This window comes from Marinomonas phaeophyticola (genome assembly GCF_026966905.1).
Lineage (GTDB): Bacteria > Pseudomonadota > Gammaproteobacteria > Pseudomonadales > Marinomonadaceae > Marinomonas > Marinomonas phaeophyticola.
Map to the genome: position 1 here is coordinate 115,344 of NZ_JAPUBN010000020.1, position 115,343 is coordinate 230,686.

Annotated in this window: 109 protein-coding genes, 4 tRNA genes, 9 pseudogenes and 1 riboswitch (2 of these 123 cut by a window edge); of the genes and pseudogenes, 85 read left to right on the top strand and 37 right to left on the bottom strand. The window is 39.3% G+C overall.

The window, feature by feature from the left end; all coding sequences use genetic code 11:
• From O1D97_RS16670 to O1D97_RS16685, 3 genes and pseudogenes are all read right to left on the bottom strand, one after another.
• Nucleotides 1-84 (bottom strand): annotated as a pseudogene (locus O1D97_RS16670) (DNA topoisomerase 3); it reaches 1,441 nt to the left of the window's first position.
• 8 nt (nucleotides 85-92) lie between these two features.
• Nucleotides 93-491 (bottom strand): toprim domain-containing protein, encoded by a 399-nt coding sequence (locus O1D97_RS16680; RefSeq protein ID WP_269127295.1) that lies wholly within the window; start codon nucleotides 489-491, stop codon nucleotides 93-95.
• A 68-nt stretch (nucleotides 492-559) separates the two neighbouring features.
• Nucleotides 560-1,042, bottom strand: coding sequence for a universal stress protein (locus tag O1D97_RS16685; RefSeq protein ID WP_269127296.1), 483 nt, complete (start codon nucleotides 1,040-1,042; stop codon nucleotides 560-562).
• A 237-nt stretch (nucleotides 1,043-1,279) separates the two neighbouring features.
• Here O1D97_RS16685 and bamJ point away from each other — a divergent pair, with 237 nt between their 5' ends.
• Nucleotides 1,280-1,900, top strand: coding sequence for a BamJ family beta-barrel-assembly machinery protein (gene bamJ, locus O1D97_RS16690; protein ID WP_269127297.1), 621 nt, complete (start codon nucleotides 1,280-1,282; stop codon nucleotides 1,898-1,900).
• Between the two features lie 75 nt (nucleotides 1,901-1,975).
• Here the strand turns inward: bamJ and O1D97_RS16695 are convergent, their stop codons facing one another.
• From O1D97_RS16695 to O1D97_RS16740, 10 genes are all read right to left on the bottom strand, one after another.
• Nucleotides 1,976-2,392, bottom strand: coding sequence for a GNAT family N-acetyltransferase (locus O1D97_RS16695; RefSeq protein ID WP_269127298.1), 417 nt, complete (start codon nucleotides 2,390-2,392; stop codon nucleotides 1,976-1,978).
• Nucleotides 2,393-2,403: 11 nt separating this feature from the next.
• Complete coding sequence (locus O1D97_RS16700) at nucleotides 2,404-3,600, bottom strand: cupin domain-containing protein (protein WP_269127299.1); 1,197 nt, start codon at nucleotides 3,598-3,600, stop codon at nucleotides 2,404-2,406.
• A gap of 130 nt (nucleotides 3,601-3,730) precedes the next feature.
• The gene (gene purB, locus O1D97_RS16705; RefSeq protein WP_269127300.1) at nucleotides 3,731-5,125 is read right to left on the bottom strand and encodes an adenylosuccinate lyase; all 1,395 of its coding nucleotides are present in this window, start codon (nucleotides 5,123-5,125) and stop codon (nucleotides 3,731-3,733) included.
• Nucleotides 5,126-5,243: 118 nt separating this feature from the next.
• Complete coding sequence (locus tag O1D97_RS16710; protein WP_269127301.1) at nucleotides 5,244-5,768, bottom strand: YgjP-like metallopeptidase domain-containing protein; 525 nt, start codon at nucleotides 5,766-5,768, stop codon at nucleotides 5,244-5,246.
• 97 nt (nucleotides 5,769-5,865) lie between these two features.
• Nucleotides 5,866-8,088 (bottom strand): NADP-dependent isocitrate dehydrogenase, encoded by a 2,223-nt coding sequence (locus tag O1D97_RS16715; protein WP_269127302.1) that lies wholly within the window; start codon nucleotides 8,086-8,088, stop codon nucleotides 5,866-5,868.
• Nucleotides 8,089-8,282: 194 nt separating this feature from the next.
• A complete protein-coding gene (hflD, locus tag O1D97_RS16720) occupies nucleotides 8,283-8,909 on the bottom strand; it encodes a high frequency lysogenization protein HflD (RefSeq protein ID WP_269127303.1) in 627 nt (208 codons plus the stop codon).
• Between the two features lie 28 nt (nucleotides 8,910-8,937).
• The gene (mnmA, locus tag O1D97_RS16725) at nucleotides 8,938-10,065 is read right to left on the bottom strand and encodes a tRNA 2-thiouridine(34) synthase MnmA (RefSeq protein WP_269127304.1); all 1,128 of its coding nucleotides are present in this window, start codon (nucleotides 10,063-10,065) and stop codon (nucleotides 8,938-8,940) included.
• 45 nt (nucleotides 10,066-10,110) lie between these two features.
• Complete coding sequence (locus O1D97_RS16730) at nucleotides 10,111-10,602, bottom strand: NUDIX domain-containing protein (RefSeq protein ID WP_269127429.1); 492 nt, start codon at nucleotides 10,600-10,602, stop codon at nucleotides 10,111-10,113.
• Entirely contained in the window at nucleotides 10,487-11,218 is a 732-nt protein-coding gene (locus O1D97_RS16735) for a pseudouridine synthase (protein ID WP_269127305.1), read from the bottom strand. The genes O1D97_RS16730 and O1D97_RS16735 overlap by 116 nt, the downstream gene beginning before the upstream one ends.
• Before the next feature lie 105 nt (nucleotides 11,219-11,323).
• A complete protein-coding gene (locus O1D97_RS16740) occupies nucleotides 11,324-11,557 on the bottom strand; it encodes a cold shock domain-containing protein (protein WP_269127306.1) in 234 nt (77 codons plus the stop codon).
• 316 nt (nucleotides 11,558-11,873) lie between these two features.
• Here O1D97_RS16740 and clpS point away from each other — a divergent pair, with 316 nt between their 5' ends.
• Both clpS and clpA read left to right on the top strand, forming a co-directional pair.
• The gene (gene clpS, locus O1D97_RS16745) at nucleotides 11,874-12,221 is read left to right on the top strand and encodes an ATP-dependent Clp protease adapter ClpS (protein ID WP_269127307.1); all 348 of its coding nucleotides are present in this window, start codon (nucleotides 11,874-11,876) and stop codon (nucleotides 12,219-12,221) included.
• Between the two features lie 20 nt (nucleotides 12,222-12,241).
• Entirely contained in the window at nucleotides 12,242-14,503 is a 2,262-nt protein-coding gene (clpA, locus tag O1D97_RS16750; protein WP_269127308.1) for an ATP-dependent Clp protease ATP-binding subunit ClpA, read from the top strand.
• A gap of 98 nt (nucleotides 14,504-14,601) precedes the next feature.
• Here clpA and infA read toward each other — a convergent pair whose 3' ends face one another.
• A complete protein-coding gene (infA, locus tag O1D97_RS16755; protein ID WP_191600772.1) occupies nucleotides 14,602-14,820 on the bottom strand; it encodes a translation initiation factor IF-1 in 219 nt (72 codons plus the stop codon).
• A 200-nt stretch (nucleotides 14,821-15,020) separates the two neighbouring features.
• Nucleotides 15,021-15,761, bottom strand: a complete 741-nt coding sequence (gene aat / locus O1D97_RS16760; RefSeq protein WP_269127309.1) for a leucyl/phenylalanyl-tRNA--protein transferase — start codon at nucleotides 15,759-15,761, stop codon at nucleotides 15,021-15,023.
• 529 nt (nucleotides 15,762-16,290) lie between these two features.
• Between aat and O1D97_RS16765 the strand changes: the two genes are divergently transcribed.
• The 7 genes and pseudogenes from O1D97_RS16765 (at nucleotide 16,291) to cobA (ending at nucleotide 24,752) form a co-directional block, all read left to right on the top strand.
• On the top strand, nucleotides 16,291-17,154 hold the full coding sequence (locus O1D97_RS16765; protein ID WP_269127310.1) for a hypothetical protein: 864 nt from the start codon (nucleotides 16,291-16,293) through the stop codon (nucleotides 17,152-17,154).
• Nucleotides 17,155-17,288: 134 nt separating this feature from the next.
• A pseudogene (locus tag O1D97_RS16770) lies at nucleotides 17,289-20,038 on the top strand (DNA translocase FtsK).
• Nucleotides 20,039-20,080: 42 nt separating this feature from the next.
• Nucleotides 20,081-20,728: an outer membrane lipoprotein periplasmic chaperone LolA gene (gene lolA / locus O1D97_RS16775; RefSeq protein WP_269127311.1), complete on the top strand. Its 648-nt coding sequence runs from the start codon at nucleotides 20,081-20,083 to the stop codon at nucleotides 20,726-20,728.
• Between the two features lie 5 nt (nucleotides 20,729-20,733).
• Nucleotides 20,734-22,104, top strand: coding sequence for a replication-associated recombination protein A (locus O1D97_RS16780; protein ID WP_269127312.1), 1,371 nt, complete (start codon nucleotides 20,734-20,736; stop codon nucleotides 22,102-22,104).
• 32 nt (nucleotides 22,105-22,136) lie between these two features.
• The gene (crcB, locus tag O1D97_RS16785) at nucleotides 22,137-22,514 is read left to right on the top strand and encodes a fluoride efflux transporter CrcB (protein WP_269127313.1); all 378 of its coding nucleotides are present in this window, start codon (nucleotides 22,137-22,139) and stop codon (nucleotides 22,512-22,514) included.
• Nucleotides 22,515-22,620: 106 nt separating this feature from the next.
• Nucleotides 22,621-23,924 (top strand): annotated as a pseudogene (gene serS, locus O1D97_RS16790) (serine--tRNA ligase).
• A 90-nt stretch (nucleotides 23,925-24,014) separates the two neighbouring features.
• A complete protein-coding gene (cobA, locus tag O1D97_RS16795; protein ID WP_269127314.1) occupies nucleotides 24,015-24,752 on the top strand; it encodes a uroporphyrinogen-III C-methyltransferase in 738 nt (245 codons plus the stop codon).
• A gap of 50 nt (nucleotides 24,753-24,802) precedes the next feature.
• Here cobA and O1D97_RS16800 read toward each other — a convergent pair whose 3' ends face one another.
• The 6 genes from O1D97_RS16800 to hpf form a co-directional block, all read right to left on the bottom strand.
• Nucleotides 24,803-25,120 carry a TusE/DsrC/DsvC family sulfur relay protein gene (locus tag O1D97_RS16800; RefSeq protein WP_269127315.1) on the bottom strand — a complete coding sequence of 106 codons (318 nt, stop codon included), beginning with the start codon at nucleotides 25,118-25,120 and terminating at the stop codon, nucleotides 24,803-24,805.
• Between the two features lie 27 nt (nucleotides 25,121-25,147).
• Nucleotides 25,148-25,438, bottom strand: a complete 291-nt coding sequence (tusB, locus tag O1D97_RS16805) for a sulfurtransferase complex subunit TusB (RefSeq protein WP_269127316.1) — start codon at nucleotides 25,436-25,438, stop codon at nucleotides 25,148-25,150.
• Nucleotide 25,439: 1 nt separating this feature from the next.
• On the bottom strand, nucleotides 25,440-25,796 hold the full coding sequence (locus tag O1D97_RS16810) for a DsrE family protein (RefSeq protein ID WP_269127317.1): 357 nt from the start codon (nucleotides 25,794-25,796) through the stop codon (nucleotides 25,440-25,442).
• Nucleotides 25,797-25,812: 16 nt separating this feature from the next.
• Entirely contained in the window at nucleotides 25,813-26,205 is a 393-nt protein-coding gene (tusD, locus tag O1D97_RS16815) for a sulfurtransferase complex subunit TusD (protein WP_269127318.1), read from the bottom strand.
• Nucleotides 26,206-26,290: 85 nt separating this feature from the next.
• Complete coding sequence (locus O1D97_RS16820) at nucleotides 26,291-26,947, bottom strand: Bax inhibitor-1/YccA family protein (protein WP_269127319.1); 657 nt, start codon at nucleotides 26,945-26,947, stop codon at nucleotides 26,291-26,293.
• Nucleotides 26,948-27,084: 137 nt separating this feature from the next.
• On the bottom strand, nucleotides 27,085-27,402 hold the full coding sequence (hpf, locus tag O1D97_RS16825) for a ribosome hibernation-promoting factor, HPF/YfiA family (protein WP_269127320.1): 318 nt from the start codon (nucleotides 27,400-27,402) through the stop codon (nucleotides 27,085-27,087).
• Between the two features lie 225 nt (nucleotides 27,403-27,627).
• Here hpf and O1D97_RS16830 point away from each other — a divergent pair, with 225 nt between their 5' ends.
• The 10 genes from O1D97_RS16830 to O1D97_RS16875 all read left to right on the top strand — a co-directional run bounded on the left by O1D97_RS16830 (nucleotide 27,628) and on the right by O1D97_RS16875 (nucleotide 32,875).
• The gene (locus O1D97_RS16830; protein ID WP_269127321.1) at nucleotides 27,628-27,966 is read left to right on the top strand and encodes a hypothetical protein; all 339 of its coding nucleotides are present in this window, start codon (nucleotides 27,628-27,630) and stop codon (nucleotides 27,964-27,966) included.
• 26 nt (nucleotides 27,967-27,992) lie between these two features.
• Nucleotides 27,993-28,478: a DnaT-like ssDNA-binding domain-containing protein gene (locus O1D97_RS16835; protein WP_269127322.1), complete on the top strand. Its 486-nt coding sequence runs from the start codon at nucleotides 27,993-27,995 to the stop codon at nucleotides 28,476-28,478.
• The gene (locus O1D97_RS16840; RefSeq protein WP_269127323.1) at nucleotides 28,444-29,190 is read left to right on the top strand and encodes a replication protein P; all 747 of its coding nucleotides are present in this window, start codon (nucleotides 28,444-28,446) and stop codon (nucleotides 29,188-29,190) included. The genes O1D97_RS16835 and O1D97_RS16840 overlap by 35 nt, the downstream gene beginning before the upstream one ends.
• 72 nt (nucleotides 29,191-29,262) lie before the next feature.
• Complete coding sequence (locus O1D97_RS16845; protein WP_269127324.1) at nucleotides 29,263-29,907, top strand: response regulator; 645 nt, start codon at nucleotides 29,263-29,265, stop codon at nucleotides 29,905-29,907.
• A gap of 14 nt (nucleotides 29,908-29,921) precedes the next feature.
• Nucleotides 29,922-31,739 carry an excinuclease ABC subunit UvrC gene (uvrC, locus tag O1D97_RS16850; RefSeq protein ID WP_269127325.1) on the top strand — a complete coding sequence of 606 codons (1,818 nt, stop codon included), beginning with the start codon at nucleotides 29,922-29,924 and terminating at the stop codon, nucleotides 31,737-31,739.
• Nucleotides 31,740-31,770: 31 nt separating this feature from the next.
• Nucleotides 31,771-32,331 carry a CDP-diacylglycerol--glycerol-3-phosphate 3-phosphatidyltransferase gene (gene pgsA / locus O1D97_RS16855; protein WP_269127326.1) on the top strand — a complete coding sequence of 187 codons (561 nt, stop codon included), beginning with the start codon at nucleotides 31,771-31,773 and terminating at the stop codon, nucleotides 32,329-32,331.
• Nucleotides 32,332-32,435: 104 nt separating this feature from the next.
• Nucleotides 32,436-32,510: transfer RNA gene (locus O1D97_RS16860), tRNA-Gly, on the top strand.
• 23 nt (nucleotides 32,511-32,533) lie between these two features.
• A tRNA-Cys gene (locus O1D97_RS16865) sits at nucleotides 32,534-32,607 on the top strand.
• A gap of 29 nt (nucleotides 32,608-32,636) precedes the next feature.
• Nucleotides 32,637-32,723: transfer RNA gene (locus O1D97_RS16870), tRNA-Leu, on the top strand.
• Between the two features lie 65 nt (nucleotides 32,724-32,788).
• A tRNA-Leu gene (locus tag O1D97_RS16875) sits at nucleotides 32,789-32,875 on the top strand.
• Nucleotides 32,876-33,216: 341 nt separating this feature from the next.
• On the opposite strand, the gene O1D97_RS16880 is transcribed toward O1D97_RS16875, so the two are convergent.
• A complete protein-coding gene (locus O1D97_RS16880; protein ID WP_269127327.1) occupies nucleotides 33,217-34,008 on the bottom strand; it encodes an inositol monophosphatase family protein in 792 nt (263 codons plus the stop codon).
• A gap of 292 nt (nucleotides 34,009-34,300) precedes the next feature.
• On the opposite strand from O1D97_RS16880, the gene O1D97_RS16885 reads away from it, so the two are divergent.
• Complete coding sequence (locus tag O1D97_RS16885; protein WP_269127328.1) at nucleotides 34,301-35,017, top strand: RNA methyltransferase; 717 nt, start codon at nucleotides 34,301-34,303, stop codon at nucleotides 35,015-35,017.
• A 54-nt stretch (nucleotides 35,018-35,071) separates the two neighbouring features.
• Here O1D97_RS16885 and gndA read toward each other — a convergent pair whose 3' ends face one another.
• The gene (gene gndA / locus O1D97_RS16890) at nucleotides 35,072-36,595 is read right to left on the bottom strand and encodes an NADP-dependent phosphogluconate dehydrogenase (RefSeq protein WP_269127329.1); all 1,524 of its coding nucleotides are present in this window, start codon (nucleotides 36,593-36,595) and stop codon (nucleotides 35,072-35,074) included.
• Nucleotides 36,596-37,100: 505 nt separating this feature from the next.
• Between gndA and O1D97_RS16895 the strand changes: the two genes are divergently transcribed.
• The 4 genes from O1D97_RS16895 (at nucleotide 37,101) to O1D97_RS16910 (ending at nucleotide 40,845) form a co-directional block, all read left to right on the top strand.
• Complete coding sequence (locus O1D97_RS16895; RefSeq protein WP_269127330.1) at nucleotides 37,101-38,657, top strand: phosphoenolpyruvate carboxykinase; 1,557 nt, start codon at nucleotides 37,101-37,103, stop codon at nucleotides 38,655-38,657.
• A gap of 98 nt (nucleotides 38,658-38,755) precedes the next feature.
• Entirely contained in the window at nucleotides 38,756-39,544 is a 789-nt protein-coding gene (locus O1D97_RS16900) for a TatD family hydrolase (RefSeq protein ID WP_269127331.1), read from the top strand.
• Nucleotides 39,534-40,415 carry an SDR family oxidoreductase gene (locus O1D97_RS16905; RefSeq protein ID WP_269127332.1) on the top strand — a complete coding sequence of 294 codons (882 nt, stop codon included), beginning with the start codon at nucleotides 39,534-39,536 and terminating at the stop codon, nucleotides 40,413-40,415. The genes O1D97_RS16900 and O1D97_RS16905 overlap by 11 nt, the downstream gene beginning before the upstream one ends.
• A 34-nt stretch (nucleotides 40,416-40,449) precedes the next feature.
• Nucleotides 40,450-40,845, top strand: coding sequence for a hypothetical protein (locus O1D97_RS16910; RefSeq protein ID WP_269127333.1), 396 nt, complete (start codon nucleotides 40,450-40,452; stop codon nucleotides 40,843-40,845).
• A 59-nt stretch (nucleotides 40,846-40,904) separates the two neighbouring features.
• Here the strand turns inward: O1D97_RS16910 and O1D97_RS16915 are convergent, their stop codons facing one another.
• The 4 genes from O1D97_RS16915 to O1D97_RS16930 all read right to left on the bottom strand — a co-directional run bounded on the left by O1D97_RS16915 (nucleotide 40,905) and on the right by O1D97_RS16930 (nucleotide 45,552).
• Nucleotides 40,905-41,750 (bottom strand): hypothetical protein, encoded by an 846-nt coding sequence (locus O1D97_RS16915; RefSeq protein ID WP_269127334.1) that lies wholly within the window; start codon nucleotides 41,748-41,750, stop codon nucleotides 40,905-40,907.
• 19 nt (nucleotides 41,751-41,769) lie between these two features.
• Nucleotides 41,770-42,309 carry a YceI family protein gene (locus O1D97_RS16920; RefSeq protein ID WP_269127335.1) on the bottom strand — a complete coding sequence of 180 codons (540 nt, stop codon included), beginning with the start codon at nucleotides 42,307-42,309 and terminating at the stop codon, nucleotides 41,770-41,772.
• Nucleotides 42,310-42,548: 239 nt separating this feature from the next.
• Nucleotides 42,549-44,465 carry a beta-ketoacyl synthase gene (locus O1D97_RS16925; protein WP_269127336.1) on the bottom strand — a complete coding sequence of 639 codons (1,917 nt, stop codon included), beginning with the start codon at nucleotides 44,463-44,465 and terminating at the stop codon, nucleotides 42,549-42,551.
• Nucleotides 44,466-44,616: 151 nt separating this feature from the next.
• Nucleotides 44,617-45,552: a glucosaminidase domain-containing protein gene (locus tag O1D97_RS16930; RefSeq protein ID WP_269127337.1), complete on the bottom strand. Its 936-nt coding sequence runs from the start codon at nucleotides 45,550-45,552 to the stop codon at nucleotides 44,617-44,619.
• 292 nt (nucleotides 45,553-45,844) lie between these two features.
• Between O1D97_RS16930 and O1D97_RS16935 the strand changes: the two genes are divergently transcribed.
• From O1D97_RS16935 to O1D97_RS16950, 4 genes are all read left to right on the top strand, one after another.
• The gene (locus O1D97_RS16935; protein WP_269127338.1) at nucleotides 45,845-46,252 is read left to right on the top strand and encodes a hypothetical protein; all 408 of its coding nucleotides are present in this window, start codon (nucleotides 45,845-45,847) and stop codon (nucleotides 46,250-46,252) included.
• Nucleotides 46,231-46,989, top strand: a complete 759-nt coding sequence (locus tag O1D97_RS16940; protein WP_269127339.1) for a GGDEF domain-containing protein — start codon at nucleotides 46,231-46,233, stop codon at nucleotides 46,987-46,989. Before O1D97_RS16935 ends, O1D97_RS16940 begins: the two co-directional genes overlap by 22 nt.
• Nucleotides 46,990-47,433: 444 nt before the next feature.
• Entirely contained in the window at nucleotides 47,434-48,072 is a 639-nt protein-coding gene (locus O1D97_RS16945; protein WP_269127340.1) for a TetR/AcrR family transcriptional regulator, read from the top strand.
• Nucleotides 48,073-48,089: 17 nt separating this feature from the next.
• Nucleotides 48,090-48,713, top strand: a complete 624-nt coding sequence (locus O1D97_RS16950) for a LysE family translocator (RefSeq protein WP_269127341.1) — start codon at nucleotides 48,090-48,092, stop codon at nucleotides 48,711-48,713.
• Between the two features lie 71 nt (nucleotides 48,714-48,784).
• Here the strand turns inward: O1D97_RS16950 and upp are convergent, their stop codons facing one another.
• Nucleotides 48,785-49,441, bottom strand: coding sequence for a uracil phosphoribosyltransferase (gene upp, locus O1D97_RS16955; RefSeq protein ID WP_269127342.1), 657 nt, complete (start codon nucleotides 49,439-49,441; stop codon nucleotides 48,785-48,787).
• 378 nt (nucleotides 49,442-49,819) lie between these two features.
• Between upp and lon the strand changes: the two genes are divergently transcribed.
• The 3 genes and pseudogenes from lon (at nucleotide 49,820) to O1D97_RS16970 (ending at nucleotide 53,601) form a co-directional block, all read left to right on the top strand.
• Nucleotides 49,820-51,598, top strand: coding sequence for an endopeptidase La (gene lon / locus O1D97_RS16960; protein ID WP_269127430.1), 1,779 nt, complete (start codon nucleotides 49,820-49,822; stop codon nucleotides 51,596-51,598).
• A pseudogene (locus O1D97_RS16965) lies at nucleotides 51,509-52,077 on the top strand (S16 family serine protease); the annotation flags it as partial. The gene lon and the pseudogene O1D97_RS16965, both read left to right, overlap by 90 nt.
• Nucleotides 52,078-52,218: 141 nt before the next feature.
• Nucleotides 52,219-53,601 carry an MATE family efflux transporter gene (locus tag O1D97_RS16970; protein WP_269127343.1) on the top strand — a complete coding sequence of 461 codons (1,383 nt, stop codon included), beginning with the start codon at nucleotides 52,219-52,221 and terminating at the stop codon, nucleotides 53,599-53,601.
• A 17-nt stretch (nucleotides 53,602-53,618) separates the two neighbouring features.
• Here O1D97_RS16970 and O1D97_RS16975 read toward each other — a convergent pair whose 3' ends face one another.
• Nucleotides 53,619-54,377: a TlyA family RNA methyltransferase gene (locus O1D97_RS16975; protein ID WP_269127344.1), complete on the bottom strand. Its 759-nt coding sequence runs from the start codon at nucleotides 54,375-54,377 to the stop codon at nucleotides 53,619-53,621.
• A gap of 139 nt (nucleotides 54,378-54,516) precedes the next feature.
• Between O1D97_RS16975 and O1D97_RS16980 the strand changes: the two genes are divergently transcribed.
• The gene (locus tag O1D97_RS16980; protein WP_269127345.1) at nucleotides 54,517-55,365 is read left to right on the top strand and encodes a sulfurtransferase; all 849 of its coding nucleotides are present in this window, start codon (nucleotides 54,517-54,519) and stop codon (nucleotides 55,363-55,365) included.
• A 22-nt stretch (nucleotides 55,366-55,387) separates the two neighbouring features.
• Nucleotides 55,388-56,326: an aldose 1-epimerase gene (locus O1D97_RS16985; protein WP_269127346.1), complete on the top strand. Its 939-nt coding sequence runs from the start codon at nucleotides 55,388-55,390 to the stop codon at nucleotides 56,324-56,326.
• A 94-nt stretch (nucleotides 56,327-56,420) separates the two neighbouring features.
• On the opposite strand, the gene O1D97_RS16990 is transcribed toward O1D97_RS16985, so the two are convergent.
• Nucleotides 56,421-56,738 (bottom strand): hypothetical protein, encoded by a 318-nt coding sequence (locus O1D97_RS16990; protein ID WP_269127347.1) that lies wholly within the window; start codon nucleotides 56,736-56,738, stop codon nucleotides 56,421-56,423.
• 162 nt (nucleotides 56,739-56,900) lie between these two features.
• Here O1D97_RS16990 and O1D97_RS16995 point away from each other — a divergent pair, with 162 nt between their 5' ends.
• The 5 genes from O1D97_RS16995 (at nucleotide 56,901) to O1D97_RS17015 (ending at nucleotide 61,522) form a co-directional block, all read left to right on the top strand.
• On the top strand, nucleotides 56,901-58,070 hold the full coding sequence (locus O1D97_RS16995) for a nucleotide sugar dehydrogenase (RefSeq protein WP_269127348.1): 1,170 nt from the start codon (nucleotides 56,901-56,903) through the stop codon (nucleotides 58,068-58,070).
• A gap of 118 nt (nucleotides 58,071-58,188) precedes the next feature.
• On the top strand, nucleotides 58,189-59,022 hold the full coding sequence (locus tag O1D97_RS17000; protein WP_269127349.1) for a glycosyl transferase family 90: 834 nt from the start codon (nucleotides 58,189-58,191) through the stop codon (nucleotides 59,020-59,022).
• A 12-nt stretch (nucleotides 59,023-59,034) separates the two neighbouring features.
• Nucleotides 59,035-59,814 carry a glycosyltransferase family 2 protein gene (locus O1D97_RS17005; protein WP_269127350.1) on the top strand — a complete coding sequence of 260 codons (780 nt, stop codon included), beginning with the start codon at nucleotides 59,035-59,037 and terminating at the stop codon, nucleotides 59,812-59,814.
• Nucleotides 59,811-60,593 carry a glycosyltransferase family 2 protein gene (locus tag O1D97_RS17010; RefSeq protein ID WP_269127351.1) on the top strand — a complete coding sequence of 261 codons (783 nt, stop codon included), beginning with the start codon at nucleotides 59,811-59,813 and terminating at the stop codon, nucleotides 60,591-60,593. The genes O1D97_RS17005 and O1D97_RS17010 overlap by 4 nt, the downstream gene beginning before the upstream one ends.
• Nucleotides 60,593-61,522, top strand: a complete 930-nt coding sequence (locus O1D97_RS17015; protein WP_269127352.1) for a WaaS/CpsH family glycosyltransferase — start codon at nucleotides 60,593-60,595, stop codon at nucleotides 61,520-61,522. The genes O1D97_RS17010 and O1D97_RS17015 overlap by 1 nt, the downstream gene beginning before the upstream one ends.
• Nucleotides 61,523-61,588: 66 nt before the next feature.
• Here O1D97_RS17015 and waaF read toward each other — a convergent pair whose 3' ends face one another.
• The 3 genes from waaF to O1D97_RS17030 are packed head-to-tail and all read right to left on the bottom strand — an operon-like array spanning nucleotide 61,589 to nucleotide 64,709.
• Complete coding sequence (gene waaF, locus O1D97_RS17020; protein ID WP_269127353.1) at nucleotides 61,589-62,587, bottom strand: lipopolysaccharide heptosyltransferase II; 999 nt, start codon at nucleotides 62,585-62,587, stop codon at nucleotides 61,589-61,591.
• Nucleotides 62,580-63,527, bottom strand: a complete 948-nt coding sequence (rfaD, locus tag O1D97_RS17025; protein ID WP_269127354.1) for an ADP-glyceromanno-heptose 6-epimerase — start codon at nucleotides 63,525-63,527, stop codon at nucleotides 62,580-62,582. Before rfaD ends, waaF begins: the two co-directional genes overlap by 8 nt.
• Nucleotides 63,528-63,551: 24 nt before the next feature.
• Complete coding sequence (locus O1D97_RS17030; RefSeq protein ID WP_269127355.1) at nucleotides 63,552-64,709, bottom strand: AGE family epimerase/isomerase; 1,158 nt, start codon at nucleotides 64,707-64,709, stop codon at nucleotides 63,552-63,554.
• 88 nt (nucleotides 64,710-64,797) lie between these two features.
• Between O1D97_RS17030 and hldE the strand changes: the two genes are divergently transcribed.
• From hldE to O1D97_RS17065, 7 genes and pseudogenes are all read left to right on the top strand, one after another.
• On the top strand, nucleotides 64,798-66,225 hold the full coding sequence (gene hldE / locus O1D97_RS17035) for a bifunctional D-glycero-beta-D-manno-heptose-7-phosphate kinase/D-glycero-beta-D-manno-heptose 1-phosphate adenylyltransferase HldE (protein ID WP_269127356.1): 1,428 nt from the start codon (nucleotides 64,798-64,800) through the stop codon (nucleotides 66,223-66,225).
• Nucleotides 66,226-68,001 (top strand): lipid A export permease/ATP-binding protein MsbA, encoded by a 1,776-nt coding sequence (msbA, locus tag O1D97_RS17040; RefSeq protein WP_269127357.1) that lies wholly within the window; start codon nucleotides 66,226-66,228, stop codon nucleotides 67,999-68,001. It abuts the gene before it with no gap.
• 2 nt (nucleotides 68,002-68,003) lie between these two features.
• A complete protein-coding gene (locus O1D97_RS17045; protein WP_269127358.1) occupies nucleotides 68,004-69,245 on the top strand; it encodes a 3-deoxy-D-manno-octulosonic acid transferase in 1,242 nt (413 codons plus the stop codon).
• A gap of 87 nt (nucleotides 69,246-69,332) precedes the next feature.
• Nucleotides 69,333-69,459, top strand: a riboswitch (TPP riboswitch).
• A gap of 46 nt (nucleotides 69,460-69,505) precedes the next feature.
• Nucleotides 69,506-70,513: a thiamine ABC transporter substrate binding subunit gene (thiB, locus tag O1D97_RS17050; protein WP_269127359.1), complete on the top strand. Its 1,008-nt coding sequence runs from the start codon at nucleotides 69,506-69,508 to the stop codon at nucleotides 70,511-70,513.
• Entirely contained in the window at nucleotides 70,489-72,129 is a 1,641-nt protein-coding gene (gene thiP, locus O1D97_RS17055; protein ID WP_269127360.1) for a thiamine/thiamine pyrophosphate ABC transporter permease, read from the top strand. The genes thiB and thiP overlap by 25 nt, the downstream gene beginning before the upstream one ends.
• A 40-nt stretch (nucleotides 72,130-72,169) precedes the next feature.
• Nucleotides 72,170-72,807 (top strand): annotated as a pseudogene (locus O1D97_RS17060) (ATP-binding cassette domain-containing protein).
• Nucleotides 72,808-72,894: 87 nt separating this feature from the next.
• Nucleotides 72,895-73,749 (top strand): DMT family transporter, encoded by an 855-nt coding sequence (locus O1D97_RS17065; RefSeq protein ID WP_269127361.1) that lies wholly within the window; start codon nucleotides 72,895-72,897, stop codon nucleotides 73,747-73,749.
• A 47-nt stretch (nucleotides 73,750-73,796) separates the two neighbouring features.
• Here O1D97_RS17065 and O1D97_RS17070 read toward each other — a convergent pair whose 3' ends face one another.
• On the bottom strand, nucleotides 73,797-74,687 hold the full coding sequence (locus O1D97_RS17070; RefSeq protein WP_269127362.1) for a DMT family transporter: 891 nt from the start codon (nucleotides 74,685-74,687) through the stop codon (nucleotides 73,797-73,799).
• A 19-nt stretch (nucleotides 74,688-74,706) separates the two neighbouring features.
• Complete coding sequence (locus tag O1D97_RS17075; RefSeq protein ID WP_269127363.1) at nucleotides 74,707-75,597, bottom strand: DMT family transporter; 891 nt, start codon at nucleotides 75,595-75,597, stop codon at nucleotides 74,707-74,709.
• A gap of 132 nt (nucleotides 75,598-75,729) precedes the next feature.
• Here O1D97_RS17075 and rpsF point away from each other — a divergent pair, with 132 nt between their 5' ends.
• From rpsF to O1D97_RS19690, 7 genes are all read left to right on the top strand, one after another.
• A complete protein-coding gene (gene rpsF, locus O1D97_RS17080; protein ID WP_269127364.1) occupies nucleotides 75,730-76,143 on the top strand; it encodes a 30S ribosomal protein S6 in 414 nt (137 codons plus the stop codon).
• A 22-nt stretch (nucleotides 76,144-76,165) separates the two neighbouring features.
• The gene (gene rpsR, locus O1D97_RS17085) at nucleotides 76,166-76,396 is read left to right on the top strand and encodes a 30S ribosomal protein S18 (protein ID WP_191600719.1); all 231 of its coding nucleotides are present in this window, start codon (nucleotides 76,166-76,168) and stop codon (nucleotides 76,394-76,396) included.
• A gap of 20 nt (nucleotides 76,397-76,416) precedes the next feature.
• On the top strand, nucleotides 76,417-76,905 hold the full coding sequence (locus O1D97_RS17090; protein WP_269127365.1) for a hypothetical protein: 489 nt from the start codon (nucleotides 76,417-76,419) through the stop codon (nucleotides 76,903-76,905).
• Between the two features lie 104 nt (nucleotides 76,906-77,009).
• Nucleotides 77,010-77,276 (top strand): hypothetical protein, encoded by a 267-nt coding sequence (locus O1D97_RS17095; protein ID WP_269127366.1) that lies wholly within the window; start codon nucleotides 77,010-77,012, stop codon nucleotides 77,274-77,276.
• A 22-nt stretch (nucleotides 77,277-77,298) separates the two neighbouring features.
• On the top strand, nucleotides 77,299-77,742 hold the full coding sequence (rplI, locus tag O1D97_RS17100) for a 50S ribosomal protein L9 (RefSeq protein ID WP_269127367.1): 444 nt from the start codon (nucleotides 77,299-77,301) through the stop codon (nucleotides 77,740-77,742).
• A 114-nt stretch (nucleotides 77,743-77,856) separates the two neighbouring features.
• Nucleotides 77,857-79,242, top strand: a complete 1,386-nt coding sequence (dnaB, locus tag O1D97_RS17105; protein WP_428981134.1) for a replicative DNA helicase — start codon at nucleotides 77,857-77,859, stop codon at nucleotides 79,240-79,242.
• 131 nt (nucleotides 79,243-79,373) lie between these two features.
• Nucleotides 79,374-80,936 carry a methyl-accepting chemotaxis protein gene (locus tag O1D97_RS19690; RefSeq protein WP_330221503.1) on the top strand — a complete coding sequence of 521 codons (1,563 nt, stop codon included), beginning with the start codon at nucleotides 79,374-79,376 and terminating at the stop codon, nucleotides 80,934-80,936.
• A gap of 76 nt (nucleotides 80,937-81,012) precedes the next feature.
• Here the strand turns inward: O1D97_RS19690 and bioA are convergent.
• Together bioA and O1D97_RS17125 are read right to left on the bottom strand one after the other, a co-directional pair.
• Nucleotides 81,013-82,243, bottom strand: a pseudogene (gene bioA, locus O1D97_RS17120) (adenosylmethionine--8-amino-7-oxononanoate transaminase).
• 171 nt (nucleotides 82,244-82,414) lie between these two features.
• The gene (locus O1D97_RS17125; protein WP_269127369.1) at nucleotides 82,415-83,137 is read right to left on the bottom strand and encodes a ComF family protein; all 723 of its coding nucleotides are present in this window, start codon (nucleotides 83,135-83,137) and stop codon (nucleotides 82,415-82,417) included.
• Nucleotides 83,138-83,181: 44 nt separating this feature from the next.
• Between O1D97_RS17125 and bioB the strand changes: the two genes are divergently transcribed.
• From bioB to O1D97_RS17285, 32 genes and pseudogenes are all read left to right on the top strand, one after another.
• On the top strand, nucleotides 83,182-84,243 hold the full coding sequence (gene bioB / locus O1D97_RS17130; RefSeq protein ID WP_269127370.1) for a biotin synthase BioB: 1,062 nt from the start codon (nucleotides 83,182-83,184) through the stop codon (nucleotides 84,241-84,243).
• Nucleotides 84,221-85,408, top strand: coding sequence for an 8-amino-7-oxononanoate synthase (gene bioF, locus O1D97_RS17135; protein ID WP_269127371.1), 1,188 nt, complete (start codon nucleotides 84,221-84,223; stop codon nucleotides 85,406-85,408). The genes bioB and bioF overlap by 23 nt, the downstream gene beginning before the upstream one ends.
• Before the next feature lie 28 nt (nucleotides 85,409-85,436).
• On the top strand, nucleotides 85,437-86,234 hold the full coding sequence (locus O1D97_RS17140) for an alpha/beta fold hydrolase (protein WP_269127372.1): 798 nt from the start codon (nucleotides 85,437-85,439) through the stop codon (nucleotides 86,232-86,234).
• Entirely contained in the window at nucleotides 86,209-87,024 is an 816-nt protein-coding gene (gene bioC, locus O1D97_RS17145) for a malonyl-ACP O-methyltransferase BioC (protein WP_269127373.1), read from the top strand. Before O1D97_RS17140 ends, bioC begins: the two co-directional genes overlap by 26 nt.
• 2 nt (nucleotides 87,025-87,026) lie before the next feature.
• A pseudogene (gene bioD / locus O1D97_RS17150) lies at nucleotides 87,027-87,709 on the top strand (dethiobiotin synthase).
• 67 nt (nucleotides 87,710-87,776) lie between these two features.
• Nucleotides 87,777-88,247 (top strand): helix-turn-helix domain-containing protein, encoded by a 471-nt coding sequence (locus O1D97_RS17155; protein WP_269127374.1) that lies wholly within the window; start codon nucleotides 87,777-87,779, stop codon nucleotides 88,245-88,247.
• Complete coding sequence (locus O1D97_RS17160) at nucleotides 88,247-89,401, top strand: sensor histidine kinase (protein WP_269127375.1); 1,155 nt, start codon at nucleotides 88,247-88,249, stop codon at nucleotides 89,399-89,401. Before O1D97_RS17155 ends, O1D97_RS17160 begins: the two co-directional genes overlap by 1 nt.
• A 1-nt stretch (nucleotide 89,402) precedes the next feature.
• Nucleotides 89,403-90,745: pseudogene (locus tag O1D97_RS17165) on the top strand (sigma-54-dependent transcriptional regulator).
• Nucleotides 90,746-90,812: 67 nt separating this feature from the next.
• A complete protein-coding gene (gene fliE, locus O1D97_RS17170; RefSeq protein WP_269127376.1) occupies nucleotides 90,813-91,175 on the top strand; it encodes a flagellar hook-basal body complex protein FliE in 363 nt (120 codons plus the stop codon).
• A gap of 26 nt (nucleotides 91,176-91,201) precedes the next feature.
• A complete protein-coding gene (gene fliF / locus O1D97_RS17175; protein ID WP_269127377.1) occupies nucleotides 91,202-92,869 on the top strand; it encodes a flagellar basal-body MS-ring/collar protein FliF in 1,668 nt (555 codons plus the stop codon).
• Nucleotides 92,870-93,883, top strand: a complete 1,014-nt coding sequence (gene fliG, locus O1D97_RS17180; RefSeq protein WP_269127378.1) for a flagellar motor switch protein FliG — start codon at nucleotides 92,870-92,872, stop codon at nucleotides 93,881-93,883.
• A gap of 4 nt (nucleotides 93,884-93,887) precedes the next feature.
• The gene (locus O1D97_RS17185; protein WP_269127379.1) at nucleotides 93,888-94,796 is read left to right on the top strand and encodes a FliH/SctL family protein; all 909 of its coding nucleotides are present in this window, start codon (nucleotides 93,888-93,890) and stop codon (nucleotides 94,794-94,796) included.
• A pseudogene (gene fliI, locus O1D97_RS17190) lies at nucleotides 94,783-96,101 on the top strand (flagellar protein export ATPase FliI). The gene O1D97_RS17185 and the pseudogene fliI overlap by 14 nt, the downstream one beginning before the upstream one ends.
• 136 nt (nucleotides 96,102-96,237) lie before the next feature.
• Nucleotides 96,238-96,597 (top strand): flagellar export protein FliJ, encoded by a 360-nt coding sequence (fliJ, locus tag O1D97_RS17195; RefSeq protein ID WP_269127432.1) that lies wholly within the window; start codon nucleotides 96,238-96,240, stop codon nucleotides 96,595-96,597.
• A gap of 23 nt (nucleotides 96,598-96,620) precedes the next feature.
• Nucleotides 96,621-98,495: a hypothetical protein gene (locus O1D97_RS17200; RefSeq protein ID WP_269127380.1), complete on the top strand. Its 1,875-nt coding sequence runs from the start codon at nucleotides 96,621-96,623 to the stop codon at nucleotides 98,493-98,495.
• A gap of 142 nt (nucleotides 98,496-98,637) precedes the next feature.
• Nucleotides 98,638-100,566 (top strand): hypothetical protein, encoded by a 1,929-nt coding sequence (locus tag O1D97_RS17205; RefSeq protein ID WP_269127381.1) that lies wholly within the window; start codon nucleotides 98,638-98,640, stop codon nucleotides 100,564-100,566.
• 249 nt (nucleotides 100,567-100,815) lie between these two features.
• Nucleotides 100,816-101,799, top strand: coding sequence for an ATP-binding protein (locus tag O1D97_RS17210; protein WP_269127382.1), 984 nt, complete (start codon nucleotides 100,816-100,818; stop codon nucleotides 101,797-101,799).
• 73 nt (nucleotides 101,800-101,872) lie between these two features.
• Entirely contained in the window at nucleotides 101,873-103,759 is a 1,887-nt protein-coding gene (locus tag O1D97_RS17215) for a flagellar hook-length control protein FliK (RefSeq protein ID WP_269127383.1), read from the top strand.
• A gap of 124 nt (nucleotides 103,760-103,883) precedes the next feature.
• Nucleotides 103,884-104,411: a flagellar basal body-associated FliL family protein gene (locus O1D97_RS17220; protein ID WP_269127384.1), complete on the top strand. Its 528-nt coding sequence runs from the start codon at nucleotides 103,884-103,886 to the stop codon at nucleotides 104,409-104,411.
• Between the two features lie 5 nt (nucleotides 104,412-104,416).
• Entirely contained in the window at nucleotides 104,417-105,385 is a 969-nt protein-coding gene (fliM, locus tag O1D97_RS17225) for a flagellar motor switch protein FliM (RefSeq protein ID WP_269127385.1), read from the top strand.
• 12 nt (nucleotides 105,386-105,397) lie between these two features.
• Entirely contained in the window at nucleotides 105,398-105,856 is a 459-nt protein-coding gene (fliN, locus tag O1D97_RS17230) for a flagellar motor switch protein FliN (protein WP_269127386.1), read from the top strand.
• 95 nt (nucleotides 105,857-105,951) lie between these two features.
• The gene (fliO, locus tag O1D97_RS17235; protein WP_269127387.1) at nucleotides 105,952-106,278 is read left to right on the top strand and encodes a flagellar biosynthetic protein FliO; all 327 of its coding nucleotides are present in this window, start codon (nucleotides 105,952-105,954) and stop codon (nucleotides 106,276-106,278) included.
• Nucleotides 106,271-107,011: a flagellar type III secretion system pore protein FliP gene (gene fliP, locus O1D97_RS17240; protein WP_269127388.1), complete on the top strand. Its 741-nt coding sequence runs from the start codon at nucleotides 106,271-106,273 to the stop codon at nucleotides 107,009-107,011. The genes fliO and fliP overlap by 8 nt, the downstream gene beginning before the upstream one ends.
• Nucleotides 107,012-107,013: 2 nt before the next feature.
• Nucleotides 107,014-107,283 carry a flagellar biosynthesis protein FliQ gene (gene fliQ, locus O1D97_RS17245; protein ID WP_269127389.1) on the top strand — a complete coding sequence of 90 codons (270 nt, stop codon included), beginning with the start codon at nucleotides 107,014-107,016 and terminating at the stop codon, nucleotides 107,281-107,283.
• Nucleotides 107,283-108,065: a flagellar biosynthetic protein FliR gene (gene fliR, locus O1D97_RS17250; protein WP_269127390.1), complete on the top strand. Its 783-nt coding sequence runs from the start codon at nucleotides 107,283-107,285 to the stop codon at nucleotides 108,063-108,065. The genes fliQ and fliR overlap by 1 nt, the downstream gene beginning before the upstream one ends.
• Complete coding sequence (gene flhB, locus O1D97_RS17255; protein ID WP_269127391.1) at nucleotides 108,058-109,197, top strand: flagellar biosynthesis protein FlhB; 1,140 nt, start codon at nucleotides 108,058-108,060, stop codon at nucleotides 109,195-109,197. Before fliR ends, flhB begins: the two co-directional genes overlap by 8 nt.
• Nucleotides 109,198-109,240: 43 nt before the next feature.
• Nucleotides 109,241-111,364, top strand: a complete 2,124-nt coding sequence (flhA, locus tag O1D97_RS17260) for a flagellar biosynthesis protein FlhA (RefSeq protein WP_330221506.1) — start codon at nucleotides 109,241-109,243, stop codon at nucleotides 111,362-111,364.
• Nucleotides 111,365-111,462: 98 nt separating this feature from the next.
• On the top strand, nucleotides 111,463-112,785 hold the full coding sequence (flhF, locus tag O1D97_RS17265; RefSeq protein ID WP_269127392.1) for a flagellar biosynthesis GTPase FlhF: 1,323 nt from the start codon (nucleotides 111,463-111,465) through the stop codon (nucleotides 112,783-112,785).
• Nucleotides 112,786-112,884: 99 nt separating this feature from the next.
• Entirely contained in the window at nucleotides 112,885-113,619 is a 735-nt protein-coding gene (locus tag O1D97_RS17270; protein ID WP_269127393.1) for an RNA polymerase sigma factor FliA, read from the top strand.
• Between the two features lie 55 nt (nucleotides 113,620-113,674).
• On the top strand, nucleotides 113,675-114,055 hold the full coding sequence (locus O1D97_RS17275; protein WP_428981135.1) for a chemotaxis response regulator CheY: 381 nt from the start codon (nucleotides 113,675-113,677) through the stop codon (nucleotides 114,053-114,055).
• Nucleotides 114,056-114,064: 9 nt separating this feature from the next.
• On the top strand, nucleotides 114,065-114,856 hold the full coding sequence (locus O1D97_RS17280) for a protein phosphatase CheZ (protein ID WP_269127395.1): 792 nt from the start codon (nucleotides 114,065-114,067) through the stop codon (nucleotides 114,854-114,856).
• 11 nt (nucleotides 114,857-114,867) lie between these two features.
• On the top strand, nucleotides 114,868-115,343 hold the start of the coding sequence (locus O1D97_RS17285; protein WP_269127396.1) for a chemotaxis protein CheA. 1,786 nt of this gene lie beyond the right edge of the window; only the first 476 of its 2,262 coding nucleotides appear in the window; it begins with the start codon at nucleotides 114,868-114,870; its stop codon lies off the right edge, out of view.

Below are 115,343 nucleotides of genomic sequence, written 5' to 3' on the forward strand. Positions count from 1 at the left end.
GGCAAGAGCTGACGTCGCTAAAGGAACAAAATCGGTATTGTTACGTAAATTACTTAAAGATTTTTTGATAGCACTGGGGTTCATATCGCTAATTAAACAGCGCTTTGTTGACTCGAGCTTTTTTTGCTGACGCCGACATAATTGATCACCTCATCCACTAGAATTTGACCTACTCTATCTGGATCTCCCATGTTTACAAGAGTGTCAGCTTCTTTGATGAGTTTCTTTACAACGGAAAATTGTTTTTTTGTTTGAGGTTTTACCTGATGTTTCCATTTTTCAGGAATAATAGGAAGGTCTTCTTTACGCCATTTTTTATAGTCACTATTATAGGCTTCGGGTTCGGCTTGTTCCAATAGGTGACCGATGCACCAAGTGACAATATCGCCATTGGCTAACTTAATATAACCGTCCCCTTTTTGATGAGGTCTCGGTAGTACATCGGCTACAGCGCGCCCAACGCTAGGTTTTTCTGCTATATATAAGATCATGGTTTTACTTTACTGGTTTTATATACAGTAAAGTGTAACCATGATTATTATTTGACGCTAGTATTAAATTATCGAATGGGAACAACTAGCACTGGAATATGGCTTTGATGAATGACTTTATTGGCTGTGGAGCCTAGCATCATTTGTCCTAATTTAGAGTGTGTACGACTATTCATAACAATGATGTCTGCTTTATAGCCTTTAGCGGTATTTTGGATGGCTTCATGAGGTGCTCCTGCTGCTACTACATACTCAGGTTTATGCTTGAGGTCTTTAAGCTCCTCGCTATTTTCTTCTAAAAATGCGTTGATCTGAGCGTGCATTTTTTCACTGGTAGTACTAATAAACTCTTCTCTAATTCGTTGAAGTGTTTCTGCCGGCAGATAGTTCTGAATCATCCCTTCTGTTTGTGGACTAGTTGGGTTTAAAGCATGCACTAAGATAACTTTGGCTTGATTTTGCAATGCCATACTCATTACAAAGCTCATCGCCTCTTGGGTTTTTCCTTCTAGATCGCAGGCATAAATAATAGTATTGATTTTTGCTAACATAGTGTTCCCCTGATTGATTGTTTAGAACGACTGCTAAGTATATTCAATGGCTTTTATTCTAGTCCAATGGTTAAAATTTCATCTGATGCAGGTCAATATTTGATGAGTGAGCCGATTTTTTTTTATTGTTCCTCATTTCGTCATTATCAGATGTAAATCATGGGTCGGAAGAGGAAAACGTCTATGTTATGATGTTGCTCTTAATTCAAAATACATTTATATAAGAGAGTATTGACTATGTCAGAGTTGTCATTCGACACAAACGAAGCAAAGATTGGTTATGGAATTGGTCGTCAAATTGGTGATCAGCTTCGTGGAAGCGACCTAGGTGAAATTTCTTTAAAGCACCTATTTGCGGCTATTGAAGATGCGTTGAATGACGCGGAAATGCGTGTTCCTGGTGAAGAATTGGAAGCGGCATTTGCCTCTTTACAAGCAACCATGGAAGAAAAGCAAAAAGCGGCATCAGAAGAAACGGTAAAAGCGGGCGAAGATTTCTTAACTGAAAACAAAGCAAAAGATGGTGTTCAGGTAACTGAAAGTGGCCTTCAATACGAAGTGATTGAAGAAGGTACTGGTGCAACACCTACTACCGCTTCTACGGTTCGAGTGCATTACGAAGGTCGTTTAATTGATGGTCAAGTTTTTGATAGCTCTATCGCTCGTGGTGAACCAATTGAATTCCCTGTGACCGGTGTTATTGCTGGTTGGACTGAAGCGTTGCAAATGATGAAAGAGGGGGCTAAATACCGTCTTACTATTCCTGCGGAACTTGCATACGGTGCTCAAGGCGCAGGTGCAATGATCAAGCCTTTCTCTGTATTGGTATTTGATGTTGAGCTAATTGCTGTTGTTTAATCGATAAAACAGCGGTCATCAATAAAAACGGGCTTTTGTAAGCCCGTTTTTATTGTCTATGATAACTATGTTAGCTTAAATCTCTCTTTCCATTAATACGTGAAAGATTCCTGCCTCTAAAAAAACTTTTCCATTTGTCTTAAAATGTTGTTTTTCATAGAAGGCTTGAGCATCCGCTTGAGCATGCAGAGAAACTGTTTTATGTCCCATTTCGCGGGCCACTTGTATGGCTTTAGCTAAAATCATAGACGCGTACCCTTGATGACGATAGCTTGGAAGGACAGCCATACGACCAATCTTTCCTTCTGGTGTAAGCCTTGCTACCCCTGTTGGTACAGCGGTGGTGCCAAAAGAAACAAAATGTACGGATGTCTCATCGAGTTCATCCCATTCATCTTGCTCATCAATACCTTGTTCAATAATAAAGACTTGCCTACGAACAAATTGTAGTTGTGCTTTACTACTGCTCCAATCGGTAGTTAAAACTTTCATAAAAATCCTTCTTAGTCTTCGTTTTCAATCAACTCAACTAGTCCTTGTGCTTGAAATAAAAACTTCAGCATAGGTTCTATATCTGGGTGTTGATTAAAATCTAATTCAGTAAAGTCAAATTCTACTTGATCACATAGTGCTTGAATAAAGCTTTCCAATGACTTATCAATAAGTAAATGATCACCATTACAAAATAATTTGATTTTTTGACTGTCTGTAAATGATTCAGCGTAACAAATTCTTGCGTCACCTGGGCGAAAAAATGAAGCGCCGTTTTTCGCCTGATTTAAGGTTTGGTTAGTTTCTTCTTCCGAGAGGATTTTCTGGAATTCAGGGTATTTTACGTCACTCATATTCTGACCTAACCAGTCTAACAGCTTTTCTGGTTGATCTAATAGTTTACAGAGTTCAGCATGAAGGTAGTGAATGTCGCTGGTATCAATGGCGGCATGATGTAGATCTTTAAAGACGCCTGGAGCGGCAAAACGTTTTTTCTCATCGGCTTCTTCAATGAGTTGATCATGCATCCCAGTTAAGGCATCTTGAATGCTTGGTGCTCTGAAGCCAACAGAATAGGTCATGCAATCATTGTCTAATGCTCGGCCATTATGAGCAAAGTTAGGGGGTAAATAGAGAATATCACCTGCTTGCAATTCGTATTCCTGTGTATCATCTGGAGTAAACTCAGATAAAATATGCAGCTCAATATCTTTTATAGGTGTGTCTTTGTATTGGGAAGGTGATAAAACTTGCCAATGACGAGCGCCAGCAACCTGCACTAAAAACACATCGTATTGATCAAAATGAGGGCCAACACTGCCACCTTCTGTTGCATAGCTGACCATAACATCATCTAAGCGCCAGCTTGGTAAAAAGTGAAACCGTTCCTTGAGTTCTTGAACTTCTGGAACCCAGTGGTCAACTGCCTGTACAAGTAGAGTCCATTCCGTCTCAGGTAGATTCGTAAAAGTATCTTCACTAAAAGGTCCTTGTTTTAACTCCCATGGGGTTTTGCCATGTTCGATAACAATACGAGATTCGACTTCCTCTTCCATCGAGAGCCCGGCTAATTCATCCGCTTCCAAAGGCAATGGAAAGTTGACTAAACCACCTCGAATGACTAAAGGTTTTTGCTGCCAGTATTCTTCCATAAAAGTGCGAATAGTCATGCCACCTAAAATGGAAATAGGAGAATCCAGTGTACTCATGTTGTATCTCTATCAAATAAAAAAGTTGAGTTAATTAAAAAAGAGCCGTTCAGAGGGCTCTTTTTTAATTAGCTAATTAAGTTTAAAAAATAATCAGCTTTAGTCTAGCATGTGAACGCAGAATAAAAGTTTATACGGCGTCAATATTTTTTGCTTGTGCAATGGCATTACCAATATAATTGCTTGGCGTTAATGCTTTTAATTGTTGTTTTGCTTCTTCCGGTAATTCAAGCGTATCAACAAATGCTTCGATTGTTGCTTGGTCAATAGTACGACCACGAGTCAATTCTTTTAATTTTTCGTATGGAGACTCAATTCCGTAACGGCGCATAACGGTTTGGATGGGTTCTGCAAGTACTTCCCAAGCCGAGTCAAGGTCTTGCTCTAGACGAGGCTTATTTATTTCTAGTTTACTGATCCCTTTTAACGTGGCTTGGTAAGAAATTAAGCAATGAGCTAAGCCTACCCCAAGGTTACGTAAAACAGTGGAATCCGTTAGATCTCGTTGCCAGCGTGAAATCGGTAGTTTTGCACTTAGATGACCCATAATAGCATTCGCAATGCCCAGGTTGCCTTCTGAGTTTTCAAAGTCAATAGGGTTCACTTTGTGGGGCATAGTTGAAGAACCAATTTCACCTGCAATGGTTTTTTGCTTAAAGAAGCCCATTGAAATATAACCCCAAACATCCCGGTCGAAATCGATCAAAATGGTATTGAAACGACAAAGAGCATCATATAGCTCAGCAATATAATCGTGCGGTTCGATTTGAGTCGTGTAAGGGTTCCAGGTTAAACCTAAAGAGGTAACGAACGCTTCTGCATGGGCTTGCCAATCAACAGTAGGGTAAGCCGAAAGGTGTGCATTGTAGTTACCAACTGCACCGTTAATTTTGCCAAGAAACTCAACTTGTTTGATTTGCTTTACTTGACGCGCTAAACGAGCGGCCACGTTCGCCATTTCTTTACCAACGGTGGTTGGTGAGGCGGTTTGGCCGTGGGTACGAGATAGCATAGATTGCTCTGCATGCTCGATGGCTAATTTCTGAATAGCATTTACGACGTTATTCAATTCAGGAAGAATGCCGTCATTTAATGCCTCATTTAGCATCAAGGCATGGGACAAGTTATTGATGTCCTCTGATGTACATGCAAAGTGAACAAACTCAGAAACGGCCGCTAACTCAGGGACTGTCTCCATCTTGCCTTTGATGAAATATTCTACGGCTTTAACATCGTGGTTGGTGGTCTTCTCGATGTCTTTAATTGCTTGAGCGTCTGCCTCACTGAAATTTTCAGCGAGTTCGTTCAAGAATAAGTTAGCCGATTCGCTTAATACAGGAACTTCTTGAATCTCGGAATGATTAGACAGAGCTTGTAACCATCTAACTTCCACTAAAACTCGCATTCTTAGTAAACCGTATTCACTTACAGAACGACGCAGAATTTGAGTTTTTGCGCCATATCGGCCATCAATTGGAGAGATAGCGTTTAAACTTGAGAGTTGTGTAAAGCCTAGTTGTTGCATTGAGAGAGAGCCTCGACCATGATTTTCAGGGAGCGGCTATTATAGGCAAAAGGGGACTTATAAGCCATTCTAGGACGAACATTCTTTAATCTATTGTGGCTGAGTAATGATTATAAGTTTAACGGCTTTGCTCTTCAGAAAGGTATACTTCTCCAATAAACTCTAAATGAGTCAGATAAAGTCTCATATCAAATTCCAACTGATGATAGTTAGGTAGCATATGACAGCACAGTTTATAAAATGCCTTGTTATGATCTTTTTCTTTTAAGTGCGCTAGTTCATGTACGACTATCATTTGTAAGAAGGCTTCAGGTGCTTTTTTAAAAACAGAGCTAATACGGATTTCATTTTTGCTTTTAAGCTTATTGCCCTGGACCCGTGATGCGTAGCTGTGTAATCCAAGGGCGTTATTGACCACATGAATTTTATTGTCATAAATTACTTTACTAAGAGGGTCTGATTTTTTGATATAGCGATTTTTAAACTCTAAAGTGAATTCCCTTAACATTTTGTCGTTACTTACTTGGTGGGGGGTAGGGTAATGCTTGAGAATATGCTTTGTGAGCTTTTCTGACTCAATAAGCTGTGTTATCTGTGCTTGTAGTTCTTGAGAGTAGTGCTTTAGGTATTTAAGAGAGCTCATACTTATATCGACGCTAATGAGTAAAAAGCCCAAGCGAAAAATATCGTTTGGGCTTTTTTGGGCTTTTAAATTTACTATTTAACGGTAAATTTAAAAGTTACAGTGTTTCTAATGCGGCATTAAGTGTTGCACTAGGGCGCATTACTTTAGTCACTTGTTCAAGATCAATATGGTAATAACCAGATAGATCGGCAGGGTTACCTTGAACACCATTTAACTCCGCAACGATTTTAGCTTCATTTTCGCCAAGTTTTGCGGCCAATGGCGCAAATTTCTCTGCTAGTTCTGCATTTTCTGTCTGAGTCGCAAGTTCTTGAGACCAGTATAGCGCTAGGTAGAAATGGCTGCCGCGGTTGTCAAGTTCACCTGTTTTACGAGATGGAGATTTGTTGGTATCTAGCAAACGTTCAGTCGCTTTATCCAACGTTTTTGCTAATACTACCGATTTCTCATTATTATTTTTAATGCCCAACTCTTCTAAAGAAACCGCAATGGCTAAGAATTCACCAAGAGAATCCCAGCGTAAGTGGTTTTCTTGAGCTAATTGTTGTACGTGTTTTGGTGCTGATCCACCGGCGCCAGTTTCGTACATGCCACCACCATTCAACATAGGAACGATTGAAAGCATTTTTGCAGACGTTCCTAGTTCAAGGATTGGAAATAAATCGGTTAAGTAGTCACGCAATACGTTACCTGTGACCGAAATAGTATCTAGGCCGCGCATTGCTCGTTCCATAGAGAAACGAATCGCTTCGTTATAAGACATAATGCGAACATCGGCACCTTCAAGATCATGGTCTTGTAAGTACAGTTCCACTTTCTGACGAAGTTGGATATCATGCGCGCGTTCATCTTCTAACCAGAAGATGGCTGGTGTACCTGATTGACGAGCACGAGTTACACCTAATTTCACCCAGTCACGTATTGGCGCATCTTTGGTTTGACATGCACGCCAAATATCACCTTTCTCAACATTGTGTTGCATTAGTACAACGCCATTTTCATCAACAACACGCATAATGCCATTTGCAGACATTTCAAATGTTTTGTCGTGAGAACCGTATTCTTCTGCTTTTTGAGCCATTAAGCCAACGTTTGGTACTGTACCCATAGTCGTTGGATCAAAGGCACCATTGGTTTTACAGAAGTTAATCGCTTCTTGATAAATGCGGGCATAAGTAGATTCAGGCATAACCGCTTTTGCATCTTTAGGTTGGCCATCTCGCCCCCACATTTTACCTGAGCCACGGATCATTGCTGGCATAGATGCGTCAACAATGACATCACTTGGTACGTGTAGGTTGGTGATGCCGCGGTCAGAATCAACCATTGCTAATTCTGGGCGAGTGGCATAACAAGCTTCGATAGCATCGGTAATTTCTTTTTGTTTTGCTTCTGGTAATGTCTTAATCTTTTCGTATACATTACCCAAACCATTATTAGGGTTTACACCGATTTCTTTGAAAAGTTCTCCATATTTTTCAAATACGTCTTTATAGAAAACCGTCACGGCGTGGCCAAATACGATAGGGTGAGAGACTTTCATCATGGTTGCTTTAACGTGTAAAGACCACATGATATTGCTTTCTTTAGCATCGTTTAATGACTCTTCAATGAATGCACGTAATTTTGTGCAGCTCATGTTCATACTATCAAGAACTTCACCAGCAATTACTGGTAGTGTCTTTTTAAGCGTTACTTCACCTGATTGAGAAACAAATTCAAGGCGTACATCTTGATCTTTTTCAATCGTTACAGACTGCTCGCTTGAAAAGAAATCACCATCGCGCATATAGTCAGCGTGTGATTGAGATGCTTTGCTCCACTTACCCATTGAATGTGGGTTTTTTCGTGCGAAAGCTTTTACTGCCGCTGGTGCTCGGCGGTCAGAGTTACCTTGACGTAGTACTGGGTTTACGGCGCTGCCTAGAATTTTTGAGTAGCCAGCTTGAACGGCTTTTTCTTCATCAGTAACCGGAGCTTCTGGGTAACTTGGGATTGCATAGCCTTGAGATTGAAGTTCTTTAATAGCGGCTGTGAGTTGGGGGATCGATGCACTGATATTCGGTAGTTTAACAATGTTAGCTGATGGATCTAATGTTAACTCACCCAAAAATTGTAAACCATCAACTACACGTTGTTCTGGTGTTAAGGACTCTGGGAATGCGGCAAGGATACGAGCAGCAAGAGAGATATCAGTTAATTCAACTGCAACGCCTGCTTCTTTTGTGAAGGTGCGAACAATGGGTAATAGTGAGGCGGTTGCAAGAGCCGGTGCTTCATCTGTAAGTGTATAATAGATAGTTTGATTATCTGACATGTGTTTCCCCTAACATTATGATCGGTTTAACCAATTGAATTAGTGATAATTGCTAATCAAATAGAGTCTAGTTTTAGTTGATGTTTTAACAGTAAGCTGGAAATCCATCATTTTCGAGTGCGTATAATACCTAAAAAAACAAGGTTATGAGCATTGGCTAACGATATACTCACAATTTTTATAAGTGATTTGCGCTATCGTTTGTCAAAAGCGGCTATCAAAGACTTCCTTTTTAAGAGAAAATGCCAGCGCCTTCCACCTAATTGTCGCCACAAAATTGCAGCACGTACGCCCGCTAATAATATGGCTCTAACTTGCTCTGCAATAGGCTGTTGTTGTAGATACCGACTGTCTCCCTGGACCTGAACTCGAAAGCTTAACGTGCTCAAGGTGTCTTGATATAAACCCGACATAGCCGCAATCATGTTGGAATGAGTGCTGGCATCAAAGTGCTCTCGTTGGCGAATTAACTGAGTCAGCTTCTGGCCAACCGTTGACAGCATTTGTTTGTCTTTAGACAGTTTTGCCTCTAAGTGGAGTAAGCTAAGAGCGTAGCGAATGATATCAGGGTCTACAGCGCTTCTGTCGTTTCCTAGAGTCTGCTTGCATAACTTTTTGCCTTGACTAAGTTGTGTCGACCACTCCCATTCGCCACCGTAAATATCGCATGTATTAGCGGCATCCATGATAAAAACGCTATCTAAAATAGGCGTCAGTAAGCTCTGATCAACTTGCCCTGTTTTGGCTAATTTTGTAACCAACTCAGCGGCTTGAAATAGGGCCGATAACGCAATTATTTGATCTTTTTCTCGATTGCTCACAATAATGGTTTACCTATTTATGAAGGTGTTATTTGTTAAATGCGTGATTAATTATTCCGCCGCCTAAACATAAATTATCAATATAAAATACAACGGACTGACCTGGGGTGACGGCTCTTTGAGGCTCTACAAAGCTGACTTCATAGCGCCCATCGGCTAATGCATTAATTGTGCATTCTTGATCTGCTTGACGGTAACGACACTTTGCTTTGCATTGTAATGGCATTGTTGGTGCTTCTAATGCAACCCAATCCATATTGTCTGCAATTAAATGGGTTTTATAAAGAGCCGCGTGTTCGCCCCCTTGAGTTACTACTAGCACATTATTTTTTAGATCTTTTTCAACAACGTACCAAGGGTCATCAGAATAGTTGGCTAAACCACCTATGCCCAATCCCTGCCTTTGACCTATGGTGTGATACATTAACCCTGAATGTTTGCCTATGGTATCACCTGACAAAGTTTGTATTTTTCCAGGTTGTGCTGGAAGGTACTGCTCTAAAAAGTCTTTAAAACGGCGTTCACCGATGAAACAGATACCGGTGCTGTCCTTTTTATTATGAGTAATTAAATTATGTTTTTCCGCTAGGCGTCGTACTTCTGGTTTTTCAAGTTCACCGACTGGAAATAAGGTTTTTGCAATTTCGTCCTTGCCAACGGCATAAAGAAAATAGCTCTGATCTTTATTTGCGTCTAACCCTTTTAGTAATATGGCGTCGCCATTACTATTGCCTCGGCGTACATAATGCCCTGTGGCTATGTAATCTGCGCCGAGTTCTAGTGCATATTCTAAAAACGCTTTAAATTTTATTTCTTTATTACATAGAATGTCTGGATTAGGCGTGCGTCCCGCTTTGTACTCTTCTAGGAAATGTTCAAAAACATTATCCCAATATTCGGCCGCGAAGTTAGCTGTATGCAGTGGAATACCTAATGTATCACTGACGGCTTGGGCATCCGCAAGATCGTCTTTGGCTGTGCAATATTCCGTACCGTCATCTTCATCCCAGTTCTTCATAAATAAGCCTTCAACTTGATAGCCTTGTTGCATCAAGAGAAGAGCAGACACAGAGGAGTCGACACCTCCAGACATACCAACAATGACTTTTTTGTCGGAATTTAATGATGTTTTTGATGGTGTGGTATTGGTATTCATTTAATAATTGGGACTCAAAAGTGTATGGTGATAATTAATTAAACCTTATTGTACCTCATGTGAGTAATTATCACAGGCTGAGAGGTAGGTGTTATTAAGTAAGCTTAAAGGAAATGTAAGGCCATTTTCAAAATCTTCAATGCATTGTTTGACTAATGGACTTCTAAGTGGATGTAAGTAGACCTCTGCTTTAGTTAGCCAGGCGCAGCTGTCAATATCTGGATCGAGTGGAGAGTGTGCCGTTTTAATAGGTTCACAGATGAAACAAACTCTATGATAGGTTTCATGTCCTTTATTGGGGGTAAAGGCATATAAACCCAATAATTGCGTCGGTTTTACCTCCCAGCCTGTCTCTTCAAGTACTTCTCTGATTATAGCTTGTTCTAATGTTTCATTGCTTTCAACATGTCCCGCAGGTTGATTAACGACCAGTGGATTGGTGAGAGGGCCTTTTCGTTCTTTTACCATCAGATATCGATTGATTATTTCCCCCAACAGCCTTTTTTCCTGTTGAACTATAACGGCTGCGACGGTCAGACGAGGCAAATTTTGACGGTTTTTTACTTCTACGTTGTTCAAAACGGCTTACCTGTTGCTGAAGTTCTGTGGGGATTAATACTTTTTTCCATTCACCTGTGATTAGGTTTTCAGTTTTAATGGAATAGGGGCCTATGGCAACCCGAATGAGTCTAAGAGTAGGGAAGCCTACTGCCGCTGTCATCCTTCTGACCTGTCTATTTTTGCCTTCATGAATTGTCAGCTCAATCCAAGATGTCGGGATAGACTGACGGAAGCGCACTGGAGGGGTTCTCTCCTGAATGGTCTCAGGGTAAATTTGTTTGGCTTGAGCAGGTAAAGTTATGCCATCTTTTAATTCAACACCGGCTCTTAATTGAGACAAAGCTGATTCAGAGGGAACACCTTCAACTTGAGCCCAATAGGTTTTAGGCATTTTGAATTGAGGTGATGAAATTAAATGCTGAAGCGCACCATTGTCGGTTAACAACATCAGTCCTTCAGAATCAAAATCCAGTCTGCCTGCTGGATATACTCCAGGTAAATGTATGAAGTTAGCCAATGTGGTTTTATCACCATCAGCACTAAATTGGCTTAAGACTTGGAAAGGCTTATTAAATAATATTATATCGGTCATCAGGTTCCATAAGAAGTCTGTATTTTTAACCTTATTATGTTAAAAAACACTTCAATATGCACCTTTAAAACGGGGTTTTAGTAAGTCTTTTTTACTCTGTTCTGTTTAGGTTTTCGCGGCGTTCTCACTTTCTTCTGGTAGAGGTGAAATATTAATAGCGTGTAAGCCTCTCTCTCCAGGTGTTACATCAAATGCCACCCGTTGGCCTGATTTTAGGGTTTTGTACCCCTCTATATTAATGGCTGAATAATGACTAAACAAATCTTCATCAAAGCTATCACACACAATAAACCCATAACCTTTGGCATTATTAAACCACTTTACTGTTCCACTGTGCATATTCCTCTCCAATGTGTTGCAAACTCAATTTATAGATAAAAAAAGAACGGTCACACTAAAACATAGTGTAATTTGAGATAAATACCAAAAATCGCATTGTAAAAAAGTTTTTTAGATTTTTTGGAGGACAAAATGTCGATGATAAAACCTCAATTTATGCAAACTTTAAGTCTTAACATGGTGCTACACTGATTGTTAATAAACGAATTTAGTTAATATTGAGAATTGATTTTTCACAAATTAGGCCAATTAACTAAGTATGAATAGATAGTATTGAAGTAATTTATTATACGTTTACATTATTTAGAGACTGAGGATGATTACAGCGCAAAAAACTCGACTAGGGTTAGATGATGACCAACAAGGTCATTCCATAATGACTATTTCAGAGGAGGAGACGCAACTAAAGCCACCATCTATGTATCAGGTCGTTTTGTTTAATGATGATTATACGCCTATGGATTTTGTTGTATTTGTACTACAACGTTTCTTTTCATTGGATGCAGAAAAAGCAAAACAAGTTATGCTGGAAGTTCACACTAAAGGCAAAGGCATATGTGGTGTGTTTACTTTTGATGTTGCAGAAACCAAAGTGGCAATGGTGCAACAATTTGCTCAACAAAATGAGCATCCTTTAATGTGTGATTTGCAACAAGTTGACTGATTGAGAGTGAGGTTACTGACATGCTAGATAAAGAACTAGAGCAAACCTTAAATAACGCTTTTAAAACGGCTAGAGACAAGCGCCATGAGTTCATGACGGTTGAGCACCTCTTGTTGGCTTTGATTGATAATTATGCAGCATCATCTGTTTTATCTGCTTGTGGTGTTACGTTAGAGGTCTTAAAAAAAGAACTGGAAGAGTTTGTGGATAGCACGACTCCTTTGATACCTGAAGAGGATACTGAAAGGGAAGTGCAACCGACTCTTGGATTTCAACGGGTTCTTCAGCGTGCTGTATTCCATGTTCAATCTTCTGGAAAAAGAGAAGTTACTGGGGCGAACGTTTTAGTGGCCATTTTTAGTGAGCAAGAAAGTCAGGGGGTTTATCTACTAAAACGTCATGGTGTTGCTCGTATTGATGTAGTGAACTTTGTTGCTCATGGTATTTCTAAGGTAGGAGATCAACCCTCATTAGAAAGTAAATCTGAAGAGGATGAACAAGATGACAGTACCGTAGCGCCTTTACAGAAATACGCTACGAATTTGAATGAAGAAGCCGCGAAAGGAAAAATCGACACTTTAATTGGTCGAGAATATGAAGTTGAACGCGTCATACAAACCCTGTCTAGGCGTCGTAAAAACAACCCTTTATTAGTTGGGGAGTCAGGTGTTGGTAAAACGGCCATAGCGGAAGGTTTAGCCAAGCGTATTATTGATAAAGCGGTACCTGATGTGATTCAAGATGGTGTTGTTTACTCGCTTGATATGGGGGCTTTGCTTGCAGGAACTAAGTATCGAGGCGATTTTGAAAAACGATTAAAGCAATTGTTGGGCGATCTAAAGAAACAGCCTAATGCGATTTTATTTATTGATGAAATACATACAATAATAGGTGCTGGAGCCGCTTCAGGTGGCGTTATGGATGCATCCAATCTACTTAAGCCTGCACTGAGTTCAGGAGGATTACGTTGTATAGGCTCGACCACTTTTCAAGAGTTTAGAAGTGTATTTGAAAAGGATCATGCTCTAGCAAGACGCTTTCAAAAAATTGATGTGAATGAACCGAGTGTTGACGATACGTATCAAATACTAAAAGGCATTGCGGGTGCTTTTGAAAAACATCATCAGGTTAAATATGAAGAGCCTGCTTTGCTTGCGGCATCAGAATTAGCTTCACGTTATATCACTGACAGGAATATGCCGGATAAAGCCATTGATGTTATTGATGAGGCCGGAGCTTTCCAGCGTTTGCAACCTAAAGACGTCCGGAAAGAATTGATTACTGTTACTGAAATTGAAGACATTGTTTCAAAAATAGCTCGTGTGCCCGTAAAAGCAGTAAATTCGGATGATAGGCAGGTGCTTTCTAACTTAGAACGTAATCTCAAAATGGTTGTGTTTGGGCAAGATAAAGCTATTGAATCACTGTCTGCGGCAATAAAGTTGTCAAGGGCTGGACTGAAGGCCGATCAAAAGCCTATTGGGTCGTTTCTGATGGCTGGACCGACTGGTGTAGGTAAAACAGAAGTGACGCGCCAGTTAGCTAAACAGCTCGGAGTTGAATTAGTTCGCTTTGATATGTCTGAATATATGGAGCGTCATGCTGTATCTCGTTTGATTGGTGCGCCGCCAGGGTATGTCGGATTTGATCAAGGTGGTTTACTCACCGAAGCGGTTACTAAAAATCCACACAGCGTTGTGTTGCTTGATGAAATCGAAAAAGCGCATCCGGAAGTGTTTAATATTCTATTACAGGTAATGGATCACGGAACGCTAACGGATAATAATGGTCGTAAAGCCGATTTTAGAAATGTTATTTTGATTATGACATCAAACGCTGGTGCCGAAGTGCTTGCTAAGCGTTCAATCGGGTTTTCAAATCAAGATAATTCAACGGATGGTATGGAGGCGATTAATCGTACTTTTACACCAGAATTTAGAAACCGACTGGATGCCGTAATTCAATTTAAACAATTGGATGAGCGGGTAATATTTAATGTTGTTGATAAGTTCTTAGTTGAACTGCAGGCACAACTTGATTCTAAGTCTGTGTTATTAGAGGTGGCCGATACGGCAAGAGGGTGGTTAGCAAGTAAAGGGTATGATCAAACCATGGGAGCAAGACCTATGGCGAGGGTGATACAAGAGCATTTGAAGAAACCTTTGGCTGAACTGATTTTATTTGGAGAACTCGATAAGGGTGGGGTCGTGCTTGTATCGCTTGATGAAGTGAAAGATGAGCTTGTTTTAAGTGTTGTTGAGGAGAAGGTGCTCCATCACTGAGCTCGTATTTTAAATAAACATAAAAAAACCGGACAATGTCCGGTTTTTTTATGTTTTGTTTTCTATTTCTGTGTTAATTGAACACAAAAACAGAAAGCTTAACGTGCACGATAAACGATACGACCTTTAGTTAAGTCATAAGGTGTAAGTTCAACTTTTACTTTATCGCCAGTTAATATACGAATGTAATTTTTACGCATTTTTCCTGAAATATGCGCAATTACAACGTGTCCGTTTTCTAGTTCGACGCGGAACATGGTGTTAGGCAGTGTATCAATGATAGTGCCTTCCATTTCTAAGCTGTCTTCTTTTGCCACAATAAATGTCCTATGGTTTTAAAGGTGAAAGGCCGTGTAAAGCCCAATTCAAATTGCACAATATTAAGAATAAGGTCTTATTTGAAATTTTAGTCGCGCGTATTTTGCCTAAAAAAACGCTGAATAGCAAATAACCAAAGCAAGTATTCTATGATTAGACCTTGATTATTGACCTTTAACTGTCGATGTTGCCTATAATTTTAGCGGATAGGTAATTGGAGTGATAGTGTATCAGCCAAAACTAAGGCGGGATTCTCTATCGCTTTATAGCAATGCTCTGTTAATAGCTCGCAAAAATGCTCTCTATTAATGAGTCTGGCACCTAAAGACATTAAATGGCTTGATTCTACTTGGCAGTCAATCAACTTAATGTCGAGATCTTTTGCATGCCCACATAAGGCATACAAGGCTGTTTTAGAGGCGTTCTCTTTGGATGAGAACATGGATTCACCAAAGAACATTTGGCCAAGACAGACGCCATAGAAGCCTCCTATTAGGCTGTTGTTCTCCCACACTTCTATTGAGTGTGCTAATCCAGACTGATGGAGTCTTTTATAGGCTGTTTGTATGGCTTCTGAGATCCAAGTGCCTTCTTTTTCTAATCTACAATTAGCGCAATGTTGAATGACTTGATCAAAAGATGAATTGATTTTTATTTCCCATTGTGTATTTTTTAGGTGTTTTTTCATGGATTTAGATAAATGGAAGTGTTCTGGAGAGAGTACGCACCGCTCTCTAGGATGCCACCACAAAATAGGATCTGGATCACTGTACCAAGGAAAAAAACCATTTTGATACATGTTAATAAGGCGAACTTGGCTTAAATCTCCGCCAACAGCGCATAACCCCTCTGGGTTATCAAGCGCATTTTCTGGAAGTGGGATGTCAAAAGGCGACTCATTAAGAAATGTGATGCTTTTTTTTGTATGTTTTTTATCCATAAAATTTATATTTTCAGTATCTTGAGGCGTCACTTTAGCAAAAAATGATAAAGCGTTAGGTCTTTTTTAACGTTTTGATGCTTTTAATCGATGTGATTTTGCTTACGAAGTGAAAAAAACGCAAATAAAAACGTTCTTATTTTCTTTTATAAAAAAATGAGCTGGTTGTTTTTTGAGCTTTTTTTGAGGTTTAAATGTAAGGAAAAGGCGTAATTTGCCTTGTCAAATCATTTAAATGCCCAAAAAAGCAAAAAATAAGAAAAAAAGCACATGAAGGCTTGACCAGCATAGGAAAACTTGGTTTTAATCATGTCAGTTCTAAACCAAGTTCATTTTGGAATAGCAATTTAAGACAAGGCTGTTTCAAGGGAACAAACTGGTTGACTTTTTTGATCTATATGTCATAAAAGTGAAACTGTTAGGTTTTAGTATACTTGAGTCGTTGATTTGTCAGCGTTTCTTGTTTAGGTTATAGAAACCTTTCAATAGGTCTAAAAGACAAAATATAAAATATAAAGGGGAATCTTGAATGAAAGCGATTAAACTTGCTTCTATCTTTGCAGTATCTGCTGTTGCGGCTGCTGTATCTACTACTACTTTTGCTGCTGAAGCTGTTTTTTCAGGTGAAGCGGGTATCGAATATACTTCTTACTACGGAAACGCAAAAGGTGTATCTGATTTAGCTGACGGTACTGATAACGGCGAAGTTGAACTTGTCGTTGATACTGGTGTTGTTTACGCTGAAATCGAAATCGCTGCTAACGGTGCAGATGAAGGCACTACGATCGGCATGGAAAAACTTTATGTTAAACAAGGTGCTGTCTCTTTCGGTCGTTTTGACGGAACAGTAGCTACTGGCGCATTCATGGGTATGGATGAGATCCACGGTGGTGTTGATCTAAGAACAGCGGCGGGCGATACAGATAATACTGGTGTTCGTTACGTGGTTGCTCCAGGTTTAACTGTTGCTCTTGAAGCAACTACTTCTACTGCAACAGATGATTCTGACGTAGGTGTAGCAGCGTCTTATGTTGCTGATCTTGGTGGCTTTAAAGCTGGTATCTCTGCTGGTTCTATTGGTGATGCTAACTCTGTTAACCTTGGTTTCCAAGTTGATGCTGGTGCAGCAACTATCTCTGCTAACTACGGTACTGGTGAGCAAGGTACAGGTACAACTACTGATGTAAGTGAAGCTGGTATGTCTGTAGCATTCGCTGCATCTGATGCCCTAACTCTTACTCTTGAGTATGCTAAAGATTTAGAAGGCGCTAAAAACGACGGTACTTATTTCGTTGCTGAATACACTGTTGGTGATTTGACTTATTCTTTCAAAAACTACAATGGTGATCTTGTAACTGAGAAAAACGTTCTAGCTGTTAAAGCATTCTTCTAAGATTTCCCTTTCTTAGTAAAAGCTAAAAACCAGCCTTCGGGCTGGTTTTTTTGTGGTAAACTTTGCAAGGAATTCGATTACAAAATACTAACTTTTAAAATAATTCGATATGTGAGGCAATTTTGTCAGAAAGTTTGCGTGAGTCGGGACGATCACCTATGTGGGAGTTGTTTGCTAAGCAGGCCGCCTTTATAGCGGCGTTAGTGTTTTTTTTATTTTTTAGTTTGGCGACTTATACCTATCATGCCGAGGATCCTGGCTGGTTTTATTCTGGTAGCAGTCGAGCTATTTATAATTCTATGGGCGCTTTAGGCGCTATTATTGCTGATATTAGTTCTGCATTTTTTGGTTCCCTTTTCTTGTCTCTTCCTGTTGTTTTTCTTTGTACATTAGTCGTTGTATGGAGAAATGCCCATAAACTAATGCCTTTGACGCAAGCGTTAATTTGTACTGTTGGAACTATTTTATATTTATCGTCTGGAGCCGTATTAGGTTTCTTGCATACAGTAGGTGTTAGCGATTATCAATACGGGTCGGGAGGGATACTTGGCAGTGCTCTTGGCGAGTTGCTATTTCATTGGGTAGGTTATGATGGAGCAACACTTATTTCGTTGGCTATCTGGTTGATTTCTCTTACTTTGCTATTGCAAATACAATGGCTTTTCTTGGCTGAACGAATTGGAGAAAAGACGTTTGGATTATACGTTCGTTGTTACCAGTATTTACAGGAACGAAAAGCACTAAAGAGGGAAGAGGAGAAAACGGTAAGTGATGATGGGGGTGTTGATGTCGCTGCACTTGAAAGCAATCTTGTGGATGTAGACGATATTGAGGAACCTGCGCTGTTTAGAAAGCAACGTAAAGCACAATCTAGAAATGAGACTTATGGAAGCACCCAAGAAGATGGAAATACACCCAGTGAGAGTGAGCATGATGTAGAAGAAAAAGACTCTATTTTCTCTGGTTGGTTAAATCGTTTTCGTAGGAAAGAAGAAAGTGCTCAAAGAGCAAACCTATCTCGAGATGGCGAGATTCATTTAGGGGAGTTTGATCAAGCGGATTTTCTTACCTCGAACCCTGAAGAATTCTCTTTAGGAGACTTAGATCTTAATGTTGAGGATACTTTATATGTCGAAAGTGAATCGCCTGTAAATAGGCCGTTATCGACGCGCCCACCTGTTGCAATGCCTGATGAAAAAAAGGGGAGGAGCGACGTTAAACCTCAAGTTCCGTCGAATGTTTCGTTGGATAATACTCCTCCAGTTAAGAGCGAAGCGAATCCGGTTGATGTCGTAAATGCAGGACACAAACCTGCCGTGCGGACTTTGTCTGAAGCAAAGCAGCTAGAGCATCTTGGTGGTACTGATACGGTTGCTTCCTTAGCTGCTCCATCATCCTATACTCTACCCGATCGTTCTATTCTTACTAAGCCACAGCCAAAAAAAGGGGGGTACACAGAAGGTGAACTGATCGCCCTCTCAGAATTATTAGAGATTCGCTTGCTTGATTTCGGTGTCAAGGCCGAGGTTGTTGAGGTGAACCCAGGCCCAGTAATTACTCGTTTTGAAATTCAGCCCGCTCCGGGCGTTAAAGTGTCAAGGATTACTAACCTAGCGAAAGACTTAGCGCGTTCATTAAGCGTGATGAGTGTGCGAGTTGTTGAAGTTATTGCTGGTAAGTCTACTATCGGTATTGAGATCCCTAACCAGATAAGAGATACCGTGTATTTTAGTGAAGTGATTAATTGTGATGCTTATGATCGTTCCAGCTCGCCATTAACCTTGTCTCTTGGTCATGATATTTCGGGAGAGCCGGTTGTCGTTGATCTTGCCAAAATGCCTCATGTTTTAGTGGCGGGGACGACGGGTTCAGGTAAATCTGTTGGTGTAAACGCGATGATATTAAGTATGCTGTTGAAATCAACACCAGATGAAGTTCGTATGATCATGGTTGATCCAAAGATGCTTGAATTATCTATTTATGAAGGCATTCCGCATTTATTGACACCGGTCATTACCGACATGAAAGACGCAGCCAATGGCTTGCGCTGGTCTGTAGATGAAATGGAGAGGCGATATAAACTGATGTCTAAGCTAGGTGTTAGAAATATTGCGGGGTATAACAAGAAAGTCAGAGAAGCTATTGAGTCTGGTAGCCCGCTTGAGGACCCCTTGTGGCAACCTGATAGTGAAGCCATGTTTTCATTAGATGGTGTTCCTAGAACGGTGCCGTTGCTAGAACCATTACCCTATATTGTGATCGTGGTAGATGAATTTGCTGACATGATGATGATTGTTGGTAAGAAGGTAGAAGAATTAATTGCTCGTATTGCTCAAAAAGCGCGAGCGGCAGGTATTCATTTGATTTTGGCGACGCAGAGACCGTCTGTAGATGTCATTACTGGCTTGATTAAGGCGAATATACCTACCAGAATGGCGTTTCAAGTTTCTTCTAAAATTGACTCTAGGACGATTCTTGATCAAGGTGGTGCTGATCAATTATTAGGAATGGGTGATATGCTGTATTTACCTGCTGGTTTACCTACGCCTATTCGTGTTCACGGAGCTTTTGTTTCTGATGAAGAGGTGCATGCGGTTGTTGAGGAATGGAGGTTGAGGGGGAGCCGGACTATATTGAAGATGTAGTTGTTAATCCTGAGGATTTAATGTCTCCCACAGGCGATGCTGAGGATAAAGATGCGTTATACGATGAAGCTGTAAAAATTGTGATTGAAACCCGTAAAGCATCGATTTCTTCTATTCAGCGCCGACTTAAAATAGGGTATAACAGAGCGGCTAACCTTGTCGAAGCGATGGAGTCGGCCGGTCTTGTTGGGCCGATGGGAACAAATGGTCAACGAGAAGTGTTAATACCTGAGTCTTAAATTGTAGTATGAATTTGATGCCAAGAAACTAGGGAATGATAAATGAATGATAAGTGTTGGTTACGACAAATTATAGTCACTTTTTTCTTTATGGTGTCTGCTGTGTCTTTTGCGGCTGATCAGGGCGTTGCAGTTGAAGATGGGTCTTCTTCTGTACTCGCGGAACTACTAGAAGCGAATCGAAATATTGAGGGAGAGTTTTTACAAGTTACCTATAATGAATCAGGGGATCAAGTTCAATTGAGTGAGGGCGTGTTTATGCTCGCTAGCCCTAATCGTTTTGTTTGGGATACGATTAAGCCTTTTCCTCAGAGAATTATTTCTGATGGCGAGTGGTTAACGATATGGGATGTCGATTTAGAGCAGGCGACAAAGAAAAAAGTGGGTCGTACTTTAGGTCAGTCTCCAGCCGCTCTACTAGGTCGCCCAGCGGCGGAAGTATTGCCTTTTTATCATGTTGATTTTTTAGGTCAACAGCGTTTCCGTCTTAAGCCCTTCTCGGAAGAAGGGTTGTTTGGCAGTCTGACTTTGTCTTTTCAAAACGATATTATAAAAGCCATGAGTATTGAAGACAGTTTAGGTCAGACAACCGTGATTGAATTTAAGGAAATTGAGCCCCATGATGGTGTGTCCGAACAAAACTTTGTTGTGGATTTGCCATCGAATATTGATGTGTTTATTGAAGAATAGACGTTATGGATTTGTTTACTGAGCAAGAAACAGAGCAATCTTCTGTGCCTCTAGCGGCGCGCATGAGGCCTAGAAGCTTATCTGAGTATGTGGGGCAAGAGCACCTTACCGGTGTGGGGAAACCGTTAAGAAAAATGATAGAGAGTGGACGATGTCACTCCTTTATATTGTGGGGGAACCCTGGAATAGGGAAAACGACGTTTGCGCAACTACTATCTCATCAGCTTGATATTCATTTTTTAACCCTGTCAGCTGTAATGTCAGGCGTGAAGGATATTCGCTCCGCCGTAGAAAGGGCAAAGCAAAATACCTTACTGACAGGAAAACAATCGCTTCTGTTTATTGATGAAGTGCATCGCTTTAATAAATCCCAGCAAGATGCGTTTCTGCCTCATATCGAAGATGGCACCTTTTTGTTTGTGGGAGCAACAACAGAAAACCCTTCATTTGAATTGAACTCTGCCCTGCTTTCTCGGGCGAGAGTGTATCGACTTAAAACACCAACGGTGAAGGATGTTAAATCTGTGTTGCATAGAGCGTTGAAGGATGAGGAGAGAGGATTAGGGAAGCGCTTGATTCAAATGGATGAGCATTATCTTGATGTGCTTGCAAATGCAGCGGATGGAGATATTCGTAGAGCATTAAACTTTTTGGAAATTGTGACAGACCTTGCAGAAAACAACAAAGTTGATGAAAGCAATATTGAAGACGTGCTAGGTGGTTCTTTTAGGCGTTACGATAATAAGGGGGATGTATTTTACGATCAGATATCGGCATTTCATAAATCTGTTAGAGGATCGTCTCCGGATGGCGCCTTATATTGGATGGCGCGTATGTTAGATGGTGGTTGTGACCCTTTATATATAGCACGACGTTTATTGGCTATTGCGTCTGAGGACATTGGTAATGCTGATCCGAGAGCAATGCAGGTAGCGTTAACGGCTTGGGATGTTTTTGAGCGTGTTGGTCCCAGTGAAGGGAATAGGGCGATTGCACAGGCGGCCGTTTACTTAGCTTGTGCACCCAAGAGTAATGCAGTGTATGATGCGTTTAAGAGGGTCATGCATGAGGTTTCAACGCAACCTAGTTATGAAGTGCCTAATCACTTGAGAAACGCTCCTACGTCACTTGCAAAAGACATGGGGCATGGAGAAGACTATCGTTATGCTCATTTGGAACCATTTGCTTATGCCGCAGGCGAGTCTTATTTACCTGAAGAGATGGCTCAAAGCTCATTTTATCAGCCGAGTGACCGTGGTCTGGAGAAAAAAATCAGTGTAAAGATGGCTTGGCTTAAACAGTTGGATGCGGAAAGTGACCATGTTCGGTATTCAGTAGAAGAGGCTCCTTTTCAGACGGATTATGATGAGTCTTAATTAATGGGTGTAATGAAAGTGAGTATGAATTCATGCTATTAACCTATTCTATGGTTGCTGTTGGTGGCGCTTTTGGCGCTGTATGCCGTTTTGCGTTATCTGTTTTTGTTAATCATCATATAAAAACGATTTTTCCATTGGCTACATTAGGCATTAATGTCTTGGGAAGTATTTTAATGGGTGTGTGTTTTGTGATGATTAATGAACGTTTTCCTAGCTTAGAACCTTACCGACCATTAGTTATGGTGGGTTTTTTAGGCGCATTTACCACATTTTCAACATTTTCCTTAGAAATTGTCTCACTAATTCATCAGCAGGCTTGGCTAAGTGCAATAAGCTATTTATTATTGAGCTGCGTTTTAAGTGTGCTGGGGTTGGCTGCTGGCATTTTTCTTACCCGAACGTTTTAATTTGTTAAACCCAATTAAATATTAGATTGTTATTATTTTTAATTTAATGACTGTGAGGTAAATTTTAGTCATTAACGCTATTTTATTAGAGGATGATTCTGCCGCAATGTTAGACATTAAAGCACTGAGAACTGACCCAGAAGCGGTTGCTAAACAACTATTGATCAAGGGCTATACTTTGGATGTAGCTACTTTTATTGATTTAGAAGAGCAGCGTAAGTCCATTCAAATTGAAACCGAGCAATTACAGCAGTCGCGTAACTCTGTTTCAAAAGAGATTGGAATGGCGATGAAGTCGGGCGATAAGGAATTAGCGGCACAGCTAAAATCACAGACATCTACGCTAGGTGATGATTTAACAACAGCTAAAGAGTCTTTGGCGCTTGTTCAGCATAAAATGGACATCTTATTAGCCGGTATTCCTAATATCCCTCATGCATCTGTACCTGCCGGCACCAGTGAAGATGATAATGTTGAAGTGCGTCGTTGGGGATCACCTATAGAACTGCCTTTTGACGCAAAAGACCATGTTGATTTAGGTGAGCAGCTGGAGATGCTAGATTTTGAAGCAGCGGTAAAAATAACCGGTTCTCGTTTTGCTGTTATGACAAGCGATTTAGCTCGCTTACACCGAGCGTTAATTCAGTTTATGATCAATACGCATGCTGATGAACATGGTTATACTGAAGTATATGTGCCTTATTTGGTCAATGAACATTCATTAAAAGGTACTGGACAGTTGCCAAAATTTGAAGCCGACTTATTTAAGGTGCCTGTTGATAAAGACAGCGGAAATAATGACCTTTACTTAATACCTACTGCAGAAGTGCCTGTTACCAACTTAGTTCGAGATGAGATCCTAGGAGACGAAGATTTGCATCGTAAATATGTCGCGCATACACCTTGTTTTCGAAGTGAAGCCGGCAGTTATGGACGTGATACTCGCGGTATGATTCGTCAGCATCAATTTGAAAAAGTTGAGTTGGTGCATATTTGCCGCCCTGATCGATCTGAAGATATATTAGAAGAGTTAGTTGGCCATGCGGAAGTTATTTTACAAAAACTCGATCTTCCTTATCGTACTGTCATCTTGTGTGGGGGGATTTAGGTTTCTCCGCTCATAAAACCTATGATATTGAGGTTTGGTTACCTGGGCAAGGTAAGTATAGAGAGATTTCATCTTGCTCAAATATGTGGGACTTCCAAGCTCGTAGAATGCAGGCTCGCTGGCGCAATCCAGAAACAGGTCGCCCTGAGTTGGCACATACATTGAATGGATCAGGTCTGGCTGTTGGCCGTACATTAGTAGCTATTTTAGAAAACTATCAAAATGAAGATGGTAGTATTCGTATTCCTGCTGTTTTACAGTCGTACATGGGTGGGAAAACTGAGTTACGCTTGGCTAAGTAAATTATATGGCGTTATTTTAGTGCATTTTGTGTACGTAAAAGCTCCGTAAAGGAGCTTTTTTTAAAGTTAAAAAATTGAGAAAGTAGAAATATGAGTGGCAAGGTCTATCTAGTTGGTGCTGGTCCGGGTGATCCAGAATTATTAACATTAAAAGCTCATCGGTTGTTGTTGAGTGCGGATGTCGTGCTTTATGATCGTTTAGTTGGTGATGAAATTATTTCACTTATACCTGATTCGGCTGAAAAAATGTATGTTGGTAAGGCGAAATCCCTTCACAGCTTGCCACAAAATGAAATTAACTCTTTATTAGCTAAAAAAGCAAAAGAAGGTAAATGTGTTGTTCGCTTAAAAGGTGGTGATCCATTTATTTTTGGCCGAGGCGGTGAAGAAATTGAAGAATTAGTTGAAGAAGGTGTTACTTTTGAAGTGATACCAGGTGTTACGGCTGCAGCGGGCTGTGCTGCTTATGCTGGTATTCCTTTGACTCATCGTGATTATGCTCAATCTGTACGTTTTCTAACGGGACATTTAAAAGATGGCAGTACAGAGTTACCTTGGGATGAATTAGTTCATCCTGCACAAACTCTTGTTATTTATATGGGATTAACTGGCTTGGCAGAGATTAGCGATTCTTTGCAGCGTTTTGGGATGCGTCATTCTATGCCTGTTGCTATTGTAGAAAAAGGAACAACTAAACAGCAGCGAGTTTTTACTTCTGATATAAAGCACATTTCCCAGGTTGCTATTGACAATGATGTGAAATCTCCTGCATTGCTCATTATTGGTGAAGTAGTGTTACTGCAAAAAACGCTTTCTTGGTATAACTAAATAGATTGAATAAATTCAAACTTGCTATTATGGCCGTGAAAGTGGAAATATTAAATGCAGTTTGCAGGTTTTGGAAGGCCTGCAATCTTTGCCGCTAACTTAGGAGGGCTGCCTGGAAAAAGTTTCATAAGATAAATGCTTCTGCCTTTTTCACTGCCTAGTTCTTTGGTTACGGCTTTTACTAGCGGTCGCATGGCGGGTGAAAGCTCGTATTTTTTATAAAAACGCCGTAATAATAAAATAATTTCCCAGTGGTCGTCGGTAAGAATGAGATCTTCCTGTTGCGCTATTTTTTCTGCTAGTTCAGGAGTCCACTGTGATAAATCCAGTAGATAGCCTTCTTTATCTAAATTGATGTCAATGAGCATGTTTCGTTAGCCTTTAGCCGTTTGAATTTACCAGGCGATATGTTTATTGCATTCATTTGTTAGGTCAACCCATTCAATGTCGCTAATAACATTTATATTGTTTGGTGCTGTAATTCCGTAAGCAAGAATATCTGATTCAAGTGCGTAAACCTTGAGTCCCATTTTTGTAAATGAAATCAGTAAGTCGTCTGAATCATGTTGAAATCTTATTGTCGCATCTTCAATTAATATCACCTTATCTTCTCTCTGCAAGCAGTAGCATAGATCCCTAACTATTGAGGCGCTGTAAGCGGATTGGTTTAGCTGGTGTAATGTCATGTTAAAACCTAAGAATATGTTGATAGGATTGCAGTTTTTGTTGCCATTGCTGTGAGTCTAAAAAGTGAACACCATCCCATATATTAAGCTGCGTCTTGTTTAGATGAGAGATGTCTTCTTTACAAACATAAACGTTTTCGATGTCATAAAGTTCTAAACTGGGTAACGCTTTTGAAAGGTTTTTCCCATGTAGTAGTGAAGGGGCTTGATTTACTTGTAGTATGGAGAGTGCTGGACCGCTTAAATAAAGATCAACGGCTTGTTCAAACGTGGCCATAACTAACGCGATATCCAGGCCTTCTTTCGCGGATAAACTGGTAAAAGGTGAGCTGGAAATGTGTACTAATAGAGATGTCATAAAGAGTTCTGCCCTATCATCGAAAGGTAATGGTTTTATGGCTATTGTTGATGAGGTGTACCAGTGTCCCTAATCCTTCTAATTGAAACCCTTCAGCAAGAGAGTGTTGTGTGAGTTCATGTCTGACCATTTCGGACTCATTGATGACGCCTCTTCTAAGGGCCGCAGCAATGCAAACATATAAATTGATCGAATGTTGCTTTGCTAATTCCTGCCATAAAATACTGATGTTGGCTTCATCTCTAGGAGGCTGCATTAGAGCGTTGGCGATTAAAACGCTATCCTCATAGAAAAAGACGCCTTCAATGGAGTGCTGTGTTGAGTTAAGTAAGGCTTGAGCGAAACGGTAGGCTGAGTGGCACGCTTTTGATGAGAAGGGGGACCCTTGAATGAATAAGGTGTATTGCATGTAAATCAAGTCCTTATATTAGGCAAACAAAAGGGGCGTTAAGCCCCTTTTGGTATTTGATTAGTATGGTAATTGTAATTAAAGGTTAATCATCATTTGCCATACCTAGAAGGCTTAAAACACTTAAGAACATATTATAAATTGAAACGTATAAGTTAACAGTAGCAATGATGTAATTTGTTTCACCACCACGAACAATCTCACCTGTTTGCCATAAAATCATAGCGGCAGAGAAAAGAGCAAAGCCTGCAGATAGGAATATTTGAATGGCTGGCATTTGTAAGAAGAAGTTAGCAATCATCGCACCAATTAGGACGAAAAAGCCAACCATCATAAAGCCGTTTAAAAAGCTAAAATCTTTTTTTGTTGCAATAGCATAAGCCGACAAACCTAAAAACGATAAGCCTGTAATCCCAAATGCTGTCATTACCATAGATCCTCCATTAGGAAGATTTAGGTACATGCTAATGATTGGTCCAAGAGTCAATCCCATAAAACCAGTTAGTGCAAAAACAAATAAAATACCTAAACCACTATTTTGGAATTTATGAGTTAAAAACAATAAACCATAAAAACCCACTAAGGTAATGATTAATCCTGGATGAGGCAGTTGTAATGAAATACTTAAAAAGGCCGTAAATGCACTAAAGAAAAGTGTCATTGCGAGCAAACTGTAAGTACTTCTAAGGGTTTTATTTACCGCTTCAGATGGCTGATTGGTAATAGCTTCATTGTAACGCATTATTTACGCTCCTTTTAGGAAAGTTGATCTACTACTTTAAGATTATGGGGGAAGTTTGTAGAAACTCAAGCGGAAAAAGAAATTATAAAAAAAACGCCACATCAAAGTGGCGTTTTTTAAGTAAGAAAAGAAGGGGGTTATAAAGCAACAGTAGGTTTATTGTGCCCAGATGACTGTTTTGTTTTATGTTTGTCTATCTGTCTGGCGAGCTTATCAACCATGGAGTCGATAGCATGAAATAGCCTATCTTCTGATACCGCTGCGGCAAATAAATCTTTTCCTGGAAGATGTATAGTGGCTTCAGCTTTTTGCTCTTTGCTATCTTGTAATAAGGTTACTTGAACTGTTGTGATTTGGTCACTTAGTCGAGATAGTTTATCGAATTTTTCGTTTATATGATCTTTTAATGCGGGAGTGACGTCGACGTGATGACCTGTGATATTGATTGTATACATACAACTTTCTCCTTAGTAAAGTTGAGCCGCTTTTTGTTGTTCGATGTTATGCGGCACAAATTCAGAATAGGAGTGCAGAAAAATATTGTCAACAAGCTTTTTTAATATATGACAAAAAGTTAGCTCTCTGTTGTGTTTGATTATTTTATATTTCACTCTTTGTTTTAGTGCGAAGCAAGGCGCTATTTGCTAGACTTCAAGAACGATTAATTTAGTATGTAACCTATGTCTGAATACGATTTCACACTACCGATTTCTTTTTCTTTAGCTTCTGAAATCGGTTTGGAAGAGGCGGTGCTATTGGCTTTCTTGCGCCAGCAATCTTACCTTTCACAGTCAATTGTCTTGCATGGTGAGATAGGACATCTATTGTCTCAACTGCCTTTCTGGACTCAACCTATGTTGTTGAGAATATTATCTAGCTTACAGCTTAATAACTGCTTGACCTTTGAGAAAAAAACACAACGATTGAAGTTCGTTTACCTCCGAAAACAAATAAAAAATCTGAAAGTAAGCTTTCAAATGAAGAACATTATTCTAAAATTGAAGGGCGCTCACCGTTAGACCCTTTGATTGAAAAGGTAGAAAGGTTGTCTTCTTCCAAGAAGAATACTCAACAATATGGAGCGAAATCGGAGTCCGCTGAGGTTTCTTCGAATCGTTTGAACTCTAGTTATGATTCGCCTCCTTCTGTAAAAGGTCGTAATTTACCTACTTCTAGTGAAAGGCGCAGAGGTGTGACGGATTTTGACTTGTATTTAGAGCAAAAAGAACGAACAAGGCAACCTGATCAATGGCTTCCAGAGGAAGCGACTCTTGAGCAAATTCTGCAGCTAGGTATTCCTCGACAATTCGCGTTACAGTTACAAGCAGAATTTTTATTGAGAATAAAAGAGCAACGAAAAAATGTGCGTACTTGGAATAGCGAATTTTTTAAGTATGTAAAACGCCAATGGCAGTATAAACAATCGGATAGATCTTCTAATGAAGGAACCTCAAGCCGTTCATACACTTCTAGAACCTCTAAAGAAGAAGTTAGCGATGCACTCACCAATATCCACGACACAGACTGGTAACGAACAAGAATCGTCTCACCAAAGCGATGAGCAGAACCAGCAAAATAGAATGCTGGTTAACATGCTTTTTGCAAGATTTAAGGCTATCTACACGCATAAATTTGCTTCTGCGTACAGTACACCTGATGAAGTTAAATTGGCTAAAAGAGAATGGTCAATAGCTATTAGAGGCTTTCAAGAGCCTTTGTTGGCTTATGCTGTTGAGAGAGCAAAAGAGACTTATGCTTGGCCTCCGACAATTTCGGAGTTTTTAAACTTGATTAATACGGCCTATAAGGTATATGGTCTGGTTAATCCAAGAAGTGCCTATATGGAAGCATGTCGTTGTCGCATGAACCCATTAGAGTTCCGATGGAGTCATCCCGCAATTTATTTTGCTGGATCGAAAGTTGGTTGGTATTTTCTAAGGACGGAAGAAGAAAGAAAAACATGGCCTGAGTTCGACAAAGCTTATCTAGAACAGGTGCAAAAGGTAATCGAAGGGAAGCAATTAACGATACCTAAAGTACAACAAATTGAAAATAAGCAAGAAGACCTGATGATTACATTCATTCCTAAGTTAGTTGCGGAAACGGGATTAAGCGAGTCAAAAGTTGCTGCATTGTTATATTATACGAAGAAAACAGAAGGCACAGCAGTTCGTGCTAATTATCGTATGAAAACAATGAAAGAACTTGCCGTATTAGGATTTGATATTGACTTGCCTTCTTAGCTGTGTTTTTGAGGTTGTAAGGTCAGTCAGGTGGATAAATATTGTTACCGTATTAATAGCAAGGTGGTATGCGTGCTAAAAATTTTAATTGTTGATGATCATGAACTAGTAAGCACAGGAATCTCTCGTGTGCTACAAGATGAGAAAACTCTTATCGTCGTTGGAAGTGCTGCTAGCGGTGAAGATGCAATTGAAAAAACCAAGTTATTAGAGCCGGATATTATTTTGATGGATGTACATATGCCTGGTGGTATCGGTGGACTAGGGGCAACTAAAGAAATTAAGCGACTTTTCCCTAAGGTGAAAATTATTGCTTTGTCCGCTCTTGATGATAACCCTTACCCATCTAAGTTGATTGAAGCGGGCGTAAGTGGGTATTTAACAAAAGGAGCTCCAGCGAAGGAAATGCTAGAGGCTATTCATACAGTGTCCCTAGGTAATAAATACATTACTGGATCTGTTGCTCAAAAAATGGCACTTTCTAAAATGTCATCTGAAGACAATGCCTCTCCCTTGGATATATTATCGGATAGAGAACTTCAAATAGCTCAAATGATTATAGATTGTAAAAAACCTCAGGAAATTGCTGATTCTCTAAACTTAAGTAGTAAAACTGTCAACACTTACCGTTATCGTATGTTTGATAAGCTAAATATTAATAGTGATGTTGAGTTAACTAAATTGGCCGTTCGATACAGTTTATTAGGTATGGGCTAAAAGAGAGTATTCATTTGAGCTCGCAAGAATTTGATCCCAAGCATTTTATTAATAATCTTACCTCTAGGCCTGGCGTATATCGTATGTACGGCAAAGGTGTTCTTTTATACGTTGGTAAAGCGAAAAACCTAAAAAACAGAGTGTCGAGTTACTTTAGAGCTACGGGTTTAACAACAAAAACCATGGCGCTGGTCGGTCGAATTGATGACATAGAGATCGCAGTAACAAAAAGTGAAACAGAAGCTTTGTTGCTTGAACAAACGTTAATCAAGCAGCATCGTCCTCCTTATAATATTTTGTTACGTGATGATAAGTCTTATCCGTATATTCTATTATCTGATCACACGCACCCAGCGTTATTATTTCGCAGAGGTTCGACAAAAACAAAAGGACAATTATTCGGACCTTTTCCAAGTGGTACGGCGGTAAAAGAAAGCTTAAATACAATGCAAAAAGTCTTTAAGGTTAGGCAGTGTGAAGACAGCTATTATTCTAATCGTTCAAGACCATGCCTGCAGTATCAAATAAAGCGTTGTTCAGCTCCTTGTGTAAACTTAATTACAAATGATGAATACGAAAATGATGTGCGCCATGCCAGAATGTTTTTGGAAGGCAAAAACCATGAATTGACGAATGAATTGACTCTGCAGATGAGTGAAGCGGCCAAACAGATGGAGTTTGAACGGGCTGCTTTACTTAGAGATCAGATTGTTCAATTGAAGCATGTTCAAGAGCAACAAAATGTTTATGGACAAACGGGGGATGCAGATGTTTTAGCCGCGTTGATTCAACCAGGTGGCCTGTGTGTGCATTTAATGATGGTGCGACAAGGAAAAGTGACAGGAAGTAAGAGTTATTATCCTAAGATGCCGATCGAAATGGTGGAAGGGGAATTGTTGTCAACCTTTATTGCTCAGTTTTATATCGGTAATAATGACTTGCCTAAAGCTATTATTACCAGTCATGAATTGGATGATAATGATATTATAATGGATGCACTTCTATCGAGCTGTGGTAAGAAGATTGAGTTAACTTCCTCTGTTCGTGGACAAAGAGCTAGGTGGTTGGATTTGGCAAAATTAAATGCTGAACAGGGGTTGCAAGCGAGATTATTGGATAAGCGAAACCACTTTAGTCGTATGGTCGCTTTGCAAAAATTGCTAGGTTTAGCTGCCCCTCCGAAAAGTATGGAATGCTTTGATATCAGCCATTCAAGTGGTGAATCGACCGTTGCCTCTTGTGTTGTATTTGGTGTTGAAGGGCCCGATAAAAAACGTTATCGAACCTTTAATATAGACGGTGTGGCGGCGGGTGATGATTATGGTGCGATGAATCAAGCCCTGACTCGTCGTTATAAAAGAGTTAAAAATGGGGAACTTGAACCGCCTGATGTATTGTTAATTGACGGTGGTAAAGGGCAGTTAACTCAAGCTGAGAATGTACTTAAAGAGCTTGGTTTGGTTAATATTTTCCTTTTGGGTGTTGCGAAAGGCACCACTCGTAAACCAGGTTTAGAAACATTATACATTGGCTCTAAAGAAGAGGAGGTGGTTTTACCTCCTGATTCGGCTGCGTTACACTTAATTCAGCATATACGGGATGAATCTCATCGGTTTGCAATTAAGAACCATAGGCAAAGAAGAGATAAAAAGCGTCGCCACTCTGTATTAGAAGGAATTGAAGGTGTTGGTCCAACGAGAAGAAAAAATTTGTTAACGGCCTTTGGTGGTATGCAAGAACTGTTGTCGGCGAGTGAGAGTGATATTGCAAAAGTGAAAGGTATTGGCATTAAGAAAGCGGCTGAAATTTATTCTTTCCTACATAAAAATTGAGATTTATTACAAGAGAGTGTTTTGAATATTCATGAACATACCTAACATGTTAACGTCGGTACGTATTATTTTGATTCCAGTTTTGGTGGCAACTTACTACCTGCCTTGGGACGGTCGCTATGTTACTTGTGCTGCGATATTTGCAGTAGCGGCTTTTACTGATTGGTTGGATGGTTACTTGGCTCGAAAGTTGAATCAGGCAACACCGTTCGGTGCTTTTTTTGACCCTGTTGCAGATAAAGTGATGGTTTCTGCTGCGTTGGTGATGTTAGTTGAAAGTTATGGTAGTACATTGTTAACGGTTGCGAGTGTAGTCATCGTTAGTCGAGAAATTGTTATATCGGCATTGCGTGAGTGGATGGCGGAAATGGGCAAGCGAGCTAGTGTTGCCGTTTCTTATGTTGGTAAGGTGAAAACCGCTATGCAGATGCTGTCTATTTTTATGCTTCTAGGTAGTCCTCCTGATTCTGGCTGGGCGATTTGGGGCGAATCCGTTTTAATTATTGCAGCATTGTTAACGCTTTGGTCTATGTATGTATATATGAAAGCGGCTTGGCCAGAGCTTACTGCATCTGTATCGGATAAAAAATAATCAAATTATTGAGTAGAGTGAAAAGAGTAAAGTATTTAGCTTTTTTTTATTTAAATGCTTGACGTAAATAATAAAAAGCATAGAATATGCACCATCTTTTGAGCGCGGGAATAGCTCAGTGGTAGAGCACAACCTTGCCAAGGTTGGGGTCGCGAGTTCGAGCCTCGTTTCCCGCTCCAATCAAAAGATAGATTGTTATAGAGGCCGGATGGCAGAGTGGTCATGCAGCGGACTGCAACTCCGTGTACGCCGGTTCGATTCCGACTCCGGCCTCCAAAATAATCAAAGGATACATCAATAGATGTGCCCGGGTGGCGAAATTGGTAGACGCACAAGACTTAAAATCTTGCGATAGAAATATCGTACCGGTTCGATTCCGGTCCCGGGCACCATTTATGGTGCCTTTTTTATACTGTAAAAAAGCATTGGCATCAGATATACTCTTATTGATAAATCCGCCCGGGTGGCGAAATTGGTAGACGCACAAGACTTAAAATCTTGCGATAGAAATATCGTACCGGTTCGATTCCGGTCCCGGGCACCATTTATGGTGCTTTTTTTTGCTCTATAGAAAATGATTAAAGCTGCATAATTAACCTTTCAGTAATTCCTCAAGATTTTAATATTCATATTTCTTTTCCTTACTAATGTTATTGACGTTTTTTAATGGTTAATGGGCTATTTTTTTATGATGTTGATAGCGTGCATGAGCCCTAATGTGCTTTATTATTCTGTTCGCGGATGTTCCGTTGGATTGCACCTCTCGCAAGGAGGTGGCTTTTATGATGGGGAGAAGGTTGTTTTGTTTGATGTAAAAAAAGACCCCTCCAAGGATGAGCCTGAAGAGGTCTGTTAGGTATATTCTGATTTGTTATAATTTTATGGTTATAACAAATGCTTGTTCAAAATAGGTAATAATGTTTTGAATAATCGTGGATTGGCGCACAATATATTTCCTGTCTCCTCGACACTTGGCGATCCATTAAAATCAGAGAAAATACAGCCTGCTTCTTTAGCTATGAATAAAGGTGCTTGCATTTCCCATTCAAAAAGTTTGATTCCCCATGATGCATCAACACGACCAGCAGCTACATTGACAATTTGCAGTGCTGGTGAATCTTGAGTGATAACTCGAGCGCCTTTTTCAGAAAGTTGCGAGAAAATTGCAAACTGACCGCTGGCGCTTGGTCGTGTTTTATCAGTCGAAGGGAATTGTGTTGCAATAAGAGTGTTGTTTAGATCTCGGACATTTGAGGTGCGAATACGAGAGTTGTTCAGATATGCTCCGCGTCCTTTACTTGCGTAATATTCGTCTTTAGTCATCGGGTTGATGATAAGAGCGTGTTCAACTTTTCCAGCGACTAAATAACTCATCGTAATACAGTGGCCACTAAGGCCACGTGTAAATAAATATTGTCCTTGAATGGTGTCAATGATCCATTCGCCTTCGTCGCCACTTTGAACTTGACCGTCTAGACGGGTAGTGATGGTATCATTTGGATACGCTTTAGCAAGGTGATGAAGGATCGTTTTTTCAGCGCCCTGACAAACGGTTTTATAAACCTGGTCTGGTTGTTGTCCTTGTTCTTTATCAAAAAGCAATTTTTCTTGAGTGTGAACAATATAGTCCGCTGCGGCACGAGCTGCTTTAATAGCGACGTTAATTCTTGGTTGCATAAGATACCATTTAAGTTTCTAAGAGATGCCAAACTACCGAAAAGACAAATAAGTCGAAATACGATAAGTTACTGGAAAAGTGTTAAAGAGCGATAAACTCACTTACCAAATCTTTGGTGAGGATTAAGTAATGTGTGAATTATTTGAGCGGCATTTTAATCGAAATTATCTAATTAAACCAGTAAAAGTTGGTTATTTATTGTTCTGTTCGACGTTTAAATGTCAAATTGCATAGTAAAGTCTGATACTATCAGCAAAATTAAATTGTCTTATTAGAGTTGGTTTTATCTTAATGAATAGCAAGGTTCGAATAGTACTCGTAAATACATCCCACCCTGGAAATATTGGTGGTGCGGCTCGTGCAATGAAAAATATGGGGTTAGATCGTTTATACCTTGTTTCTCCAAAAGTATTTCCAAGTGATGAGGCTGTAAGTAGGGCATCAGGAGCGATTGATTTACTTAAAAATGCCGTGGTTGTTAATTCATTGGAAGAGGCTATTGCTGATTGCCAATTGGTGATTGGTACCAGTGCGCGAGAGCGGCATATACCATGGCCTTTGGTTGATCCTAGGCAAGCAGCTGATCTTGTTTATAAAGAAAATCTTGAGACCGCTTTTGTATTTGGAAGAGAAGACAGAGGGCTTACTAATGAGGAGTTACAACGTTGTCATTATCATGTACATATTCCCTCAGTTGAAACCTTTAGTTCATTGAATCTTGCTGCCGCGGTGCAAGTGCTTTCTTATGAGTTGCGTATGAAGTCCCTGTTGTCGGTTAACGAACAACCTGTACAAACAAAATGGGATGTTCCTGCCGCTTCTGCTGAGCAGGTAGATTATATGTTAGAGCATTTGGAAAAAGTGATGCTACTGACAGAGTTTCTAGATCCTAATACGCCTAGACAAGTGATGACTCGTTTTAGGCGATTGTTTCAGCGTGCTCAATTAGATCAACATGAAATTGGAATGCTTAGAGGGGTTCTAACGTCGGTAGAAAAGATGAAATAAGTAATGGTGTTAATAATAAGGCGCTCTTTTTAGCGCCTTATTATATTGTAAAATTTACACTTTTCTCTCTGGTCGATTTTCTTCTTGCCAAAATGTATGAAATTTTTCTCCCGCTTCAGCATCAACCCTTTCGTAGGTGTGGGCACCAAAGTAATCTCGTTGAGCTTGGAGTAGATTGGCTGGCAATATTTCTGAACGATAACCATCAAAATACGCTAAAGCTGAAAAGAAAGAGGGAGTAGGTATACCAGATTGAGCGGCAAGTATGACGGCTTGACGTAATCCTTTCTGTTTGTGTTCAAGCGCATCAGCAAAGTAATCGGCTAAAAGTAAGTTTTCTAAATTTGGGTTTTCAGTAAATGCTATGGCTATTTTTTGTAGGAATGATGCTCTTATAATGCAGCCTCCACGCCAAATTTTTGCAATATCACTGAAATTAAACTGCCAGTTATATTCTTCCTGTGCGGCCCTCATTATTTGAAAGCCCTGAGCATAAGCACAGATTTTTGCGCAATATAAGGCATTTTTAATGGCCTCTTCTACAGCAGTAGGGTCAATGTCTCCTAATTCTATATCGCCAATTAAGCGAGAAGACGCATTTTCTCGTTCTTGAGTTAGAGTGCTTAGTGCGCGAGCGTATACAGATTCACTGATTATGCCCGCAGGAACGCCCATTTGTGTTGCGCTAATGGATGTCCAGCGACCTGTGCCTTTTTGTCCTGCACTGTCTAGAATCATATCAACTAAAGGCGCTCCCGTTGCATGATCATATTGCTGTAGAATGTCGGCGGTAATTTCTACTAAGTAACTATTTAGTTCTCCTTGGTTCCATTTTTCAAAAATTTTGCCTATTTCCTCAGGTTCATAGCCTAAAAGAGAGCGTAGCAAATGATAGGCTTCGCAGATCAACTGCATGTCCGCATACTCAATGCCATTATGTACCATTTTTACATAATGACCTGCGCCATTTGGGCCTAAGTATGTGGTGCAAGGCTCGCCTTCAGTAACAGGGTCTCCAGGAATATTTTTAATGATCTGAGAGCCGTCTTCAGCGACTTTTGCTGAAACGGCTTCCCACATTGGCTGAAGATATTTCCATGAATCTGCATCTCCACCAGGCATAAGAGAAGGGCCAAAGCGAGCACCTACTTCGCCTCCAGATACCGCTGTACCAAAGAATTTTAATTTTCCTCGGTATTCAGACTCCCGGCGAATTGTGTCTGTCCATTGGCTGTTACCGCAATCAACAACGATATCATCTGCTTCAAGTCCAGATTCAATTAACTGGCGGCAGATGATATCGACAGGTTCGCCAGCAGGTACTAATAAAACAATAACGCGTGGAGTGGTGAGTTTTGGAAGCATTTCTTTTAGCGTTTTGCATCCAATAATTCTTGCCTCAGAAATATCGGAGCGGCGTTCGCTTTGTTCGGTATCTAGAACATCTTTAACCTTATTTGGGTCAAGGTCAAAACCTGCAACTTTGTAACCATGATCGGCTAAATTGAGAGCAAGGCTCTTGCCCATAACGCCAAGACCTACAAAACCAATATTGCAGCTCTGATGTGAATTTAACATAGTTATTGATCAACCTAATTGTGGAAGAGGGGATTTATTGTGATTTTATCATGAAGATAGGAATGGATGGGTCTTGCAAAGAAAGATATTCTAAAAAAATAAGAAAATAAATGACAACAAAGTTCTATTTTTAAGTCAGAAAGGAAATTTTCACAGCGTGGAATCGTGAAGATTCTTTATGACGAAAAAAAACCACGAATTAAAGGAGTAGTTCGCAATTTTGTGGTTTCTTAAGAAATAAAATTACATCGATATGAAAATTACACTTTTTTTAGCTTTTAAAGAGAGTAAAAGTGAAATTTTATTACTGCAATATAAGTTTTTTTTAAATTTAAGTTATAAAATTCAATAGGTTATGTTTTTATCGTCTGTGTTTTTGTATTTTGTAGTAAAATAACATTTTGTTATATCAATACTTTTTTTTAGATTTTTTTGTTACTATTTTTCTCGTAATAGGCCATCACGCAGTGGCTAATATAACTGTATTTTCAGAGGAATACTAAACATGAATGCGGAAACTAAACGATCAATAATTCACACTAATTTGACTACAGCTCAGCTTGTTGAGAAAGCGCTTCAGAATAACGAAGGTCAATTAGCGGATAACGGTGCCCTAGTTGTTGAAACAGGTAATCGTACAGGTCGTTCACCTTTAGATCGTTTTATCGTTGAAGAGAGTTCTAGTAAAGATAACATTCAATGGGGGCCGGTAAACCGTCCTTTCCCTCAAGAAAAATTTGGGCCTTTATGGGGTAAAGTTGAATCCTATTTGAATGAAAGAGAATCTTATCAATCTAAAATTCATGTTGGTGCTGGAGATGATTACTACTTACCGGCCGTTATGAGAACAGAAACCGCTTGGCATCACTTGTTTGGTCGTAATTTATTTATTCGTCCAGAAACTTATAATCCTGTGAGTAAAGGCGAGTGGCAAATTCTTAACGTTCCTAGTTTTGAGTGTGTTCCTGAGGTAGATGGTACTAACTCTGAAGCATGCGTTATTTTGAATTTTGCTGATAGAAAAGTGCTTATTGTTGGAATGCGCTATGCAGGTGAAATGAAAAAAGCCATGTTTTCTGTTCAAAACTATCTTTTGCCAGAAAAAGATGTATTGCCTATGCACTGTGCTGCAAATGTTGGCCCTGATAAAGATGTAACGCTATTTTTTGGTTTATCAGGAACCGGTAAAACCACTCTTTCAGCGGATGAAGAGCGCTTTCTTATTGGTGATGATGAACATGGCTGGGGAAAAGATACGGTTTTCAATTTAGAAGGTGGTTGTTATGCAAAATGTATCGATTTATCTGAAAAAAATGAACCTTTAATTTGGAAGGCGATTAAATTCGGTACTATTGTTGAAAACGTAGTGATTGATCCTGAAACTCGTCAAGCTGATTATGCGGACACGTCATTGACTCAAAACAGTCGTGCAGGTTACCCGAGAGAGCATATTGAAAAGTGTGCTGAAGGTAATCGAGCTGGTGAGCCTAACGCAATTGTATTCTTAACCTGTGATTTAACGGGCGTGCTGCCACCCGTTTCTATTTTGTCGAAAGAAGCTGCTGCCTATCACTTTTTGAGTGGTTATACCGCTTTAGTTGGGTCTACTGAGATGGGAGCTGGCAGTGGTATAAAATCGACCTTTTCAACTTGCTTCGGGGCGCCTTTCTTCCCTCGGGCTGCACATGTATATGCAGATCTTCTTATTAAACGTATTGAAGAGTTCGGTAGTCAGGTTTATCTGGTTAATACTGGTTGGACTGGCGGCGCTCATGGAAAAGGCGGGCAGCGTTTTAGTATTCCAACTACACGAGCGGTTATTGCGGCCATTCAATCAGGCGCTCTAATTGATACGGAAGTGGAGCACCTTGAGGATGTTAACTTAACTGTTCCTAAATCCGTTAAAGGCGTGGATTCTATATTATTAAACCCACGTAGAACTTGGTCTAATGATGCGGCTTACACTGAGCAGGCAAAAGGTCTAATCGATCAATTTGTAACGAATTTTGCGAAATTTGAAGGTGTTTCAGCCAGTATTGTTAATGCAGGTCCAAAAGCTTAGTCTCATTGTATAAAATAAAACCGCTCTATGTATTTTTAAATATATAGAGCGGTTTTTTTATGCTGGTGTTTTGGTGAATTTGCTGGATAATTCTAATAATGTATATAGATAGTCATTGTCATTTAGATTTCTCCGTTTTTGATTCCGATAGAGAACAAATTGTAGCCTCATGTCTGAAGAGAGGGGTAGGTCACTTTATTATCCCAGGTACTCAATTTAACGCTTGGAATAAACAAGCTTTGTTATTGGATGACTATTCTACTTTATCAATGGCTTATGGTATTCATCCTTATTTTTTAGAGCAAGAAAAGCTCAGCTCAATTGAACTTTTAGGTGATTTCTGCGAGTTAAACTCAGCCATTGCTGTAGGTGAAATCGGTTTGGATATTTGGCCAACTTCACTTCCTTTAGAAATACAGTTGGTCTTCTTTAGATCTCAATTAGATGTGGCTAAAGCGTTGACGCTTCCAATAATTTTGCATGCTCGACGAAGTTATGATCTTTTGTATAAAGAATTAAAAAACAGTCGGTTCATGAATGGTGGTGTGGTGCATGGTTTCAGTGGCAGTATGGTTCAAGCGAAGCGCTTTATTGAACTCGGCTTTGTGCTAGGTATTGGTGGTAATATTACTTACACAAGAGCACTCAAATCGATTAAAGTTGTCAGAGAGTTGGGTAGCGAAGATTATGTACTAGAAACAGACTCACCTGATATGCCTATTGCAGGTCAACAAGGTGAGAGGAATACGCCTTTGAATATTCCTCTCATTGCCCATGCTATCGCTGAAATTAGACAACAATCTCTACAGGATATTGAATATCATACATCTATCAATATCAATAGAGTATTCCCAAATATGATGAGGGGTTCTAGAGTTGAATCGTAATCGAGATATAAATGCACCAATACGGATAGTATTACTAGGCAGTGATACCGTTGTTGGAGAAGCACTTTTATTGTTTTCTGCGGAGTTACCTGAGTTTGAATGGTATTCTCTTTCTTGTAATGAGTTATTTAAACACGATTATAGCTCTGAGTTTCTACAGGGCATTGAGTGCGATGTAATTATTGATGCTCTGAGTATGGATCGGTGCCTTGATTCTCGCTATCAGAGTTTTAGAAATGCTTTGGTTGATTACTCTGAAAGAAGTAATACTCAAGTGGTAATGATTAGTAGTGCTCTTGTTTTTTCTGGGGATAAAGAAACGGCTTATGATGAAAATGATTTACCTGACTCTAAGGATTCGTACTCTTTATCGTTAATTGAATCTGAGAACTGTTTTCTTTCTCTTTCCCAAAACATTGTGCTGCGTACAGGATGGCTGTTTAGTGGTAAAAATGATGACTTTGTTTGTCGTACAATTGATCTAATTAAAAAAAGAGTGAATTTAGCTCATAATGACAGTTTTGTCGGTAGTCCATCACCTGTATCTGACTTAGCTCGAGTTATTCTAACCATGATTAAGCAGCATTATAATGGCTCTACTAATACTGGGGTCTATCACTATTGTTGTTCTGAGGAAATTAGTTGGTATGGTTTTGTTGAGGCTATTTTAGCTACCGCGGGTCAGTTTGATCCAAAAGCTCCTGTGAGCGTTGAAGCGATTAGTGATTGCTTTCCGGACTCTGAGGATATTGTTTTAGTTAGGAGGCAATCTTTATCATGTCGAAGAGTGTTTAATCATTTTGGTGTTAAGCAAAGGCCTTGGAGAGCAAGTTTGCGTAAATTAGTAAAAGATCTTTATCAGCGCATATAGTATTTAACAAATAGTATTTTAAAGGAGACCTGTTTTGCAAAAAATAAATCATAAGGCTGTGTTTTTGACGATATGTTTGCTTTTTGTATTAGGTGGTCTTTGGAGTTTAGCCGCACCAAAAATTTTAATTGAGGATAAGAGTGAAGACCCTATTTTTGTGGCTTTATTCTCTGTTAGTGTTATTTGCTATGTTTATTTTAATGCTTGGCTGCTTGTGAAAACACGTTTTGTGTCTTTTATTGATGGAGTCTTCCTGATTATTGGTATTTGGTTATTTTCGGTAATGCCAAATCTCTTTTTTATTCAAGCTGTTTTAGCATTGCCTATAGATAAATTTGTTTACTTACTTACTTTTGGGGCTTTAGCTGGGGTGGTAACCGCATTTGTTTTATCTCTTTGGCGTTCCTCTCGCACAATTTTTAAAGGTTGAAGGTGAATGACTTATTGGTTTTATCACTGTTTAGTAACAAGTCGTCTTAACTCTTAAATTTATAAACTTAAAAGTACAATGATTGCAGTAAAGGACAGTTGCACAAAAAATCTTATGGTAATTGCTTCTGTAAAATAACGTGTTAATGGTAATACCCACAGGCAAAGCCATAATAGTACGATGGTGTTAAGTGAAATCTCAGCAAGAATGTTTGCTTGAGATAGTAATCCACTTAGTACTAGTAGTGTAAAAAAAGTAATCTCTTCGCTACTTTCTCTTCTTCGCAAGCAAACCAGTAAATAGGCACATAGAATAGCGGTAAACCCACCGATTAATTGTCCAATAATAATGCTGCCACCCATGGCTACTAATAATGCACTTGCTGAGGCGGTTATTATGAGGTTTATTAATGTGGAGTGAATTGAGAGGATGTGATTCTTATTTTGTTCCAACTTTTCAGTAGAGAGTAATGCTAATGTTGCTTGTAATGTTAACGTAATGAAAAGTGGGATAAGGATGAAATCAAAATTTTGACCATGCTTCAATACTGGGTTTAGTAACAGAAAGGCAGAGCTGAATGCACTAATGAAAAGTAGGATGGTTTTGAAACTTTTGAAACTTTTGAAACTTTTGAAACTTACTCTGTGTGGAAAATGAGTAACCAAAGAGCTTCCAGCACCAATCAACGCAGTAGTAGATAAAAAGTCCAAGGCATTAGCTGGTGGGAATTGTAAGCTGCTGTGTATTTGGTTGAGCGTTACTAAAAGGCTGATGGATAGGCCGATACCTTTAGCAAAAGGGGATACTTTAGCAATTAAAAAAATAATAGTAACAGAGGCTATAAAGGGTACGAGAATGGTATTAAATAGCAAAATACTAATAAAGTTGTTTGAATCCTGATACATGGCTTTTCTTCGATGTGTATTATTGTCGCACAGCCTCGATAAAAACCTTTACTTTGGTTTTGTCTGAGGCGCCTGGAATAAAGTAGGTCATGCCAAACTCGCTGCGCTTTATGGTGGTTGATGCTATAAAGCCGACTCTATATCCTCCCCATGGGTCTTTTCCTTCACCTGTTTTATGAACGTTAAAAGAAATTGTTCTAGTTATTCCATGTAAGGTAAGATCACCTGTGAGAGTATTGTTTTCGTAATTCTTACCTTTAAATTCCATGGTGGGAAACTGTTTAACATCAAAAAAATCAGGGCCTCTTAAGTGTTTATCTCTTGCTTCATGGTTACTATCAACACTGTTTGTTTGTACTGATAAATGAGTACTAATAGTCTTCATGTCTTCACTAAAGGAGAATTTACCTTCAAAATTTTTAAAGTGACCAGACATGGTGCTAATCCCTAAATGGCCTATTTCAAAGGTAACCGCTGAATGTTCAGGATCAATCTTATAGTCTGCAGAAAAAGTTAGACTGCTTATAAGACATAAAGATGTGATATTGATGAGTTTCATTTATTACCCTTTCTGCTGTGAATAATAGCATCTAGTTTAGCAGGAATGTATAAAGCTAGATCGTCAGGAAAGTGAAATTAGTTATATTGCTTAGTGTAACAATTGATTAATGAGTTGTACTGTTGGAAGTAAATTGAGTTATTTGATTATATAATTGCCATGAATAATTATAAGCTCTTATCAAAGAAGCAAACGCAGGAAGGACATTGTGTTGGTTCTCCTTCCTACGTATTAAATAACTATAGATACTCTTCTAGATCATTTTTTATATTTAAATCTACGTCAATTGCATATCCAGGTAAGCGAATCTTATCTTTCGTAATAGATAAATCCTCTCCCGTCAATACGTTTTGCCCGAAATGATATACCGGTTTTGATTCACCAAGAATGGCCTGCTTATTGTACATTTCGCTTCGTTCTTTGGTTTCATTGTTCAACTCAAAATAACGATTCATAGTTTCCTGAGAGTATTTATTTGTGAGCATTTGCATTACTTTGTGAGGTGCTAATAGAACCGCGGTTCCATTATTTCCCCCAAACCCTTTTGAGTTGAGTAATGCACCGTCAAAGTACTCTTTACCATATTCTTGATGATTAAGCTGAAAGGATAACCCTTCAGTATGGACGTCTTCAGCAAGTGATTTTGTCGTAGTGATACCCGGTAAAATACCATGTTCCCAAACACCAAGAGAAATATGTAGTTGATCTCCTCCTGCCGTTCCCTGTGAGTGTCCTAAAAATGCTTTCACGGCAGTGACAGGAATGTTTTTTGCTCCAAAGCTTTTGGCTACTTGGCTTAAAACATGGGATTCGGTAATCCTGTTTTGAGGCGTACTGGTTCCATGAGCTTGAATAAAGCATCTATTATGTAAGCCGTCTTCACCGATAATGTTCTTTAAATACGCCATGGCTTTACCCATAGTTAAATAGTTACCAATGCCAGGTGCAGAGATGGACTTTTTATGTCCATCAGCAAAAGCATAAACAGCGGGAATGGCTCCATGAATATTTGCGCCTAGCTCTAGTGCTAGTTCATCATCCATGAGTAAAGTCCATTGACTCGATTCGCCAATAGTAAACCCACAGTTATTTGCAAATGGTCGACAACTTTGAGTGTGGTCAGGCTCTTGTTGGTCTTTGATAGAGTCTAGTGCTAATAAAGCACTGTCTTCAGCTAGAGCCCCCATAGTACGAAACCCTTCGATGATTTCTGGGGTAATAGGTGCATCACTGCCGCCAACCATAGCGACTCTAATTTCTCCAGACTTAATGCCTGCAATCGCCTTTTCTAAATTAAAAAAGTAAGTTGCACAGGCTCCGATCGATGTACCAACAACACCAGCACTACCAAGAACATAGGCATTTACGAAATCGGCTGGCATTTGAGCATAGCCAAGTGGCAGATGTTTGGATGTAGTTCGCTTTCCTTGTAAAGCGGATTTTAACATGCCTCCAAATCCAAGGTCGTCCATTTGACCAATAGAATTTGCTGCAAAAACGGCAACTTTATCTGGAGAAACACTGTCGCGTATCTTAGCCCAAGGAATCCCGCTGCTATTAATCGCATCCGATGCTCCGTAGACAGTCATCTGAAGGCCTCGGGGGTGGTTACGGCTTTGATACATTGTAGAGGGGTCAAATCCTGTAGGAAGTTGTCCTGCAGATTTAACACTGAGTTCTTTCGTGTCTTTTATTAGTGCTTCTAAATTGCCTTCTACTGTTACCTCTGAAAGAGAGTTAGAAAGAGGCAAGACGGTCCAGTTCTCAGGCAGTTTGTCGGGTAAAGAGCGTGTTTTGATTGTAAAGCTAATATGATCATCTGTAGCACTAGGGGATAACACAGAGGATTTATGCAAAACAACATTGTCGACATCAAAAAATGACGGATGGATTCGCCTTATTAATGTTTTTGTCAAAATCTCATCACTAAATGTGGCAAGTAATGTGTTTGCATCTAGCTGCTCACCTGAGTCTGTGTACCAGATTCCATTTCGATGTTCAGCAGTATTAGTTAGTGTTGCTAAATCAAGCAACACCTCCTGTTGAACAGAGCTCGGCAACATATCGATAACAATTCTTCTATAAGCTTGGTGAGATGAAGAACGGCCAGCTGAGTTGATTCCGCCAAAGCCAACAATAACAGGTAAACGGGCCAAATGAATTTCCTCGTTTGAAAGTGAATGAAAAAGGCTAGCTATTGTAAAGAAGGATTGCCACCTTAGCTAGCCTGAAATAGATAATGATTTCAATGAAGCGACACCTCTATAATCGAGCGTTATTAGAGGTTCTTCTCTCATAACGGTGAGGTTATTTCTCTTTTGAAATATCTTTATTTTGATTGAACTTCCATAGCTCGTTATAGCTAATAAGGCTTTCAATTTCATCTATATAATCTTGACCTCTTTCTGAATAACTGTGTAGTCCAGATGCTAAGGTTAATCCCGTAATCTCTTGTCCGTTTTGGCGCAATTCGGATCTTTTTTCTCTCAGGTCTGCGTAAGCCCTATTTATGTTCAAATTATCAATGTAAGCAAAAACAGATTGTCTGGCATTTTTAAACCTTCTGACTTCATGTTCTGCTTCATCGTCTCTCTGTTCAGGAACAAGACCACACCCTTTTCTGAAGCACCATTGTCCGAAATAATTATTTCCTTCTAAAGCGAACCTTGATGTACCCCAAGCGGACTCATTTGCGGCTTGAGCCAACACTAAAGATTCAGGGATTATATCCACGTATAAAAGCAATTCGGAGATACTTTCATGAGTATAAACATCCACTTTTTCTAATTTAAATATTTCTCGTAATGCTTTTAACCATCTCTTATCCTCTCTTGAAGGCGGTTCTTCACTGGCTAAAATGGTATAAATTTTTTCTCTATCCCTGACTAATAAGCTGTTCTTTTCAATAACAAAAGGGAGGAGGTAGTTAAAAAAGGCGTCTTTTCTTTCTCGAATGTCATTTATGTTGGCGAAGTCTGGAGGTGTGTGTTGCGATGCTATCTTGATTTTATCTTGAGCATCATTGTTTTCTAGCTCATCCAATTCTATTGTTTCTTCAATAGGTGTCTCTTCTTCTGTTTGAGCATATCTCTCAGAAGGTTGTTTAGACGAATTTTTATTAATCGAAGGTGTCGTATTTTCGATCAAACTATTATTCGGTTCTGATTGTTCAACAGGTTCCAGTTTTAGCCATAAAATGAATATAACTAAGAAGGAAAGTACCCATAATATTTTTCGTTCCATAACTAATAGAAACCTATGCGTATTAAAAAAGCGGTCGCGCGCAATTGTATAAACTAACACATTACTGTGGAGCCTGAAAATAGAGCCATTTTGTAGGTATATTATTGCGAAAAAAAGCGACGAAAGACAGCTTTTGTATGTAGTTCATTATTTTTACTTGTTTTCTAGCATGCGTTATATCGTGTTCATGTATGTTAAGCATTGTACAAAAGAGGGATTATTGATGAAAAAAAGCATATTAAAGGCAGAATACCGACCTATTCTATGATTAAAGGTGTTCAAAAATACTGCTATGCCTAAAAAGTTAAGCGTACTGCTCATGCCATTACTTGTCATTACTGTGTGCTTATACGCAGGGGTTTACATGTATTTGGCGCCAGCCGTTTGGCTAACTGTTCTCCTTTATTTGCCCTTTGCTCTCGTCGTCGTACTTGTTTTGCTTGCTTGGCACTTTAATAAAGGGCGTCTATTGATCATTTCTTTTTTGCTAGGAATTCCTCTCTATCAATTATTTTTTTCTTTAGAGGGTTCTCTATCTTTAGGTTATTTAATGGTGGTTATTTTAAATTTATCTATTGTTTCTCTAATACAGGAGAGAGGTTTTTTTAATCGATTTGCTATTAATCGAATTGCTTTTATGGGGATGTTATTTGCCTGGTGTATTGCGTTTGAAAAAGGGTGGATATCATTTTTTTCCTGAATGAAGCTGTTTTGGAGGGGCAGCATTACACTTGGTCAAGCGTGCTGTTGATTTTGATTATTGTTGGGTGTTTATTATCAGGAATTATTCATTGGTGGCAAAGTGCTAATGCTTTGTGTACGAGTATTTTTATTACCCAAGTTGCTCTATTGATTGTGTTCTATATTGTTAATGTAAAAGAGCAAGCGTCTTTGCTAATGTCAGGTACCCTTCTAATTTGGGTGCTATATTTATTAATAGAGAGCCATAAAATGGCTTATATAGATGATCTGACTCAGATAAATAGTCGGAGGGCTTTGAATGAAAAACTGTTAGCCCTCCCTAAAAATTATATTGTTGTCATGGCTGATATAGATCACTTTAAGAAATTTAATGATACCTATGGTCACGATATGGGGGATTCAGTACTTTATCGTGTTGCTCAAGAACTCGCTAAAGTAGAGCAGGGAGGTAAAGTGTTTCGCTATGGTGGAGAAGAATTTACGATTTTGTTTTTTAATAAGCAGTGGTCTGATATTGAAGACAGTTTAGAACACCTAAGAGAATCTGTTCAAAATATGAAAGTGAGTGTATTCGATGTCAAGAAAGGCACTCAGAAAAATGTTCAGGTTACGGTCAGTATGGGGGCTTGTGAGTCTCAATCAAGTACTGATTCAGAGCAGATATTTAAGTTTGCGGATGATGCCTTGTATAAAGCTAAACGTAACGGTAGAAACAGAATAGAATTAAAAAAATAGAAAAGTTGAACAAGTGGTCAAAAAATGTAGTTAAGTCTATTGTTTAAAGAAAATATTGTGTTTATAATTTGCTTTATGAAATTTTCGTTTTATTGACGTGTTTCAAAAAAACATCTCATTTGATGATGTAGAAATCACACTATCAAATAGATAACTGAGCCAACGTGGTGCAACAGTTTAAACAATGATGAATGCCTATAGTCATTGAGTTAATTTGTTGTGAGGGGAAATAGGGAGCAATTGCTCCCTTTTTTTATTGAAAAATTTTTAAAAGTTAATTTATCGATTACATTAGTATTTTTTCTGCTGTCTTAAATACGTGATCCTTTTTCCTTTATTAAAAGGATGTTATTGTATTCTCCGTGCTATCCCTTCTGTATCAATTTTTACTAGCCTCGTACAGGCTAACGTGATTTACAATTCTTATTGAGAGGTGTCCTTTTGTTGACAGATACAAAGCGTGCTAAGGATCAGTTAAAAATCCATATACGTGAACAAAATCAAGCGCATATTTTGAACTGCGCCGAAAAAGTTTTTGCTAGGCAGGGATTAGCTAAAACAACAACTCAAATGATTGCTGATGAAGCCGAATTGCCTAAAGCGAATATTCATTACTATTTCCGCTCTAAGAAAGATCTTCTTGAAGCCGTTTTAGAAAATATTTTAGAGTTGTGGTTAGATTCAGTAAGTGCATTTGATGAAGATGACTCACCAAAATTCTCATTTACACGTTATATTTGTGAAAAAATAGATCATTCTCGAGAGCATGCTAATGCATCGAAAGTGTTTGCAATGGCGTTAATGGGCGAAGAACCTTTCGTATTGGAGTTTTTGAAGGAGAGGTTTGTTGTTGAATTGGCAAGAGAAAAGCGCATCATCGAGAGCTGGGTAGAGAAAGGGTTGATGAAACCGGTCTCAACAGAGCATTTATTTATAAGTTTATGGGCAATGACTCAAACTTATGCGGACTTCGATGCTCAAATAAAGATTGTTCTCAATAAACCTAAGCTAGAAGAGGACGACTTTGAAGAGGCGAAAGACTTTATTATTCAAATGACACTTGCTGCTTGTGGAATTCAATAATTAAGAGATAACGAGTCATGACAGTTGAAAGCGGTGTTACCTTTTTTATTGCCATTTTCATTTTCGGAATTACACCTGGTCCGGGAGTATTTGCCATACTAGCTCGAAGTATGGTTCATGGCGCCCAGTCTTGTTTGTGGTTAAGCATTGGGATGGTGATTAGTGACATCGCTTACTTAGTTATGGCCTGTTTAGGGTTAGCTACGGTAGCAGCGACATGGGAAGAACTATTTATTGCGATTCGCATTATTGGGGCTGTATATCTTGTTTATCTTGGGTGGAAAATGTGGACGACTAAAGTTGAAATTGACGAATCGTCTTTTGATCGCCGTTCACAAGTAGGGAGTGTTATTGCTAGCTTTGTTCAAGGGTTCCTTATTTCGGCATCTAATCCTAAGGTAATTATCTTTTACATTGCTTTTTTACCGACTTTTATAGATTTAACGCTGCTAAGTTCCCAAGATGTTGTTGTAGCGTCTGTGCTGACATTCTTTGCTTTACTGTGTGGGCTGACTCTTATCGCTTTTGGTGCTTCACAGGCGAAACGCTTCTTAAGATCAGAGAAGTCAATGAAAGGTTTGAACCGAATTGCAGGTACTATAATGGCTAGCGCAGGAATCTACATAGGATTACGGGGGTAGCACTTCTTCACGAAGTGATTATAAATAATAAAAAAGACCTTATCTGAAGGTCTTTTTTATATCATTTTCTGTTAACGCGTACCATAAATACGATCGCCAGCATCGCCAACCCCTGGGCGAATATAAGCATGTTCATCTAACTCTCTATCGATTGAGCCAATATACATTGGAACGTCACTGTGCTCTTCTTTAAAGGCTTCTATACCTTCTGGCGCGGCAAAAAGACAGATAAAACGAATGTCTTTAGCCCCCATTTTTTTCATTTTTTCAATAGCGGCGGCAGCGGAGTTGCCAGTTGCTAGCATCGGGTCAACGACAATTATGGTACGCTCATCAATCGAATGTGGCATCTTTAAATAATAATCTACAGGTTGTTTTGTTTCTGGATCTCGATACATTCCAATGTGACCTACACGTGCTGAAGGAGACAGTTTTAACACCCCTTCAGCTAGACCATTTCCTGCTCTCATAATAGTTACTATACATAGTTTTTTACCTTTTAGAACGGGGCACATAGCCTTTTCTAGAGGGGTTTCTACCTCAATATCAATTGTTTCTAAATCTCTTGTCGCTTCGTATCCAATTAAGGTTCCAAGTTCTTCAACGAGCATTCGAAACTCTCTAGTGCTGGTGTTTTTATCTCGTAAACTGGTCAGTTTATGCTGTACAAAAGGGTGATCAATAACGGTGATATCTGGGTATTTTTTTAAAATATCAGCTGATTTCATAAAATTAGCTCCTTTAATATAGGTTTGAAAAAGGGTTTTCTTTTTTCAGATGGTAAAATAATAGCATATAGCGGATAAATATTATGTGTTTGTTTTCATTTGCTTATAGTTGTAATCATCACTTTTGTCATTACATAGATAAAAAGATATTTGTGAGTTCCATTACCTGATTCACTGAGAAAGTATATGAATAATGATGAAGAATACCTAGAAGACACTGTTACTGACGATACCCAACATAATGATTTGCTGGAAGATTCTGATGTTGTTATCGATGATCCTAAAGCATTAGCCTTACCTGAGGATGTTTTGCCCGATACACTTTATTTGCTGCCAATATCCAGTCGACCTTTTTTTCCAGCTCAGGTTCAGCCCGTTATGGTAGATGCGAACCCTTGGGAGGAAACATTAGAAAAAATTTCTGATGTTCATCAAAATGTGGTGGGGCTGGTATACGCTGAAAAAGTAAAAGCAGGGATGCCATCTATTAATGATTTTAGATCCATTGGTTGTGTGGCAAGAGTGCATAAAGCCGCTTTAGAAAATGACAAAATGACGTTCCTAGCTCAAGGAATCAAGCGTTTTGAAGTGATTGAATGGCTGAATGAAGATGCGCCTTATTTAGCGAGAGTTAGATATTTAACGGATAGCAAAGTTAAAGATGATGAGTCCAAAGCGTACACAATCGCGTTACTTGATAGTATTAAACAGCTGATTCGTCTTAACCCACTATTTAGTGAAGATTTAAAACAGTATTTAGGCCGTTTTTCATTTAACGAACCTGGCCTGTTAGCCGATTTTGCTTCCTCTATCACCTCTGCTGAACCTGAAGAGTTATATGAGGTGTTAGCGACTCATGCGATTCAACCTAGATTAAATTTAGCATTGATTTTGATAAAAAAAGAATTGGAGATTGCAAGACTACAAAATGAAATTAGTGCAGAGGTAAATGAAAAACTGAGCCAGCATCAGAGAGAGTTTTTCTTAAAAGAACAACTTAAAGTGATTCAAAAAGAGTTGGGCCTAACTAAAGACGATAAAACATCAGATTTAGATACCTTTAAAGAGCGATTGTTAGGAAAGACGATTCCAGAGTCTGTACAAATTAAGGTTGATGAAGAGTTGAATAAGTTAGGTGTATTAGAGCCCGGTTCACCTGAATACGGTGTCACACGTAACTACCTTGATTGGGCGACCTCTCTTCCTTGGGGTGTTCATTCTGATGATAACTTGGATATTAAAGCGGCCAGAGACGTTCTTGAAAAACAACACGCAGGCTTAGATGATGTCAAAGATCGAATTGTCGAGTTTCTTGCGTTAGGTGCTCATCGTCAAGAAATGGGAGGGTCGATTATGTTGCTTGTTGGTCCGCCTGGCGTTGGTAAAACCTCAATAGGTAAATCCATAGCGGATGCATTAAATCGTAAATTTTATCGTTTCAGCTTAGGTGGAATGCGCGATGAAGCCGAAATTAAAGGACATCGTAGAACTTATATTGGCGCTTTACCTAGTAAGTTTGTACAAGCGTTGAAAGATGTACAAGTTGAAAATCCCGTTATCATGCTCGATGAAGTCGATAAAATTGGTTCATCTTTTCAGGGTGATCCTGCTTCGGCTTTACTAGAAGCCCTTGATCCTGAACAAAACTCGGAATTTCTTGATCATTACTTGGATATGAGAATTGATCTGTCTAAAACCTTGTTTGTTTGTACTGCAAACCAATTAGATACTATACCTGCCCCTTTATTAGATCGCATGGATGTTATCAGACTTTCTGGATATACGGCAGAAGAAAAGTTAGCCATTGCGAAACAACACTTATGGCCAAAATTACTGAAGAAAAATAAATTACTTAAGAAGCAACTAAATATAACGGATGCCGCCTTAAAGCATGTAATTGAAGACTATGCCCGTGAAGCGGGTGTTCGAGGTATGGATAAACTGCTACAAAAAATACTTCGAAAGTCCGTTGTGCAGCTTATGTTGAATGAGGCTGATAGTATTAATGTGGGTGTTAAAGACATAGAAACCTTGCTAGGTATGCCTTATTTCAGAGCAGAGAAAAGTATTCGTGGTGTGGGTGTGGTCACAGGATTAGCGTGGACGTCTATGGGGGGGCGACCTTGCCTATTGAAGCCAACAAAATTCATGAGTTAAGCCGTGGGTTGAAATTAACCGGAAAACTTGGTGAGGTCATGAAAGAATCCGCTGAAATAGCCTATTCTTATGTTTGTTCCCATACTAAGTCTTATCAATTACATCCTGAGTTTTTTGATAAGTGTCTTATCCATTTACATGTGCCAGAAGGGGCCACCCCTAAAGATGGGCCAAGTGCTGGCGTGACCATGGCAACCGCTTTAATGTCTCTGGCTAGAAGTGAACCAATAAAAAGACCGCTTGCTATGACAGGAGAGCTCACTTTAACTGGTCAAGTCCTTGCGGTTGGAGGTATTCGAGAAAAAGTTATTGCGGCAAAACGTATAAAAATACATGAACTCATTCTTCCTGAGGCCAATCGCCGCGATTATGAAGAGTTGCCAGATACTATTAAAGATGGAATGACGGTGCATTTTGCTAGCCGTTATTCCGATGTTGAAAAAGTGGTATTTGATAAGAAGGCGACTGAAGTACATTAAATATAGCGTAAACCCTAAAACTATTCATTTTTTAGGGTTTGTTAGAATTGGGATACATGAGAAAATAAATAAAGCCGAACGTGCTTCATAGCGTGTTCGGTTTTTTTATTGGTATTCTTTTCGTCACATTTGGAGATGCAAATGCCTACAAGGGCAAAATTTACTCAAGGTTCGACATTAAAGCATGTTGTGGTGATGTCCGCGACAGGTGCTCTCGGGCTTATGTGTATGTTTCTGGTTGACCTTGTTGATATGTGGTTTCTATCCATGCTTGGAAAAAAAGAGGCGGTTGCCGCGGTTGGCTTTGCTAGTACCATCTTATTTTTTACGATTTCAATCAGTATTGCGGTCTCTATTGCCGCCACGGCTCTTATCTCTAGAGCTGTAGGGGCTGGAGATATGGCGTTAGCTAAACGACGTTCAGTCAACTCGCTTGCTTATGGGGTGGTTTTGTCCTCTGCTCTTGTTTGGTTTATCTATCCTAATATACCGAATTTACTTTTGTATATTGGAGCGGGGAGTAAAACGTTAGATTTATCCATTGAGTATTTGCAAATCCTAATTTTGGGCATGCCTGCGGTTATGATTGCCATGATAGGGTCAGGAATCATGAGGGCCATCGGTGATGCAAGAAGAGCTATGTATGCGACACTTATTGGTGGTCTGGTGAATGCGTTGCTTGACCCTATTTTTATTTTCGCATTCGGTTTAGAGGTTCAAGGGGCGGCGATAGCGTCTTTGATTGCGCGAATTTCCATGGTAGGAGTCACTTACTACTGTGTTATTCATCTTCATAAGATGTTGGCTCAATTTGACCTCTTGGATTTTTATCATGATATTAAGGTTATTTCGTTAATTGCTGTTCCTGCAATGCTGACGAACTTATCATCACCATTGGCTAATTTAATCGTGATGGAACATACAGCGGCTTTCGGAGATGAGGTTGTGGCGGGTATTGCCATTATTGGTCGTATCATTCCTGTTGTGTTTGGAGGTTTGTTTGCGCTTTCTGGCGCTGTTGGACCTATCTTGGGACAAAACTTTGGTGCAAAATCCTTTGACCGGATGAAAAGCACTTTGACGAGTGCGGTTATTTACAGTTTTTGTTATTGCCTGGTTATGTGTTTGCTGCTTTACCTATCCCAAAGTTGGTTGATTGAGACCTTTAATGCAACAGGTACAACAGCTGATTTAATTCAATTTTTTGCTACTGTTATATCCTTTAGCTTCTTTTTTCAAAGCTTATTATTTATAGCTCTTGCTACCTTTAATAATCTTGGGCGTCCTTATGTTGGAACCGGATTGAATTTTGCTCGTGCAACCTTAGGAACTTGGCCTTTAATTATTGTTTTTTCATGGATTATGGGAGCTGAAGGCATATTGTTTGGTCAAGCTGTAGGGTCTATTATCTTTGGTTGTGTTGGGTTTGTTATGGCCAAGAAATATATCTCTGAGTTAGAGCATAAAGATGAAGAGACACTAAAAATAGATTCGAGTATTAATTACGACGAAATGGCCTCCTAGTGGCATTCTTTACTGATTTACTCTTTTTTTGCCCATAAAAGAAATTCTCTATTACCATCTCCTCCTTTAATTGGGCTTTCCGTATAGCTTTGAATTGACAGGCCTAGTTCTTTGACTAGATGACAAATGCGTTCTTCCACTTGTTTAAATAGATTAGGGTCTTTTACGATGCCTCCTTTGCCGATTCCTTCTTTACCGACTTCAAATTGTGGCTTTACCAGAGAAATTAAGTGGCCGCTATCTGTCAATAACTCAGGGAGTTGAGGCAGTATTTTTTCTTGAGATATAAAAGAAACATCCATAACGGCCAAATCAAATCCATTTTTGGGAAAGTGTTCTCCTAAATCATCCACGCTAAGATTACGTGCATTCACCCCTTCTAAGCAGATAACTCTAGGATCTTTGATGAGAGAGGTGTCCAGTTGATCATGTCCCACTTCCACTCCCACTACTTTTTCAGCACCGTGTTGTAAGGCGCAGTCGGTAAAGCCTCCGGTAGATTGACCAACATCTAAGACCTGGAAGTTGCTGATATCGAGTTGAGAGTATTCTAAAGCACCGACTAATTTAAGGGCTCCTCGTGAAACAAACTGGTCTGCCTCGCTGTGTTGCAGCTGAATTTCAGCTTCAGGATCAATTTTAAAGCTCGGTTTTGTAATTAAGGTAAGCTCTCCTTTTAGATTAACGAAGACTCTTTTTTCGTTAATAAAGGTTTGAGCTTGGGAGCGTGATTTAGCTATGTTTTTTTCAGTAAGAACGATATCAATGCGCTTCATGGGGGGATAGGGGTGCTATAAAAGTGGTGAATATTGAATGAGTTAAAAATTCTATCAAAAAAAACATGTTGTCTATAGAAATATCTGATTAAATATAAAATTATTATGACAATAAACATCAAATAAGCGTGAGGTGATTGTGAAGGCATTAATTTCTAGTGATGAGCTTGTTTCTCAATTGAGCAATGAGTCAATAGTAGTTTTAGACAGTCGTTTTTATTTATTGGATCATGAAAAAGGCCGCCAACTTTATATAGAAAGCCATATTCCTAACGCACGCTTTGTTGATCTACATACACAGTTGGCAGCAACAGAAACAGAGGAAACTGGAAGACACCCTTTACCTTCACTTGAGGTATTTTTAACAACAATGCAATCTCTGGGTATTACTAAAGACAGTACTGTGGTTGTGTATGATGATATGGGGGGAGCGATTGCGTCAAGGTGTTGGTGGATGCTGACACAGCTAGGAATTTGTTCTTATGTATTAGATGGAGGATTTCCTGAATGGAATCGTTTAGGGCTGCCTACTGAGTTTGGTATTGGATCAGAAATACTAGCTACAGAAAAAATGATGTTAAATCAAACTGATTTTGCTCTCTCTGTCGATGAGAACGAGGTGATCAATAACTTCGAGCTAAATCAATTTTGTTTACTTGATGCGCGAGCAGCGGAACGTTTTAATGGCGAAGAAGAGTCTATGGATCCAGTTGCAGGCCATATTCCTGGCGCAAAAAATCGCCCGTTCTCGAACAATTTAGAAAAAAGTGGCTTGTTTAAATCTGCATCAATCTTACGAGAAGAATTTGAGGCTTTGAACCAGGAAGATAAACCTTTTGTACACTATTGTGGCTCTGGTGTTACCGCTTGTCATAATGTTCTTGCTTCCACTATAGCGGGTATAGACTCTAAAAGAGTATTTGTTGGCTCTTGGAGTTTGTGGTCTAAAAGAATGATGCGTTTGGTGAGAGAATCCCAAGAAGATTAATGGATAATGCTAAGGTGTGATTATGAGTGACTCAGTGATAGTAATAAAGAATGACGTGTACGAGGTGGGTATCTGCCCAGAGAAAGGAGGGGTTATTACACATTTTGTATCAGTTAAAAATGGTACGAAAATTGACTGGTTAAAACCGACGATACTGTCAGAGCTACAAAGTCCTATCGATGCATTAAAAGCGGCTTCTTTTCCGCTATTTCCTTTCTCTAATCGAATAGCAAATAATAAACTTGTTATTGAAAACAGTGAATATCAGTTAACCTCAAATGTAGATGTCTGGCCGCTGATTAATCACGGGCATAGTTGGCTTGGTAAATGGAATATCGTTGAGCAAACATCCTCCCGTGCGGTTATCGTTTTTACGTTTCCTAACACATCTGTGGAGGGTTGTGGGTGGCCATATTCTTATGAAGCTGAGCAAGTTTTTGAGCTTAATGATAAAGGTTTGAATGTTCGTCTGAAACTGTTAAACACAAGTGAAAAAACGATGCCTGCAGGTATGGGAATGCACCCCTACTTCCTGTATGAGCCTGATATGTTGGTTCGCTTTAATTCAACAGGTCAATGGTTTAGTGATGAGTTAGTGATTCCTAACCTCCATAAAACGGAAACAGATGCGGTGCTTAATTTTAGAAAAGGACATTTAGAGGTGGGTTTAGATAATAACTTTACTGGCTGGGATGGAAAAGCAACATTAACATGGCCTTCTCATGGCGGTCATTTAACGATTAATGCATCAGATATCTTTCGTAATGTGGTTGTATACTCACCTGAACCTGTCCCTACTCATAATGTCGCTGAAAAGGCTTTTTTCTGCCTTGAGCCTGTAACTCATACGACGAACTCTTTTAATAACATTGATTTACCAGATGTATTAGGAGGAACTCAAATGTTAGCACCAAACGAGAGTATTCAAGGTGATGTTCAGTTCACTCCTCATTTTGATTGAACTCGGGCTTTCTTTATGGTTGCGCGCCTATTGGACTGAATGTGTTATTAAGTCGAGTAGGCGCTTTTCATTTTTACTCTTTGAGTTATTGATATTATCTAGGTGTAGTACCGGCAATAAACATTTGAATCTGTTGATTGTCTTCACCCCAAATTTTCACTTTTACAGCCGAAAGAAACGACTCTGCTTCTTTCAGGGTGACTATGCCATCAATTAATTTAACGCCAATGCCTTCTTGAGCAAAGAAAAAGCGCCATGTGTGTCCATCAATTAACACATCACCTTCCCCATTTAAGTAATTAACTTGCTGCCATTTATAATTATCTGGCACAAAACAAGCGAGTTCCTTACCGGCTTCCCCATAGACTAAATCTGGGATATATCCCTGACGATCAACAAGTTCAAACTTCATAGGCTTACTCCGTATTGTTGTTTTCTTTTAGGTTAGCCTGATTATGATTTTTTTGCTGTCTTTATTTTTATCTTTTGCTTCTCTAGCTCTGTTTTGATTGAATCCCTGAATAAAGATTCATAAAATGCAAACCGTACTTATTTAGGTAACTATGGAACCAAAATGAAAATAGCAGTTGTTGGAACAGGTTATGTTGGTATTTCAAATGCGTTGCTTCTTGCGCAGCATAATGAAGTCGTTGCATTGGATATTATGGAAGAGAAAGTTGAGTTATTAAATAAAGGTATTTCTCCAATCGCCGATGTTGATGTTGAACACTACCTTAAAAATGAAGATCTTAACTTTAGAGCGACACTGGATAAATACGATGCTTATAAGAATGCCAATTTTATTATTATCGCTACACCAACAGATTATGATCCAGATACCAATTATTTTAATACCTCATTAGTTGAGTCTGTGATAGAAGATATTATTAAAATAAATCCTTTAGCCACCATGGTTGTAAAATCTACCGTACCTGTGGGCTTTACCGAGAAGGCGTCTGCAACTTTTAAAACATCAAACCTTATTTTTTCCCCAGAGTTTCTTCGAGAAGGCAAGGCACTTTATGATAACCTTTATCCATCCCGAATTATTGTTGGAGAAGAGTCAGAAAGAGCCAATGTATTCGCAAATTTACTTGCTAAAGCGGCTAAAAAGAAAGAGATAGAAATCTTACTAACAGGTTCGACAGAAGCGGAAGCGATTAAATTATTTGCTAACACCTATTTGGCTATGCGGGTCGCATTTTTTAATGAACTTGATAGTTTTGCTGAAACTCATGGACTGGATTCAAAACAGATTATTAAAGGAGTCAGTTCGGATGCCCGTATCGGTGATCATTATAATAACCCGTCTTTTGGTTATGGTGGTTATTGCTTGCCGAAAGACACTAAGCAGTTGCTAGCTAATTACGATAAAGTACCTAATAACCTTGTTAAAGCCATTGTTGCTGCGAATGTGACTCGTAAAGATTTTATTGCAAAATCGATTCTTAGTAAGAGTCCTAATGTAGTGGGGATCTACCGATTGGTGATGAAAGTGGGCTCGGATAATTTTAGGGCCTCCGCGGTTCAAGGGGTGATGAAGCGAATTAAAGCAAAAGGGGTTGAAATTGTTGTATATGAGCCTGTTTTAACAGATGACTATTTTTATGGGTCTCGAGTCGTTCGTGACCTTGACGAATTTAAGAGTATGAGCGACGTAATTGTTGCAAACCGTATCACTGCAGACATTGAAGGGGTTTCTGATAAGGTATATACACGTGATTTGTTTGGTATTGATTCATAATGGCATATTTTTAAAAAATGAAAGATTTTAATTATCTAAAAAAAGAGCGAAAAAAATTTGGTATTATTTATCGGAATGGATACGCATAAGTAAGCCTGAATTTAGATATTACCAATCCTTGTTATCAGACTTTGTGGTTGATAATGAGGTGCAGCAAAGAGTAGATTATTACTGTAAAGATCACACTTATCCTAGGCTATTATCCGCGGTTGAGATCGAACACTTTAAAAAGGATAAGAGTTTTGCTTATTATGCAGACACTAAAAAAATCGTTAAGTTTTTTCCCAAAAAATTAAGGTTTAGCTATGTTTTTGGTGATGTTATCCATGTGCCTGCTGAACCTTCATTTGTGAAAAGTCGACCTATTCTAGCGGATAATCACGCTTCAGTGCTTTTGAAGTTAAATGCCATTCGTCACTATAATTTTCTTGAGGATAAAAAAGCATTTAGAAATAAGAAAAGCCAAGCGGTTTGGCGAGGAATGATCTATCAAAAGCATCGAAAAATCTTAACCGATAAGTTTGCTACTCACCCTCTCTGTGATGTTGGTCATAGTGATGAGAGTTTGAAAACGGATGTCGGCTTCAAGGGTTTTCTTTCTATCGAGCAGCAGCTTGATTATAAATACATTATTAGTGTTGAAGGTAAAGACGTAGCGACCAATCTTAAGTGGATTATGTCCTCTAACTCATTGTGTTTTATGAGACGACCCCGTTTCGAAACCTGGTATATGGAAGGGCGTTTAATTCCTAATGTTCACTACGTACTGCTTGATGATGATTTCAGTGACCTCGAAGAAAAAATTCAATATTACAATGATCATCCTGAATTGGCTGAAGCTATTATTAAAAATGCTCAAGCGTATACCGAACAATTTAAAAATATAGAAAGAGAACATAAAATTAACCTTTTAGTTGCCAAGAAATATTTTGAATTATCTGGGCAACTGTAAAACCGGATTAATATGAGTAATGTAAAGACGCTCGGCGTTTTGATGATCGTTAAAAATGAAGAAAAGCATTTAGATAAATGTCTTTCTTCGGTTTCTGGATGGGTAGATGAAATTGTCATTGTTGATTCTGGTAGTACAGATGGCACTTTGGCGATTGCAGAAAAATATCAAGCAATTATTCACCAGAATGTAGAGTGGCCAGGATTTGGTAAACAGCGACAACTTGCTCAATCTTATATGTCTTCTGACTGGGTATTGGTTCTCGATGCAGATGAATTTGTTTCACCAGAACTCAAAGTATCGATTCAAGAAAAAGTCGAAACCTCCTCATTAGATAGCTGTTATCAAATAAACCGACTTACAAAAGCCTTTGGGAAATATATACATCATTCTGGCTGGAGCCCAGACTGGATTATTCGTTTATATCCTAGAGAAAAAGCCGCTTATAATGATGCTTTAGTCCATGAAAAAGTGGTTGTTGCAGAGGGCTTGAAAACGAAAAAAATAGAGGCAGGGGTTTTGTATCATGATACCTATGAAAATCTACATCACTATATTAATAAGACAACAGGTTACCTTAAGGCTTGGACAGATCAAAGAGAAGGTAAGAAAAAGTCTGGATTAGGTACAGCGCTATTACACGCAATAGCTTGTTTTATGAAAATGTACTTTATAAAACGTGGCTTTTTAGACGGTCGCCATGGATTCATTCTTGCTTGGTTAGGCATGCACTCGACTTTTGTAAAATACATTGATTTATGGCTCAGAGAGCAAGCGGAGTTAAACAAATGAAAGTGTCCTTGATTGTCACTACCTACAACTGGAAAGAAGCATTGGCAGTGGTGTTGCAGAGTATTATTAAACAGAACACTCTACCGTACGAGGTCATTATTGCTGATGATGGCTCAAGAGAAGACACGGCCGCTTTAATAAAGGATTATGCAAAGACATTCCCTGTTCCACTCATACATAGTTGGCAAGAAGATGATGGCTTTCGCTTAGCCAGGAGTCGAAATAAAGCAATTGCGAAGGCAACAGGCGATTATATTATTATTATTGATGGTGATATTCTGATGGCTAAAGATTTTGTGGCATCGCATATTGCCGCCGCGAAGCCGAATTTTTTTGTTCAGGGTGGACGAGTATTAATGGGTTATGATCTCAGTGAGAAAATTCTTCAGGAATTTAAAATACCTACCTTTTTCACTAAAGGGCTACGAAACCGCCATAATACCTTGAGCTGTCCCTTTCTAAGTAGAATGTTTTCAAAAGTTTGGAATTCTGATAAATCGACGCGTGGTTGCAACATTGCTTTTTGGAAGCAAGATATTGTTGCCATAAATGGCTATAACGAAGCCTTTGAAGGTTGGGGCCGTGAAGACAGTGAGATGGTTATTCGCATGTTGAACAAAGGTATTCAGCGGTTTTATTTAAAATTTTCTGGTGTCGGTTTTCACCTATATCACAAAGAAAATACTCGTGCGAGTCTTGAGCTGAATGATGAAATTTTAAATAATACGATTGAAAACAAATTGCAATGGATAGAGTCTGGTCTGGATAAGCATCTTTAATGAAAAAAGTATCTATTGTTCGTAATGATTTTTACCTATCCAAATTTGTTTTTGATGGTAACTCTCATGAAAAACACACCATAGTGTCGAACTTTAAATCGAAGACTAAATTGGCGGCTCTAAAGCGTTTTTATATTATCTTCAGATCTATCTTATCGAGTCATAAGGAGGATAAGGAATCTCTGCTTATCTACTTTGCTATGGAAGATATACTTGCTTTGGATCATTATTCTAAGAATCATCCTGTCGAAAAAGCCCTTTGGCTTTGGAATCCCGTTTCTTCAATGAGTGCTAAACGCCGAGTATTTTTACTTTGGTACTGTAAAGTTAATAAGATAAAGATTTGGACCTTTGATAAAGCGGATGCGGCCGAATTCGGTTTTCAATACCATCCCCAAGTATTGCGTTTTTTAAATTCTGATGAAGAGGAGAATTTAACCTTTAATGCCGAAAAGCATCGTGTTTTCTTTTCTGGGGTGGATAAAGGGCGTTTGTATTTCCTAAAAAATGTTCAACAAGAACTGACCAATATGGATATTGAGTTTGATTGCCATTTAATCAAGGATAAGCGAAAAAGCTATAAGAAAGAGGAATTGACATTATTTTCTGAAAGCTATATTTCTTACGATGAGTATTTGCTGCGAGCATCAAAGGCAACTTGTCTACTAGAAGTGAGTCAAGGGGAACAAGAAGGGCTAACGACTCGTGCGCTTGAGGCCCTTTTTTTGAATAAAAAATTACTGACGAAAAATAAAGATATCGTCAATTATGATTTCTACCATGAACATAATGTCTATGTTTTAGGTTTAGATACGAGAAGTATTCGCGATTTTCTGAATGTACCTTTAGTAACGATTGCTGATGAGATTAAAAAGCAGTATACGATTGAACACTTACTCACTTCTATCATGCAAGAAGGCGTTAAATAGACGGATGTTTATGAAAAAACATTGACCCTCCGGAGATTATTAATCTATTTAACGCTATTTTGGTAGTTACACCGTTTTTATCACATTGTCTGGTGTCAGATCGTTTTGACAATTAGTATGCCCAAGAGGGCAGTTCCTTTTAAAACAAGGAGAGCAGTCTAGGTGCAAATTGTGAATGGTCTTTTTTTCTGTAAGTGGTGGCGTAAAAAGTTCACTGGTTGAACCGTAAATTCCATGCACATAAGTACCCACAGCCGCGGCCACATGCATCAATCCTGAATCATTACTGATGGCTTGTTCTGCATAAGCAAGTAGATCTATTGCATCGACTAATTTGGTTTTACCACACAAATTAAACGCGTATGCACCCAAATCCTGAACTATTTTGTCAGCGTCTTCTTTATCTTTCGGTCCTCCTAATACCCAAATTTGATACCCCTTGTTGATAAAGTGCTGTGCGACTTCATGGAAGTGCTTAAGAGGCCACTGCTTCGATGGGCCAAATTCAGCTCCAGCCATTAGCGCAATGGCTGGTTTGTCTTTTGATAAGTTGAGCTGAGACAATAAGTGCATTTGATTGTCTTGATCAACGAGTAATTTTGGGTTTATTAAAGGCGTTGGTGGATACGCTTTGTTCTGCTCTACACCTAAAGAAGTGAATCGTTTAACCGTTTGGTTTAAAATGCCTTTATCCAGTTTTCGGCGCTCAGTTAATAATACAAAGCGCTGTTCTCCATGAAAACCGACTCTTATTGGAATCTTTGCAAAAAAGGGCACAAGTGCCGATTTCCAAGAGCGAGGCAAGATAATCGCTTTGTCATATTGCTCCGCTTGCAGTTTTTTACCTAGTTTTTGACGTGTTTTAATACCCCATTCACCGTGACCTGTTTCTAAGGTAATGGCGTTTCTTACTTCTGCCATTCTTGCTAGGATTGGAGCTGACCAAGCAGGACCAATTACGTCAATAATCGCGTTTTCGTCATCTTTTTTTAGTCGACTGAATAGGCTTTGTGCCATTACCATATCGCCTACCCAAGATGGACCAACAATGAGATATTTAGCCATGTTGTTCTAACCAAGTTAAGTAGTCGGTTACACCTTTTGCTAGGCCGCGAAATTCACCTTCATAACCAATGTTCCGTAGTTGGCTAATATCAGCTTCAGTAAAGCTTTGATACACTCCTTTAAGATGCTCGGGGAAATCTATGTATTCAATTTCGCCTCGTCCATAGTATTGAATGACCGTCTCTGCAATGGTTCTAAACGGTTCGGCTTTGCCAGTGCCAAGATTAAATATGCCAGAATGTTGAGGGTTGTCTAAGAACCAAAGCTTCGTATTTACGAGATCTTCTACATAGATAAAATCACGACTTTGCCCGCCAGCTTCATAACCATCATATTCACCAAATAATTTCGGATTCTCTCCAGCTAATATTTGATTCCTCAGATGGAAGGCGACACTGGCCATTGAGCCTTTATGTTGCTCGCGAGGTCCATAAACATTGAAATATCGAAACCCACAAACCTGGCTTTCAATTGTTGGTAATAGACGCCTTAGATATTGATCAAATTGAAATTTAGAAAAGGCATACATGTTTAATGGATTTTCTTGTGAGCGATCTTCTTTGAAAACAGGGCCAGAGCCATAGACAGAAGCCGAAGACGCGTAAGAAAAAGGAATTTTCTTACTTAAGCAGTAATGAAGAACGGCTTTTGAATATTGGTAGTTTACATCCATGACAAACTTCCCATCCCACTCAGTGGTTGAAGAACACGCGCCTTCATGAAAAATAGCCGTCACTTCTAGTGCTAAAGAGTCACTTTTTATTGCGTTCAAAAAGTCATGCATATCCATGTAATCAGCAATATTTAAGTCACTAAGATTACGACATTTTTTACCATCAGTAAGGTCATCAACGACTAAAATATTATCGATACCTCTTTGGTTTAATGCTTGAATAATATTACTGCCAATAAAGCCGGCCCCGCCTGTAACTATATACATATGGTTTTCCTATAAATTGCAAGATCAGTTTACACGAGAATTCGTTTTTTTCTGTACGCTTTGGGACCATTGAATCACTTCCCAAAGACCTAAAAATATATGGTAACTACTTGTCCCTGGTAGAGGGTGTTCTTTTGCTTGATTATTGGCATACAGAAATTCGTTCCAGTGGCCATCTCTATGGAAATAGTGAGTAAATATGAAGCTGATTGCTTTTTTCAGATGCTCTTCTTTACTGCGACCATTATTCATATGCACGCACAAGGCTTTTAAATACTCTGTTATTGGCCAAATTCTCTTCTCTTTATCAAGAGCTTGATTTGTCTCCGCATGGATTTGATTGTAGATGCCTCCATTCGGATCTAATCCATATTGGGTGGCTTTTTTCCACAAAGCATTAGCAATGGATAAATATTCAGGGTCGGCCTTAATCTTATGGGATTGATGTAATAGCCATACCCATTCAAAGTGATGTCCTGGTTCAATAATATGTCCTGCCGTAGTATCAAAAGCCCAATTTAGGTCAAAAAACTCTCTAAGACTATTGGTTTTTGGGTCAAAAAAACGCTGTTTTGCAAGGGTTAGAATGTCAATTAAAGCCGTTTTATACGCCTCTTTTTGAGTGGCATTATAGGCGGCTATATAGCCCTCTAACAGGTGCATATGAGGGTTTTGTCTGCGTATAACCGTACTGTCTATAGGATAAGATTCGAAATACCCCCCTTGCTTTGAGCGCATTTTCTCTTCTAAAAAGATGTGGGTAGAGTCAATAAAATCAAGTGCTCTTTTATCCCCAGTGGATTGGTAATAATAGCTAAAAGATAGCATGACAAAGGCAAGAGCATAGCAATCGCTTTTTTCATCAAGAATGTTCAAGCTGTCATCAAGAGAGAACAACCAGCGATCATTTTTATAATAATGTTGTATTATAAAGTTAAAAAGAGGTTCTAAACGCGCTTTCCAGTCAGGATTATTGTCGACTAATGATGCGTGTGAAAATGTGTACAGTTGGCGGCATTGTGTTAGCAACCTTATACGGCCAACGGGATTTACCTCCCATGAGGTAGTTAAACTTTCATAGCTGTATCCCAATGTAGGATGAAATCCATGATTATTCCACTTTTGTAATAAGCTTTCAAAAACAAAGCTTTGGCAATTCTTTTCTATCAAACCCAATATCATTGCAGTCGTGCCTTATTTTTTAGTGTATCCAACTTGGCTGTTGAATATGATAAGATGCTCGACCTCAAAAATCGAATACTATTACGCTATGAACTCTTCTTATCTGAATTTTAAAGAAAAACATATTCTAGTTGTTGGTGACGTTATGCTTGATCGTTATTGGCATGGTGGCACTTCACGTATCTCTCCAGAAGCGCCTGTACAGGTGGTAAAGGTCTCTGATGTTGAAGACAGAGCGGGTGGGGCAGCAAACGTTGCCTTAGGTCTGGCGAAGTTAGGGGTGAAAGTTACTCTTATTGGGATTGTTGGTAAAGATGAAAACGCGTCGGCTCTTCAGACTTGTTTACAAAATGAAAATGTTCAATGTCGTTTTTTCCATAGTGATAGCTTGCCTACAATCACTAAATTGAGGGTAATTAGTCGTCATCAGCAACTGATTCGAGTGGATTTCGAAGAGGACCTATCGAGTTTTGATCATCGCTCTGAGATCGAGTCATTAGTTCAAGAAACGATTGCAGATTGCGATGCTGTTATATTCTCTGATTATGCAAAAGGTACTTTATCCGGTATTCAGTCATTAATTCAATTGGCGAATAGACATTCTGTCCCATCATTTGTAGATCCTAAAGGAAAAGACTTTTCTATTTATCAAGGTGCGACGTTAGTAAAACCAAATTTAAGTGAATTTGAACTGATCGTTGGTCATTGTAGTAATACTGATGAACTGGTTGAGCAAGGAGAGTCTTTACGTAAAGAATTCGGCTGGCAAGCATTGCTGGTCACTCGAGGAGAAGATGGCTTGATGTTATTCGAAGAGAATAAACCACCGTTTTCATTAGCGACGGCGGCTCGAGAGGTCTTTGATGTGACTGGTGCTGGCGATACAGTTATCGCCGTATTAGCGTCCATTTTTGTTACCAGTAAGCGTTTAACTGATGCCGTAGAATATGCAAATCAAGCGGCAGGTTATGTTATTGGGAAGCTAGGAACCGCGACGATTTCTTCAGAGCAGCTTGAAGCGATCATGTTTGCTCGGTCTCGGACGACAAATTTTGGTGTGCTGTCTCCTGAAGAATTATTAGAACAGATTCAATTGGCACAGTTGAATGATGAAAAAGTGGTCTTTACAAATGGTTGTTTTGATATTCTTCATCCAGGTCATGTTACCTACATGAAACAGGCAAAAGCATTAGGTGACAGATTAATTGTAGCCGTTAATACGGACGCTTCAGTAAAACGTTTAAAAGGAGATAAACGGCCAATAAATAATCTAGAGCATAGGATGGCAGTCCTAGAAGGCGTTGGGGCCATTGACTGGGTGACATGGTTTGATGAAGACACGCCAAAAGAGATTATTGAAGCACTTTCTCCTGATGTCCTAGTGAAAGGTGGTGACTACTCAATAGAAACCATTGTTGGTGCGGATCATGTTCTGTCTTGTGGCGGAGAAGTGAAAGTATTAACGTTTGTGGATGGTTATTCAACAACTAAGATTATTGAAAAGGCCAATTTGTAAATGAGTCAATTGGATAAAGTGGAACAGGACAAGCAACAGACAGGGCGACAACTTTATTTCCGTTTGTTAGCGTATCTCAAAGGATCTTGGCATTATCTGTTGCTGAGTATTGTTGGCTTTATGATGTATGCGGCAATGGAGCCAGCTCTGGCGGCTTTGTTAAAGCATATTGTTGATGTGGTTTCTAATGATCAAGCAACAGAGAACCGTCTGCTTATTCCACTTTCGATTCTTGGTATTTTTGTTATTCGTGGAATAGGAACATTTACCAGTTCTTATTTTATGGCTCAAATCGCAAATAAAGTGGTTTTTGACCTTCGGACCAGTATGTTCAATAAGTTGGTTTCTCTGCCATCGAGTTACTATCATTCGATGCCAACAGGGCGATTATTGGCTAAGTTGACCTATGATACTGAGCAAGTCATTGGCTCGGTTACTAATGCACTAAAAACGTTATTAAGAGAAGGTTTTACTGTCATTGGGTTAATGGGATATATGTTGTATACCAACTGGCGTTTATCTCTATTGTTTTTATTGATTGTGCCAATTATCGGCGTCATTGTTTCCTACGCATCGAAACGATTTCGCAAGCTAAGTACGCGGATTCAAAATGCGATGGGTGGAGTAACGGATGTTGCTTCTGAATCCATTAAAGGTCATGAAGTCATTAAGATTTTTGGTGGCTCACGATTTGAAACAGAACGCTTTTATCAAGCCGCTGAGGAAAATCGACGCTCGCAGCTTAAGTTAGAGTTAACCAAGGCGTTAAATGTACCCATTGTTCAATTTATTGTTGCTGTTGCTTTAGCGACCTTAATTTGGATGGCTCTTGACCCTGTCATTAGTTCGTCTATGTCTGCTGGGGATTTTGTGGCTTTCATTGGTGCAGCGGGAATGCTTAGTAAACCTATGCGCCAGCTGACTGAAGTGAATAGTATTTTGCAAAAAGGCATTTCTGCGGCTGAAAGTATTTTTGAGTTTTTAGATCTGGATGAAGAAAAGAATACTGGTATTAAGAAGGTTGATCGATTTAAGGGAGATATAGCCTTTAATCATTTAAACTTTACCTACCCAAATACAGAGAAGAAAATACTTAAGGATATTTGTATCTCGCTTCCCGCTGGTAAAACCTTAGCGCTAGTGGGGCGGTCTGGTGGTGGTAAATCAACGGTAGCGAATTTGATACCACGCTTTTATGATGTTGAAGCAGGTCATTTATTATTAGATGGCGTTGAAATTAATCAATATGAGCTTGATAACTTAAGGAAAAACATTGCTTTAGTTAACCAGCAAGTGATTTTATTTAACGGTACCATTCGTTCTAATATCGCCTATGGAGACCTAAATGGTGCTCCGGAAGAGGACATTATTGCGGCTGCGTCAGCGGCGAATGCATGGGGCTTTATTCAAGAATTAGAGCACGGATTAGATACACTTGTGGGAGAAAATGGTGTTTTGTTATCTGGAGGGCAACGTCAACGTATTGCGATCGCCAGAGCCATTTTAAAAAATGCACCTATTTTGATTTTAGATGAAGCAACTTCTGCGCTAGATTCCGAGTCAGAAAGAGCCATTCAACAAGCATTAAATACGTTGATGGAAAATAGAACGACGATAGCCATTGCTCATCGATTATCTACAATTGAAAATGCAGACATCATTGCGGTTATTGATCACGGCGAAGTGGTAGAAATGGGAAGTCATGCTGAGTTATTAGAGCAAAAAGGGGCATATGCTCAACTGCATAATCAACAATTTAATGAATCTGAGGGCTAGTCATGTGGGCCTACCAAATATTGTTGTCCCTACTGACGCCTTTGATTATGCGCAAATTGAAGCGCTTAGAAAAAAACCATGACAACTATTCGCTGCAGCAAGCTCTTGGAAACGTCGATAAAGAGATTCGTGTGGATTTGTGGATTCACTGTGCATCGGTAGGGGAGGTGCTTGCTGTTCGGCCTTTAGTGAATGAATGGCAGCGCTTGTTTCCTAAAAAACAGTTGTTGATTACCACTATGACACCAACAGGAGCAGCGCAGGTCGGTCAACTGTTTCAAAATAATGTACAGCATCATTACCTTCCGGTGGACTGGAAGAGGTCAGTGAAGAAATTTCTGTCTAAGGTTACTTGTCCCAAGTTGCTTATTGTAGAAACGGAGATGTGGCCAAACTTGCTGTTTGAATGTAAGCAACAAAATATTGCAGTCTATTTAATTAATGCTCGCTTAAGTGAGCGTTCTCTAAAAAAATATCTTAAATTTAAAACATTGTCTAAAGCGATAATGGCATTACCTAAGCGGATTTGTGCCCACGATGCGGCGGATGCTGACCGCTTTCGTAAGTTAGGCGTTGAGTCCATTTGTGTTACAGGCAATATTAAATTTGACCTTACCATTCCTGATTCGGTTTTAGAAAGTAATTGGAAATCTCATTTAGCAGAAGGGTCTTTGGTTTGGATTGGAGCGAGTACCCATGAGGGAGAAGAAATCCTACTTTGTGAGTCCCATAAACGAATAAAGCAAACTCATCCAATGGCATTGCTTATTTTAGTGCCAAGGCATCCAGAGCGTTTTGACGCTGTTTATGATTTGGCTCGAGGTTACTTTCAACGAGTGGCTAAACGGAGTGAGGTTACTGCCGAAAATTGGTCTCAGTATGACGTTATTATTGGCGACTCTATGGGAGAGTTACTGCTTTATTATCATTGTGCAGATGTAGCATTTGTTGGTGGCAGTCTTATTACTAGAGGCGGACATAACCCTATTGAGCCCGCGTTACTTTCAAAGCCTATTCTTATAGGAGAGCATACCTTTAATTTTAAAGAAATTACCCAAGAGTTAATTCAAGAAGGCGGTGCTTTGCTTTGTATTGATCGCTCTGTATTGATAGAAAATGTCTTAATACTTTTTGATGACGACTCTTTGCGACAGGTTATGGGGGAACGATCGTTGTCTTTTGCTCAGCGTAATCAAGGAGCCGTATCTCGAGTATTAGACTGTATTGATGAAATTAAACATTAGCCATTTTTTATGTTTTTATCTTAGAAAGTGGGCTGAGAAAGGAAGTTTCTAGCGATTTTTTTAATAATCGTTATAATCTAGCCCGAATTACATCTCATGGGGTGCCTTTTATTGGGCTGAGAAGCAAATTCATTAACGGTAATCCGTTAGACTTGCTAACCCGTTGAACCTGATCCAGATTATGCTGGCGTAGGGATTGAGATCTTGCTTTATATGCAGCCTCACACCGCGCCGCTCATTGTATTTATTGGAGCGACCAAATGCGTTTTACTTCTCTTGTTACCTTATCTGCAACGGCCTTGACGGCTTTGTCCTTGTCTACGATTGTAATGGCGGAGGATAAAAATACTCTGACCGTTTATACCTATGATTCTTTTGCTGCTGAATGGGGTCCCGGTCCAAAAATCAAAGCCGACTTCGAGAAAGAATGTCACTGTGAGCTAAACTATGTGGGTTTAGATTCGTCTGTAGGCATTTTATCACGCGTCCAGCTTGAAGGTTCATCTTCTAAGGCCGATGTTTTACTGGGCCTCGATGTAAATTTAATGACGGCTGCAGAAAAAACGGGATTGCTAGCTCCTCACTCTGTGGACACTCAGAAGGTAACGGTTCCTGGTGGTTGGGATAATTCATATTTCGTGCCTTTTGACCAGGGATATTTTGCGTTTATTTACGATACTGAAAAACTTAAAAATGTTCCAATGTCTTTACAAGATATCGTTGAAAACCAAGAGTTACGTGTTATTTATCAAGATCCTCGAACCAGTACTCCAGGGTTAGGATTGTTATTATGGATGAAATCTGTTTATGGTGATCAAGCCGCTGCCGCTTGGGAAAAGCTAAGTTCGCACACTGTTACCGTGACTAAGGGGTGGTATGATGGCTATAGCTTATTTTTGAAAGGCGAATCTGATGTCGTGTTAAGTTATACCACTTCTCCTGCATATCATATGGTGGCAGAAGGTGTGAACAAGTATCAAGCGGCACCAGCTGTGGAAGGTTTTTACCCTCAAATTGAAGTGGCGGCACAGTTAAAAAGTGCTCCAAATCCAGAGTTAGCTGAGGCGTTTATGGAGTTTATTCTGACGAAGGGCTTTCAGTCTCATGTTACCACTGGCAATTGGATGTTTCCTGTTGTTGATATGCCTCTACCAGAAGCGTTCTCTTCATTGCAGCAGCCTACCAAAGTGTTAAATCTTCCTTTAGAGGAGATATCAAAAAATCGTAATGCTTGGGTGAATGAGTGGTTGGAAGCAACGACAAGGTAATGACTCGTTCTTGGATGTCATTTGATAAGGCGCTTTTTATCCGGTGGCGTTTGCTGCCAGCGCTATTAATAGTTGCTGTTTTTGCTATCATTGGAGCTGCCAGTTTGGCGGCTCTTTTGTTTTATGGAGAATCCAGTAGCTGGGCTGAATACTTATCAAATACGTATTTGTGGCGCATTGTTCGATTTTCTCTGTGGCAGGCATTTTTAAGCAGTATTATCAGTATTGGTTTTGCTGTGCCTATTGCATCCGCATTAATGCATCGGCAATTTTTCGGTCGAGATGCGCTTTTTCAATTATTTGCGGTTTCCATGGTGGTGCCTAGTATCGTTGCCATCTTGGGGATTGTGGTGGTCTATGGCCGAGCCGGTTGGATAAGTCGCTGGACCGGTATTGATGTTCCTTTGTATGGGCTTTTAGGCATACTGCTTGCCCACATATTCTTTAACCTTCCTCTGGCTGTACGTTTATTGGTGCAAGCGTATTCGTTAATTCCTCAAGGGCAATGGCGCTTAGCCTATCAATTAGGCTTCTCTCGCTGGTATGCCTTTAAATACATAGAGTGGCATTATGTACGCAAAGCGCTTCCAGGGGCGTTCGTATTGATCTTTATGTTGTGTTTTTCAAGTTTTGCTGTCGTTTTGAGTTTGGGGGGAGGGCCTAGGTCAAGTACTTTAGAGGTGGCTATATATCAAGCTCTCCGCTTTGAGTTTGATGTCTCGAAGGCGAGTGTGTTGTCTCTATTGCAAGTGGTTATATGCAGTCTTGTTGCGGTTCTAGTTTATCGATTTTCTTTACCCGTTAAGCAAGATGGCAGTGTCCTTAAGCTAACGGTTTATGACTTAAAAGATACTGTTTGGAATAAGGTGATTGATTTCGTTGTTATTGTATTGGCATTATTGCTTATTTTACCGCCTTTTCTCGCTATATTAGAGCCCGTGTTGAGTGTGGTTTTCTGGCAGACATTGAAAGATCTCAAGATGTGGATGGCGGTTTGGGTTTCATTGAAAATAGCGCTTCCGGCTGCGATATTAAGTTTAATACTGGGGCTTGGATTCGTTTTTGTTGCTCGTTATGCGCGACTAAAGCCGTCATTAAACTGGTTGGCAAGCATGGTAGAGCATTTGGGCAGTAGTATTTTAATGGTTCCAGGGTTGGTGATTGCTACCGGATTGTTTTTGATTTTTCGACAGCTTGGATGGGGATTTGAGCATGGCTATTGGATAGTTGTCTGGGTTAATAGCATGATGGCATTGCCTTTTGTATTGAGAGCCTTAACTCCTATATTTTATCAACAAGAAAAGCGTTATCAGTTACTTTATTCAAGTTTGGGTATATGGGGTGTTTCTCGTTTTAAGCTTGAATGGCCTCTGGTTAGAGGGAGTGTGGCGCAGGCCTTTGGTTATGCCACATTACTTTGTTTGGGGGATATGGGGGTGATTGCCTTATTTGGTTCTTCTGGGCTCTTATCTTTACCCTTGTATCTATTTCAATTGATTGGATCATATCGATTGGAGCAAGGTGCCAGTGTTGCTGTTGTATTAATGGCTTTGTGTGTCGCCTTGTTTATATTATCGACCCGACTTATTGGGGGGAAGCAGAGTGTTAAAAATTGATCTGTCTTACAGTTGGGGAGTATTTTCTGCACATTATTCAGTGAATATAGTCACTGGGCTAACGACCTTGTTAGGAGGCAGTGGAGAAGGGAAGAGTACTTTATTGCAGCTGATTGGAGGCTTTCTTGAAGGGGAAGGGGGGCTGTCATTTGATGGCGACAACCTTCAAAAAAAGCGCCTTATGAGCGGCCGATCACGACTCTTTTTCAAAGTGATAACCTGTTTCCTCAATTAACCGTGTGGCAAAATATTGCGATTGGTTTGCGCCCAAATGGTAAGCTATCGTCTATTGAGCGGCAATCGGTTGAGTGGGCGTTGAAGAAAACTCAGTTAGAAGATCAGCGGGATAAATACCCAGAAATGTTATCTGGTGGACAGGCTCAAAGGGTTGCTTTAGCGAGGGCAATTGTCAGGAAAAAGCCCATACTTTTACTGGATGAACCTTTTAGCGCTCTTGATCCAAGTTTACGGGAGGATATGTTGTTATTAGTGGCCGATTTAACACGTGATCTTGGGTTAATCACATTGCTAATTTCACATCATCCCCATGAAGCAAAATTAGCGGGTGGTAATATTATTTTGATTGAGGCGGGTCGCGTACTTGAGCAAGGTTCAGCGATGGCATTGGATAACCCAAGAGAAAACTCGGCGTTAGCACGGTACTTGGGTAAATCTTAATCATTGATAATGATGTCCTCTTAAATACTATTTAAAAACGGATTTGTATATGAATATCATCATTTTATTTAGTGCTTGTTATCAATAATGGAATTGGCGCTAATCAAAAAAGGGATTTATGCCACGATCGCTTATGCCCTAATTATGTCAGTTACGGCATTGGCTGCAAAAATTGTACAACAAGATGTAGCCGTTGCGACTTTGGTTTTTTGGCAAAGTATTCTCTGCTTAGCTATCTTACTGCCTCAGCAGACAGGTCATTGGAAATGGCATCCCAGGTCGGTTTGGAAAGTTCATTTTTTGCGCAGTATTGGTGGCTTTTCTGGTTTTATTTTCTATTATTATGCCCTTAACCATATTCCTTTAGTCGAAGCTTCTTTGCTAAGAACCTGTGCCCCTTTATGTGTACCCTTTGTGGTTTTGTTGATGCATAAAACAAGGATTCCTCTGAGACGTTGGTTTCCTTTAATGATTGGTTTTACAGGGGTCGTGCTTATTATTCAACCCACTCCATCTAGTATTAACCATTGGCATTTTGTGGGGCTTTTATCGGCAGTTGGGTTAGCTTTTTCTATGGTGGCTACTCGGGCGTTGTCAAAATCTGTTCGAAGCCAAGAAACGATTGCCATTTATTTTGCTGTATCGGCATTGTTATCTTGGTTAATGGTGTTGCTACAGGGGAATAGCCTATATGTTCCTCTGCCGCTTTTTGGTTGGGTAGGTGTGGTTGCGATGACGCTGTACGTAGGGATGTTTTTGTACACTAAAGCTTATACATATGCCCCTGCTAGTATTGTTTCACCAGTAAGTTATATTGGCGTTGTTTTTAGTGGTATTTGGGGGTGGTTACTATGGGGACATATTCCTAATAGCATTGCTTTTATGGGAATGCTCTGCATTTTTATTAGCATATTGTTTAGCGCTCGTTTATCTAGAGGGTAGCTTCTGATGAATAGTGTATGTTGTTATCTAGCTTGATTTTTAGATATTCATGTTTTTTGCCTTAACTTGTTTAATATAGTGGCAATAAATATACCGCCGAAAATTAGCACGATACCAATAATATGGAAGTTGTAGAGACTTTCATTAAGAAAAACCAATGATAGAAAAATACTGAATACAGGCATTAAATGAATAAAATGACCTGCGGTTGACGCGCCTAATTTTTGAATGCCTGTATTCCAACAAAGGAAGGCACCAATGGAGGCAAAAACTGACATATATAAAATGGTCCCCCAGTCTGTGCTTCTGATGTCGTGTATGTTTTGATCACCAAATGCTAGTAAAATGGGCAGTTGAATGAGAGTGCCGATAATGGCTGTACTGGCAAAGAAAGCAAGCATAGAAAGTCCTTTTGGCTTCTTTACTATAAGCACAGAATAAACGGCCCAGCAAAGTGCGGCGACAATAATCCATAAGTCACCAGTAGATACCGTGAGCTTCATTAACGTATCCATACTACCTTGGCTGACGATATTGATTACACCAAGGGTCGAGATAAGAATACCCGTATTCTGTAACCAAGAGGTTCTTTGTCCAAGTAATACTCTTGCGGCAATCAATATAATGACAGGCATAACTGAGTTTAAAAGAACCGCATTGGTAACACTGGTTGTGGTCAGTCCTATATACAAAAATAAATTGTAGTTACAGACGCCAAACCAAGCTAGAAAAGTCAGCATTTTCCAGTTCTGAAAAACGATTTTGTATTCTTTTATTAATGGCTTATAGGCAAATGGTAGAATGAGTAGGCAGGCAATAGACCAACGTGCGAATGACAAAAAGAAAGGGTCCAGTCCTGAACTCAGAGTTATCCTTCCTAAAACGTAGTTGCCTGACCAAAAAAGAACGGGTAACAGTAAGTAAATAAACGCAGGCATGATCTTCCTTATTCTGGGGCTAGTTTTCTTTTCTTGCTTTTGCAATATTTTGAACGGTTAAGCCAATTAGTATGCAGGCTAGGCCAATAAGAGTCGAGATTTTTACGGCCTCATCTGTGAATTGTGACAACCAAAAAATAGATAAGATGGGTGCAAGGAAGATTAAATTCGCCACCTTGGTTGCTTTTGATGTGAGTTTTAATGCGTTGTTCCATAGAACAAAAGTCAAGCCCATCTCAAAAAAACCAATGTAGATTGCACTTAAAACACCTTTGTCACTCCATTGGATATTGTCTTCTGTTAACCACCAATAGATGAGAATAAGAGGAAGGGCGAAAGCGAAGTTCAGCGTCAGTCCGATTAAGCTTGGTCGTTGATCTTTCGTATTCAATAACCAGTAGCTAGCCCAAATTATTGTGCTTACTAAGGCTAGTATAACGCCATAGAAATTACTGAATTCAAGTGATAAGGGGCTTCCATTCGTGGCGATAACTAAGACACCAAAATAACAGCATGCAGCCGCAATAAGGTCAAAAAAAACAAGTTTTTGCTTTAATATTGGAACGGCCATAAAGCTCAGCATAATGGCCCAAGTGTAGTTGATTGCTTGGGCTTCTTGAGCAGGCAATAAATTGTAGGCTTCCAGTAATACGAGATAGTAAATGAAAGGGTTTATTGCGCCAAAAAATAATGATGACTTCCAAGATTCGATGAAATGAAAAACTAATTCTGACCATTGTTTTTTGTAGATAATTAAAGTAATTAAAAACAAGAGTGAGGTAAAAGAGGCGACTAATAATAATTGAGCTGGGCTTTGTTGAGAAAGAGAGAGGCTAAACGCGGTCGCTACCGTTGACCAGAGAAAAACAGCCATGAAACCTAGAATCATCGCCTTTACTTGGTTGGTCATATTTTTTTACTTCCTTGGTTTCATTATTTTCAGGGGTGTTATATAATACCGCACCCCGTAAATCAATACTCCTTGTCTCACAGCTTATCTAACGGGGGAAGCGTGGAGACTAAGAACCCATAAGGAGCTTCAATGCGTCATTATGAAATCGTATTTCTGGTTCATCCAGATCAAAGTGAACAAGTACCAGCAATGGTCGAGCGTTACACTAACTTGATTACTGAAGATGGTGGTCAAGTTCACCGTCTAGAAGACTGGGGTCGCCGTCAATTAGCTTACCCAATCAACAAAATTCACAAAGCACACTACGTTCTTATGAATGTTGAGTGTTCTGAAGGTGTTTTGTCTGAACTAAACGACACATTCCGTTACAACGATGCAATTATCCGTAATTTGGTAATTCGTCGCAAAGCGGCTGTGACAGAAGTTTCTCCAATTAAAGCATCTGAAGGTCGTGATGACCGTCGCCCAGCTCCTCAGCGTGAAGAGCGTGCTTTAGAAAATTCCGTTGAAGAAGATACTTCTTCTGACGATTCTGCTGAATAATTAATTGGATTAGGAGATACTCATGGCTCGTTTTTTCCGTCGTCGTAAGTTCTGCCGTTTTACAGCAGAAGGTACAATTGAGATCGATTATAAAGATCTTGAGACACTTAAAGGTTATGTAACTGAAACTGGTAAAATCGTACCTAGCCGTATTACTGGCACAAAGGCACGTTACCAGCGTCAATTAGCGACTGCTATTAAGCGTGCTCGCTATATTGCTCTTTTGCCATACACTGACAGTCACTTTAATTAATAAGTGATTCGAGGTACCGCATGAGTACGCTAGCAAACTGGGTAATGAAAAAACGTATGCATGCCATTATTGGTGTGGCAGCGTTTAGTGTCATCCCTCTTATGTTTTGGTTAGCGGCAGCCATTTTAGGTTTGGTGGTGCTTCGAAAAGGTATTGCAGAGGCAATTCCTGTACTGGCATGGGGTGGACTGTCTCCATTGATGTTGTGGCTTTACCAAGGTGATGCAACTTCATTAATCGTATTGGTCCAAGTCCTTGTGTTAGGGTATTTGTTACGTACAAAAATGTCTTGGTCATTGGTTTTAACCGTGGCTAGTTGCATAGCTTTGTTAGGGGTGTTCCTTCTACCGATTCTAATGCCCAGTATGCTGAATTTGATGATTGAAATGATTCAGCTGTTTTTATCTGAGCAAACGGTAAAGGTGCCTGATGAAAGTTTGATCTTTAATCAGGTTGTTGTGGCGCTCTCAAGTGTTCAGGTTTTTGTAGCTGTAGCGGCACTTTTTTAGCGAGAAAGTGGCAGTCTACATTATATAATCCTGGTGGCTTACGTGATGAATTTCATCAACTTCGATTACCCTTGGTATCGGTGTTGTTGTTGGGTGGGATGGTTTTGTTAGGTGAAAGCCTAGGAGATGAATTCCATGTTTTGACCCAAGTGTCTATACCTGTTTTTGTTTTGGCGGGAATAGCGCTAGTACACGGAGTGTTAGCAAAAAAAAGAATTGGGATAGTTGGATTGGTTATATTTTATCTTGTAGGTTTCTTTGTTTTGAATGTTTATTTTACGATGGTGTTAACAGCATTAGCTGTAGCCGATGCGTTTATAAATTTTCGAGGCAGAATACAGGAAAAGCCATCTGATTTAAGTGATAGCTAATTATTAATTAGAGGTGATCGAGATGGAAGTTATTCTACTCGACAAAGTAAACAAGTTAGGCGGTATCGGTGACGTTGTTACTGTAAAACCAGGCTTCGCTCGTAACTTTTTGGTTCCAAACAAAAAAGCTGTAATGGCTACAAAAGCTAACTTATCTACTTTTGAAGAGCGTCGTGCTGAGCTAGAAGCTCAAGCAGCTGTTCGTAAAGAGGCTGCTGTTGCTCGTGGTGAGCAATTAGCTGGTAAGACTTTCACTATCGAAGCAAATGCTGGTGATGAAGGTAAGTTATTCGGTTCAATCGGTGCACGTGATATCGCTGAACTGATTTCTACTGAAGTTGAAGTGACTAAAGCTGAAGTGCGTCTTCCAGAAGGTGTGATTCGTCATACAGGTTCTTTTGAGATCGATGTTCAAGTTCACTCTGAAGTAGTTGTTACTGTTACATTAGAAGTAAAAGCTGGCTAATCAATGTAATCATTGATGGTTAGATAAAAAGGGCGCTTGATGTATTACATCAGGTGCCCTTTTTTTGGCGCGTGATACCCTTCGTTTTATATTTTCACACAGATACAGCCTTGGATAAATATTGTGGATAGACAAGAACAAGCTCCTGCACCTTTAAAGTTACCTCCTTACTCAATTGAAGCGGAACGATCCGTTGTTGGTGGGTTGATGCTCGACCCTCAGGCATGGGATAAAGTCTCTGAAGTGGTTGTTTCTGACGATTTTTATCGACCTGAACATAAGCAGATTTTTTCAGTGATTGCTCGTTTAGTGGATGATTCAGAACCTGTAGACATGGTAACCATTGGCGAACGTTTAGATAAACGGGGTGAGTTGGATGCCATTGGTGGGGTTGCTTATCTAATGGAGATGGTTGAATCCACTCCAAGTGCGGCCAATATTGCCGCTTATGCAGAAATTGTACGTGAGCGTTCAGTTTTAAGGGCGTTAATTTCTACAACAACAGACATTACGACTCGTGCCTTTAACCCTGAAGGGATGACGGCAGCCGAAGTATTGGATGAAGCTGAGCGGAAGATATTTCAGATAGCAGAAGGGGGAAGTAAGAAAGGTGGGCCAAGAATTGTTTCTGAAATATTGAATGTCACTGTGGATAAGATCGATGAACTTTACCATCAAGAGGGCTCAATCACAGGATTAAGTACAGGGTTTACAGATTTAGATGCAATGACTTCTGGGTTACAAAAGTCAGATTTGATTATTGTTGCTGGTCGTCCGTCTATGGGGAAAACAACATTTGCAATGAATTTAGTTGAAAATGCAACCATGATTACGGATTTGCCAGTTGTGGTTTTTAGTCTAGAGATGCCTTCAGAGCAGTTAATGATGCGTATGCTGTCGTCACTCGGTAAAATAGATCAAACAAGAATGCGTTCGGGTCAGTTACAGCAAGAGGATTGGGACAAGCTTATGTCTGCGGTCAAAATGCTGAAAGATAGAAAGCTTTTTATTGATGATACGGCAGGTATTAGTCCAACAGAGATGCGCTCAAGGATTAGGCGAATTGCCCGAGACAATGGTGGTGTCGCACTGATAATGATAGATTATCTTCAGCTAATGCAGATCCCTGGCTTTTCTGAGGGGCGTACAAATGAAATCTCTGAGATTTCACGCTCTCTTAAGGCTATTGCCAAAGAGATGGAGTGCCCGGTGATTGCTTTATCTCAGTTAAATCGAAGCCTAGAAAACAGGCCCAATAAACGTCCTGTAAATTCGGATTTGCGTGAGTCAGGGGCGATAGAACAGGATGCCGATATTATTTCTTTTGTTTATCGTGATGAAGTGTATAACGAAGATACTCCGTATAAAGGGATTGCGGAGATTATCATTGGTAAGCAACGAAATGGGCCAATCGGGACGTGTCGTTTGTCTTTTGTGGGTAAATATACTCGTTTTGAAGATCTAGCTCCTGATGCTTATAGGGATTTTCAGGACGAATAAACGCAAGTTGTGAGTTTGGTCAGTGTTTATTATGTTGGCTATTGTATAGAAATGTAAGATTTTGTACTGTATCTGTATGGAAAGTTCGAGATTGTGGTTTGGTTTTTAAAATTTAGATTGAGAGAATGTGTATGCGTAAGATGCCAGTGACGAATAAGGAAGCGAATTTCCCTAATGATTACGTTTTAGTATCTAGTACAGATGTAAAAGGAAGAATTACCTTTGTAAATGATGAATTCTGTGAAGTTGCTGGTTATGATCGTGAAGAGCTTATTGGTGCTCCTCATAATTTGATACGTCACATCGATGTCCCTTCTGCCGCTTTTGCTGATATGTGGGTAAATTTAAAGCAAGGGAATAGCTGGATGGGGATAGTTAAAAACCGTTGTAAAAATGGAGATCATTATTGGGTAAGCGCTCATGTGAGTCCTTTAATAGAGTCTGGAAAAGTGGTTGGCTATGAGTCTGTTCGTAGGAAGGCCACGGATAACGAAATAAAACATGCGCAATCTTTATATGATCGAGTGAACAAAGGTGGTCCAGTTGTACCGAAGATGACAAAAGTAAGCTCGATGTTAAAAAATAGTAGCATACCTTTGCTTTTTATTCTTTTGCTGACTTTTGTTGTTTCTTTGATGAGTGTTGATCTCAATATTCAAATTTTTGGCTCGGTTGTTTCTTTTGTCGGTGCGTTATTGGTTAATCAGCAGTCAAGAACAAGAAAAGAAACTCAGAGAAACTTATCTACTGAGTCTCATAATGCACTGGGGCAGTATATGTATTGTCAGTCAGTAGGTGATCATGCTGCAATCTTATTTTCTCAATTACACCAAGAAGCGGCGAGTAACACATTTCGTTATCGATTAGTTGAAAGTTCAAAATTACTTAGAGCTCATGCTTCTCATGTCAGAGAAAATGTCTCAAGTAATCTGGTGAGCTTTAGTAAACAGAGAGAACGTTTTGAGGCCGTTGTTGCGGATACTTCTTATATGTTAAATAGCATAAATGATGTGGCCGATAGCGTTAGAGTTGCAGCGGATGCTACTGAGTCTGTGTGTTCTGAAACGAGAAAGAGCCAAGAGCTTGCTGAGGAAACGGGTAGAACCATACGTCAGGTTTATAGTGAGATCAGTGAAGCGAAAGTAGTGGTGGATATTCTTTCAAAAGAAAGTGACACTATTAATGAAGTGGTTAATTCGATTAGTGATATTGCGGATCAAACCAATTTGTTGGCATTGAATGCCGCTATTGAAGCTGCAAGAGCTGGTGAGGCTGGTAGAGGTTTTGCTGTTGTTGCCGATGAAGTACGGGCTTTAGCGACCAGAACCCAGCAAGCAACACAGAATATCAATCAAATGACAGAAGAGTTGAAGCAAAATACACAAGCGGTCCTGTTGACGATAGATAAAGGTTCTGAAGTCGCTCATCAAGGTGTTGAGCGGGTCAATCAAGTCGCGAAGAATATGAATTCTATTGAAAGTGCGATCATGAAAATTGTTGATATGACAGCCCAGATTAATATTACGGCTCAAGATCAATCTAAAATGGCTGAAAGGTTGAATGACAAGATGGTTGAAGTTGATGGTCTCAATCAGGATAGTATCATTAAAGCTGAGAATACCGTGATTAATATTACTCATATTGAGGAAGAAGCGTATGAACAAATGAATTTGTCTGAACGCTTTAAGAAGTGATCTGTTTGATTGTGCTGTTTTTAGAATTTAAATTAAGCCCCCTAATGAAAGTATCTTATCGGGGGCTTTTTTCTGGTTAGCTGTTTGGCTTACTTAGGGTTTTAATGACGTTATAAATTGCATTAGCAAGAGTTTCTATATCATTGTCATCAATGATATAAGGAGGCATGAGATAAATAAGTTTGCCGAAGGGTCTTATCCAGACCCCTTCTTCGACAAACAGTGGCTGAATTTGGTGTTGATTAATAGGCTGATCTAATTCCACCACTCCGATCGCGCCAAAGCACCTCACATCGACGACATGTTTTTGTGACTTACATCTGTCTAGAGATTCTGCTAGTTTGCCTTCTATGTGCTTAATGCGATTTTCTAAGTCATAGGTTGCCAGTAAAGATAAACTGGCATTAGCCGCTGAGCAAGCTAAAGGGTTACCCATAAAGGTTGGTCCATGCATGAATACTCCGCCTTTATCGCTGATACCCAAAGCAACTTTGTCATTGGTTATTGTGGCCGCTAAAGTAATGTACCCACCTGTTAATGCTTTACCTACACACATAATATCTGGTGCAATATTGCAATGGTCAGTGGCAAACATCTTGCCCGTGCGCCCAAACCCAGTTGCAATCTCGTCAAAGATTAATAATAAATCAAATTCGTCACACAATGCTTTGATTCGGTCTAGATAAAGAGGGTTGTAAAAGCGCATCCCTCCCGCATTTTGTACAACAGGCTCTAAAATAAAACCGGCTACTTGGTGGTGATTGTCTTCTATTGTTTGTCTAACTTCGATTAGATAATTTTCATCTATCGCGGCGTCGACTCCAGTAGGAGGAGGGGATATAAAGAGTTGTTCAGTTAGAGCACCTTTAAACAAACTGTGCATGCCATTAACTGGATCGCAAACTGACATCGCTGCGAAAGTGTCGCCATGGTATCCACTGCGTGGTGTTATGAATTTTTTTGTTTGGAAAGCCATTTGAGTGCCAATATTGCATGGCCATTTTTAAGGCGACTTCTACTGAAACAGAGCCAGAATCAGAAAAGAATACTCGAGTTAACTCTTTGGGTGTGATTTTTATGAGTGTCTCCGCTAGAGTGATGGCAGGCTCATGTGTTAATCCTCCAAACATAATGTGAGAGAAATTGTCTATTTGAGCCTTCATAGCCTTATTTATAACGGGATGATTATAACCATGAATAACGCTCCACCAAGATGACATGCCATCGATTAATTCCTTGTTGTTTGAGAGGGTGATGCGCGTTCCTACCGCGCTTTTTATTAAAAAATGAGGTGTCGGATGACTCATTGAAGTATAAGGGTGCCATAGCAGCTCTTTGTCCAGTTGGATTAATGCTTCGTCGATAGGTTTTAAAGGCATTGTTTCATCATCTAATCTATAAAGTGGAATCGTTATAGTAAAGAAAGTGTTTTCTTAGGGAAAGGGCCTTTCATTTTCTTAATTACCTTATTTCAAACACTAAGGCGTCCGAGCAAATGCCCAAACGTCTATTCGTTCTACTCCATATTTAAATAATTCTGTCGCGCAGGCGTTAACTGTACTACCCGTGGTAATAACATCATCTATTAATACTATGTGTTTAGCGACTTTGTTTATGATTTGGTAAGTGTTCTTTTGTGTTTTGAGGCGTTCTTTTCTTTTTAAGGTATGTTGTGCTGGGGTGTACTGGCTTTTTATAAGGCTATCTGAGTTGATCTTGATTTTGTGCTGTAGATGCTGTTGAACAAGTTTTGCTATCAATTGGGTATGGCAAAATCCTCGTTGTCGAATTCTTTTAGGATGGCTTGGCACTGGGATTATTTCTGTTGGCCATGTGTCTGTTTCATAATGTCTTTGTATTGATGCTGTTAAATAGGGCAGCAGTGTACGTATAAAATGAGTTTGTTGTTGGAATTTAATCGCTTTAATTAAGTGGGCGACGAGGTCTTGATACTCAAAAGGAGCGATTGTCTTGGTTATGTGTTGTTGCGGATGATTTTTTTGGCAATGACCACATAGGATATGATGGGCTTTGGTTGGACGAGCACATTGTTTGCAGTGAGATTCATTAAAGTTGATATAGGGCAGGCAGTATTCGCAGATCTTGTTTTTAGATGGAGCGTGACATAAATGGCAGTGCTGGTTGGTTGTTAAGTAGTAAACTGCTGTAGTTATATTGGTTGACAGGGAGTTCCATTCCATTAGTATTGCTTTCCTTGCTTATACTATAATTTTTTGAGGTAAATATGTCTGTTAACTCGACCCTTGGGCTAAAGTACGACTGGACCGAAGCTGAAGTTCAAGCTTTGTTTAATCTTCCGTTTATGGATTTGTTATTTCAAGCGCAGACGATTCATCGAAATAATTTTAAAGCGAATGAGGTTCAAGTTAGTACCTTGATGTCGATAAAAACCGGTGCTTGTCCGGAAGATTGTAAATATTGTCCTCAAAGCGGTCATTACAACACAGAACTGGAAAAAGAAAAATTAGCTGAAGTAGAAAAAGTTCTGTCTGAGGCATCAAGGGCTAAATCAAAAGGCGCAACACGTTTCTGTATGGGGGCGGCCTGGAAACATCCCTCTGAAAAAGATTTTCCTTATGTACTAGAAATGATTAAAGGCGTTAAATCTTTGGGCTTGGAGTCGTGTGTAACATTGGGGACCTTAAGTGATAAACAGGCTGAAATGTTGTCTGATGTTGGTTTAGATTATTATAATCATAACTTGGATACTTCGCCAGAATTCTACGACAGCATTATTACCACTCGTTCTTATCAAGAGCGTTTAGATACCTTGTCACGTGTTCGTGATTCAGGTATCAAACTTTGTTGTGGTGGTATTATGGGCATGGGTGAAGAGCAAAGGGATCGGATAGGGCTTTTACGTCAGTTGTCTCAAATGACACCCCACCCTGAAAGTGTGCCAATTAATATGTTGGTAAAAGTAGAAGGCACGCCAATGGCAAATGTTGATGACTTGGAGCCTTTTGAGTTTATTCGTACTATTGCTGTGGCGCGTATTATGATGCCAACGTCACATGTTCGTTTATCGGCTGGCCGTGAAGGAATGAATGAGCAAATGCAAGCGTTATGTTTTATGGCTGGCGCTAATTCAATCTTTTATGGAGAGAAACTGCTTACCACTCCAAACCCGGAAGCGCACAAAGACATGCAGCTGTTTGATAAGTTGGGTATTAATACTGAAAAAACAGAAGCCCTATCTGATGAAGCGGAAAAAGAAGCGCTTTTGTCTCAAGTGAAACAGCAGCAAGAAGACAAGCTTTTTTATGATGCGAGCGCTAATGCCTAATTTGCCGAATTGGATTAATGAGTCACTTGCGGAACGACAGCAGGCGGATTTAATTCGAAAAACGGTAGTATTAGATCAAGCTCAAACTGCCCATGCGCAAATTGATGGTAAGCCTTATATTGCTTTTTGTTCAAATGACTATTTAGGCCTTGCGAACCATGCATTATTAAAAAAATCGCTTAAAAAAGCGGTTGATAAATATGGCGTTGGTAGCGGTTCTTCCCATCTAGTTATTGGTCATACTTCGGCCCATGAGAGGCTTGAAGAAGATATTGCTGCCTGGCTGGGTTATGAAAAAGTGATGTTGTTTAGTGCTGGCTATATGGCTAATTTGGGTGCTGTCACCGCGCTAGGTCATAAAACAAGGGATGTTGTTGGAGACAAACTCAACCATGCGTCTTTAGTGGATGGTGCTAAGTTATCGGACAGTCGTTTACGGCGGTATCTTCATAATGATGTCTCTTCCTGTGAACGCTTGTTGAAAGTATCCTCTGAGGGCTCTTTATTGGTGACAGATGGTGTTTTTAGTATGGATGGCGATATGGCCCCTTTATCTGAACTAGCCCGTCTTGCGAGTCATTATAAATCCCTTTTTATGGTCGATGATGCTCATGGTCTTGGCTGTTTAGGTCGATCAGGTAAGGGGAGTTTAGCGCTAGCGGATATGTCTGCATCTGAGGTGCCGTTATTAATGGGGACCTGTGGTAAGGCGCTGGGAACTTCGGGAGCCTTTATTGCAACATCTAAAGTGATGGGAGAGTATTTGACTCAATTTGCTCGACCTTATATCTATACAACGGCCATGTCTCCTGCTATGGCCAGTGTTACTTCTAGCAGTGTGCGTTTATTACAGTCTGCAGAAGGAGACGACTTACGCGGTAGACTAGCGGATAATATTGCATACTTTAGACAGAAAATGCAGGCTTTCCCCTTAGAATTAATGCCCTCAGAAACGGCCATACAACCTATTTTGGTAGGAGACAGTTCAATAGCGCTAAAAATGAGTGAAAAGTTAAGACTTAGAGGTGTTTGGTGTACAGCAATTCGCCCACCAACGGTACCTATTGGCCTTGCTCGTTTACGTATTACCCTATCTGCAGAGCACAGTTTGCAAGATATTGATGCGTTAATAGATGCTTTAGAATATTCTTTGTTAGATAAATGAAGAGTTATATCTTAGTAGGGTAGGAATAATGCGATTTCAATTAGAATACATTTGTCTTGGAGAACAAGATAATCAGGCTATTTTTATGATTCCTGGTTGGGGAATGCCTAAGGAAAGCATGTTACCACTAGCGACAGCATTAAGTGAGCAGTTTTATGTTGTTCTCGTTGATCTGCCTGGTATTACCGCGAATAGTAATAGTCTTCAACTGAGTCGGTTAGGCATAAATTATGATATTGATGTACTTACTGAGCAATTTTTAGAGATTGCTCCGGAATCTAGCTGGTGGTTGGGCTGGTCTTTAGGCGGCGCGATAGCCACTTATGTTGCTGCAAGACGATCAAGTCGAGTCAAAGGTTTGATTACATTAGCCACATCACCATGTTTTGTAAAACGAAATGACTGGGCCCTCGGAATGGATTTGCCTACCTTTGATGAATTTTCCCAGTTGGTGCATACCTCTCCTGAACTCGGTTTAAGACGATTTATTTCGTTACAAACAAAAGGTGCTCAGCACTCTCGTCTATTACAGAAGCAACTTATTGAATATGTTAATCCTGAAGCGTTTAATGGTTTGGCGTTAGATGGTGGGCTGCGATTATTGAGAAATTTAGATGTACGCAGAGAATATGCTTTACTGGATTGTCGAAACCTTCACTTATATGGACAAGAGGATATTCTAGTGCCTTTCAAGGTGTTGTCTAAATTGCATCAAATCAGTGATAAACAAAAAATTGAAGTGATTGAAGGATGTTCTCATCAGCCGTTTTTAGAACAGCCAGAAAAGAGTAAGAATATAATTGAACAATTTATTTATGGAACCTAATCCAGGTGATAGTGATCTAAATGATAGCTATAAGCGGCAACTTGCTAAAAGCTTTAGCCGGGCGGCGTTGACATACGATCATTATTCGTTGTTTCAGCAGCAAGTACTGATGAATTTAATTTCTAAGGTTCCAGAAAAACACTACCAATGCGCTATGGATCTAGGGTGTGGTACAGGAAATGCTTTATTGCCGCTGTCGGTCATTTCTAATACGTTAATTGGTCTTGATTTATCGGTAGAAATGCTGAAGAAAGCACAGGACAAGATCCCTAATAGTCATTTTGTTTGTGCCGATGCCGAACAAATGCCGTTTGCAAAAAATTATTTCGACTTGATTTTTTCTAGCTTAGCCATTCAGTGGTGCCTTTCTCATTACGATTTATTTAAGGAGGTGTACCGGGTCATGAATGACGGAGGCTATTGGTGTTTTTCTACTCTTTGTGAAGGTTCTATGCCTGAAATTGGAGAGTCTTGGTCGAAAGTGGATGGCCGTCTTCATAGCAACCAGTACCCCTCGTTAGAAAAAATACTGTCTGACTTAGAAGTCAGTGGGTTTTGTATTGAATCTCAAGAGATAAAAGTAATCAAGATGCATTTTGATTCGGTACAAAATGCCGTGTACTCAGTAAAAAAAGTGGGCGCTAGTGTGATTGCAAATTTGGGTGATAGGGCCAGAGTAACGCCTTCAACATGGCGCACTTTTGTTAATCAATACAATGAATTGCATGATGGTATTGGGGTGCCTCTGAGCTATCAGGTTGCTTTTATTGTTGCTAAAAAGGTTTTGTAAGTATGAAAAAGCGCTTTTTTATTACAGGAACAGACACGGATGCAGGGAAAACTTATGTCACTGTTGGTCTGTTAAAAGCAGCGGCACGTAGAGGTCTAAAAAGTTTAGGGCTTAAGCCTGTTGCGGCAGGGGCTTCTTGGATGGAAGGCGAGTTAGTAAATGATGATGCGCTGCTGATACAGAAAGCATCTTCGGTTAAGTTGCACTATTCTCAAGTGAATCCTGTTGTCTTTGAAGCGGCCATTGCCCCTCATATCGCGGCGAAGATGGAAAACTCACTGGTTACCGTAAATCGTTTAGATGGCTTTATTAAGGGCTCTTTATTAACGCCGTGTCAATTCGCTTTAGTCGAAGGTGCTGGGGGTGGAGAGTGCCTTTAAATGATAGAGAGCTGTTGTCTGATTTAGCGAAAATTTTGAATTTTCCGGTAATACTAGTTGTAAATATGAAATTAGGCTGCATTAATCATACATTACTTACAGTTGATGCCATAAAAAATGATGGTTTAATGGTTGCTGGGTGGGTTGCCAATAATGGACAAGCTTCTATGACTTGTTATGAAGAGAATCTTTTGACTTTAAAGCGTTTACTTAATGCTCCGTTTTTGGGCGAATTGGATTACTATCAAAATGAGTTTGAATCAGAAGATGCGTTTGATTTAATTTTAGATACTGTCTTGTCTTAACTGTTTAGCGACTCACTGTATTAATGAGAGATATTTTTTATTGCATGCTAGTTTGGCAGGAGCGTAGATGAAAGCACTAATTTATGGCTTAACAGCGTCTGAAGAGCGTGATGTCACCTTATTACTACATTTTGTTGGGGTTGGTATAGTGTCGACTGAAGATAGGGTGTCAGAACCAGACTTTGCTATAGTTGGATCACTAAGTAATACGAATATAAACTCTCTTATTCCTGTTATTAGTTTGTTCTCTTTTGATCGTTTTACTCTCTCTGCACCTAGCTCGTGGTGTTTGCCACTCCCTTGGCAATATGAAGATTTAAAGCCAATTTTACAAAAAATATCACAGCTTTCTCGGTTTCCCACCATTAATGCGGTTGATTTGAATTTACATGTAAAAAGACTAGAGTCTCTTTTGATTCGCCAAGCATTGCTTGTCGCTAATGGTGTTGTGTCAAAAGCCGCTCAAAACTTGCAAATTCAGAGGACGACCTTAATAGAAAAAATGCGCCGTTATAATATTGATAAATCGGAGTTTTAGTGACAAAAGATGAAGAAATTAAGGCGTTAAAGGCCGCTTTTGATGAATTCTTAGTCTCTTCAGAGGTGTTAGCGAGTTCGTACAATGAATTGCAAAAACAAGCGGAAATCCTTTCAGAAAGGCTGGTTATTGCCGAGCAAGAAAAAATAAGAGAAGAGCGTAAAAATCAACTGCTACTGAGCCAATTTCAGCAATTATTTGAATCTATGCCTGTAGGTGTTTTATTGCTTAGCTCTGAAGGTGTTATTGTTATGGCTAATGGTGCCGCTACTCAATTGTTTACTTCTTCCTTAATAGGTGAATCTTGGTCTAAGGTTGTTGCAAAAAGTTTCTCTCCTCAACAGGATGATGGCTATGAAGTGTCAATGGTCAGCGGTCGACGTGTACGAGTGGAAACATCATCATTAGGTAATGCACCTGGGCAATTAGTTGTATTTGTTGATCTAACAGAAACGCATAACTTGCAAAAACAACTCGCTCACCATGAGCGGCTTTCTAATATGGGGACAATGGTAGCCGCTTTGGCTCATCAGATTAGAACCCCTCTTTCTACGGCCACTCTATATGCTGGGCATTTACAAAAAGAAAACTTGAGCGTAGAAAATCGATTAAAATTTTCGTCTAAGCTTATGGGGCGTTTACAACATATGGAAAGGCAAATCAGAGATATGTTGGTTTTCTCTAAAAGTGATATTCGTTTAGACTCTAAGCTTGATATTTATCTGTTTTTAAAAGAATTTAACAATGCAGCGCTTGAAGTATGTGAGCAAAAGAACACTCACTTAGAGTTTGTTGTTACGGAATGTAAATCTTCATGTCTTATACAATGTAATAAAGATACTTTAATTGGTGCGCTGGTTAATTTAATTAATAATGGTATTGATGCACAGGGCGAAAATGGTGTGATCAAGGTAAAGGTTGAAATACAAGAAGATCGTCTAGATATATATTGTATAGATTCTGGAATAGGAATGTCGTCTGATTTACTTCAAAAAATACAGCAAGGTTTCATTACGACAAAACAAAATGGAACAGGTTTAGGTATTATGGTTGTGAAAGCTATTTCAAGAGCCCACCACGGTCAATTTGAGTTATTTAGTGAGCTGGGGGAAGGGACGACCGCTTTGGTTAGTCTACCGTTAATAAGGGTGTAGAATGTCAGAAGTACGATTATTAATAGTTGAAGATGATAAAGCCTTAGCTGAAGCGTTAGAAGATACTCTAATGTTGGAAAATTATGAATGTAAGGTGGCCTATAGTGCTGAGGACGCGATGGTTCTATTGAAAAATAGACCTTTCGATATGGTTATATCAGACATAAATTTACCTGGAGTTGATGGTTACCATTTACTTAAGCATGTCGTCGATATTTATCCAGACTTACCTATTATGTTAATGACAGCTTACGGAGACATATCTAAAGCCGTTGAAGCGATGCGAGATGGTGCGGTTGATTATCTATTAAAACCATTTCAGGCGAATGAGCTGCTTGCTGTTGTGGCTAAAAATACCAAGAGAAGAGCTATTGAAAGTGACTCTCAGCCTATTGCGATGGACAAAGCCAGTATTAATCTATTGAACTTAGCAAAGCGAGTGGCTGTTACTGATTCAACGGTATTAATTAGCGGCGAGAGTGGTACGGGTAAAGAGGTATTAGCAAACTACATACATCAGAACTCACCGCGATCTTCAGAACCGTTTGTTGCATTAAATTGTGCTGCGATTCCAGAAAATATGCTAGAAGCGCTTTTGTTCGGTTATGAAAAAGGGGCGTATACTGGTGCTGTGTCTTCTCAGGCAGGCAAGTTTGAACAGGCGAACGGTGGAACGATTCTGCTTGATGAAATAACCGAAATGGATATAGGTTTACAGGCCAAACTTTTACGCGTTATTCAAGAACAAGAAGTAGAGCGCTTGGGTGGGAAGAAGCCTATTCCACTAAATATTCGTATTTTAGCGACAACGAACAGAGATCTTGCGGACTATGTGAAAGAGGGGGGTTTAGAGAAGATTTGTATTATCGTTTGAATGTATTCCCTCTTAAGTGGCCCCCGATTAGAGAACGTAGAGCGGATATTTTGCCAATTGCCAAAAAAATGTTGGAAAAATATGCGCTTAAAATGAGGTTGTCCCAGCCTAAATTGACGCTTGAGGCGCAAAGCAAACTGGAGTCTCATCCTTGGCCTGGGAATGTAAGAGAGCTTGAAAATGTCGTTCAGCGGGCATTGATATTATCTATGGATGGAGAGATTGATGTGCAGCAAATTGTTTTTGATGCGATTTCTGCTGAAGACTTGTCTGATAATGAAGAAATGGATGATAATGCGGCTTCAATTCTTGGGCAGGGTGTTCAACAGCATGAATTTAGAATTATTGCTCAAGCCTTGATTGACAGTAATGGCAAAAGAAAAGAAGTTGCAGAAAAATTAGGTATTAGTCCAAGAACTTTACGATATAAAATTGCAAAAATGAGAGAGTGTGGCTTAGACGTTGATTGATTTTATATCATATTTTTATTGTCTTTGTGCTAAGCTGTTCTAATAGGTAATTTTTAGGGTGGATGCTATGGTCACGAATAGGCCAGACATAAATCAAGTCTTGTCTCAAATGAGGGACATGCGCTCGCAAGTTCAACAACCAAATGCAATAACTAATCCCATAAGCAAAGTGGGTGATGTTTCTGGTGTTGAAAATGGTATCGAGCGAGCTGATTTTTCAGCCATGTTGAAAAATGCAGTGGATAACGTAAATACTCTACAAGCTGAGTCAAAAAATTTGGCTCAATCTTATGAACGTGGAGTTGAAGGTGTTGATTTGCCTCAGGTAATGATAGGGCTTCAAAAATCCAGTGTTTCTTTTGAAGCAATGACTCAAGTCAGAAATAAGCTTGTTGATGCATACGAAAAAATTATGAACATGCCTATTTAAGTATAATAAATTATTGGCTCTCTTAAATGGATAATGTTTCAGCGCAATCAGATCAAAAGCTTTATGTGGAACTATTAACCGGCTTTAATAAACTAACTGTTATTAGGCAGTTAGCATTAATGGTCGGTTTAGCTGCGTCTATAGCAATTGGCCTCGCCGCCGTGTTGTGGAACAATGGCACCGATTATAAGCCTGTATTGAGCAGTATTACGGATTACAACGCCGATCAAATAGTTGAATTACTAACCATCAATAATATTCCTTTTAAACTAGATGAAAATACTGGTGCACTGCTAGTCGAGTCAGATTCATATCATTTGGCTCGTTTGAAATTGGCTGGATCAGGAATTGTTCAAGATAATATTGTCGGTATGGAAATTATGGATCAAGAGCAAGCTCTTGGTACATCCCAGTTTGTAGAGGGTACGCGTTATCGGCGAGGCTTAGAGGGCGAATTAAGTCGAACAATCACAAGCTTACAAAGTATTAAGTCCGCTCGTGTTCATTTAGCTATTCCTAAAGAATCTGTATTTGTTCGTGACACTCGTAAACCATCTGCTTCTGTATTTCTTGAACTGTATCCGGGTCGCCGTCTTGATGCGAGTCAAGTTGATGCCATTGTTAATTTGGTTTCTTCAAGCATTTCTCAATTGAGTCATAAAGACGTAACCGTCGTAGATCAAAGAGGGACGTTGTTAAGTCAAAAAGATCAAGACTCAGAGCTTTCTATTGCTGGTAAGCAGTTTGATTACACAAGAAAAGTTGAAGATGTGCTATTAAGTCGAGTGAATAACATCTTAGATCCTGTTATTGGATCTGGGCGATTTAAAGCTGAAGTTTCCGCTGATGTTGATTTTACCTCGGTGGAGCAAACTGACGAGCAATTTAATCCTGATTTATTGGCTCTTAGAAGTGAGCAAACGTTAAAAGAAAATCGTTCTGGTGTGGCTAATTCTGGCGTTCCTGGAGCACTTACTAATCAACCTCCTGGCGCCATTAATGCACCTGAAGTGGCTGATGTTAATGGGGCTGAAGTTGGTGGGAATGGTGCATCTACTCCAGGTCAATCAAGGCAAGAAACCACAAGAAATTTTGAATTAGATAGAAGTATTAGTTATACGGTTCGTCAACAAGGCACAATTCGTCGTTTATCTGTTGCAGTTGTTGTAGATGATATTTCTTCAATCGACCCAGAAACGTCGTTAGTTGTTAGAACTCCGTGGAGTGATGATGAACTACAAAGACTTACTTTATTGGTGCGTGACGCTGTAGGGTTTAACCCTAATAGGGGGGACAGCATTAATGTTGTTAACACGCCGTTTGCTTTGCCTGAACCGCCAGAAAAAATTGAAGAAGTTCCTTTTTATCAACAAACGTGGTTCTTAAATTTATTACAGCCCGTTTTGGTCGGGTTCTTTGTGCTATTACTGCTTCTCATTGTTGTTAGACCTATATTGAAGTCTCTTGGTGAACAAAACAAAATCGCTGTTGCTGAAGACGCCGAAGCATCTATTTTTGCAGATGAAACGGATGAAATTTCAGATGATCAAGTTTCCCTTGTCAGCGCTGAGGATGTGATGGTTCCTGGTTCTCCAGAGAAGATTGAAAGGCAGTTGAATGCTATTAGAGGTCTTATTGCAGAAGAACCAGAGCGTGTTGCTCAAGTAGTTAAACAATGGGTATTGGAAGAGTAAATGAGCGAAGTCGATGTAGGTTCTGATTTAAGTTCTATTGAAAAAGCCGCCGTCTTGCTTATGTCTCTAGGTGAGTCTGATGCCGCACAAATCTTAAAACATATGGGGCCTAAAGAAGTTCAAAAAATTGGTCAAACAATGGCTAAATTAGCAAATGTTCAAAGGCATCAAGTTGAAAAGGTGTTGGATGACTTTCTTGTTCTAGTCGGAGATCAAACGGGTTTAGGTTTAGGTGCAGATGGCTATATCCGGAATATGTTAAAAGAGGCTTTAGGGGATGAAAAAGCAAATAGCTTGATTGATCGTATTCTTTTGGGTGGTAATACGACAGGCTTAGATACGCTGAAATGGATGGAGCCAAGGGCCGTTGCGGATGTTATTAGATATGAACACCCTCAAATTCAAGCGATTGTGATTTCTTATTTAGATCCTGATCAGGCAGCGGATATACTGGCTAATTTTGATGAACGTGTACGTTTAGATATCGTGCTCCGAGTTGCTTCATTAGAAACGGTTCAGCCTGCCGCGCTACAAGAATTAAACAATATCCTTGAAAGGCAATTTTCAGGTAATAACTCGACTCAATCAACGTCAATTGGCGGAGTTCGAACGGCGGCTAACATTATGAACTTTATCGATAGTTCTGTAGAGGCTGATCTTATGGAGTCTATTCGAGATGTTGATGAGGACCTAGCGAATACAATACAGGATATGATGTTTGTATTTGATAACTTAATGGAAGTTGATGACCGCGGTATTCAGGTGATATTGAGAGAGGTTGAATCTGAAACCTTGATTCTTGCCCTCAAAGGCGCAGATCCTGATATGCAAGAAAAAGTATTTAAAAATATGTCTTCTCGTGCTGCAGATATGTTAAAAGATGATTTAGAGGCAAAAGGCCCTGTGCGGGTAAGTGAAGTTGAAGTCGCCCAGAAAGAAATACTCGCTGTTGCTCGAAGGCTTGCCGATAATGGTGAGATTGTCTTAGGCGGTGGTGGCGAGCAGATGGTTTAATTGAATGGGTGATGATGTAAGGAAAGAGGATAAAAAACTGACGGCATATGAACGTTGGGAATTACCATGTCTGCAAGATGAGAATAAAAAAACCGAAGTTCCACATTCTGGCTTGCTCATAAAAACTGAAGCAACGGTTACTTATGAAGAAATTGATGAGGACGAGCTGGTTTATGAACCTTTAACGGCTTCTCAGTTAGAGGAAATACGTTCTGCAGCATATGAGGAAGGGTTTGCTCAGGGGCTTGTAGAAGGCACGAGGGAAGGGATTGAGCAGGGACGTGTCGAAGGTCTAGAACTCGGAAAAGAGGAAGGGTTTGGCATTGGACAGAAAGAAGGGTTTGAGCTCGGGCACAGCGAAGCAAAAGAGCAAGCCAATACACAGTTTCAACAAATTGAAATACAGCTCAAGACGTTACTTGACGAACTGATTAGTCCGTTACGCTCGACGCGATCTGCTGTTGAGAAAACACTTTATTCCACGATTAAGAGATTGATTAATAATATAGTTCAGCTTGAGGTCAGTAATTATGCTACTGAAATTCTTAAGTCTCAACTTAACTTTATATTTGATTCAATAGAAGATTACGAGGGTAAAATAAAGCTTTCTCTTAATCCTAAAGATATTGAATTGTTAGACGATTATCAGATTTTTAAGGGTTTTAATCTACATTTAGAACCATTAGAAACACTAATGTCTGGAGGCTTTATTCTAGAGTCGAAAAACTTTTTCGTAGATGGTTCAATTGATAATCGAATGGAGAAGATTTTTACTGAGTTGGAACAACTCGTTGAGCAGATAGACATGGATGAAAAAGAAGTTAATGAACGGCCAGTCAATCTGGCTAATCAGGATGATATCATAACGCCGCTTAATGAGAAAAGTGATGTAGATAGCAATGATTCTGACTGAACGATTAAATAAACTGGATCAAATAGGTGTTACCTCTTTATCGTCCGTGTTTGAAGGGAAAATCACACGTATGGTTGGCTTGACCATGGAAGCGGTCGGTTGCAAGGTGGCCCTTGGTGATTGCTGTGATGTGCAAGTAAAGAAAGGTAGATGGGTCGAGTCTGAAGTTGTTGGTTTTACTGGTGATCTTACCTACTTAATGCCAACCGAAGCGATTGATGGCATATTGCCTGGAGCAAGAGTTCGACCTATTACTGGAGACAGTATGATTCCCGTTGGTGACGAGCTTTTAGGGCGGGTGATTAACGGGCTAGGAAAACCTTTAGATGGTAAAGGGCCGATAAGAACCAAAAATTCCATCAGTTTGCATACGACAACGATTAACCCTTTGCAAAGAAAGCCTATATCAGAGCCTTTAGATGTAGGAATTAAATCTATCAATAGTCTGTTAACGGTTGGTAAAGGTCAGCGACTTGGGCTTTTTGCTGGCAGTGGTGTTGGTAAGAGTATGTTGCTTGGGATGATGACTCGTTTTACTGAAGCAGATATTACTATTGTTGGCTTGATAGGTGAAAGGGGGAGGGAGGTAAAAGAGTTTATTGAGCAAATTTTAGGGGAAGAAGGATTAGCTCACTCGGTTGTTATTGCTTCACCTGCTGATGATTCTGCGTTGATGCGCTTACGTGCCGCTATGTTAACGACCAGAATTGCTGAATATTATCGTGACCAAGGTAAAAACGTTTTATTGCTAATGGACTCTCTCACTCGTTATGCTCAAGCTCAGCGTGAGATAGCGTTATCAGTTGGGGAACCTCCTGCAACCAAAGGTTATCCTCCGTCAGTTTTTTCTAAGTTACCTCAGCTTGTAGAAAGAGCGGGTAATGGCAAGGATGGGGGGGCTCAATTACGGCATTCTATACTGTATTAACGGAAGGGGATGACCAACAAGACCCTATTGCAGATGCGTCAAGAGCAATACTTGATGGACATATTGTACTTTCTCGACGTTTAGCTGAGGAAGGTCATTATCCGGCAATTGATGTAGAAGCCTCTATATCAAGAGCTATGCCTAATATTGTTAGTGAGGCGCATATGAGTGGAGCCATGAGGGTTAAGCAATTGTATTCTAAGTATCAGCAAAACCAAGACCTGATTGCTATAGGTGCTTATGTTAAAGGCTCGGACCCTGACACGGATCAGGCAATCAAGCTCATGCCTAATATTAAAAGCTTTTTGCAGCAAGGTCTAAAAGAAAGTTTTACCATTGACCAAAGTCTTGAAGAATTAGTGGCTGCCATGACTTGATCATATTGGATTGGTGGTTTTTAATTAACTGTTTATATGTATCTGGATAAGGTGATTTTGTGAAAAAATCCGCTAGAATGCAAATCTTGGTAAACTTGGCAAAGCAAAAGAAAGTGATGTAGCAAAACAACTGGCTATCCAGCAAGCTCAAGTAGAATCCGAAAAAGAAAAATTAACTCAGCTAGAAGAATATGCAGAGCAGTATCGCTCAGAGAAAAATTTAATTGGTTTAAATGCATTCCTATCAACAAATTATCAGCACTTTGTGGATCGTCTAGGACAGGCTATTGTTCAACAAAAACAGCAAATTGCTCGTGTTGAGCAGCAATCTAATTTTGTTAGGCATCAATGGATAAAGGCGCGAGGTAAAACAGAAAGCATGGATTGGCTGAAGAAAAAACATTTAACCTCTGAAGAATTAGTTGAAAGTAAAAAAGAACAAGCTCAGAGTGATGAGTTTGCGATGCAGCGGTTTTTGATATTAAAAAATACTTAATTTAATGTATAAGGCCGTTGTTGATGTCATTAGATAAGTCACTAGAGCAAAGTCTGTTTTTACTCCTAGATGATTTAGAGAATTATGCGGTGCAATATAGAGAATCCCCTTACACGAGTGTTAAATCATTAAAATCTGCGCTCTTTGACATTTACTCTATCCTTGATAACCTCACCATTTCTTCCTCTTCTTTTTTTGATTGGTTTTTAAGTAATAAATCATTTTTATTAAGCTCAGCATTTTCTCTTTCAGGCTATAAATCTAGTACTGATGCCTTTTTGTTTAGTTTGGTTGATAATTTTCGACAAAATTTGTCATTATTTGGCTTTTATCATCATGAAATAGAGATGAATTCTCCTCTTCAAGTGCTTCAGATTGATGCTTTAAGCCGTATGCTAACTTCTTTGAAAAAAGAAAAAATCAAAAAAAGTATGTACTCAACGTACAAATCCTCTTCAAATTTTAATAGCTATGCTGATGTTACTTTGGTTGTAAATGACTTACTGAATGACCCTAATGTTGTTGAATTTAGCATAACGGGAAGTTTAGAGTATGGGGAACGTTTTGTTGCTCAATCTCACAACATTACGATGGAGGTTGCTACTAGTTATTCTCTTCAATTGATTGAAAAAAAATATACACGGCTTAAGTGGAGTGAGAAAACCATTGAAGATCATGAGGCTAGCTCTTTCTATAAAGACGTTATTAGTTTAATTCAGTTATATGAAAAAGGTAAAAATAATAGATCATCATCTTTTCATTTTAATACAGACTTCAGTAATTTTTTATACAAAAGAATCGAGTTGTATCTATCAAAGTACACTGGTCAGGTAAGTGAGTGGGTGCGTGTTTTTCAAAATATTGTTTGTGTGCAAAAACTTGAAAATATTTGTTTGCCTGCTTTTTTAAAAAATGAATTCGGAGCTTTTTTAGACGAAAGAGGAATATTTACTGGTAATAAAAAAACGCTTTCGTTAGATCGATGGAATGGTAAGTCATATTTTTCTTTATTGCCTTGTCATGATGGAATAGGGGGACTAAATGTCGAATTGACCTCGGCTGGGTTAGGGGAGATCCCTCTTATACATTCTTATAATTTATTAACCGCGTTTTGTTCTGAAAGCGCTTTTTTATTCGATTATGATTCATTGTATATGGATGTGCTAATTGTCATGGTTGAAGGAAGTCGGTACGTTATCCCAAAATATCAGATACAAGACGTTACCTCTTATTGTGATGATTTAGGTAGTAATAAGGCTAACTATTTTTATTCTCTTTATAAAGACACATCCGTTCTGACTTTTCGGAAAATTGATTGGACTATTGTTCGAAAAACTGACGTTAATGATCATAAAGATGAATGTGATAAGAAGATTGTTTTTATTGCTCAGGCTGATATTGTCTTTGGGGTTGTTTGCGATTTTATGAGTGAGGTGACGATTGCTAGAAAGCTCGACTCAAATGACACAATAGACTCTTTAGCTGCGTTCTGGTCCACAAGAGAGGGTGAGTTATTGGGGGAGTTTACCCCAATCAATGACCAGACTATTTTAGATGTTGAGTCTTTAGCGTTAGAATTTACTGGTGAAAGCGAACCTGATCTATGTGATGTATTCTTAATTGGGATTTTTGAAGACACTGTTTTCGCAATAGAAAAAGGGGTGTCTTGTTCAATTGAAAATACAGCTTTAGATGGCGTTTATGAGCTAGGTTCACCATCAATCCAACGTTATTATATTCCTTACGAAGGAAAAGTTTATCCAGTGGTGAACCTTTTAGATGATATAGATGATATAGATGAAAGAATGATTCAGCGAGGTAGTTTTATTTTTTTCACGATAAGGATAAGCAGTTTGCTCTTTACTTTTCATCTGTTCGTTATGATGATTTGGTTGTGACTCTTGATGGTAATAAGGTGAAGTTATGGGATTCCTTGTTGGGTTGCTCCTCTGGTTTGTGTGAAAATAGAAAAATGAATGTGATATCAAGGTCAAGTTAATAGGGTCAGTCTTCACTAAATTAACATTAAGAAAATATATTATGAAAAATAGAATAAAAATCACTCGCTTATATGCAAGGTTATGTTTCTTTACGTTGTTTATTGTCGGTGTGGTTTTTTTTGTTTTTTCGGTGTTGCTTCATGACGCTTCTGAAAAAATTAATCAAAAAATAGTTGAAAGAGATCAGGTTGTGAGTATCCATTTCTTATTAAATGAACTCCATAATGATGCTTCTAGTTATGTTGGAACGGATCAGTTTGGTAAGAATGCCATTCTCTCTAGAATCGATAGTATCGATGATTTGATACAGCGAGCATCATTAGAAGATAAGTTTGATTTTAATTCATCTATATTAAAACGTGCTTTAGTCGAAGACCGTTTACGTTTTATCCAAGATGTCTCTTTTAACCTAGAGTTAAGCAAAAATATGTATTTTTCTCTAATGAAGGAGAAGTATCAATATGGAAGCTATGTGGGCATTACTCAATCCGTTAGTTTGCATTTGAGTTGGGTGCTTTGTGCTGCGTTTTTTCTTCTATCTGCTTTTGTGTTTTTATTTTATTTAAATTTTAAGAGAAAGATACAGGAAGATTTTGTTTTTCTTAAATCATTAATTAAAAAATATATGGTCTGGGATCTTTATGGGGACATGTTTTGTACGAATACAGTTGAAGTAGATGAAATACATGAGTTGTTGGTGCTATTTAGTGAAAGCCAACTTCTACCGGCTAAGCTAAGAGAGCAAAAGTATGAACAATTAGATCATGCTTTTCAATTTTCTGATAGGCCAAGTATTTTGGTTGATCAACACCATAAAATAATAGATATAAACCATGCTTTTCAGCAACTATGGGAAGAGTCGCATGAAAAATTGTCGGCATTGTTGGATGTGCATTGTGATCAACATTCGGTATTGGTGGGGGAGTATATTGATGAAGTTCATTTTGTTTGGTTAAAGGGAACTGATCACAAAATTTTATTAGAGAATGGTTTATATATGTTAGACCACTCTAAAATCACTCATCATAACACCGATTTTGGCTACGTATTATCATTAGATTTTATTTCTGAAAAAGTGGAACTGGGTGTTATTCATAAGTCCATTAAATTAATGCAGCAAGGGGTCTGGGATACGCCTATTAGAGTGAAAAGAGGCCTGTCTCCATTAACCGAAATTAGTCAGGGTTTAGAGTCGATTCGACTCTTTGTGTTGGAATCTAATACGATTGAGAAACTAGAGAATCCTTTAAATACTGACAAATTAGAAGAGTTCGATGAACTTAATGAAATAGATGACTTCGATCATTTAGAGGAGTTTGATAACGTTGTTTTGGAGCAAAATGCCCCTGCTTCTTTTGATGATAGTGACTCCTTTTTACCCACACTTTCTTTGTTGGATAAAGAGGAATCACGCCGTACAGGTTTAGATCATACTCTAGTGACTTTTAGTGATTGGGAAGAAAGGTTTAGAGAAAGCTTGATTAGAGTTTCAGCTGACTTAGTCGATCACTTAGAGTCTTCAGTCTTGTTAGGTTATGAAAATATTGTTCAAAAGCTACAAATAGCCCATAAGGAAATGCAGGCAGGGACAAGGGCGTTAAATGACTCTACTCGATTTCTCAACGAGGTAAGGGCGATTACTTTAAAAGCATTGATACATGAGCAGTCTAAAGGAGAAGTTGAGCGAACCTCTTTAGCAAAAGATATAAATCATGATGTGGATACGATTATTTCATTGCTAGGTGATCTTGCTGACGATGAGCAAAAAACAATCGACTTGTTTAGCGCTGAAATTAATGTGGCTGAATTAAGAAAAGCTAAAGCGATTGAACACATACATAATTTTGAACCTGAATTATTGAGTCGATGTTTAGTTCTTTCGAAAGACTTGATTAAACCTCTTTTTGTTGAGGATAAAGTCTCTCTCTATATAGAACCCTCAAATGTAAATAATAGAGACGACCGTTAACAAATTTTGACACTCTTATAATTTCTATGAGCCTATAATAAATCTACATTGCTTAGATGAGAATCAGTGACAAAAATCTAATTTTGCGACTAATTCTACTATTATAGAGGGGGAGTAAAAAGAGTTTATAGCGACAGAATATCTTAAGTAACTATAGGTGTTTGAGGGTTGTTATTAATTTTCTTTACTTAAAACAGTATGGTCGATTTCCTTTCTACTGCCCTTATCATTAGTGAGGCGTTGCCAGAGATGGGGTTGTTACATAATTTCTTACAACAAGAGAATTTTGATGTGTTACCTGTCCGAAGTTTAGATGGGTTTGATTCAACAAAATTGAGCGATATAAATTTAATATGTATTGATGTTGGGTCAAGAGACGGCTCTGTTGAGTCCGTTTTAGAGTATCTTTATTCGAATTGTGTAAACCCTAGCCTATCTCTCTTGTTTATTTCTAATTCTACGGATGGTTTAGACTTAACGAAGTGGTTAAATGATAAGTGTAATTTATTGGTTGGTAGCGGTTCCTTTCTTTCTATTGTTGTTATTCAGTTAGCGGATCGTAATTTATTGAACAGTGCCTTATTGTATCACTCCCCTCGTTTTTTAAGTGTTATTCAATCTTTGGGTGTTTCATCTTTGTCTGTGGATAGGGAGGATAATACATCTATTTCAAATGTACCCTTTAGTTATTCTTCTTTGTGTTTGTCAAGCAGTGATGTATCTGCAACATTTGATTTGGATAGCTCTGAGTTTGAATATGAGTATTTTCTTGACCAGTATACGCTTAAGACAGTTGATCCATTGCCAATATTGCTTAATTCGTTATCTGTTGTGTCTGGATTGCAAAAATACTCCAGTCAACTTTTTATGATTCTCTCAGAATTGTTTTCTAATGCTTTAGAACACGGAGTTTTGGAGCTAACGTCATCGGTAAAAGATACCCCTGAAGGATTTGCTCATTATTTCTCGGAAAGAGAATCTCGTCTACATGATATTGTAAGTGGGTTTGTCTCTATAAAAATGCATGTAGAATATTCAAATTATGGTGGTGTGGTAACGGTTACTGTTGAGGACAGTGGTAAAGGATATGATCCTAACTTAATAGTAAGTGAAGCAAATGAAGAGGGTACGCCTTACAATAGAGGATTGTATTTGGTAAGGCAATTAAGTGAAAAAGTAATTGTTTCTGCTAAGGGTAATAAAACTACGTGTCTTTTTAAATGGACTGAATAAATTAATTTCCTTTTGGTTTAAAGTTGGCTTCAATATTGCTTATTCTTAATTGGATAGTATTGGAGAGGTTGTTATGCAAGCACATTTAGATAATTTTATTACACCATCAAGTCGTAATAATTCATCTTATTCGTTAGGTGAAACACGATCATCGCCTTTGAAAGCGAGGAATGACGGTTTTGCAGACGCTCTTGATAAGGCAAGTAAACAGCAGTCTACTTCAAGTAGAGACCTTTCTACGAATTCTTCCTCTGAGGCAAATACGGACGAATCCTTTCATATACAGACAAAAAAAGTCGACGAAGGTGAAGTGCAAGATAACGGCTCTCAAAGCGAGCTTAATACGGAAGAGAATCACGATGTAAACACGAACAAGGATAGCGAAAGAGCGGATGCGGATAGTCATGATGGTGGCAATGAGTTGCCTAAAAAGAATAGTACTTATGTCAAAGAACCGGTTAATGACGAAAATGGCCGTTTTCGCTCTTCAGATGTTAAAGAGCCCTATGATTTGAATTTTATAGAGAGCCTACAAACGGCACCTATTTCTATGGTTCAAGCAGTACCCACTTCTATAATTAATGAAGGCCTGACGGATCAAATGTCTGTCATTGGGGTAGAAAATGAAGGCAGTCAAGCTAGTCTCGATTTGAATGAAGATGCCCTTTCTTCAAGTGATTTAGCCGCTGAAACGGACGCAGCAGGCTTTGATTTATTGCTCGATGGAATGGTAGATAATAGCAATGCCTCGGCTGATAATACGGTAGTTGATCATGTAGATAGTCTTGCCGTTTCTCAGGAGATAAGCGGTGATATACTTCCTATTTCGGCTCATGACACTAGCGAGGTTTTATCTGAATCATCAAAAATGGAATCTTTGGATGAAAGACTTAAGCAGGTCTCTCAAATTATTGATGTTGACTCCGATTTGACTGCAGGTGGCCTGCTTAATGAAGATAAAAGTGATATTTTAGTTTCGACATCCACTCCTTTAGAGTCTGTTGTTTTTGATACTAATGACGCAGAAGAGGTTCATCCGATAAATTTAAACTGGGTTCTTGGGGAGATGAAAAAACAAGCTTCAGAGCCAATGAATCTTGCGCAGGTGCAAAGTGCTACTAAAGAGTCGGTGCTACAGGGTGATAAATTAATCAATCCGTTGTTGATGCAAAAAACTTCGCTTGAAAAAACGACTGAAATAAACGTATCTGTAGACTACGAACAGTTGACCGATCCTGATGTCCCTTTGCTAATGCCGAACGTAAAGAGTGAAACGAAAAGTACTTTTCAGTTATCTCCAGATTTTAAGTTGCCGCCTGAATTTAAACTTATTTCAGCGGATGGGCCGCTATCCGCAGACGATGCCTTTATTCTGGAATCTGTTGATTCAGATATTATGAAAAACTCATCCTTGTTTGATGATCAGGTAGAGAGCTTAACGACGTTAACGGACTCGAAACTATTTACCTCGCCTTCTACGGCTATGAACTCCTCGGTATTATCAGTCACCACTCAGAGCAATCAATCAACATCTCAACCTTCTTTAACTATGACGGTTCCTCCTAATGATCCGAATTGGCCTCAAGAAATGCAGGATAAAGTTAAGTGGATTATGAGAGAGGGGGTACAGACAGCGGAGATCCACCTTGATCCACCTGAATTAGGTAGCTTAAGTGTAAAAGTATCACTAGATAGCGACGGTGCAAGTGTTACTTTTAGTGCGGCAACGCCTCAAGCAAGAGATCTTTTGGAAAGTCAAATGCAACGCTTGAGAGAGCTATTAGCTCAACAAGGGGTAGACTTAAATAAAGTTGATGTTAATGTTTCTCAAGGGCAGCATCAAGATTCCGAACATCATAATTTTCAAGGGAAAGGTAACGTAATTGCGTCAGATGATGATGACGTAGAAGAAGTGAAAACATCTTATGTGAATGCATCGGGTGTTGATTATTATGCTTAGCTAACGTTTTTCCATTTGTTTTGATATAAAGTGTTATCTGGCATGGTTCGTAGGCCGTATTTTTAAGAAAATTTAATGTACTATATTAATAATAAACCCTATGAAAACATTATGAGAGTAGAAAATGGCTGAAGATGGATTGGATGTTGGGGAAGAGGAAGGTAAAAAAGGCGGCAAGAAGAAGCTGATCATTATTATCATTGCACTTTTGCTTGTTCTTGGCGGAGGTGGCGGTGCGGCTTTCTTTCTTTTAGGCGGAGAAGATGAGGCGGAAGTTGGTACAGAAGAAAGTGTAGACGCGAGTGCCGCGGGTGCGGGTGCTTCAGCCACAGGACCCGCAATTTATTTAGAGTTAGACCCTGCGTTTGTTGTTGATTTCATCGTGGCTAATAAACAGCGTTATCTGCAGCTTAATCTGACTGTTAAATCCCGTGATCAGGTTAAAGTGGATGCCATAAAGGTTCATATGCCTCTTATCCGAAATAGTTTGGTGTTACTTTTTGCTAATCAAAATTTTGATGAGCTACAGTCTTTAGATGGTAAAATGGCTTTAAAAGCAGCGGCGATTGAATCAATTAATAGCATCCTTACTCAAGAAACTGGATCTGGTGGTGTTGAAGATGTTTTGTTTACTAATTTTGTAATGCAGTAACTCCTATGTCAGCGCAAGATTTATTATCTCAAGATGAAATCGACGCTCTTTTACATGGAGCCGATGAAAAACCTGAGGATGATGAGCCGAAGGACCCTAATGGAATATCGTCCTATGATATAACTAGTCAAGAGCGAATTGTTCGTGGGCGAATGCCTACTCTCGAAATGATTAATGAACGTTTTGCTCGATATACTAGGATTAGCTTATTTAATCTTCTTCGCAGAACCGCTGATGTTTCGTCTGGGGGGCTGCAAATAATGAAGTTTGGTGAGTATGTTCATACTTTATACGTACCCACTAGTCTTAATCTTGTAAAATTTAGACCACTACGCAGTACGGCACTCTTTATATTAGATGCTAAGTTAGTTTTTAAGTTAGTGGACAATTTTTTTGGTGGGGATGGCCGACATGCAAAAATTGAAGGTCGGGAGTTTACTCCAACAGAAATCCGTATTGTTCAGCTGATGTTAGAGCAGGTTTTCGTTGATTTAACTGAAGCATGGGCCCCTGTATTAAAACTTGAGCTGGAATACATTAGTTCAGAAGTAAACCCCGCTATGGCAAATATAGTGAGCCCAAGCGAAGTGGTTATTGTATCGACATTTCATATTGAATTGGATGGCGGTGGAGGTGAATTGCATATAACCTTGCCTTATTCGATGATTGAACCCGTAAGAGAGTTATTAGATGCGGGTGTTCAAAGTGACGTCGATGAAAAAGATGAACGCTGGGGTAAATCGCTAAGGCAGGATGTTGAAGAGTTAAATGTGAATTTGACGGCGACGGTTGTACAGAAGAAAATTAGTTTGGCTGATGTAGTTAAATTTAAGGTTGGGGATGTGATTCCAATTGAAATGCCTGAGCATGTGATAGTTAAAGCCAATGGAATACCTACGATAAAAGGTAAACTTGGTGTAAGTAATGAAAGGTATTCTGTTCAAATGGTTGAAAGTATTAAAATTGTAAAATGATGAGTAAATAAGATGTCAGAAGAATCCCCTGATCAAGAAGGTATGGATGGCGCGTTAGCTGATGAATGGGCAGAAGCCATGGCAGAGGCTGGTGAAACAGGTGAAAGTGATGGTATAGAAGATGAGTGGGCTGCTGCTATGTCTGAGCAGGAAGTGAAGCCTGCAGAGTTTGAAGAGTTATCTTCCGGTGCCCCGGCGACACATAATTTTGGTTCTGATCTTGATATGATTATGGATATTCCAGTTACCTTATCTATGGAGCTTGGGAATACCGAAATAGCCATTCGAAATTTATTGCAACTTACCCAAGGGTCTGTAGTTGAGCTAGATAGATATGCCGGAGAACCTTTAGATGTTTTGGTTAATGGTACCTTGATTGCTCATGGTGAGGTAGTGGTCGTTAATGATAGATACGGTATTCGTTTAACGGATGTGGTTAGCCCAAGTGAACGTATTAGAAGATTGAAATAACATTGTTCAAAAACCTTTTATTTAAAATCCCCCAGATTATTGTTTTGACATTCTTGTTCGTCAGTAATGTCTATTCATCCTCTGGGGTTGCTGAAATGTCAGATGCCTCATCTCTATGGAAGATGTTTCTTTCATTAAGTGTTGTCCTTGTATTAATTCCTTTATTATTATTTGCGTATAAGAAGCTGCAATCTTTGCAGTTGGGCTCTAGCCGATCCATGATAAAAATTCTTTCTGTTCAATCATTAGGGACAAAAGAAAAATTGATAATGGTCGAGGTTGAAGGTCAAAAATTATTGTTAGGGGTAACCGCGGGCTCTATCACAAAGCTTAAAGAGTTTAATGATTCTAAGAGCTTTGATGCGTTGTTAGAAGAAGAAAATGCACATCAAAATACCGTAAATGAGAGTGATAATGCTTAAAGGGATTCTCGTAGTATTTTTATCCTTATGGTCTGTTTATGGTCTCTCTGAAACAGGGTTGCCAGCCGTTACCGTGGTAACCAACCCTGATGGTTCTCAAGATTACAGCGTCTCTCTGCAGATCTTGTTTATAATGACAGCATTGTCGTTATTGCCATCGGCTTTGATAATGATGTCTTCCTTTACTCGTATTATTATTGTTTTATCTATGCTAAGGCAAGCAATAGGATTGCAGTCGACACCTTCAAATCAAGTGTTAATTGGAATGGCTTTATTTTTAACGCTTTTTATTATGACGCCCACCTTAGATAAAATTAATGATCAGGCTTTACAGCCTTATTTAAATGAACAATTAACCTCTCTCGATGCTGCTGAGGCCGCTTCAATTCCTATTCGAGATTTTATGTTATCCCAAACTAGGGAAGATGATATCGCTTTATTTGTAAAGCTGGCAGGTAAAGAAGGGCAAATTGAGTCACTTGAAACGCTCCCCTTTACTATTTTAATGCCTGCTTTTGTCACCAGCGAGTTAAAAACGGCCTTTCAAATTGGCTTCATGATTTTTATTCCATTCTTGATCGTTGACCTTGTTGTGGCTAGTGTTTTGATGGCAATGGGTATGATGATGCTTTCCCCTGTCATTATTTCTTTGCCATTTAAAATAATGTTGTTTGTTATGGTTGATGGTTGGTCTATGATTATGGGAACGTTAGCTGCAAGTTTCGGTATTTAGTTATGGATCCTCAAGTTGTCTTAGACCTTTATGGTCGTGGCTTTTATTTGATCATTGTTCTAGTGAGTTCGTTAATGGTTCCTGGCTTAATTGCCGGTCTAGTCGTAAGTGTGTTTCAGGCGGCGACACAAATAAATGAGCAAACACTGTCTTTTCTACCGAGGTTTATCATTACTCTAGGCGTAATTATGTACCTTGGGCCATGGATTCTTATGCAGTTGACTGACTTCACTACGCAATTATTTACTAATATTCCTATGATAATTGGGTAATGCTAGAGCTTGATCCTAATCAGTTAATGGAATTGGCATTTAGTTTTTTGTTGCCTTTTTTTCGTATAGGTGCCTTTCTTATGGCGCTACCTTTAATTGGTTCTAATTTAGTTAGTGTCCCCGTTCGGTTAGCATTTGCCTTTATTTTCTCAATTATTATTACACCTGTCATTGGGGTTCCTGAATACGAAGCCATTTCTCCGTCTATGATTGTGTTGATTGTTGAGCAGTTAATTGTCGGCATTGTTCTTGGTTTTGTGATAACAATTCTATTTCAGGTTTTTTCATTAGCTGGGCAGTTGGCGGCAATGAAAGCCGGTTTGGGTTTTGCAATGTCTAATGACCCAGCTAATGGCATTTCGGTAGCCACTCTTGGTCAATACTATCTGTCGATGGCTGGTCTAGCGTTTATTGGCACTAATGGCCACCATGTAATGTTTGAATACCTTGTTGAAAGCTTTACTTATTGGCCTATTGGATCTGGCTTTGAGAGTCAGAAATATTACGATTTAGTGAATCTAGGTTCGTGGCTCTTTGAAAAAGCATTACTGATGGTGCTTCCTTTGGCTATTGCTGTGTTAATTATGAATTTGTCTTTTGGTATTGTTGCAAAAGCCTCACCTCAATTAAACATATTTGCTCTTGGTTTTCCGGTAATAATGCTTTTCTCAATGTTTTTCTTTTGGGTGATGTTGGGCGAGTTTTTGTCAATCTATAAACTCTTTTTTATGGAAATAATGACTTGGTTACAAAGTACATGGGGGCTTCGACTTAATGGCTGAAAATGAAGACGGTTCAGAAAAAACCGAAAGTGCCAGTAGTAAGAAACTTAGTGATGCTAAAAAGAAGGGTAATTTAGCTAGATCAAAAGACTTGAGTTCTGCTGCGCTATTGATTGTGGCGGCGATTAGTATCTATGGAACTGGTTCTTTATTGGTGGCGGATCTAATTAGAGTTTTTTCTTTTAATTTTATTATTGAAAGGGATGATTTGTTTGAAATAGAACGAATGGTATTTCACCTTTATGAGTCAATTATGGGGGTTAGTAGCTCTACGGTTTTTCTTATGGGCGTTCTGGCTGTTGCGGGGATTATAGGGAGTGTCGCTATGGGAGGGTTAAACTTCTCTTGGGAACCCTTAATGCCAAAGTTGAGTAAGATGAACCCTATAGCTGGAATCAAAAGAATGTTTTCAACTCAGTCTTTGGTTGAGTTACTGAAGTCGGTGGCTAAAGTTGTTCTTGTTATGGGCGTGGCTTATATTGTTCTAAATTTGTATTTAGTTGAAGTACTTGGCCTAACATTTCAAAGCATTGATTTAGCAATTGCGCATGGCGTTGATATTTTAATTTGGGCGTTTATTTTTGTGTCTTTAACATTGATTCTTATTGCCGCCATAGATGTTCCTTATCAGTTATGGTCTCATGCTGAAAAATTGAAGATGACAAAGCAAGAGGTAAAAGACGAATATAAGCAACAAGAAGGGGACCCTCAAGTTAAAGGCCGTATTCGTCAGGCTCAAAGGCAAGCCGCCATGCGAAGAATGATGTCAGATGTGCCGAAAGCAGATGTGATCATTACAAACCCCACACATTTTTCGGTTGCATTACAGTATGATACGACCGGCGGTCAAGGTGCTCCTGTATTATTGGCAAAAGGCCATGATGTTATTGCACTGAAGATAAGAGAAGTTGGGAACTTCTACGAAATCCCTGTGATACAATCCCCTGCATTGGCGAGAGCAATATATCACCATACCGAGATTGGTGATGAAATTCCTGAAGGTCTATTTAAGACGGTAGCTCAACTTTTAGCCTATGTATATCAGTTAAAGCAGTCTCGACGATTTGCGGCAAGTGATCCGGGGCCTGTGCCTCCTCTAGAAGTGCCTGATGAATTGAAATGGGAAGGGTAAAATTTATTTCTTAAATGCTATTTTTTATAAGGTGTTGTGTTAAGTGGAAGTAAATAAACAACAGGTGCTCGGGCGAGTTAGGTCCGTTGTCACTGGCCATCTAGGTGTGCCGTTCTTATTATTGTCTTTACTGGCAATGATGATACTTCCTATTCCTGCATTTTTGTTGGATGTTTTATTTACTTTTAATATTGCTTTGGCAATTGTTGTGTTGCTCGTTGCTATCTATTCGATGAGACCGCTTGATTTTGCGGTGTTTCCAACTGTTCTACTTGTATCAACATTAATGCGTTTGGCTCTTAATGTCGCCTCAACACGAGTTGTGCTTTTATATGGTCATGAAGGTGGGGATGCGGCAGGTAAGGTCATTGAAGCGTTTGGTGAAGTAGTCATTGGTGGTAATTACGTTGTTGGTTTTGTTGTATTTGCTATTTTAATGATAATTAACTTTGCTGTAGTAACGAAGGGGGCGGGACGTATTTCTGAGGTAAGTGCTCGCTTCGTTTTGGACGCTATGCCTGGTAAGCAGATGGCTATCGATGCTGATTTAAATGCAGGAATGATTGATCCTGATGAGGCAACTATTCGTAGAAAGGAAATTGCCTCAGAGGCTGAGTTTTATGGTTCTATGGATGGTGCCAGTAAATTTGTTAAAGGTGATGCTATCGCCGGTTTAATGATATTAGGGATAAATATTATTGGAGGATTGGCAATTGGTATGTCTCAACATGGATTGACTTTTGTGGAGGCCGTTGAGCGTTATTCCTTATTAACCATTGGTGATGGCCTTGTTGCTCAGCTTCCTTCATTAATGCTTTCTACGGCGGCGGCCGTTATGGTTACTCGGGTCAATGAAACTGGTGATATGGGCGATCAGGTCTTTAATCAGATGTTCGCTTCATCAAAGGCTCTGTATGTGGCGGCTGTGGTTTTGACCATAATGGGGCTTGTGCCTGGAATGCCACACTTTTCTTTCTTGTCTTTGGCTTTAGTTGTTGGTGGCTTAGGGTATTACATTGATTATCGTAAGAAAATAAAAGCTCAGCCAAAGGCTGGAATTAAACCTTCTCAAACAAAGTCTGGTAATACTTCCTCGGCTCCTGAAGTGAAAGATTTGAGCTGGGAAGATGTGGCGCCAGTCGACATGTTAGGTCTTGAAGTCGGTTATCGCTTAATTCCTTTAGTTGATAAGGCTCAAGGTGGAGAACTTTTGGCAAGAATTAAGGGCGTGCGCAGAAAGTTGTCACAAGATTTGGGATTTCTCGTTCCTAGCGTTCATATACGAGATAATTTAGATCTTATGCCAAATGCTTATCGGGTAACATTAATGGGAGTAAGTTTGGCTGAGGCGGAAATACACCCAGATAAAGATCTTGCGATTAACCCAGGTCAGGTATTTGGTAAAATTGATGGTATTCCAGGTAAAGACCCTTCTTTTGGTTTGGATGCAGTGTGGATTGATACTAAGAAAAGAGATCAAGCTCAAACGTTTGGTTATACCGTAGTGGATGTGAGTACGGTGGTTGCGACCCACATTAATCAGATAATGCATAAGCATTCGTACGAATTGATAGGGCATGATGAGGTTCAGCAATTATTGGGGTTATTGAAGCAATATAATCCTAAATTGGCTGAAGAGTTGGTACCGAATACCATTCCTGTTAGTGTTTTATTGAAGGTATTGCAAAACTTGTTGGTTGAGGGAGTGCCTTTACGAGACATGCGTACTATAGCTGAGTCTATTATGGGGGTTCAGCCGAAAACAATGGATCCAATGATTCTTACCTCAGCCGTTAGGATGTCGTTGTCTCGTTTAATTATTCAAACACTTGCTGATGGTGTTGAGGAGGTGCCAGTATTAACGTTAGAGCCTCAATTAGAGAAAATGTTGATGCAGACGGTTCAGCAAAGTCAACAGGCTGGGGTGAAGAATGAAGAGGCATTAATTTTAGAACCAGCGATGGCTGAGCAGCTACAGACATCATTGCGACAATCTGCAGAGCAGCAGGAGGCTATGGGTAATACGCCTATACTAATAGTGTCAGCTCCTATTAGACCTATGTTAGCAAGGTTTATGAGATATGGATCGATAGGGATGGCTGTGTTGTCATACCAAGAAGTGCCTGATCATAAACGAATTACAGTTGTTGGGGTGATTGGACAATAAAATCCTACAATTGAAGTAATTTCTTATCTATATTTATCTAAATCTTTCGGGTAAGCTATGGATTTGTAAGCAAAATAACCCAAAGGAATTGATATTTCATGCAGATAAGGCGGTTCCGAGCTCCTGATATGCGCCAAGCAATACGGAAAGTCCGTGATGCTGTTGGCCCAGATGCGGTTATTTTGTCTAATCAACGCCTTCCTAGCGGTGAAATTGAAATTGTTGCTGCTCTTGATTACGATGGCAGTCTTCCTGCAAGCCTATCTTCTGCCACTGCAGAGCCTACGAGGCAAAAACGGCAACAAACACTTCATGTAGATCCTGCCTTATCTGAAAAAGTAGATCCATTAGAGGATGAGGCAAGCCTTACGTATCAGCAGCGAATTGAAAGTGCAAGGCAGAGATCAACTGTCGAATCTAATGTTATCGTAAATGAGAATAAGCACGCTTCAACGAATATTGTTGATGATGACCCTAAAATAGAGGAATCATTATCGATAGCAAATACAGCTAAAGAGCGTCAATTTCAAGAAATGGAGAAGGAGTTAAGGGAGGTAAAAGCGCTCTTAGAAGGTCAAAAGTATCAACAGAACCAAACGAAGGTGCCGCAGGAACAGGTCAAACCGGAGGTTCAAAAAGTCCGTGAAAAGCTAAAAGGTCTTGGTATATCTGATAGTGTGTCTTCAAGGTTATTGGATGATATTGATTTATTAGGCAGAGAAGATGATTGGAACAGAGTACTTGCTCATCTTGCTGATCATATACCGACGAGAGTAAAAACCAGTGAGTTACTAGGATGCATTGCTTTCATGGGGCCTACAGGCGTAGGGAAAACGACAACGATTGGTAAGATAGCGGCTCAACATGTCTTAAAATATGGCAATAGTAGTGTTGTTTTGGTTACGACTGATACCTATAGGATCGCTGCGCATGAACAGCTACGAACATTTGGTCGTATATTAGGTGTTCCTGTTGTTGTGGTAAATGAATATTCTGATTTGAACGATGTTTTAGATAAGTATTCTGATTACTCGTTAGTCTTAGTTGATACAGCAGGAATGAATCCTAGAGACAGTAATCTTGAACGGCAATTATTAATGATTAATCGAGCGAGAGCAAATTTAAAAAAACTCTTAGTGCTACCGTGTACTAGCCAAAGACAGGTATTAAAGACTGTCGTTGATGTATACTCTAAAGTAAGGCTTGATGGTTGTGTTTTAAGCAAGTTGGATGAGTCAGCCTCACTTGGAGAGGCAATTAGTGTAATTGTTGAAGAGAACCTTCCAGTAGTGTATGTTGCTGATGGGCAAAGAATTCCTGATGACATTCAGCCTGCTAGGTCACATAATTTAGTGAGTAGGGCTGTGTATGTTGCTGAACAGTATAGTCATCTTTATAGCTCTCTTAAGTACGGTAGTTAGTAATTTTATGTTATTTTTTCGACTATCTTGATCATCTATGTAGTAATGTTTGGGTGATGTTTTTAACTGAAAAATTATTGGGTTGTTTTTTTATTGTTTATGCAGACTAAGATCGGCTATGGCGCCTACTCAAAAAATGAACCGTTATCTGTTGACACTATCGTTAATCAGTATGGCTTTTTAGTGAAAAAAATCGCCTATCATCTATTAGCAAGAATGCCTAGTAGTGTTGAAGTCGATGACTTAATTCAAGCTGGTATGATGGGATTACTTGAAGCGCACAAGCGGTTTGAGTCTAATAAAGGCGCGAGTTTTGAAACGTATGCTGGTATTCGTATACGTGGATTTATTATGGATGAGGTTAGAAAAAGTGATTGGGCACCTAGGTCGGTAAGGCGTAATGGTCGGGCTGTTGCTAGCGCTGTTAATGAGCTTGAGTCTTCCCTTGGTCGAGAGGCAACAGATATAGAAGTTGCAAACTCCATGGGGATTGCGCTTGATGAGTATCACGATATTCTTCAGTCATCTATGTCTAGTCAATTATTTAGCTTTGAGGAATTACTAGATTCTGATAGTTTAAGTTTTGATAGTGTTTCTGATAATGCGTCTAACCCATTAGAGAGTATTGAAAGTCAAGATTTTCAAGATTCTTTAATTAAAGCAATAGATACTTTGCCAGAGAGAGAAAAATTAGTATTGTCTTTGTACTATAATGAAGAAATGAATTTAAAAGAAATAGGTGCCGTTTTAGGTGTAAGTGAATCTCGAGTAAGTCAAATTCATAGTCAAGCGGCTATGAGGTTGAAGGTCAAATTGATTGATTGGCGAGAATAAATTTTGAGTTTTGAAATACTACCTTTGGGTTGTGGAGGTCGCATTGGATAAAAATATGAAAATTCTAATTGTTGATGATTTTTCAACAATGAGAAGGATAATTAAAAATCTTCTCCGAGATTTAGGTTTTACAAACACTGTAGAGGCTGATGACGGGACTACGGCTTTACCAATATTGCAGGCGGGGACAATTGATTTTCTTGTAACTGATTGGAATATGCCAGGAATGACAGGGATAGAATTACTTCGAGCGGTTCGTGCAGATGATAAGCTTAAAACAATTCCTGTTTTAATGGTTACAGCAGAGGCAAAACGGGATCAAATAATTTCAGCCGCGCAAGCTGGAGTGAATGGATACGTTGTAAAACCTTTTACCGCTGTCGCGTTAAAAGAAAAAATCGAAAAGATTTTTGAACGTATCGATGCTGGAAAATAGGAGTATCTAATGCCAGATAAATCCAGTTCTAGTTTGGATGATTTTGAAGCTACTTTAAAGAATGGCGCTGTAGATTTGTTGAATTGTATAGAAGTTGGAAACTACTCCAATGCTATTCAAATAATACAAGAGTTAAGTGATGCTAGACATAAGAGCTTTTATAATGAAGTAGGTAACTTAACTCGTAGTTTACATAATGCAATTAAAGAATTTAAAGTGGACTCTGTTGATGTCGAATTAACAGGGACAGATGAGCCGGAAAATGGTTCGAAAATTACTGATGCATCTGATCGATTAAATTATGTAGTTGAAATGACGAGTAATGCCGCTAACAAGACCATGGATATGGTTGACAGTAGTGTGCCAGTTGCAAGTGAACTTCAAAAACAAGCCAAAGAGTTAAGAAAGGACTGGGGGCGACTAATTCAACGGGACCTTTCTCCTGAAGAGTTTCGTCAGCTGTATAAAAGAATTGATGTGTTTCTTTCGTATGCGGATGATAGTGCTACCACTTTACATACAAATTTAAATACAATTTTACTTGAACAAGGCTATCAAGATCTGACAGGGCAAGTTATTACTAAAGTAAATAGTTTGATCCGAGATGTCGAAGAAAAGTTAGTTCATTTAGTTGCTGTCGCAGGTCGTATTGATAGTATTTCTGGGATTGAGCATGATTTAAGTCTTAAAGAAGAAGATGATACTCGTGGTCATGGCCCAGCTATTAAAAATGATAACAATCCAGAAGTATTGAATAGTCAAGACGAAGTAGATGATTTGCTATCTAGTCTTGGTTTCTAGAGGAGCTGAGGATGAGTTTCGAAGTCGATGAAGAAATTCTTCAAGATTTTTTAGTTGAAGCTGGGGAAATCCTAGAACAGCTTTCTGAACAATTAGTAGATCTAGAGCAGAACCCTGAAGATAAGGCATTATTGAATGCAATATTTCGTGGGTTCCACACTGTAAAAGGTGGTGCAGGCTTCTTGCAGCTAACTCCTTTAGTCGATTGCTGCCATTATGCTGAGAATGTGTTCGATATTTTGCGTAATGGGCAACGAAAGGTTACATCTGAACTAATGGATGTGGTGCTTCAAGCTTTAGACGCTGTTAATGAAATGTTTGACGCTGTTCGATCCGGTTTGCCTCCAGAAAAAGCGGATCCTGAAATTATAACTGCACTTAGCCGTTATGCTTCGCCACCATCTGAAGATGAAGATGAAGATGAAGATGAAGATGAAGATGAAGATGAAGATGAAGATGCTGTTCATGAAGAGGAAGAGCAAAATGA

Excerpts from the sequence above, each read along its gene's own strand:
- O1D97_RS16710 (WP_269127301.1), bottom strand. The coding sequence starts at position 5,768 with ATGAGCTCTCTTAAATACCTAAAGCACTACTCTCAAGAACTACAAGCA.
- O1D97_RS16740 (WP_269127306.1), bottom strand. The coding sequence starts at position 11,557 with ATGCACAGTGGAACAGTAAAGTGGTTTAATAATGCCAAAGGTTATGGG.
- fliR (WP_269127390.1), top strand. The coding sequence starts at position 107,283 with ATGCTAGAGCTTGATCCTAATCAGTTAATGGAATTGGCATTTAGTTTT.
- O1D97_RS16935 (WP_269127338.1), top strand. The coding sequence starts at position 45,845 with ATGCCTAAAAAGTTAAGCGTACTGCTCATGCCATTACTTGTCATTACT.
- O1D97_RS16950 (WP_269127341.1), top strand. The coding sequence starts at position 48,090 with ATGACAGTTGAAAGCGGTGTTACCTTTTTTATTGCCATTTTCATTTTC.
- O1D97_RS16765 (WP_269127310.1), top strand. The coding sequence starts at position 16,291 with ATGAAAGCGATTAAACTTGCTTCTATCTTTGCAGTATCTGCTGTTGCG.
- O1D97_RS17280 (WP_269127395.1), top strand. The coding sequence starts at position 114,065 with ATGCCAGATAAATCCAGTTCTAGTTTGGATGATTTTGAAGCTACTTTA.
- O1D97_RS17220 (WP_269127384.1), top strand. The coding sequence starts at position 103,884 with ATGGCTGAAGATGGATTGGATGTTGGGGAAGAGGAAGGTAAAAAAGGC.
- O1D97_RS16780 (WP_269127312.1), top strand. The coding sequence starts at position 20,734 with ATGGATTTGTTTACTGAGCAAGAAACAGAGCAATCTTCTGTGCCTCTA.
- O1D97_RS16800 (WP_269127315.1), bottom strand. The coding sequence starts at position 25,120 with ATGCTCATTGACATCAATTTAGATAAAGAAGGCTATCTACTGGATTTA.
- fliP (WP_269127388.1), top strand. The coding sequence starts at position 106,271 with ATGCTTAAAGGGATTCTCGTAGTATTTTTATCCTTATGGTCTGTTTAT.
- aat (WP_269127309.1), bottom strand. The coding sequence starts at position 15,761 with ATGGATAAAAAACATACAAAAAAAAGCATCACATTTCTTAATGAGTCG.
- O1D97_RS17005 (WP_269127350.1), top strand. The coding sequence starts at position 59,035 with ATGAGTAATGTAAAGACGCTCGGCGTTTTGATGATCGTTAAAAATGAA.
- rpsR (WP_191600719.1), top strand. The coding sequence starts at position 76,166 with ATGGCTCGTTTTTTCCGTCGTCGTAAGTTCTGCCGTTTTACAGCAGAA.
- O1D97_RS16975 (WP_269127344.1), bottom strand. The coding sequence starts at position 54,377 with ATGAAGCGCATTGATATCGTTCTTACTGAAAAAAACATAGCTAAATCA.
- tusD (WP_269127318.1), bottom strand. The coding sequence starts at position 26,205 with ATGCAATACACCTTATTCATTCAAGGGTCCCCCTTCTCATCAAAAGCG.
- O1D97_RS17045 (WP_269127358.1), top strand. The coding sequence starts at position 68,004 with ATGTGGGCCTACCAAATATTGTTGTCCCTACTGACGCCTTTGATTATG.
- O1D97_RS17185 (WP_269127379.1), top strand. The coding sequence starts at position 93,888 with ATGGGTGATGATGTAAGGAAAGAGGATAAAAAACTGACGGCATATGAA.
- O1D97_RS17010 (WP_269127351.1), top strand. The coding sequence starts at position 59,811 with ATGAAAGTGTCCTTGATTGTCACTACCTACAACTGGAAAGAAGCATTG.
- O1D97_RS19690 (WP_330221503.1), top strand. The coding sequence starts at position 79,374 with ATGCGTAAGATGCCAGTGACGAATAAGGAAGCGAATTTCCCTAATGAT.
- O1D97_RS16840 (WP_269127323.1), top strand. The coding sequence starts at position 28,444 with ATGCACTCACCAATATCCACGACACAGACTGGTAACGAACAAGAATCG.
- O1D97_RS16695 (WP_269127298.1), bottom strand. The coding sequence starts at position 2,392 with ATGAAAGTTTTAACTACCGATTGGAGCAGTAGTAAAGCACAACTACAA.
- fliF (WP_269127377.1), top strand. The coding sequence starts at position 91,202 with ATGGATAATGTTTCAGCGCAATCAGATCAAAAGCTTTATGTGGAACTA.
- O1D97_RS17125 (WP_269127369.1), bottom strand. The coding sequence starts at position 83,137 with ATGGAATGGAACTCCCTGTCAACCAATATAACTACAGCAGTTTACTAC.
- O1D97_RS17215 (WP_269127383.1), top strand. The coding sequence starts at position 101,873 with ATGCAAGCACATTTAGATAATTTTATTACACCATCAAGTCGTAATAAT.
- rplI (WP_269127367.1), top strand. The coding sequence starts at position 77,299 with ATGGAAGTTATTCTACTCGACAAAGTAAACAAGTTAGGCGGTATCGGT.
- O1D97_RS16900 (WP_269127331.1), top strand. The coding sequence starts at position 38,756 with ATGTATATAGATAGTCATTGTCATTTAGATTTCTCCGTTTTTGATTCC.
- O1D97_RS16995 (WP_269127348.1), top strand. The coding sequence starts at position 56,901 with ATGAAAATAGCAGTTGTTGGAACAGGTTATGTTGGTATTTCAAATGCG.
- bamJ (WP_269127297.1), top strand. The coding sequence starts at position 1,280 with ATGTCAGAGTTGTCATTCGACACAAACGAAGCAAAGATTGGTTATGGA.
- O1D97_RS16700 (WP_269127299.1), bottom strand. The coding sequence starts at position 3,600 with ATGAGTACACTGGATTCTCCTATTTCCATTTTAGGTGGCATGACTATT.
- O1D97_RS17205 (WP_269127381.1), top strand. The coding sequence starts at position 98,638 with ATGAAAAATAGAATAAAAATCACTCGCTTATATGCAAGGTTATGTTTC.
- pgsA (WP_269127326.1), top strand. The coding sequence starts at position 31,771 with ATGAACATACCTAACATGTTAACGTCGGTACGTATTATTTTGATTCCA.
- O1D97_RS17065 (WP_269127361.1), top strand. The coding sequence starts at position 72,895 with ATGGAATTGGCGCTAATCAAAAAAGGGATTTATGCCACGATCGCTTAT.
- O1D97_RS16895 (WP_269127330.1), top strand. The coding sequence starts at position 37,101 with ATGAATGCGGAAACTAAACGATCAATAATTCACACTAATTTGACTACA.
- O1D97_RS17015 (WP_269127352.1), top strand. The coding sequence starts at position 60,593 with ATGAAAAAAGTATCTATTGTTCGTAATGATTTTTACCTATCCAAATTT.
- O1D97_RS17155 (WP_269127374.1), top strand. The coding sequence starts at position 87,777 with ATGAAAGCACTAATTTATGGCTTAACAGCGTCTGAAGAGCGTGATGTC.
- upp (WP_269127342.1), bottom strand. The coding sequence starts at position 49,441 with ATGAAATCAGCTGATATTTTAAAAAAATACCCAGATATCACCGTTATT.
- O1D97_RS16680 (WP_269127295.1), bottom strand. The coding sequence starts at position 491 with ATGATCTTATATATAGCAGAAAAACCTAGCGTTGGGCGCGCTGTAGCC.
- O1D97_RS17200 (WP_269127380.1), top strand. The coding sequence starts at position 96,621 with ATGTCATTAGATAAGTCACTAGAGCAAAGTCTGTTTTTACTCCTAGAT.
- waaF (WP_269127353.1), bottom strand. The coding sequence starts at position 62,587 with ATGGCTAAATATCTCATTGTTGGTCCATCTTGGGTAGGCGATATGGTA.
- crcB (WP_269127313.1), top strand. The coding sequence starts at position 22,137 with ATGCTATTAACCTATTCTATGGTTGCTGTTGGTGGCGCTTTTGGCGCT.
- O1D97_RS17090 (WP_269127365.1), top strand. The coding sequence starts at position 76,417 with ATGAGTACGCTAGCAAACTGGGTAATGAAAAAACGTATGCATGCCATT.
- clpS (WP_269127307.1), top strand. The coding sequence starts at position 11,874 with ATGATTACAGCGCAAAAAACTCGACTAGGGTTAGATGATGACCAACAA.
- fliE (WP_269127376.1), top strand. The coding sequence starts at position 90,813 with ATGGTCACGAATAGGCCAGACATAAATCAAGTCTTGTCTCAAATGAGG.
- O1D97_RS16715 (WP_269127302.1), bottom strand. The coding sequence starts at position 8,088 with ATGTCAGATAATCAAACTATCTATTATACACTTACAGATGAAGCACCG.
- O1D97_RS16685 (WP_269127296.1), bottom strand. The coding sequence starts at position 1,042 with ATGTTAGCAAAAATCAATACTATTATTTATGCCTGCGATCTAGAAGGA.
- thiB (WP_269127359.1), top strand. The coding sequence starts at position 69,506 with ATGCGTTTTACTTCTCTTGTTACCTTATCTGCAACGGCCTTGACGGCT.
- mnmA (WP_269127304.1), bottom strand. The coding sequence starts at position 10,065 with ATGAATACCAATACCACACCATCAAAAACATCATTAAATTCCGACAAA.
- O1D97_RS17270 (WP_269127393.1), top strand. The coding sequence starts at position 112,885 with ATGCAGACTAAGATCGGCTATGGCGCCTACTCAAAAAATGAACCGTTA.
- O1D97_RS16915 (WP_269127334.1), bottom strand. The coding sequence starts at position 41,750 with ATGTATCAGGATTCAAACAACTTTATTAGTATTTTGCTATTTAATACC.
- clpA (WP_269127308.1), top strand. The coding sequence starts at position 12,242 with ATGCTAGATAAAGAACTAGAGCAAACCTTAAATAACGCTTTTAAAACG.
- flhF (WP_269127392.1), top strand. The coding sequence starts at position 111,463 with ATGCAGATAAGGCGGTTCCGAGCTCCTGATATGCGCCAAGCAATACGG.
- hldE (WP_269127356.1), top strand. The coding sequence starts at position 64,798 with ATGAACTCTTCTTATCTGAATTTTAAAGAAAAACATATTCTAGTTGTT.
- O1D97_RS16985 (WP_269127346.1), top strand. The coding sequence starts at position 55,388 with ATGAGTGACTCAGTGATAGTAATAAAGAATGACGTGTACGAGGTGGGT.
- fliM (WP_269127385.1), top strand. The coding sequence starts at position 104,417 with ATGTCAGCGCAAGATTTATTATCTCAAGATGAAATCGACGCTCTTTTA.
- tusB (WP_269127316.1), bottom strand. The coding sequence starts at position 25,438 with ATGACATTACACCAGCTAAACCAATCCGCTTACAGCGCCTCAATAGTT.
- gndA (WP_269127329.1), bottom strand. The coding sequence starts at position 36,595 with ATGTTAAATTCACATCAGAGCTGCAATATTGGTTTTGTAGGTCTTGGC.
- purB (WP_269127300.1), bottom strand. The coding sequence starts at position 5,125 with ATGCAACAACTAGGCTTTACACAACTCTCAAGTTTAAACGCTATCTCT.
- fliO (WP_269127387.1), top strand. The coding sequence starts at position 105,952 with ATGTCAGATGCCTCATCTCTATGGAAGATGTTTCTTTCATTAAGTGTT.
- O1D97_RS16735 (WP_269127305.1), bottom strand. The coding sequence starts at position 11,218 with ATGACCGATATAATATTATTTAATAAGCCTTTCCAAGTCTTAAGCCAA.
- O1D97_RS17030 (WP_269127355.1), bottom strand. The coding sequence starts at position 64,709 with ATGATATTGGGTTTGATAGAAAAGAATTGCCAAAGCTTTGTTTTTGAA.
- flhB (WP_269127391.1), top strand. The coding sequence starts at position 108,058 with ATGGCTGAAAATGAAGACGGTTCAGAAAAAACCGAAAGTGCCAGTAGT.
- rpsF (WP_269127364.1), top strand. The coding sequence starts at position 75,730 with ATGCGTCATTATGAAATCGTATTTCTGGTTCATCCAGATCAAAGTGAA.
- O1D97_RS17070 (WP_269127362.1), bottom strand. The coding sequence starts at position 74,687 with ATGCCTGCGTTTATTTACTTACTGTTACCCGTTCTTTTTTGGTCAGGC.
- O1D97_RS16810 (WP_269127317.1), bottom strand. The coding sequence starts at position 25,796 with ATGACATCTCTATTAGTACACATTTCCAGCTCACCTTTTACCAGTTTA.
- O1D97_RS16880 (WP_269127327.1), bottom strand. The coding sequence starts at position 34,008 with ATGCAACCAAGAATTAACGTCGCTATTAAAGCAGCTCGTGCCGCAGCG.
- fliN (WP_269127386.1), top strand. The coding sequence starts at position 105,398 with ATGTCAGAAGAATCCCCTGATCAAGAAGGTATGGATGGCGCGTTAGCT.
- O1D97_RS17210 (WP_269127382.1), top strand. The coding sequence starts at position 100,816 with ATGGGGTTGTTACATAATTTCTTACAACAAGAGAATTTTGATGTGTTA.
- O1D97_RS16970 (WP_269127343.1), top strand. The coding sequence starts at position 52,219 with ATGCCTACAAGGGCAAAATTTACTCAAGGTTCGACATTAAAGCATGTT.
- cobA (WP_269127314.1), top strand. The coding sequence starts at position 24,015 with ATGAGTGGCAAGGTCTATCTAGTTGGTGCTGGTCCGGGTGATCCAGAA.
- O1D97_RS16930 (WP_269127337.1), bottom strand. The coding sequence starts at position 45,552 with ATGGAACGAAAAATATTATGGGTACTTTCCTTCTTAGTTATATTCATT.
- hpf (WP_269127320.1), bottom strand. The coding sequence starts at position 27,402 with ATGTATACAATCAATATCACAGGTCATCACGTCGACGTCACTCCCGCA.
- O1D97_RS16990 (WP_269127347.1), bottom strand. The coding sequence starts at position 56,738 with ATGAAGTTTGAACTTGTTGATCGTCAGGGATATATCCCAGATTTAGTC.
- lon (WP_269127430.1), top strand. The coding sequence starts at position 49,820 with ATGGTAGATGCGAACCCTTGGGAGGAAACATTAGAAAAAATTTCTGAT.
- fliQ (WP_269127389.1), top strand. The coding sequence starts at position 107,014 with ATGGATCCTCAAGTTGTCTTAGACCTTTATGGTCGTGGCTTTTATTTG.
- O1D97_RS17275 (WP_428981135.1), top strand. The coding sequence starts at position 113,675 with ATGAAAATTCTAATTGTTGATGATTTTTCAACAATGAGAAGGATAATT.
- O1D97_RS16885 (WP_269127328.1), top strand. The coding sequence starts at position 34,301 with ATGAATAGCAAGGTTCGAATAGTACTCGTAAATACATCCCACCCTGGA.
- rfaD (WP_269127354.1), bottom strand. The coding sequence starts at position 63,527 with ATGTATATAGTTACAGGCGGGGCCGGCTTTATTGGCAGTAATATTATT.
- O1D97_RS16920 (WP_269127335.1), bottom strand. The coding sequence starts at position 42,309 with ATGAAACTCATCAATATCACATCTTTATGTCTTATAAGCAGTCTAACT.
- O1D97_RS16830 (WP_269127321.1), top strand. The coding sequence starts at position 27,628 with ATGTCTGAATACGATTTCACACTACCGATTTCTTTTTCTTTAGCTTCT.
- lolA (WP_269127311.1), top strand. The coding sequence starts at position 20,081 with ATGAATGATAAGTGTTGGTTACGACAAATTATAGTCACTTTTTTCTTT.
- O1D97_RS17140 (WP_269127372.1), top strand. The coding sequence starts at position 85,437 with ATGCGATTTCAATTAGAATACATTTGTCTTGGAGAACAAGATAATCAG.
- msbA (WP_269127357.1), top strand. The coding sequence starts at position 66,226 with ATGAGTCAATTGGATAAAGTGGAACAGGACAAGCAACAGACAGGGCGA.
- bioF (WP_269127371.1), top strand. The coding sequence starts at position 84,221 with ATGATGCGAGCGCTAATGCCTAATTTGCCGAATTGGATTAATGAGTCA.
- fliG (WP_269127378.1), top strand. The coding sequence starts at position 92,870 with ATGAGCGAAGTCGATGTAGGTTCTGATTTAAGTTCTATTGAAAAAGCC.
- O1D97_RS17075 (WP_269127363.1), bottom strand. The coding sequence starts at position 75,597 with ATGACCAACCAAGTAAAGGCGATGATTCTAGGTTTCATGGCTGTTTTT.
- bioB (WP_269127370.1), top strand. The coding sequence starts at position 83,182 with ATGTCTGTTAACTCGACCCTTGGGCTAAAGTACGACTGGACCGAAGCT.
- O1D97_RS16820 (WP_269127319.1), bottom strand. The coding sequence starts at position 26,947 with ATGCGTTACAATGAAGCTATTACCAATCAGCCATCTGAAGCGGTAAAT.